General features: G+C 72.9%; 106 protein-coding genes, 1 other RNA gene and 2 pseudogenes (2 of these 109 cut by a window edge). 64 read left to right on the top strand and 45 right to left on the bottom strand.

All coding sequences use genetic code 11. The features are described from left to right. Positions 1–1087, bottom strand: the 5' portion of a protein-coding gene (locus ACIBG4_RS06335) for a PH domain-containing protein (protein ID WP_397200937.1). The gene continues 548 nt to the left of window position 1, outside the view; the window shows 1087 of its 1635 coding nt (coding positions 1–1087); it begins with the start codon at positions 1085–1087; its stop codon lies off the left edge, out of view. Next, positions 1084–1605, bottom strand: a complete 522-nt coding sequence (locus ACIBG4_RS06330) for a PH domain-containing protein (RefSeq protein WP_310710923.1) — start codon at positions 1603–1605, stop codon at positions 1084–1086. Before ACIBG4_RS06330 ends, ACIBG4_RS06335 begins: the two co-directional genes overlap by 4 nt. Before the next feature lie 291 nt (positions 1606–1896). Here ACIBG4_RS06330 and ACIBG4_RS06325 point away from each other — a divergent pair, with 291 nt between their 5' ends. The 3 genes from ACIBG4_RS06325 (at position 1897) to ACIBG4_RS06315 (ending at position 6545) form a co-directional block, all read left to right on the top strand. Further along, positions 1897–2424 (top strand): YbhB/YbcL family Raf kinase inhibitor-like protein, encoded by a 528-nt coding sequence (locus tag ACIBG4_RS06325; protein ID WP_355452785.1) that lies wholly within the window; start codon positions 1897–1899, stop codon positions 2422–2424. A gap of 183 nt (positions 2425–2607) precedes the next feature. Beyond that, entirely contained in the window at positions 2608–4155 is a 1548-nt protein-coding gene (locus ACIBG4_RS06320) for a hypothetical protein (RefSeq protein ID WP_397200936.1), read from the top strand. Between the two features lie 161 nt (positions 4156–4316). Then, the gene (locus ACIBG4_RS06315; RefSeq protein WP_397200935.1) at positions 4317–6545 is read left to right on the top strand and encodes a SulP family inorganic anion transporter; all 2229 of its coding nucleotides are present in this window, start codon (positions 4317–4319) and stop codon (positions 6543–6545) included. 62 nt (positions 6546–6607) lie between these two features. Here ACIBG4_RS06315 and ACIBG4_RS06310 read toward each other — a convergent pair whose 3' ends face one another. Beyond that, positions 6608–7255, bottom strand: a complete 648-nt coding sequence (locus tag ACIBG4_RS06310) for a response regulator transcription factor (RefSeq protein ID WP_355450628.1) — start codon at positions 7253–7255, stop codon at positions 6608–6610. After that, a complete protein-coding gene (locus tag ACIBG4_RS06305; protein WP_397200934.1) occupies positions 7252–8763 on the bottom strand; it encodes a sensor histidine kinase in 1512 nt (503 codons plus the stop codon). The genes ACIBG4_RS06310 and ACIBG4_RS06305 overlap by 4 nt, the downstream gene beginning before the upstream one ends. 109 nt (positions 8764–8872) lie before the next feature. On the opposite strand from ACIBG4_RS06305, the gene ACIBG4_RS06300 reads away from it, so the two are divergent. Beyond that, positions 8873–10039 (top strand): alpha/beta hydrolase family protein, encoded by a 1167-nt coding sequence (locus ACIBG4_RS06300; RefSeq protein WP_397200933.1) that lies wholly within the window; start codon positions 8873–8875, stop codon positions 10037–10039. A gap of 105 nt (positions 10040–10144) precedes the next feature. Here ACIBG4_RS06300 and ACIBG4_RS06295 read toward each other — a convergent pair whose 3' ends face one another. Beyond that, positions 10145–11203, bottom strand: a complete 1059-nt coding sequence (locus ACIBG4_RS06295) for a helix-turn-helix domain-containing protein (protein ID WP_397200932.1) — start codon at positions 11201–11203, stop codon at positions 10145–10147. A 250-nt stretch (positions 11204–11453) separates the two neighbouring features. Here ACIBG4_RS06295 and ACIBG4_RS06290 point away from each other — a divergent pair, with 250 nt between their 5' ends. Both ACIBG4_RS06290 and ACIBG4_RS06285 read left to right on the top strand, forming a co-directional pair. After that, complete coding sequence (locus ACIBG4_RS06290) at positions 11454–12044, top strand: RNA polymerase sigma factor (RefSeq protein ID WP_397200931.1); 591 nt, start codon at positions 11454–11456, stop codon at positions 12042–12044. 41 nt (positions 12045–12085) lie between these two features. Next, on the top strand, positions 12086–12553 hold the full coding sequence (locus ACIBG4_RS06285) for a peroxiredoxin family protein (protein WP_397200930.1): 468 nt from the start codon (positions 12086–12088) through the stop codon (positions 12551–12553). 35 nt (positions 12554–12588) lie between these two features. Here ACIBG4_RS06285 and ACIBG4_RS06280 read toward each other — a convergent pair whose 3' ends face one another. Continuing rightward, positions 12589–13596, bottom strand: coding sequence for an alpha/beta hydrolase (locus tag ACIBG4_RS06280; protein WP_397200929.1), 1008 nt, complete (start codon positions 13594–13596; stop codon positions 12589–12591). A 23-nt stretch (positions 13597–13619) separates the two neighbouring features. Further along, on the bottom strand, positions 13620–14354 hold the full coding sequence (locus ACIBG4_RS06275; RefSeq protein ID WP_397200928.1) for a serine hydrolase domain-containing protein: 735 nt from the start codon (positions 14352–14354) through the stop codon (positions 13620–13622). A gap of 289 nt (positions 14355–14643) precedes the next feature. On the opposite strand from ACIBG4_RS06275, the gene ACIBG4_RS06270 reads away from it, so the two are divergent. The 4 genes from ACIBG4_RS06270 to ACIBG4_RS06255 are packed head-to-tail and all read left to right on the top strand — an operon-like array spanning position 14644 to position 17768. Further along, positions 14644–15057, top strand: a complete 414-nt coding sequence (locus ACIBG4_RS06270) for a helix-turn-helix transcriptional regulator (protein WP_310710911.1) — start codon at positions 14644–14646, stop codon at positions 15055–15057. A gap of 9 nt (positions 15058–15066) precedes the next feature. Further along, positions 15067–15870: a molybdate ABC transporter substrate-binding protein gene (modA, locus tag ACIBG4_RS06265; protein ID WP_397200927.1), complete on the top strand. Its 804-nt coding sequence runs from the start codon at positions 15067–15069 to the stop codon at positions 15868–15870. Between the two features lie 6 nt (positions 15871–15876). Continuing rightward, a complete protein-coding gene (locus ACIBG4_RS06260; RefSeq protein ID WP_397200926.1) occupies positions 15877–16740 on the top strand; it encodes an ABC transporter permease in 864 nt (287 codons plus the stop codon). Next, on the top strand, positions 16737–17768 hold the full coding sequence (locus ACIBG4_RS06255) for an ABC transporter ATP-binding protein (RefSeq protein ID WP_397200925.1): 1032 nt from the start codon (positions 16737–16739) through the stop codon (positions 17766–17768). The genes ACIBG4_RS06260 and ACIBG4_RS06255 overlap by 4 nt, the downstream gene beginning before the upstream one ends. Before the next feature lie 200 nt (positions 17769–17968). On the opposite strand, the gene ACIBG4_RS06250 is transcribed toward ACIBG4_RS06255, so the two are convergent. From ACIBG4_RS06250 to ACIBG4_RS06230, 5 genes are all read right to left on the bottom strand, one after another. After that, positions 17969–18406, bottom strand: coding sequence for a hypothetical protein (locus ACIBG4_RS06250; protein ID WP_397200924.1), 438 nt, complete (start codon positions 18404–18406; stop codon positions 17969–17971). A 379-nt stretch (positions 18407–18785) separates the two neighbouring features. Next, on the bottom strand, positions 18786–19721 hold the full coding sequence (locus ACIBG4_RS06245) for an SDR family NAD(P)-dependent oxidoreductase (protein WP_397200923.1): 936 nt from the start codon (positions 19719–19721) through the stop codon (positions 18786–18788). 96 nt (positions 19722–19817) lie between these two features. Beyond that, positions 19818–20663, bottom strand: a complete 846-nt coding sequence (locus tag ACIBG4_RS06240; RefSeq protein WP_397200922.1) for a helix-turn-helix transcriptional regulator — start codon at positions 20661–20663, stop codon at positions 19818–19820. A 263-nt stretch (positions 20664–20926) separates the two neighbouring features. Further along, positions 20927–21697, bottom strand: a complete 771-nt coding sequence (locus tag ACIBG4_RS06235) for a class I SAM-dependent methyltransferase (protein ID WP_397201236.1) — start codon at positions 21695–21697, stop codon at positions 20927–20929. Between the two features lie 285 nt (positions 21698–21982). Next, positions 21983–22180, bottom strand: coding sequence for a hypothetical protein (locus ACIBG4_RS06230; protein ID WP_397200921.1), 198 nt, complete (start codon positions 22178–22180; stop codon positions 21983–21985). A gap of 144 nt (positions 22181–22324) precedes the next feature. On the opposite strand from ACIBG4_RS06230, the gene ACIBG4_RS06225 reads away from it, so the two are divergent. Further along, positions 22325–22786, top strand: a complete 462-nt coding sequence (locus tag ACIBG4_RS06225) for a hypothetical protein (RefSeq protein WP_397200920.1) — start codon at positions 22325–22327, stop codon at positions 22784–22786. 56 nt (positions 22787–22842) lie between these two features. On the opposite strand, the gene ACIBG4_RS06220 is transcribed toward ACIBG4_RS06225, so the two are convergent. Next, positions 22843–23631 carry an aminoglycoside phosphotransferase family protein gene (locus tag ACIBG4_RS06220; protein ID WP_397200919.1) on the bottom strand — a complete coding sequence of 263 codons (789 nt, stop codon included), beginning with the start codon at positions 23629–23631 and terminating at the stop codon, positions 22843–22845. A gap of 142 nt (positions 23632–23773) precedes the next feature. On the opposite strand from ACIBG4_RS06220, the gene ACIBG4_RS06215 reads away from it, so the two are divergent. After that, a complete protein-coding gene (locus tag ACIBG4_RS06215; protein WP_397200918.1) occupies positions 23774–24259 on the top strand; it encodes a tyrosine-type recombinase/integrase in 486 nt (161 codons plus the stop codon). On the opposite strand, the gene rnpB is transcribed toward ACIBG4_RS06215, so the two are convergent. The 4 genes from rnpB to ACIBG4_RS06195 form a co-directional block, all read right to left on the bottom strand. Continuing rightward, positions 24256–24649: RNase P RNA component class A (gene rnpB, locus ACIBG4_RS06210), an RNA gene on the bottom strand. The genes ACIBG4_RS06215 and rnpB overlap by 4 nt on opposite strands. Before the next feature lie 11 nt (positions 24650–24660). After that, entirely contained in the window at positions 24661–25932 is a 1272-nt protein-coding gene (locus ACIBG4_RS06205; protein ID WP_397200917.1) for a bifunctional RNase H/acid phosphatase, read from the bottom strand. Further along, complete coding sequence (locus ACIBG4_RS06200) at positions 25929–26669, bottom strand: C4-type zinc ribbon domain-containing protein (protein WP_310710902.1); 741 nt, start codon at positions 26667–26669, stop codon at positions 25929–25931. The genes ACIBG4_RS06205 and ACIBG4_RS06200 overlap by 4 nt, the downstream gene beginning before the upstream one ends. A gap of 2 nt (positions 26670–26671) precedes the next feature. Next, a complete protein-coding gene (locus ACIBG4_RS06195) occupies positions 26672–27472 on the bottom strand; it encodes a Nif3-like dinuclear metal center hexameric protein (RefSeq protein WP_397201235.1) in 801 nt (266 codons plus the stop codon). A gap of 217 nt (positions 27473–27689) precedes the next feature. On the opposite strand from ACIBG4_RS06195, the gene ACIBG4_RS06190 reads away from it, so the two are divergent. From ACIBG4_RS06190 to ACIBG4_RS06160, 7 genes are all read left to right on the top strand, one after another. Further along, on the top strand, positions 27690–29240 hold the full coding sequence (locus ACIBG4_RS06190; RefSeq protein ID WP_397200916.1) for a flavin-containing monooxygenase: 1551 nt from the start codon (positions 27690–27692) through the stop codon (positions 29238–29240). A 60-nt stretch (positions 29241–29300) separates the two neighbouring features. Further along, entirely contained in the window at positions 29301–30329 is a 1029-nt protein-coding gene (locus tag ACIBG4_RS06185; protein ID WP_397200915.1) for a dipeptidase, read from the top strand. A gap of 45 nt (positions 30330–30374) precedes the next feature. Next, complete coding sequence (locus tag ACIBG4_RS06180) at positions 30375–31706, top strand: TetR family transcriptional regulator (protein ID WP_397200914.1); 1332 nt, start codon at positions 30375–30377, stop codon at positions 31704–31706. Between the two features lie 94 nt (positions 31707–31800). Next, positions 31801–32634, top strand: a complete 834-nt coding sequence (locus tag ACIBG4_RS06175; protein WP_397200913.1) for a GNAT family N-acetyltransferase — start codon at positions 31801–31803, stop codon at positions 32632–32634. A gap of 102 nt (positions 32635–32736) precedes the next feature. Then, the gene (locus tag ACIBG4_RS06170) at positions 32737–34170 is read left to right on the top strand and encodes an Nramp family divalent metal transporter (protein WP_397200912.1); all 1434 of its coding nucleotides are present in this window, start codon (positions 32737–32739) and stop codon (positions 34168–34170) included. Positions 34171–34212: 42 nt separating this feature from the next. Then, complete coding sequence (locus tag ACIBG4_RS06165) at positions 34213–36084, top strand: zinc-binding dehydrogenase (protein ID WP_397200911.1); 1872 nt, start codon at positions 34213–34215, stop codon at positions 36082–36084. A 16-nt stretch (positions 36085–36100) separates the two neighbouring features. Continuing rightward, complete coding sequence (locus ACIBG4_RS06160; RefSeq protein WP_397200910.1) at positions 36101–37078, top strand: helix-turn-helix transcriptional regulator; 978 nt, start codon at positions 36101–36103, stop codon at positions 37076–37078. Positions 37079–37106: 28 nt separating this feature from the next. Here ACIBG4_RS06160 and ACIBG4_RS06155 read toward each other — a convergent pair whose 3' ends face one another. From ACIBG4_RS06155 to ACIBG4_RS06145, 3 genes are read right to left on the bottom strand one after another with little or no spacing between them, the layout of a single operon-like run. Continuing rightward, positions 37107–38627 (bottom strand): AMP-binding protein, encoded by a 1521-nt coding sequence (locus ACIBG4_RS06155; protein WP_397200909.1) that lies wholly within the window; start codon positions 38625–38627, stop codon positions 37107–37109. Further along, a complete protein-coding gene (locus tag ACIBG4_RS06150) occupies positions 38627–39706 on the bottom strand; it encodes an acyl-CoA dehydrogenase family protein (RefSeq protein WP_397200908.1) in 1080 nt (359 codons plus the stop codon). The genes ACIBG4_RS06155 and ACIBG4_RS06150 overlap by 1 nt, the downstream gene beginning before the upstream one ends. Continuing rightward, positions 39703–40878, bottom strand: a complete 1176-nt coding sequence (locus tag ACIBG4_RS06145; protein ID WP_397200907.1) for an acyl-CoA dehydrogenase family protein — start codon at positions 40876–40878, stop codon at positions 39703–39705. Before ACIBG4_RS06145 ends, ACIBG4_RS06150 begins: the two co-directional genes overlap by 4 nt. A 160-nt stretch (positions 40879–41038) precedes the next feature. Between ACIBG4_RS06145 and ACIBG4_RS06140 the strand changes: the two genes are divergently transcribed. The 4 genes from ACIBG4_RS06140 to ACIBG4_RS06125 all read left to right on the top strand — a co-directional run bounded on the left by ACIBG4_RS06140 (position 41039) and on the right by ACIBG4_RS06125 (position 44820). Then, entirely contained in the window at positions 41039–42379 is a 1341-nt protein-coding gene (locus ACIBG4_RS06140) for a sensor histidine kinase (protein ID WP_397200906.1), read from the top strand. A 117-nt stretch (positions 42380–42496) separates the two neighbouring features. Then, positions 42497–43060, top strand: coding sequence for a TetR family transcriptional regulator C-terminal domain-containing protein (locus ACIBG4_RS06135; RefSeq protein WP_310710890.1), 564 nt, complete (start codon positions 42497–42499; stop codon positions 43058–43060). Positions 43061–43174: 114 nt separating this feature from the next. After that, on the top strand, positions 43175–43792 hold the full coding sequence (locus ACIBG4_RS06130; RefSeq protein WP_397200905.1) for a copper resistance protein CopC: 618 nt from the start codon (positions 43175–43177) through the stop codon (positions 43790–43792). Continuing rightward, positions 43789–44820 (top strand): CopD family protein, encoded by a 1032-nt coding sequence (locus tag ACIBG4_RS06125; RefSeq protein WP_397200904.1) that lies wholly within the window; start codon positions 43789–43791, stop codon positions 44818–44820. Before ACIBG4_RS06130 ends, ACIBG4_RS06125 begins: the two co-directional genes overlap by 4 nt. Here the strand turns inward: ACIBG4_RS06125 and ACIBG4_RS06120 are convergent. Continuing rightward, a complete protein-coding gene (locus tag ACIBG4_RS06120) occupies positions 44778–45965 on the bottom strand; it encodes a hypothetical protein (RefSeq protein ID WP_397200903.1) in 1188 nt (395 codons plus the stop codon). The genes ACIBG4_RS06125 and ACIBG4_RS06120 overlap by 43 nt on opposite strands. A 98-nt stretch (positions 45966–46063) precedes the next feature. Here ACIBG4_RS06120 and ACIBG4_RS06115 point away from each other — a divergent pair, with 98 nt between their 5' ends. From ACIBG4_RS06115 to ACIBG4_RS06105, 3 genes are all read left to right on the top strand, one after another. After that, on the top strand, positions 46064–48607 hold the full coding sequence (locus tag ACIBG4_RS06115; RefSeq protein WP_397200902.1) for an alpha/beta fold hydrolase: 2544 nt from the start codon (positions 46064–46066) through the stop codon (positions 48605–48607). After that, a complete protein-coding gene (locus tag ACIBG4_RS06110) occupies positions 48604–49488 on the top strand; it encodes an ABC transporter permease (RefSeq protein ID WP_397200901.1) in 885 nt (294 codons plus the stop codon). The genes ACIBG4_RS06115 and ACIBG4_RS06110 overlap by 4 nt, the downstream gene beginning before the upstream one ends. A 281-nt stretch (positions 49489–49769) precedes the next feature. After that, positions 49770–51887 carry an ATP-binding protein gene (locus ACIBG4_RS06105; protein WP_397200900.1) on the top strand — a complete coding sequence of 706 codons (2118 nt, stop codon included), beginning with the start codon at positions 49770–49772 and terminating at the stop codon, positions 51885–51887. A 38-nt stretch (positions 51888–51925) separates the two neighbouring features. On the opposite strand, the gene ACIBG4_RS06100 is transcribed toward ACIBG4_RS06105, so the two are convergent. Further along, positions 51926–52846, bottom strand: coding sequence for a hypothetical protein (locus tag ACIBG4_RS06100; RefSeq protein WP_397200899.1), 921 nt, complete (start codon positions 52844–52846; stop codon positions 51926–51928). A 185-nt stretch (positions 52847–53031) separates the two neighbouring features. Further along, complete coding sequence (locus ACIBG4_RS06095; protein WP_310710882.1) at positions 53032–53403, bottom strand: ankyrin repeat domain-containing protein; 372 nt, start codon at positions 53401–53403, stop codon at positions 53032–53034. Between the two features lie 95 nt (positions 53404–53498). On the opposite strand from ACIBG4_RS06095, the gene ACIBG4_RS06090 reads away from it, so the two are divergent. Next, positions 53499–54401: a PAC2 family protein gene (locus ACIBG4_RS06090; protein WP_310710881.1), complete on the top strand. Its 903-nt coding sequence runs from the start codon at positions 53499–53501 to the stop codon at positions 54399–54401. A gap of 51 nt (positions 54402–54452) precedes the next feature. Beyond that, positions 54453–55493 (top strand): Gfo/Idh/MocA family oxidoreductase, encoded by a 1041-nt coding sequence (locus ACIBG4_RS06085; RefSeq protein WP_310710880.1) that lies wholly within the window; start codon positions 54453–54455, stop codon positions 55491–55493. Positions 55494–55537: 44 nt separating this feature from the next. On the opposite strand, the gene ACIBG4_RS06080 is transcribed toward ACIBG4_RS06085, so the two are convergent. Then, positions 55538–56329: a tyrosine-protein phosphatase gene (locus tag ACIBG4_RS06080; protein WP_310710879.1), complete on the bottom strand. Its 792-nt coding sequence runs from the start codon at positions 56327–56329 to the stop codon at positions 55538–55540. 64 nt (positions 56330–56393) lie between these two features. Between ACIBG4_RS06080 and ACIBG4_RS06075 the strand changes: the two genes are divergently transcribed. After that, complete coding sequence (locus ACIBG4_RS06075) at positions 56394–57278, top strand: hypothetical protein (protein WP_397200898.1); 885 nt, start codon at positions 56394–56396, stop codon at positions 57276–57278. 32 nt (positions 57279–57310) lie between these two features. Here ACIBG4_RS06075 and ACIBG4_RS06070 read toward each other — a convergent pair whose 3' ends face one another. Together ACIBG4_RS06070 and ACIBG4_RS06065 are read right to left on the bottom strand one after the other, a co-directional pair. Beyond that, positions 57311–59836: an ATP-binding protein gene (locus ACIBG4_RS06070; RefSeq protein ID WP_397200897.1), complete on the bottom strand. Its 2526-nt coding sequence runs from the start codon at positions 59834–59836 to the stop codon at positions 57311–57313. 171 nt (positions 59837–60007) lie between these two features. Continuing rightward, the gene (locus ACIBG4_RS06065; protein ID WP_397200895.1) at positions 60008–62110 is read right to left on the bottom strand and encodes a M6 family metalloprotease domain-containing protein; all 2103 of its coding nucleotides are present in this window, start codon (positions 62108–62110) and stop codon (positions 60008–60010) included. A 100-nt stretch (positions 62111–62210) separates the two neighbouring features. Here ACIBG4_RS06065 and ACIBG4_RS06060 point away from each other — a divergent pair, with 100 nt between their 5' ends. Both ACIBG4_RS06060 and ACIBG4_RS06055 read left to right on the top strand, forming a co-directional pair. Beyond that, positions 62211–63473: a PucR family transcriptional regulator gene (locus ACIBG4_RS06060; protein ID WP_397200894.1), complete on the top strand. Its 1263-nt coding sequence runs from the start codon at positions 62211–62213 to the stop codon at positions 63471–63473. A gap of 59 nt (positions 63474–63532) precedes the next feature. Continuing rightward, entirely contained in the window at positions 63533–64558 is a 1026-nt protein-coding gene (locus ACIBG4_RS06055) for a hypothetical protein (RefSeq protein ID WP_397200893.1), read from the top strand. Positions 64559–64620: 62 nt separating this feature from the next. Here ACIBG4_RS06055 and ACIBG4_RS06050 read toward each other — a convergent pair whose 3' ends face one another. Continuing rightward, the gene (locus ACIBG4_RS06050; RefSeq protein WP_397200892.1) at positions 64621–65040 is read right to left on the bottom strand and encodes a MarR family winged helix-turn-helix transcriptional regulator; all 420 of its coding nucleotides are present in this window, start codon (positions 65038–65040) and stop codon (positions 64621–64623) included. A gap of 71 nt (positions 65041–65111) precedes the next feature. Between ACIBG4_RS06050 and ACIBG4_RS06045 the strand changes: the two genes are divergently transcribed. The 4 genes from ACIBG4_RS06045 (at position 65112) to ACIBG4_RS06030 (ending at position 69552) form a co-directional block, all read left to right on the top strand. Further along, positions 65112–66845, top strand: a complete 1734-nt coding sequence (locus ACIBG4_RS06045; protein WP_397200891.1) for an ABC transporter ATP-binding protein — start codon at positions 65112–65114, stop codon at positions 66843–66845. A 94-nt stretch (positions 66846–66939) separates the two neighbouring features. After that, positions 66940–68490, top strand: a complete 1551-nt coding sequence (locus tag ACIBG4_RS06040; RefSeq protein ID WP_397200890.1) for a gamma-glutamyltransferase family protein — start codon at positions 66940–66942, stop codon at positions 68488–68490. A gap of 45 nt (positions 68491–68535) precedes the next feature. Beyond that, positions 68536–69114: a hemerythrin domain-containing protein gene (locus ACIBG4_RS06035; RefSeq protein ID WP_397200889.1), complete on the top strand. Its 579-nt coding sequence runs from the start codon at positions 68536–68538 to the stop codon at positions 69112–69114. 33 nt (positions 69115–69147) lie between these two features. Then, a complete protein-coding gene (locus ACIBG4_RS06030) occupies positions 69148–69552 on the top strand; it encodes a DUF5709 domain-containing protein (protein ID WP_355448473.1) in 405 nt (134 codons plus the stop codon). On the opposite strand, the gene ACIBG4_RS06025 is transcribed toward ACIBG4_RS06030, so the two are convergent. Continuing rightward, positions 69545–70198 (bottom strand): HAD family hydrolase, encoded by a 654-nt coding sequence (locus ACIBG4_RS06025; protein ID WP_397200888.1) that lies wholly within the window; start codon positions 70196–70198, stop codon positions 69545–69547. The genes ACIBG4_RS06030 and ACIBG4_RS06025 overlap by 8 nt on opposite strands. 109 nt (positions 70199–70307) lie before the next feature. Here ACIBG4_RS06025 and ACIBG4_RS06020 point away from each other — a divergent pair, with 109 nt between their 5' ends. Continuing rightward, on the top strand, positions 70308–70922 hold the full coding sequence (locus ACIBG4_RS06020; protein ID WP_397200887.1) for a Uma2 family endonuclease: 615 nt from the start codon (positions 70308–70310) through the stop codon (positions 70920–70922). On the opposite strand, the gene hrpA is transcribed toward ACIBG4_RS06020, so the two are convergent. Both hrpA and ppgK read right to left on the bottom strand, forming a co-directional pair. Further along, positions 70912–74784, bottom strand: coding sequence for an ATP-dependent RNA helicase HrpA (gene hrpA / locus ACIBG4_RS06015; RefSeq protein WP_397200886.1), 3873 nt, complete (start codon positions 74782–74784; stop codon positions 70912–70914). The genes ACIBG4_RS06020 and hrpA overlap by 11 nt on opposite strands. Before the next feature lie 309 nt (positions 74785–75093). Then, on the bottom strand, positions 75094–75819 hold the full coding sequence (gene ppgK, locus ACIBG4_RS06010; RefSeq protein WP_397200885.1) for a polyphosphate--glucose phosphotransferase: 726 nt from the start codon (positions 75817–75819) through the stop codon (positions 75094–75096). Between the two features lie 120 nt (positions 75820–75939). On the opposite strand from ppgK, the gene ACIBG4_RS06005 reads away from it, so the two are divergent. Both ACIBG4_RS06005 and ACIBG4_RS06000 read left to right on the top strand, forming a co-directional pair. After that, a complete protein-coding gene (locus ACIBG4_RS06005) occupies positions 75940–77061 on the top strand; it encodes a TIGR03118 family protein (RefSeq protein WP_397200884.1) in 1122 nt (373 codons plus the stop codon). Positions 77062–77300: 239 nt separating this feature from the next. After that, positions 77301–78119, top strand: coding sequence for a DUF4253 domain-containing protein (locus ACIBG4_RS06000; RefSeq protein WP_355448486.1), 819 nt, complete (start codon positions 77301–77303; stop codon positions 78117–78119). Between the two features lie 16 nt (positions 78120–78135). On the opposite strand, the gene ACIBG4_RS05995 is transcribed toward ACIBG4_RS06000, so the two are convergent. Together ACIBG4_RS05995 and ACIBG4_RS05990 are read right to left on the bottom strand one after the other, a co-directional pair. Then, positions 78136–78966, bottom strand: a complete 831-nt coding sequence (locus ACIBG4_RS05995; RefSeq protein WP_355448489.1) for an SAM-dependent methyltransferase — start codon at positions 78964–78966, stop codon at positions 78136–78138. Positions 78967–79126: 160 nt separating this feature from the next. Then, positions 79127–80416 (bottom strand): Scr1 family TA system antitoxin-like transcriptional regulator, encoded by a 1290-nt coding sequence (locus tag ACIBG4_RS05990; protein WP_397200883.1) that lies wholly within the window; start codon positions 80414–80416, stop codon positions 79127–79129. 219 nt (positions 80417–80635) lie between these two features. Here ACIBG4_RS05990 and ACIBG4_RS05985 point away from each other — a divergent pair, with 219 nt between their 5' ends. The 10 genes from ACIBG4_RS05985 to ACIBG4_RS05940 all read left to right on the top strand — a co-directional run bounded on the left by ACIBG4_RS05985 (position 80636) and on the right by ACIBG4_RS05940 (position 90765). After that, on the top strand, positions 80636–81406 hold the full coding sequence (locus tag ACIBG4_RS05985) for a hypothetical protein (protein ID WP_397200882.1): 771 nt from the start codon (positions 80636–80638) through the stop codon (positions 81404–81406). Further along, the gene (locus tag ACIBG4_RS05980; RefSeq protein WP_310710859.1) at positions 81403–83007 is read left to right on the top strand and encodes an MFS transporter; all 1605 of its coding nucleotides are present in this window, start codon (positions 81403–81405) and stop codon (positions 83005–83007) included. Before ACIBG4_RS05985 ends, ACIBG4_RS05980 begins: the two co-directional genes overlap by 4 nt. A 56-nt stretch (positions 83008–83063) precedes the next feature. Then, positions 83064–83276, top strand: coding sequence for a hypothetical protein (locus ACIBG4_RS05975; RefSeq protein ID WP_310710858.1), 213 nt, complete (start codon positions 83064–83066; stop codon positions 83274–83276). Positions 83277–83305: 29 nt separating this feature from the next. Further along, complete coding sequence (locus tag ACIBG4_RS05970) at positions 83306–83614, top strand: hypothetical protein (RefSeq protein ID WP_310710857.1); 309 nt, start codon at positions 83306–83308, stop codon at positions 83612–83614. Then, positions 83614–84054 (top strand): hypothetical protein, encoded by a 441-nt coding sequence (locus ACIBG4_RS05965; RefSeq protein ID WP_397200880.1) that lies wholly within the window; start codon positions 83614–83616, stop codon positions 84052–84054. Before ACIBG4_RS05970 ends, ACIBG4_RS05965 begins: the two co-directional genes overlap by 1 nt. Next, positions 84051–84779, top strand: a complete 729-nt coding sequence (locus ACIBG4_RS05960) for a hypothetical protein (protein ID WP_310710855.1) — start codon at positions 84051–84053, stop codon at positions 84777–84779. The genes ACIBG4_RS05965 and ACIBG4_RS05960 overlap by 4 nt, the downstream gene beginning before the upstream one ends. Continuing rightward, positions 84776–86035: an FAD-dependent oxidoreductase gene (locus tag ACIBG4_RS05955; RefSeq protein WP_355442426.1), complete on the top strand. Its 1260-nt coding sequence runs from the start codon at positions 84776–84778 to the stop codon at positions 86033–86035. The genes ACIBG4_RS05960 and ACIBG4_RS05955 overlap by 4 nt, the downstream gene beginning before the upstream one ends. A gap of 1 nt (position 86036) precedes the next feature. Beyond that, positions 86037–86837 (top strand): aspartate/glutamate racemase family protein, encoded by an 801-nt coding sequence (locus ACIBG4_RS05950; protein WP_310710853.1) that lies wholly within the window; start codon positions 86037–86039, stop codon positions 86835–86837. Between the two features lie 2 nt (positions 86838–86839). Continuing rightward, on the top strand, positions 86840–87817 hold the full coding sequence (hemB, locus tag ACIBG4_RS05945) for a porphobilinogen synthase (RefSeq protein ID WP_397200879.1): 978 nt from the start codon (positions 86840–86842) through the stop codon (positions 87815–87817). Between the two features lie 62 nt (positions 87818–87879). Further along, positions 87880–90765 (top strand): hypothetical protein, encoded by a 2886-nt coding sequence (locus ACIBG4_RS05940; protein ID WP_397200878.1) that lies wholly within the window; start codon positions 87880–87882, stop codon positions 90763–90765. A gap of 19 nt (positions 90766–90784) precedes the next feature. Here the strand turns inward: ACIBG4_RS05940 and ACIBG4_RS05935 are convergent, their stop codons facing one another. Continuing rightward, positions 90785–90919, bottom strand: coding sequence for a hypothetical protein (locus ACIBG4_RS05935; protein ID WP_397200877.1), 135 nt, complete (start codon positions 90917–90919; stop codon positions 90785–90787). Between the two features lie 60 nt (positions 90920–90979). Between ACIBG4_RS05935 and ACIBG4_RS05930 the strand changes: the two genes are divergently transcribed. The 3 genes from ACIBG4_RS05930 (at position 90980) to ACIBG4_RS05920 (ending at position 92873) form a co-directional block, all read left to right on the top strand. Then, a complete protein-coding gene (locus ACIBG4_RS05930) occupies positions 90980–91456 on the top strand; it encodes a GNAT family N-acetyltransferase (protein ID WP_397200876.1) in 477 nt (158 codons plus the stop codon). Between the two features lie 11 nt (positions 91457–91467). Further along, a complete protein-coding gene (locus ACIBG4_RS05925) occupies positions 91468–91926 on the top strand; it encodes a VOC family protein (protein ID WP_397200875.1) in 459 nt (152 codons plus the stop codon). A 422-nt stretch (positions 91927–92348) separates the two neighbouring features. Next, positions 92349–92873 carry a GNAT family N-acetyltransferase gene (locus ACIBG4_RS05920; RefSeq protein WP_397200874.1) on the top strand — a complete coding sequence of 175 codons (525 nt, stop codon included), beginning with the start codon at positions 92349–92351 and terminating at the stop codon, positions 92871–92873. Positions 92874–92901: 28 nt separating this feature from the next. On the opposite strand, the gene ACIBG4_RS05915 is transcribed toward ACIBG4_RS05920, so the two are convergent. Continuing rightward, entirely contained in the window at positions 92902–94098 is a 1197-nt protein-coding gene (locus ACIBG4_RS05915; RefSeq protein ID WP_397200873.1) for an MFS transporter, read from the bottom strand. Positions 94099–94126: 28 nt separating this feature from the next. Here ACIBG4_RS05915 and ACIBG4_RS05910 point away from each other — a divergent pair, with 28 nt between their 5' ends. After that, the gene (locus ACIBG4_RS05910) at positions 94127–94576 is read left to right on the top strand and encodes a MerR family transcriptional regulator (RefSeq protein ID WP_355442413.1); all 450 of its coding nucleotides are present in this window, start codon (positions 94127–94129) and stop codon (positions 94574–94576) included. Here ACIBG4_RS05910 and ACIBG4_RS05905 read toward each other — a convergent pair. Together ACIBG4_RS05905 and ACIBG4_RS05900 are read right to left on the bottom strand one after the other, a co-directional pair. Then, positions 94573–95238: a DUF4232 domain-containing protein gene (locus ACIBG4_RS05905; RefSeq protein ID WP_397200872.1), complete on the bottom strand. Its 666-nt coding sequence runs from the start codon at positions 95236–95238 to the stop codon at positions 94573–94575. The genes ACIBG4_RS05910 and ACIBG4_RS05905 overlap by 4 nt on opposite strands. A 54-nt stretch (positions 95239–95292) precedes the next feature. Beyond that, positions 95293–97215 (bottom strand): Xaa-Pro dipeptidyl-peptidase, encoded by a 1923-nt coding sequence (locus ACIBG4_RS05900; protein WP_397200871.1) that lies wholly within the window; start codon positions 97213–97215, stop codon positions 95293–95295. 248 nt (positions 97216–97463) lie between these two features. Here ACIBG4_RS05900 and ACIBG4_RS05895 point away from each other — a divergent pair, with 248 nt between their 5' ends. Together ACIBG4_RS05895 and ACIBG4_RS05890 are read left to right on the top strand one after the other, a co-directional pair. Next, positions 97464–98162 (top strand): FadR/GntR family transcriptional regulator, encoded by a 699-nt coding sequence (locus ACIBG4_RS05895; RefSeq protein WP_397200870.1) that lies wholly within the window; start codon positions 97464–97466, stop codon positions 98160–98162. 9 nt (positions 98163–98171) lie between these two features. Then, entirely contained in the window at positions 98172–98744 is a 573-nt protein-coding gene (locus ACIBG4_RS05890; protein ID WP_397200868.1) for a TetR/AcrR family transcriptional regulator, read from the top strand. 72 nt (positions 98745–98816) lie between these two features. Here ACIBG4_RS05890 and ACIBG4_RS05885 read toward each other — a convergent pair whose 3' ends face one another. Further along, positions 98817–99347 (bottom strand): YybH family protein, encoded by a 531-nt coding sequence (locus ACIBG4_RS05885; protein WP_397200867.1) that lies wholly within the window; start codon positions 99345–99347, stop codon positions 98817–98819. A gap of 444 nt (positions 99348–99791) precedes the next feature. Here ACIBG4_RS05885 and ACIBG4_RS05880 point away from each other — a divergent pair, with 444 nt between their 5' ends. Continuing rightward, complete coding sequence (locus tag ACIBG4_RS05880; RefSeq protein ID WP_310710844.1) at positions 99792–100025, top strand: CDGSH iron-sulfur domain-containing protein; 234 nt, start codon at positions 99792–99794, stop codon at positions 100023–100025. A 157-nt stretch (positions 100026–100182) separates the two neighbouring features. Next, positions 100183–100458, top strand: a complete 276-nt coding sequence (locus ACIBG4_RS05875; RefSeq protein ID WP_397200866.1) for a hypothetical protein — start codon at positions 100183–100185, stop codon at positions 100456–100458. Positions 100459–100545: 87 nt separating this feature from the next. Here ACIBG4_RS05875 and ACIBG4_RS05870 read toward each other — a convergent pair. The 3 genes and pseudogenes from ACIBG4_RS05870 to ACIBG4_RS05860 all read right to left on the bottom strand — a co-directional run bounded on the left by ACIBG4_RS05870 (position 100546) and on the right by ACIBG4_RS05860 (position 102229). After that, positions 100546–101060, bottom strand: a pseudogene (locus tag ACIBG4_RS05870) (GNAT family N-acetyltransferase). 36 nt (positions 101061–101096) lie between these two features. After that, complete coding sequence (locus ACIBG4_RS05865) at positions 101097–101672, bottom strand: HD domain-containing protein (RefSeq protein WP_310710841.1); 576 nt, start codon at positions 101670–101672, stop codon at positions 101097–101099. Between the two features lie 107 nt (positions 101673–101779). Further along, positions 101780–102229: a protein-tyrosine phosphatase family protein gene (locus tag ACIBG4_RS05860; protein WP_397200865.1), complete on the bottom strand. Its 450-nt coding sequence runs from the start codon at positions 102227–102229 to the stop codon at positions 101780–101782. An 86-nt stretch (positions 102230–102315) separates the two neighbouring features. Here ACIBG4_RS05860 and ACIBG4_RS05855 point away from each other — a divergent pair, with 86 nt between their 5' ends. Then, positions 102316–102780, top strand: coding sequence for a GNAT family N-acetyltransferase (locus tag ACIBG4_RS05855; RefSeq protein ID WP_397200864.1), 465 nt, complete (start codon positions 102316–102318; stop codon positions 102778–102780). Positions 102781–102796: 16 nt separating this feature from the next. Here the strand turns inward: ACIBG4_RS05855 and ACIBG4_RS05850 are convergent, their stop codons facing one another. Next, positions 102797–103336, bottom strand: coding sequence for a MarR family transcriptional regulator (locus tag ACIBG4_RS05850; protein ID WP_310710838.1), 540 nt, complete (start codon positions 103334–103336; stop codon positions 102797–102799). Between the two features lie 39 nt (positions 103337–103375). Here ACIBG4_RS05850 and ACIBG4_RS05845 point away from each other — a divergent pair, with 39 nt between their 5' ends. Next, on the top strand, positions 103376–104368 hold the full coding sequence (locus tag ACIBG4_RS05845; RefSeq protein ID WP_397200863.1) for a DMT family transporter: 993 nt from the start codon (positions 103376–103378) through the stop codon (positions 104366–104368). 85 nt (positions 104369–104453) lie between these two features. Here ACIBG4_RS05845 and ACIBG4_RS05840 read toward each other — a convergent pair. Further along, a pseudogene (locus tag ACIBG4_RS05840) lies at positions 104454–105002 on the bottom strand (methyltransferase domain-containing protein); the annotation flags it as partial. A 201-nt stretch (positions 105003–105203) separates the two neighbouring features. Here ACIBG4_RS05840 and ACIBG4_RS05835 point away from each other — a divergent pair. From ACIBG4_RS05835 to ACIBG4_RS05820, 4 genes are read left to right on the top strand one after another with little or no spacing between them, the layout of a single operon-like run. Continuing rightward, positions 105204–105917, top strand: coding sequence for a DNA polymerase beta superfamily protein (locus ACIBG4_RS05835; protein WP_397200862.1), 714 nt, complete (start codon positions 105204–105206; stop codon positions 105915–105917). Continuing rightward, positions 105914–106732, top strand: a complete 819-nt coding sequence (locus ACIBG4_RS05830; RefSeq protein WP_397200861.1) for a DNA polymerase beta superfamily protein — start codon at positions 105914–105916, stop codon at positions 106730–106732. The genes ACIBG4_RS05835 and ACIBG4_RS05830 overlap by 4 nt, the downstream gene beginning before the upstream one ends. Further along, positions 106707–107099, top strand: a complete 393-nt coding sequence (locus tag ACIBG4_RS05825; RefSeq protein WP_397200860.1) for a hypothetical protein — start codon at positions 106707–106709, stop codon at positions 107097–107099. Before ACIBG4_RS05830 ends, ACIBG4_RS05825 begins: the two co-directional genes overlap by 26 nt. 48 nt (positions 107100–107147) lie before the next feature. Next, the gene (locus ACIBG4_RS05820; protein WP_397200859.1) at positions 107148–109409 is read left to right on the top strand and encodes a DUF4132 domain-containing protein; all 2262 of its coding nucleotides are present in this window, start codon (positions 107148–107150) and stop codon (positions 109407–109409) included. Between the two features lie 83 nt (positions 109410–109492). Here ACIBG4_RS05820 and ACIBG4_RS05815 read toward each other — a convergent pair whose 3' ends face one another. Both ACIBG4_RS05815 and ACIBG4_RS05810 read right to left on the bottom strand, forming a co-directional pair. Further along, positions 109493–110473: an aldo/keto reductase gene (locus ACIBG4_RS05815; RefSeq protein ID WP_397200858.1), complete on the bottom strand. Its 981-nt coding sequence runs from the start codon at positions 110471–110473 to the stop codon at positions 109493–109495. After that, the gene (locus ACIBG4_RS05810) at positions 110470–111366 is read right to left on the bottom strand and encodes an EamA family transporter (RefSeq protein WP_397200857.1); all 897 of its coding nucleotides are present in this window, start codon (positions 111364–111366) and stop codon (positions 110470–110472) included. The genes ACIBG4_RS05815 and ACIBG4_RS05810 overlap by 4 nt, the downstream gene beginning before the upstream one ends. Before the next feature lie 63 nt (positions 111367–111429). Between ACIBG4_RS05810 and ACIBG4_RS05805 the strand changes: the two genes are divergently transcribed. Continuing rightward, a complete protein-coding gene (locus ACIBG4_RS05805; RefSeq protein ID WP_397200856.1) occupies positions 111430–111930 on the top strand; it encodes an Lrp/AsnC family transcriptional regulator in 501 nt (166 codons plus the stop codon). A gap of 39 nt (positions 111931–111969) precedes the next feature. Here the strand turns inward: ACIBG4_RS05805 and ACIBG4_RS05800 are convergent, their stop codons facing one another. Beyond that, positions 111970–112866: a LysR family transcriptional regulator gene (locus ACIBG4_RS05800; protein ID WP_397200855.1), complete on the bottom strand. Its 897-nt coding sequence runs from the start codon at positions 112864–112866 to the stop codon at positions 111970–111972. Between the two features lie 258 nt (positions 112867–113124). On the opposite strand from ACIBG4_RS05800, the gene ACIBG4_RS05795 reads away from it, so the two are divergent. Then, positions 113125–113223: the beginning of an FAD-binding oxidoreductase gene (locus ACIBG4_RS05795; RefSeq protein ID WP_397200854.1), read on the top strand. The gene runs 1206 nt beyond the window's last position; the window shows 99 of its 1305 coding nt (coding positions 1–99); it begins with the start codon at positions 113125–113127; the stop codon falls past the right edge of the window.

The following is a 113223-nucleotide window of genomic DNA, read 5'->3' as shown; positions in this document are numbered from 1 at the left end:
CGGCCGTGACCTGGACGGCGACGGCCCGAGGGACGTCCGGCAGGAGCTGGCCGCGCGTCGAGGAGTCGCCGAGCCCCGTCACGATCGCCCAGACGCGCGCGACCCCGGCCCAGCGCTCCGCGAACCCCTCGACGATCTCGTACCCGCGCACCCGCCTGGACTCCAGTGTCACGCTGCGCCGGTTGATCAGCCCCCGCTCCGCCACGAGGTAGCCGTCGCGGTCCATGAGCCGGAAGTCCCAGTTGAACACCGCGTACATGACGCCGCCCGCGAACGGCATCGCCAGCACGAGCAGCACCGCGACCCCGAGCAGCAGGTACGGGTGGTGCCAGAGCCATTCGCCGGCCGTCCAGGCGGCGTCGCGGCCGAAGCCGAGGTCGTCGCCCCACTGGAACGCCAGCCCGACGGCGCCCCCGGCCAGCGCGAACGGGGTGAGCAGGTACGCGCCGGACAGCGGGCCGTACAGCAGCCACACGCGCGGCACCCCGATGATCGTGCGGCCGGCGCCGGAGCCCGGCGCGACGGGCGGCCGGTCGGCGGACGCAGCCTGCGGGCCGGCGGGAGCCTCGGCGGCGCGGACCTGGCGCAGGAGGACCGCCTTGAGGCGCTCGGCCTCCGCGAGCGTGACGCCGTCGAGCCTGCCCTCCTCGTCGCTGCCGCTGGCGCCGGTGTCGACCTTGAGTACGGCCAGGCCGAGGAGCCGGTGCAGGGGCGGGGTGGACACGTCGACGCCGCGGATGCGTTCGAGCGGGATGGTGCGGACGGAGCGGCTGACGAGCGAACGCCTGATCTCCAGCCGGTCGCCCAGCACCTCGTACGTGAGCGTGGCCCACCTGACCACGGCGAACGCGACGGTGCCGGCGAGGCCGACGGCCGCCCAGACGTACGAGCGGCCGGAGAAGCCGCCCACGAACAGGAGGCCGACCAGCGGCAGCAGCAGGGACGGCACCATGCGCACGGGGTCGATGAGCAGCACCTTGGGGCTGAGCCGCAGCGGAACGCGGGGCCCGCTCGTCAACGGCCCCGGAGGCCCCGGGGCGCCTTCGGCGGAAGGCGGGTCCTGGGGCGGCTGGGCGGGGGCGGTCATGTCGCGTCGTCCCTGAGCTCCTCGGCGCGGTGCGCCAGCCGCTCGGCCAGCCCCGCCGCCACCTGGTAGTCGAGCCCCTTGATGGTGGACGAGCCCGCGTGGGAGGCGGTGCGGATCTCCAGGGTCGCCAGCCCGAGGGCGCGTTCCAGCCAGCCCTGGGCCTTGTCGACCGTCTGGATGCGGCTCACCGGCACGAACACCCACTCCCTGGTCAGGAACCCCGTCCGCGCGTACACGACGTCCCCCGACAGCTCCCAGCGGTGCACGGCGTAGCGCACGAAGGGCTCCGCCAGCAGGAACGGCGTCGTCAGGACGCCCACCACCACGGGCAGCAGCCACGGGTGGTCCGCGAACCAGGCGGGCACCCACGACCACCCGCTGCCGCCGACCCACCCTCCGGCCAGGAGCGATCCTCCGATCAGCAGCACGAAGGCGATCAGCGCCTCCATCAGCCAGAGCCTGACGGCCTTGGGCGAGACGCGGTGCGCGGGATCGCGTAGCGGGCCAGTTGGGGTCACGCAAACCAGCTTAAGCCGCGCGGTGTCCCGGCGATCTCCCGGCGACCGTCCCCTGTGGACGACGGACGGCCGTTCGCGCCGCGCCTCTTCTTCGGGGAAGGTGCCGAGAAAGGTGAAGGTGGTGCCCGCCTGCGAGTTCACCGGCTTGATGTCGGGTTTCCCGCCCCTTTGACGCTCTTTACCGTTGACCGACCTTCGCGAAACGGTCGGCGCACGCCTCATGGCCGCGTAGCATCATGCGACATGGGGCTGTGTAACACGACTGGACGCATGGGGCCCTTCGTTGTCTCTGTGACAGCGGTGACGGCCATGCTCGCCTTGTCGGGATGTGGCAGTTCCTTCCTGGTGGGCCGGTCCGAGGCCAAGGAGATCGCGCAGATCAACGTCTCCAGCCCCGAGCTGCGTGAGGGCGAGCCGCTCCCGCGCGAGTACTCGTGCGAGGGCACCGAGGGCAGCCCGCCGCTGCGCTGGTCCAGCGAGCCGCTCCCCCAGGCGAAGTCGATCGCGATCGTGGTCGACTCCCACACGCAGTCGGAGTCGGCCGTGCAGTGGGTGCTCTACAACATCCCCGCCACGACCACCGAGCTGGGCCCCGGCGCCTCGGAGACGCCTCCGGACGGCTCCGCCCAGGCCCGGGTGACCAGTGGCAAGGTCGGCTACCAGCCCCCGTGCGCGCGTAACGTGAGCTACCGCTTCACGGTCTACACGCTGCAGGGGAAGGTGGAGGCGAAGAAGGACGCCGCACTCCCCGAGATCCTCAAGGAGATCGCCGGCAAGACCATCGCCAGGGGTCGCCTGACGGCGGTGAACATCGAGTGAGACATCAAACACTCGGTGTAGTAATCGTTACCAATTCTTCGCTTAGGGTGTGACAACGCTCGCAGTGGTCCGACACAATCAGATCCAATTGTCAGGCGCTGGTGATCAATGGGGGCAGGTCGCGTCGATGGCCGCGCGATCTCACCGGTGCCACAGGGAGGCCATGGCTTTGAGGGTGGTGCAATGATCGCGGTCGTAGTCAGCTTGGTCGCTGTCGTGCTCCTCGTGCTCGCTGTCGTGGCACTGGGCATGCGTTCGATGAGCAAGCGGGAGAGCTCGCTTCCTCCGGAGCGGCTGAAGCAGATGGCCGAGAAGGAGGAGCAGACCCACGCCAGGTCCACCGACGAGTTCGCCGCCCACGAACCCCGCATGAACAACTTCAGCCCCGACTTCAGCCCCATAGACGAGGTGAAGGCCAAACCGGTCCGCACCGGTCAGCGCGGTAAGCGCGGCGTCGACGAGTGGGGCAACCCGACCTCCGACGACGAGGACGAGGAGTTCTGGGCCAACATCCGCAGCGACGCCACCGAGGGCGGCTTCGGCGCCGGGGGCACCGTGGCGGCGCGCAAGGGCGCCTCCCGTCCCGTCGAGCGTGACGAGCGCGAGCCCGAGAGAGCGGCCGGCCGTGAGCGGCCCGCCGGCCGGGAGCGCACCGGCGAGCGCAAGCGCCCCGCCCGCCGCGAGGCCGCCGTCGCCGACCCCGACGCCACCACCGTCCAGGCGCCGCTGCCGCAGCGGCCCTCCAGGCGCGAGGCTCCCGTCCCCGCCCCCACGGCCGGCCTCGCCGACCTGGTGGAGCCGGTGCAGCCCCGCCCCGCCCCCTCGGCGTCCGACCTGGCCGACCAGCGTACGGTGACGTTCTCGGCCCCGCCCGCCGACGTCATGTCCATCCTCGGGGTCGGCGCCCAGCCGGTGCCCTCGCGCCGTCCCGACACGCTGTCCTCCGGCGGCTCGCTGTCCACCAACGGGACGCCCGCCACCAGCGGCTCCTTCCCCGCCGTGGGCTCCACGGGCTCCCTGTCCAGCAACGCGTCCACGGGCTCGTTCCCCGCCACCGGCTCGTTCGCCGCCGCGGGCGGCGCGTTCACCCCGGCGAACAGCGGCTCCTTCCCCGCCACTCCCGTCGCGCCGATCCACGGCGCGCCGACCAGCGACCCGTTCCCGGCCGCCTACAACGGCGCCGACGCGCTCGACGGCACCTGGACGACCCCGGCGACGCCCACCACCTCCGGCTCCTGGCCGTCGCACGACATCCTGGACGACGCGCCGGCCCCCGCCCCCACTCCCGCCCCCACCCCCGGTCCCGCCGGGTCGTGGCCGGCGTTCGAGCCGCAGCGGCCGTCCGGCTCCTATCCGACGTCGTACGAGGTCCGCCCCGGCTGGGCCGTGGCCGACGACTCCGACCCGCTGACCGGCCCCTCGCCGGCGACGGGTGTCCCCACCGCTCCGGCGCGCGCGGTCTCCGCCCACGACGACGTGCTGTCGGCACCGTCCGTACCACCGTCCATCGCGTACGAGACGGGCGACTTCGCCTCCGCGGCCGGCCAGGCCGGCGGTCCGGGCTGGCCCGAGTCGCCGTCCAGCGGCGGCACGGGCGGCTGGCCCAGCTACAACGAGATGTACGGCACGCCCGAGGCGGGCCGTACGAGCCAGAACGGCGGCGGTCGCGGCCGCCGCCGGGCCACCCCGGCAGCCCCGGCCGAGCCGGACCTTCCGGACTACTACCGCTGATCCGCCACCGGGGCCGCCTGCCCGGCCCCGGTCCCGGTGCCCGCTCAGGGCCCGGCCGCTGGTGTCCGCAGCCAGGCGCGCCGCCGTGTCAGCCCTGGATTGCGTAAAGCCCGACGACGACCCTTCGAGCCCCGCCCCGGCGGGGCACTAGGGTTTGCCGCATGACCGGCGACACTCACAGTAACGCGCTGAGGACTCTCAGGTACGATGTGCCTGCCTCGCTCGTGGTCTTCCTCGTCGCGGTGCCCCTGTCCTTGGGGATCGCGATGGCCTCGGGTGCCCCCCTCGCCGCAGGTCTCGTAGCCGCCGTCGTGGGCGGCATCGTGGCCGGAGCGCTCGGCGGCTCCGTCGTCCAGGTGAGCGGGCCCGCCGCCGGCCTCTCGCTGGTGGTGGCGGACCTCGTCCAGACGTACGGCTGGCGGGCCACCTGCATGATCACCCTGCTGGCCGGAGCGGTCCAGCTCGTCCTCGGCCTGCTGCGGGCGGCGCGGGCGGCGCTGGCCGTCTCCCCCGCCGTGATCCACGGCATGCTGGCCGGCGTCGGCGTGGTGATCGCCCTGTCCCAGCTGCACATCGTGCTCGGCGGCAGCCCGCAACGCTCGGCCCTGGCCAACATCGTGGAGCTGCCCGCGCAGGTGGCCGCGATGCACGGCCACACGGTGGCGGTGGGGCTGCTCACGATCGCGGTCCTCGCCCTGTGGGCCCGGCTGCCGAAGCAGGTCAGGGTGGTGCCAGCCCCGCTCGCGGCGCTGCTCGTCGCCGCGGTGACCGCGTGGGCCTTCCAGTGGGACGTCACCCGGGTCGACCTGTCGGGCAGTCTCGGCGCCTGGCAGTTCCCGGTGCTGCCGCAGGGCGACTGGCACGAGGTGGTGGCGGCCGTGCTGCTGGTCGCGCTGCTCGCGGGCGTCGAGTCGCTGCTGTGCTCCGTCGCCGTCGACGGGATGCACGCGGGGCCGCGCGCCGACCTGGACCAGGAGCTGACCGGGCAGGGCGTGGCCAACATGGTCACCGGCGCGCTCGGCGGTCTGCCGGTGGCCGGGGTGATCGTGCGCAGCACCGCCAACGTCAAGGCGGGGGCGCGTGGCCGCTGGTCGTCGATCCTGCACGGGGTGTGGGTGCTGGTGTTCGCGCTGGGGTTCGGCTGGACGATCCGGCTCATCCCGATGGAGGCGCTGGCCGCGCTGCTGGTGTTCATCGGCGTGCAGATGGTCAACCTCGGGCACATCCGCAAGGTCCACGGCCACGGCGAGGTGCCGGTCTACGTCATCACCATGCTGGCGGTGATCGTGCTCGGCCTGGCCGAGGGCGTGGTGGCGGGCCTGGCGCTGGCCGCGGTGCTGGCGCTGCGGCGGCTGACGTGGGTGACGGTCAAGACGTACGAGCCGGTGGACGGCGGGCGGTGGCACGTGGCGATCTGCGGGTCGCTGACGTTCCTGGGCGTGCCGCGGCTCACCCACGAACTGCGCGCCATCCCGCCACGCGCCGCGGTGGACCTCGACCTGAACATCGACTTCATGGACAACGCCGCCTTCGAGGCCATCCACTCCTGGCGGCTCAACCACGAGCGGTCCGGTGGCACGGTGGAGATCGACGAGATGCACGACGAGTGGTACGCGCTGGCCGCGAGCGGCGCCCGCATGTATCCGGCCAAGACGCCGCTGGCGGCGCCCGACCGGTGGTGGCTGCCGTGGGCGCACCGGCACCACCGGCCCGCCCGCCACCCGGAGCCGTTCCCGGAGCCGAAGCTGGGGCCGCCCGACCGGCCGGAGTGCCGGCTGACGGCGGGGGCGCGGGAGTTCCACCGGCGTACGGCGCCGCTGGTGCGGCCCATCCTCACCGAGCTGGCTCACAAGCAGCAGCCGTCGCACCTGTTCATCACGTGCGCCGACTCGCGGGTCGTGCCGAGCCTCATCACGGCGAGCGGGCCCGGCGACCTGTTCACGGTCCGCAACATCGGCAACCTGGTGCCTCGCCGGGGCGCCGAGCCGCACGACGACTCGGTGGTGGCGGCCATCGAGTACGCCACGCAGGTGCTGGGCGTGCACACGATCACCGTGTGCGGGCACTCGGGTTGCGGGGCGATGGCGGGGCTGCTGAGCGGCGGCGTGAAGGCCGGCAGCCTGCCGGGGATGCGCCGGTGGCTGCGGCACGGCCACCACAGCCTGGCCAGGTTCATCGAGAACGCGGAGGAGCCGCTCGACGCGCGGGCGCTGGACCAGCTCTGCCGCGTCAACGTGCAGCAGCAGCTGGAGAACCTCCGCACCCACCGCAAGGTCGACGAGCAGGTACGGGCGGGACGGCTGGAGCTGGTCGGCCTGTACTTCGACATCGGCTCGGCCCGGGTCCACATGCTGCCGCCGCTGCCGTCCACGATGGCGGTCAAGATCTGACCCCGTGCGCGTATCCCTCCGCGGACCGGGCGGCGCAGGGGGTCAACGTCGGCGGGCCACCCTCAACCCAGATCGGCGTCGTGGACCAGAATGGCCGCCTGGACCCGGTTGGCCAGTCCGAGCTTGGCCAGTACGCGGCTGACGTGGGCCTTCACCGTCGCTTCGGTCAGCTTGAGCTCGCGGCCGATCTCGGCGTTGGACAGCCCGCGGGCCACGGCCCTGACCACGTCCTCTTCCCGGGCGGTCAGCGACGCCAGCCGGCCGCGCGCGATCTCGGCCCGGGACGGCCCTCTGCCGGCGAACGAGCTGATCACCCGTTTGGTCACCGTGGGCGACAGCATGGCGTGCCCGGCCGCGACCGTGCGCACGGCGGCGGCCAGCTCGCGCGGCGGCGTGTCCTTCAGCAGGAACCCCACCGCCCCGACCCGCAGCGCCTCGTGAACGTACTCGTCCAGGTCGAACGTGGTCAGCATGACCAGCTTGGGCGCTTCCGGCGTGTCCATCAGGCGTGCCGCGGCGGTCAGGCCGTCGGTGCCCGGCATGCGGACGTCCATGAGGACGACGTGGGGCTTGAGCCGGGCGGCGGCGGACACGGCCTCGTCACCGTCGCGCGCCTCGCCGACCACCACCATGTCGCCCGCCGCCTCCAGGATCATCCGCAGCCCGGACCTGACCAGCGCCTCGTCGTCGACGATCAGAACCCGGATCATGGAGCCGGTATCCGGGCCAGCACCTGAAACGCCTCCAGCCCGACCCCGTCCCGGACCCCCGCACCGTTCTGTGGACCGGCCTCGAGCCTGCCCCCGGCCAGCTCGACACGCTCCCGCAGCCCGACCAGCCCCCACCCGGACCCCGGCAGCCCACCGCCCCGTTGACCCGGGCGTGGCCCGCCCTCGCCCCGCGGGTCACTATGGTCCGGCGGCCCGCTGCCAGGCGCGGACGGTGCCGTGTTGCGGACCACCACCTCCAGGTCCGCGGGCAGATAGCGGACGAGCACGTCTATCCGGGTGTCGCCTGCGTGCTTGTGCGCGTTGGTCAGGGCCTCCTGGATCACGCGGTAAGCGGTGCGCTCGACGGTGGAGGCCAGGGGGCGGACGACTCCCTCGTCGTGGCGGTTCACCACGACGCCCAGCGCGCGTGACTGGTCGAGCAGCCGGTCGACGTCGGCGAGCGTGGGCTGCGGATGGCGTTCGGCCCCACCTGTCGCATGCTCACCCGACGCGGAACCACTCGTGGTGTCCCGAACCCGTACGGAATCGGCGGCCTCCGCCTGATCCGCTGCGGGACCGGCGAACGCGGCGCGGAATCTCCCGGCCGCATCGGCACGCGGCTCCTCGGCGGAGCCGGTGGAGGGGCGGGCCGAGTCCCGCACGCGATCCCCCGTGCCGGAACGTGACTCCCGCAGGGGATCCCCGGACCCCTGACCCGGCCCTCGTACGGGCGGATCCGTGGAGCGCAGCACCCCGAGGACCTCGCGCAGGTTGGTCAGTGCCTCGCGGCCGACGCGGCCGATGAGGGCCGCGGCCTCGGCCGTGCGCCCGTCCGGCGCGCCCACCTCCAGCGCCCCCGCGTGCAGCACCATCAGCGACACCCGGTGCGCGACCACGTCGTGCATCTCCCGGGCGATGCGCGCGCGTTCCTGCGCCCGGGCCTGGTCGGCGCGCAGCACCTGCTCGCGCCGGAGCTGGTCGGCCTGGTCGCGCATCGCGTCGATGACCTGCCGCCGGGCCCGCGTCCACAGGCCCGCCACCAGCGGCAGGCCCAGCAGCGCGCCGCCCATGAGCACCACGTTGGCCGGGGTGCCGGCGACCAGCATGCGGTAACCGCCCCCGAGCCGGGAGACGACCCCGCCCGTGAAGAGCACGGCGACCGCGCCACCGCAGTAGAGCCACACGGCGCGCCCGCGCAGCCGCGTGCCCGCGTAGTAGGAGGCCGCGGCGGCGGCCGGCCACATGACCAGCCACACCTGGGCGACGGCGCCCACCACGGCGAGCAGCCACAACCCGCGCCCGTTCACCCGGCCCGGTGACCGCTCCTCCACCGCCACGAACACCGCGGCCGCTCCCGACGCGGCGGCCATCGCCGCGGGCACCGGCCAGGGCAGCCCCGTGGCGACGCCCAGCGCGCCGGAGGCCGAGGCCATGGACAGGACGAACACCATCGCGCCCAGCGCCCACGGCGTGATGCGCTCGATGACGCTTCCATCGCCGTACGTCATGGCCCGAGGTTATCGGGGGTTCGGGCGACCGGCCCCCTACGAAAGTCGAGGGTGCTCCGTCTCTTTCGAGGGGGATGGTGCAGCCCGCTCGTCCAGCAAGGTGAGCGGCATGAGAAAGACAGCCATCGCGGGCCTCCTGCTCGCACTCACCTGTGCCGGCACCACGACGCTCATGCGACCCGCCCCGGCAGCCGCCTCGCCGGGTGCCGGCGGGCGCTCCACGTCCGTCGTCACGCCGGCCCTGCCACGGCCGACGGGTCCCCATCCGGTCGGCCGCTCGACCCTGCACCTGGTCGACTCAAGCCGTCCCGACCCGTGGGTGCCCGACCGCAAGGCCCGGGAGCTGATGGTGTCCGTCTGGTATCCGGCCCGCGCGGCCACGGGGAAGCCGGCGCCGTACGTCACGCCCCAGGAGTCAGAGCTGATCCTGCGCGACGTGCCCCAGCTCAGGGACCTGCCGCCCGACACACTCGCGAGGACCACGACGTACGCCCGGGTGGACGCCCCCGCGCTGGGCAGCAAGGGTGGCAGGCCGCTCGTCGTGATGTCCCCCGGCATGAAGTTCCCCCGGGCGACGATGACCTCGCTGGCCGAGGAGTTCGCGAGCAAGGGGTACGTGGTCGCGGGCATCGAGCACACGTACGAGTCCGTGGCGACCACGTTCCCGGACGGCAGGACGGTCACGTTCGAGGCCGGCAAGGGCGGCAACACCCCGGAGCTGGGCGAGAAGGTGGCGCGGGTCCGGGCCGCGGACACCGAGTTCGTGCTGGACCGGCTGGCCAGGGCGGGCCGCTGGAAGCGGCTGATCGACGAGCGCAGGATCGCGATGGTGGGCCACTCGGTCGGCGGGCAGAGCGCCGCTCACCTGCTGCCCCTGAGCGGGCGCATCCGGGCCGCGGTCAACCTGGACGGCTCCTACAACCCCGCGACCCCCGCGAAGCCGATCAGCAAGCCGTTCATGATGATCGGCAACCCGAGGCAGCAGCCGAGCACCAGCGGCGAGAAGGGCTCGTGGGACACGTTCTGGGAGCACGTGACCGGCGACGGGAAGCGGTGGCTGACGGTGACGGGCGCCGAGCACTCGAGTTTCGTGGACTACGCGGTGCTCCAGCCGCAGCTCGGCCTGCCCGCGTACCCGATCGACGGCGAGCGCTCGCTGCGGATCACCCGCACGTACGTCACGGCGTTCCTCGACGCGCACCTGCGCGGCGAGCGCCGTCCTCTCCTGGACGGCCCCTCGGCTGCCTACCCGGAGGTGAAGTTCTGGGGTTCCTGACCAGTTGACGGCCGCCGTCGGCGACGCTCGCACCGCGAGCCGTCCGCACGGCGACCCGTCGCTACGGCGTGCCCCCGTACGGTGATCCGCTTGTCCGGTGTGCCGTCAGGCGGGGGCCGGGCCCGGTGGTGAGGGCGCTTGCGGGTCCGGGTGACGGAGCAGGCGTCGTACGGCGAAGGCCAGCTGCAGCCGCAGCCGTCCCTGAGGGGTGCGCACGTTCCAGCCCAGGAGGTGCTCGCCGCGGGTCAGGCGGTCCAGCAGGGTCGAGTGGTGGATCGTCAGCTCGCCGGCGGCGGACCGCACGCTCGCGGCCTGGGCGACCGCGTGCAGCGTGGCGAGCATCCAGGGCGCCGCCGCGCCGGCGCGGTCGAGCGCCCGGACGTCGGGAACGTCCTGCCGGCCGCCGGGGTCCACCGCCGCGGCCAGGAGCTCCAGCGCACCCAGGTCGTCGGCGTACACCACCCGAGGGCCCGGGTCCTGCTCCGTGCCCTCGGCCGTGAGCCGCAACGCCAGACGCGCCGAGCGGAACGACCCGGGCAGCTCCAGCACCGGAACGGCACGGCCGACCCCGAGCCGCTCAGGCGGCCCCTGGCCGGTGCCCGGCTCGGGGCGCACTGTCGTGCTCCGTTCGATCCGGGCGCCGCCGCCGGCCACGGCCACGGCTCGGAACAGCGCGTTCTCCTCCAGCTTGAGGGTGCGGGCGGCGCGCAGCCGGGCCTGGTCGGACGCGCCCGGGTTGAGCAGCAACTCCACCAGGGCGGGGTCCTCGCGTGGCGCGCGGCCGGCCGCCCCGCCCCAGGCGCGGTCCAGGACGCCACGCGCCGCGACGGCGGCCCGTTCCAGCACGATGGCGTCGATGGGCCCGGCAGGCGTCGGGCGCTCCAGCCACAGCCGGGCCGAGCCGCTCCGTACCCGCTCGGTCGGCCAGCCGGGATCGGGTGGGGTGGCGGCGTCCTCGTGCCGCCCGTCGGGCAGCGCTCGGATGCGCAGATGGCGCTCGTCGTCGACGAGGCGGGTGGGGCAGCCGGCCAGCACGGCGGCCGCACGGACGATCGCCTCCAAGCCGGCCCGCGTCTCGCCGAGCCGGTCGAAGTAGGCGATGACCTTGACGGCCGCCCCGGCGTCGGGATCGAGCGCGGATACTCGCCCCACGAGGTCCTTCATCGGCTCATTCTGCCTCACCCTGAAGGTGGAGCGGCTCCGCTCCAGGGAAACGGACCGGGCTGAGGTCTGGCGTCGGGCCGCTCCGTGTGCGCCCGGCGAGATCAGCTCTGATTCCGGCGAATCCTTTCGCGGTGTGGGGGCCTCTTATGAGGTGATGGCCACACTAGGTAGGAGATGGGGATGGGTGACGTCGTGACGCCGGCGACGCGGCAGGCGCTCGTCAGGATCTGGTTCCGGCGACAGCGAGGGCGTGGACGTGGCTGACCGAGCTTGGGCGAGCACGCAGCTCATCAAGGCGGCGCAGGCCGGCGATCGCGAGTCGATCACTGCGGTGCTCCATGGCGCCCATTCCCACGTGCGGCGCTTCGCCGAGCATCTATGCGCGTCTCCGCAGGATGCCGAGGACGCCGCGCAGGAAGCGCTGATCATCCTCTACCGGAAGATCGGCTCACTGCGCGCCACCGGGGCATTGGCATCGTGGATGTTCAGAATCGTCCGGAACGAGTGCCTGCGCCGCGCGCACATGCTGATCGAGCGCGATGACGAGGCCGAAGCCGGTCTGGCGACGTCGGCCGAGGACGAGGCCATCCAGCGCCTGGAAGCCGAACGCGTCGCGCAGGCGATCCAGGAGCTGCCCCATGTCCAGCGCAGAGTGTTGATCATGCGGGACGTACTGGGCTACCCGGGGCGGAGAGTCGCGGAGTCGCTCGGCTTGAGCAACGCCGCGATGAAGTCCCAGCTGCACCGGGCCCGCACCAGCCTCCGGCTCAGCCTGGGCGGCATGACCGGCCCCGCCGAAGGCCCGCATGACTCCGGACCCACCACCGCCCGGCCTGTGTAGACCGCATTCCCACAACCCGAGTTCGAAGAGGAAGTCCCGTCATGCTCGAAACCGGATCACCCGCGCCCGACCTTCTGCTGGAGGACACCGACGGCCGGACCGTCCGCCTGTCCGACCACCGGGGCGGTCATGCCGTGCTGATCTACTTCATGCGGTCCACGACGTGCGCGATCTGCAACAGGCACGTCCAGGACCTCGTCCGGTGCCGCGACGAGCTCGCAGCCGACGACGTTCAGGTGCTTGTCGCGGTTCCCGAGGACCGTCAGGAAGCGGCCGCGTGGAAGGCCAGGCGCCAGATCCCGTTCCCCGTCGTCGTCGGCCGCCGGGACACCCCGCACGAGATGATCGGCCTGAGCAGGAAGGTCTTCGGCTCGCTGCAGCAGTCGGGCAGCATCCTCGTCGATTCCCAGGGCGTCGTCCGCCACGCTCACGGCGCCACCATGCCCACCGGCAGCTACGACAAGAAGGGGATCACCGCGGCCGTCCGGGGTCTGCGCTCCCCCGCCTGACCGGACGTCGTCGTCCCGGGCGGGGTCGAGCGTCGTCAGGCGCTCAGGAGGCGGCGCAGCCAGCGGAGGCGGGCCGCCTTGGCGTCCTGGGAGATGGCGGCGTGCGGAACCATCCCGTCGAACCCGTGGAACCCGCCCGGCCACACATGCAGCTCCGCCCGTCCGCCGGCCTGCCAGATGCGTGAGGCGTACGTGACCGCCTCGTCGCGGAAGGTCTCCGCCGAGCCGACGTCGACGAACGCCGGTGGCAGGCCGGACAGGTCGTCGGCGCGCGCCGGGGCCGCGTACGGGGACACCTCCGGCCCGCCGCGCCGCTCGCCGAGCAGTGCCGTCCAGCCGGTGTGGTTGCTGACGCGGTCCCAGACGCCCAGTCCGGCCATCTGCACGGCGGAGGGGGTGTCGTTGCGGTCGTCGATCATCGGGCATATGAGGAGCTGGCCGGCCAGGGCCGGGCCCTTGCGGTCGCGGGCCATGAGGGCGAGCGCCGCGGCCAGTCCGCCACCGGCGCTGGCGCCCGCGACGACGATGCGCTCGGGGTCGATCCCCAGTTCCTCGGCGTGCTCGGCGGTCCACACGAGGCCCGCGTAGCAGTCCTCCACCGGCGCGGGGTGCGGGTGCTCCGGTGCGAGCCGGTACTCCACCGACACGACCACGAGCCGCAGCTCAGCCGCCCATCCCAGGAGCTCCTCCATGCCGACGCGGTTGTCGCCGGCGATCATCCCGCCGCCGTGCGTGTGGTAGAGCGCGGCCAGCGGCGTGTCCGCTCCCGCCGGACGGCACACCAGCAGGGAGATGTCAGGGTCGCCGGCAGGGCCGGGCACCGTCCGTTCCTGGACGTGGAACGCCCCTCCCCTGGTGAGGTCGGTCTGGATGGTGAAGCCCGCCTCTGCCGCCCCGGATCGCAGCGTGCTCAGGACGTCCGTGGTGATCGACGGGGGGATGTGCTCGTTGATCAGCGGCAGCGCCGCCGCCAGCTCCGGGTCGAACGGCGGCGGCGCGCCCACGGTGGAGCCTGGCTGGCGGGAAGGCGGGTCGGTGCTCATGAGTCCCTCCGGTCTCCGGGGCGTCACAGCCGTTCGGCGGCGCTGTGCATCATCATGGGCGGGGGCGGACGGATGATTCGACCGCGACGTGGCGGATGTTGCCCGCCATCTGGCGGGCATCCGGCACAGGCGCATGTCATGGGTCCCGGCGGGGCATGCCGCGGGGTTCTGGTAGGTGTAGTCGACGGGCCGGAGCGTTCCTTTCCGTGCGGCGGCCCGCATGCCGGCGGGGTACGGCTTGTCGACCATCCCGTAGGAGGATCCCGCGGTGTCCAGACCCTCGTCGGGTCGGCATCCAGCGCCGCCGCCAGCTCGGGCGCGTCCGTGTAGGTGTCGAGGCCGCTGCGCATCTTCAGCAGCTCGGCGATGGTGATGTTCCTGCCGTTGGGCGCATCCGGAACGTATGCGGACACCGGGTCGTCGAGCCGGAGCTTGCCGTCCTGGGCGAGCAGCACGATCAGCGCCGCCGTCATGGTCTTGGTGTTGGAGGCGATCCGGACATAGGTGTCCGCGTCCGGCGGCGTCCGCGCGCCCAGCTTCGTGGTGCCGGCCGTCGCCACGAAGCTCCCCTGCGGGGTGCGTAGCAGGACCACCGCGCCGGGGACCAGCAGCTTCTTGGCGGCGGCGGCCACGACGGCCTGCAACGCGGCGGGGTCCATGCGCTTCAGCGCCGGCCGCCCCGGTGCGGAGGGGGCGGCGGTCGGCGTGCCGGGCTGCGAGGCATGGGCCGGCCCGATCGACGTGTCCGGCAGCGCCATGGTCGTCGGCCCGGAAGTGCCTGAGCAGCTCGCGATCGAAAGGGCGAGGCAGGAGGCGATCGCAGCGACACGGACGGGGCGCGCTCTCCCGGGACGGTGTCCTCCGTGGCGCGTCCTCGGTCCGTTCTCAGCCCGGAGAACTCCCATCGTCGCCATCAGCCCGCGGCGGGAGACACCAAGGGTCGTGACGCCGGCTCGTGGATGCCATGGCGGAGCGGTGAATCACGCCGCTGATGCGGGGGTACTCAGGTCTTCAGCCTGGCATGTGCGGCGGGTATCGTGAGGGCTTGTGACGACGTTCCGGATCAGCGAGGCCGCGGCTCTGCTCGGGGTCAGCTCCGACACGGTCCGCCGGTGGGTGGACGCGGGCCGGCTGGGGGCCGGGCGGGACGAGCACGGCCATCGGCGGATCGACGGCGCCGACCTGGCCGCCTTCGCCCGCTCGCAGATCGAGGAGGACGGCGATGGTGGCCGCTCCTCGGCGCGTAACCGCTTTCGCGGGATCGTCACCGAGGTGATCCGAGACGCGGTGATGGCACAGGTGGAGCTCGCCGCCGGGCCGTTCCGGGTGGTGTCGCTGATGAGCCGCCAGGCCGCGGACGAGCTGGGCCTGGAGGTGGGGGTGGTGGCGGTCGCCGTGATCAAGTCCACCAACGTCGTCGTGGAGGTTCCCGGTCACGAGCGCGTGGCCGGTCATGTGTGAGGAGCCCCCTTGGTGTTCAGGCGTCTCTCCCGATGGACGATCGCCGTGCCCGTCGCGCTCGCGCTGGCGGCCCTGTCCGGTTGCGGCTCCGGCGCGCCGGCCACGTCCGCGGCTTCGTCGGCGCCGGCCGCCGGTGGCGGGGCCAAGGAGGTGACGGTGTTCGCGGCCGCGTCGCTGACCGGGACGTTCACCGAGCTCGGCAGGTCCTTCGAGGCCGAGCACCCGGGTACGACGGTGAGGTTCAACTTCGGCTCCAGCGCGACGCTGGCCCAGCAGATCGTCCAGGGGGCTCCGGCGGATGTGTTCGCCGCGGCGAGCCCGGCCACGATGAAGACGGTCACCGACGCGACGCCGGCGAGTTCGCCGACCACGTTCGTGCGCAACAAGCTGCAGATCGCCGTACCGAACGACGATCCGGCCAAGGTGGACGAGCTCAAGGACCTGGCCGATCCCAGGGTGAAGGTGGCGTTGTGCGCCGAGCAGGTGCCGTGCGGGGCGGCGGCGGTCAAGGCGCTGGACGCGGCCGGGCTCAAGGTCAAGCCTGTGACGCTGGAGCAGGACGTCAAGGCGACGCTGACCAAGGTCGAGTTGGGTGAGGTGGACGCGGCGCTGGTCTACCGGACCGACGTGATCGCCTCGGCGGGCAAGGTGCGGGGCATCGAGTTCCCGGAGGCGGACAAGGCGGTCAACGACTACCCGATCGCCGCCCTCGCCGATGGGCCCGCGGGTGACCTGGGCAAGCAGTTCGTCGACCTGGTGCTGTCGCGGCAGGGCAAGGACGTGCTGACCAAGGCCGGCTTCGAGGGTCCCTGATCCCGGATGAGCTCCTCTGCGCCGGAACAGCTCGGCTCGGCGGGTCCGCGTGGCGGGCCGGCCGGGAGTCCGGCCGCGGGCCGCGAGGTCTCCGGGCGGCTGCCGTGGATGCTGGTCGTGCCCGCGCTGGTGGGACTGGCGTTCCTGGTGCTGCCGCTGGCCGGGCTGCTGATCCGCGCCCCCTGGTCCACGCTGCTGCGGCGGCTGGCCGAGCCGTACGTGCTGGAGGCGTTGCGGCTGTCGCTGGTCTGCGCCACCACCGCCACAGCCGTGTGCCTGCTGCTGGGGGTGCCGCTGGCCTGGCTGCTGGCCCGGGTGTCGTTTCCCGGGCGGCGGCTGGTCCGGGCCCTGGTCACCGTGCCGCTGGTGCTGCCGCCGGTGGTGGGCGGCGTCGCGCTGCTGCTGGTGCTCGGGCGGCGCGGGCTGGTCGGGCAGTGGCTGGATGCCACCTTCGGGATCACGCTGCCGTTCACCACGGCGGGCGTGATCGTCGCCGAGGCGTTCGTGGCGATGCCGTTCCTCGTGATCAGCGTGGAGGGCGCGCTGCGCGGGGCCGACCAGCGGTTCGAGGAGGCCGCGGCCACGCTCGGCGCCTCGCGCTGGACGGTTTTCCGGCGCGTGACGCTGCCGATGGTCATGCCGGGCGTGGTGGCCGGGGCGGTGCTGTGCTGGGCGCGGGCGCTGGGCGAGTTCGGCGCGACGATCACGTTCGCCGGCAACTTCCCGGGCACCACCCGCACCATGCCGCTGGCGGTCTACCTGGCCTTGGAGACCGAGCCGGAGGCGGCGATCGTGCTCAGCCTGGTGCTGCTGACCGTCTCGGTGATCATCCTGGCCGGCCTGCGCGACCGGTGGGTGAGCGCGCCATGACCCTCGACGCCCGGCTGGTGGTCACCAGGCCCGCCTTCACCCTCGACATCGCCCTGGAGGTCGCCCCCGGCGAGGTCGTGGCGCTGCTCGGCCCCAACGGTGCGGGCAAGACCACCGCGCTGCGTGCCCTGGCCGGACTCGCCCGCACCTCCGGCGGTCAGATCCGCCTGGGTGGCAGGCCGTTGCACACGCTGCCCGCCGAGAGCCGCCCGATCGGCATGGTCTTCCAGGACTACCTGCTCTTCCCGCACCTGACGGCGCTGGACAACGTCGCCTTCGGACCGCGCTGCCAGGGCGTGTCCAAGGCCGAGGCCCGCCGCACCGCCGCCGCGCTGCTGGAGCGGGTCGGCCTGGCCGACCGTGCCGCCGCCAAGCCGCGGCAGCTCTCCGGCGGCCAGGCCCAGCGGGTCGCGCTCGCCCGCGCGCTGGCCGTGCGGCCCGAGCTGCTGCTGCTGGACGAGCCGCTGGCCGCGCTCGACGCCCACACCCGGCTGGAGATCCGCTCCCAGCTGCGCCGCCACCTGGCCGACTTCGACGGCGTCACCGTCCTGGTCACCCATGATCCGCTGGACGCGATGGTGCTGGCCGACCGGCTGATCGTCATCGAGAACGGCGTCATCGTGCAGCAGGGAACCCCGGCCGAGGTCGCCCGCCGTCCCCGCACCGACTACGTCGCCCGCCTCGTCGGGCTCAACCTGTATCGCGGCGTGGCCGACGGCCCCCGGGTCAAGGTCGGCGAGCTGCCGCTGCACACCTCGGAGCAGCTCGGCGGGCCCGCGTTCGTCGCCTTCCCGCCCGCCGCCGTCGCCCTCTACCGAACGCGCCCGGACGGCAGCCCCCGCAACCTGTGGCAGGCCCGCATCGACGGCATCGAACGGCACGGCGACAACGTCCGCGTACACCTCGACGGCCCCATCACCGCCTTCGCCGACATCACCCCCGCCGCCGTCGCCGACCTCGACCTTACTCCCGGCCAGCAGATCTGGGCCTCGGTCAAGGCCACCGAGACCCACGCCTACCCCGCATGAACGAGCTCCGCCGGGCGGCGACGCCATTCGTCTCGGCGGACCCTGCATGGTTTGCTCATCCACGTCGAGCAGGACATCGGCATCCCGCGTGCAGGGCAACGGGGTGAACACCTCCGTCAGATCCCGCGCAGACACCAGCACTCGGGAACAACGGAACAGCCGTCCGATCGATCGACGCCACCCCGACCCGGGAAACGTCATCAATCATCTATGAACAGTGAGCCGTTCACGACGATGGTGAGTCTCCTCTCGCCACCGCCAGTACTTTTACCCGCGACGGGGACGCTCTGCTCGTAGCTGTTCGTCGTGCTGAATTTGATCTGATCCTGGGCGTTCCAGTAGTCCTGGAAGACCCAGTAGATGGTTCGTGTGCCCCGCTGGATGGTGATGCTCTTGCCCATCTCGCCCTGGTTGCCGACCCAGGGAGCCCTGATGTTGAGCCAATGCTCGCCACCGGCGGCGAGCCCGTACGTTGCGTTCGTCTCTCCTACGTGGACCACCAGCCTCTCCGACAGGTTGTTCACCACATACACGAACTCTGTAACGGTCGCGGCGTTGGCGGGCGGGGCAGCAGTGAGCAGGCCACCGGCGACGAGGACTGCGGTGGCCGCGGCGACTATGCGGGGGGAGACTCTCATGTGCTCTCCTTAGACAGAGTTTGCAAGCTGAGAGTAATCGCATGAACGCATACTGTTAAGACCTGGTCGCCGTCCTTCTCTGTGCTGAGCTTCCTCGAAGGCCGGCCAGGGCCCGGGGCAGGGCTGCCCACCAGGAGGGCGTGCACGATCCGGGGACCTCCCGGCCGGGCTTCGACGCCCGTAAGGTGTGTGCGTCCAATCCCGCCGAAGGGGTTCGGCCGAAGCGCATCGGACGCTTCTTCACCAAGCCTTTCCGCCACCGCCGTAGGCGTGCTGTGCCGCTCACTGAGCGGCCCGTGGCCGCTGGCGCAGGCCGACGCGGTGACAAGGCCCGGCCGAATGCCGGAGGGAACGCCGGCGACGAACGCGATCCGCGCGGTCACTCGGCGCTCGGGACGGTGGCGAGCAGAGCACGCGTCTCGGCGACGACCCGGTCGCTGAACTGAGGGTCGTTCACCTGAACTGAGCCGACCATCGGCTTGCCGTTCTCGTCGTAATAGACGCCGGTGACAGCCGTGGCGTCGGTGAGGACTCGAGTGATCATCCGGGCGGCTCGCTTAGGGGTGCTCCAGTACTTGACGAGGGGGGCGATCGGCGACAGGACGTACCTCGACACGAACACAGCCACGGCGCCCGCGTCCCGTCCGAGGCCGCTGCCAGGACTGAAGCCTGGCTCGACCGCGCTGAAGCGCAGCCGGGGGGTCTCACGTGCGAACGCCAGGACCGTGGCGAGGTTGCCTTGCTTGGAGGTCGCGTAGGCATCCATACCGGGTCGCGACGCCCCGCCCGGTTCCCACTCGCCACGAGCGCTGGCCTCGGCAGAGATGTAGCGACTGCCCCGGAAGCCGGCAACGACGGCGGGCCGGCGCTCGGGGTCCTCGACGGCGGAACATACGAACACCACGTGGGTGCCGTCCGGCAGATGAGGGAGCAGCGCCTCGGTGAACGCGAAGGGGCCGAGGTGGTTGGTGGTGTACGTCAGGTCCCAACCGTGCGAGGTCGTACGGGCCTCGAGCGGCATGATGCCGGCGTTGTTGAGCAAGCCGGCGATCGGCAGGCCGAGGGCGACGATTTCCGAGGCGGCGCGCCGTACGCTCGCGATGTCGGAGAAGTCAGCGACGACCGAGGCTGCCCGGCCGCCCATCGCGGCAATCTCCCGTTCGACCCCGCCGAGCCGCGCCCGGTCTCGGCCGACGAGCACGACGGTGCCGTGATCGGCCATCTCCAAAGCGGTACGCCGGCCGATGCCGGACGTCGGCCCAGTGATGATCCACGCCCGGTCGGGCGACGTGCTGTGCGGGTTCTCTTGAGTCACCCCACAAGTCTTGGGCAGTCGCCTCGGGCCAACCAGTCGTCCGGTTTTCGTAGGACTGCCAGAGCCAGCGTCAGCCGGCCTGGGCCGCCGTCGTATCTACTCGACCATCTGCTGGTTGCCCAGGACGACGGCGAGAGCCAGGCGCTCGGCATCCTCGGTGCCGGGCTCGGCGGTATAGACCATGAGTCTCACGTCATCGGTGGCGACGAAGAGGACATCGCAGTCGAGGTTGATCGGTCCGACCGCGGGGTGGTCGACCAGCTTGCGCTTGGACGGCTCCTGGTCCGGCCCAGGATCATCACGCTCCCAGAGTTCGGCGAAGTGTGGGCTGTGGGCGATGAGCTGCTGAATCAGCGTGCGTAGTTGACGGTCTGCCGGGTACCGTGCGGCCGTACGACGTAGGTCGGCCACCTGTCCCGCCAGGAGCTCCGCCTTCTCCCGCGGCGAGTGAACGACCCGATTCCCGGGACCGACGAAGTTGCGCCAGAGCGCGTTGCGCTCAACTCCGTGCCACGCCGTCGTCAGGCCCATGAGCGCGTCGTAAGGGGCGTTGGCGGCCAGGAGAGTCCAGGTCGCGTCGTAGACGGCCACCGGAGTGTCCGCCAGCCGGTCGAGGAGGCGCTGCACGCTGGCGGTGAGCCGCGCCGGCACGACACCTCGACCAGGGGTTCGATGGCCGGCGAGCTCGAAGAGGAGTGCGCGGTCGGTGTCGGAGAGCCTCAGTGCCTGCGCCAACGCCTCGACCACCTGAGGGGAGGGGGACGTCGCCCGTCCCTGCTCGAGCCGGGTCAGGTAGTCAGTCGAGATGCCGGAGAGCCCGGCCAGTTCCTCTCGCCGCAGGCCGGTTGCGCGGCGCCGGCTGCTCGTCGGCAGCCCTACCACTTCCGGCTCCACCCGGTCACGCCAGCGACGCACCGTCCGACCGAACTCCCAGGACTCCATCGCCCCAGTATGCGATGCATGTAACACCCTGTCCTGGCCCTGAGAGTCCCAGTGACAGATGCCCACACGAATCACGGGACGGTTCAGCCCGGCCGTCGCCGCACTTGACCAGACCACTTGCCTAGCATCACCAGCAGCAGCCGCCGCAGGGCCCGGCCGAACCGACACCGGCGGCCGATCGGTACCGGCTCGTCAAAGTTCCCCCTGAAAAGCTGGGCCCGCTGAAACGCTCAGTCACCACAATTGATCGTTACGAGGCGCCGTCAGTCGGCACCCAGAACGAAGAACAAGAAGCACAGGAACCTCGTGCGGGAGGGCTCGATCTCGCGGAACTCCTCGGGGAACAGTTCGCGGGCTTCCGGCACGAACGGCGGTTCGCTGATGACGCTGATGCGGAAGCCGGCCGCGGTGAAGGCCTCGGTCATCGCGTGCAGCGGCCGGTCCCAGAAGCTCATCCGGGCGGTCTGCCCACCCATGGTCCATTCTTCGATCCGGTTACGGGTTCCGAAATAGCTGGGCTTTTCCCCGGCCCTGTGACGCATGAGGGGGATCACGAAAGGATGGTCGACCGAGACGAGGAGTCGGCCGCCAGGCCTCAGCACGCGTCGCAGCTCGGCCAGTGTCGGTCCCCAGTCTTCCAGGTAGTGCAGCACCAGGGACGCGATGACGTCGTCGAACGCGCCGTCGGGAAAGGGCAGCGGGCCGGCCAGGTCGGCGACCCGCAGATCCGCGTCGGGGCCCAGCCGCCGTCGGGCCAGCTCCAGCATCCCGGCACTCGCGTCGATGCCGGTCACGATGGCGCCTCGATCACGCAGCGCGAAGAACAGGGGACCCGAGCCGCAGCCGGCGTCGAGGATCCGCCGGCCGGTCACGTCCCCGGCGAACTCCAGCATCGCGGGCCGCTCGTAGTACGCGTTCAGGAGGCTCGTCTCGTTCTCGGCCGCGTACCCCTCGGCGATCATGTCGTAGGCGTTGGACGGGGAAGAATGTGCGCTCTCAACGTGATCTTCGGGCGTGGTGGGCATGCGGGCCATTTTGACACGGATGTGGATCACGCGTGCAGACAGTCTGATGCAGCCCTCACCAGCGAAGACGCAGTAGATCAAGCCGGTCGGATCAGACCCGCTCTCTTCTCAACCGCGCGCGGAACTCGCCGGCTCACGTGCATATCCGCCAGATGAAGCGCTCAGTCACAGCCGGACTGAACCAGGGAATAGTCATCCGCCACTTTCCTCGAAAAGATGCCAGGTAGCGAGAAAAGGCTCGATCGCCCTCTCGTCGCGGAGTGCCTGCACCATGACGGCAGGCAGCGCGGCGGCCTACTCGACGTTGTCCTTGGTGATCACGTCTGTCGTAGGTGGTCCGGCAGCGGACCAGGAGATCGCGACCCGAGTGTGCTGCTTGGTGATGACCGCACTCTTGGGGGGCACCTCGACAGGGTGGTCGATCGGCCAGACCGAGAACCGCGGGCCGGGTCCGCCGCGGAAGTCACGGTCCCAGACCTGTACCTGCTCCACGATTGAGCCCGGCCCTGCGCACTGAGTACTGGCAGCCGAGAGTCGGAGGCATCCCGCGCCCTCAGCATCGCGATTGGCAAACGAGCTAGACGAGGTTTGGCAATCCAGCTAGACAAGCGACGGATTGGGATCTATGAACTGACCATGCATCCACACCTAGAAGCGATCTTCGATCAGCCCGACCTCATCCCGCCCGGCAATTGGCCTCGCGACGAGGCCACCATCATCAGCGCCACCGCCACCCGCACCGGCAAGCAGTGGACCGCCGCCGCCAAGCTCCCAGACGGGCGCCCAGTCAAGGCCCAGGGCGCTACCTGGGTCGAAGTCAAGAAGAATGTCGCTCAGCTCATCTTCGACTGCCTCCAGGCAGAACCGGGTGCACTCGGTGTCCACCTTGCACCCGCCGACTCGGAGGCCGCGGCTGCCCTGGATGCCGTGGTGAGCGCACGCATCGCGCGGGCCAACGCCGAGCAGGCCGAGCGGGACGCCGTCCGCCACGCTGCCCACCTACTCATCAGCCAGGGGTGGACCACCCGCGACGCAGGTAGCGCGCTGCGCCTGTCTCACCAGCGCATATCTCAGATCACCTCTTCCGCCACCGAGTAGGCCGTGATCCGGTCGAGCTCGTTGAGCTTCATGACACGCTCGACCCGGTCCAGGGGTCATCCTCCTCCAGGGCCGAGCTGGCGGTCGAAAACAGCCCGTTGCTCGTTGAGGTAGGCGGCATCCGCCAGGTACTGGAGGTGGTGCCCGTCGGCCAGGTGGCTTGCGAAGGCCGCGTTGCCGGCGGCGGCTTGGGCGTACATGAAGTCCACCAGGGCGTGCAGGCGGGCGATGATGGTGTCGACCAGGCTGGTGAGGTCGGCAGCGTCGAGTCCGTAGCGATCGCAGAACAGGCGCGCGCGGCGGGCTTGTTCTTCTGCCGTGCCGAAGCCGGCGGCGTTGGTGGGTGCGGTGGTGGTGGCCCAGCGGTAGACGGCGTAGGCAACGTCCCAGAGTCGAGGGCCGGGATGCGCGGTGTCGAAGTCGATGATCCCGACCACCCTGTCACCGTCGAGGACGCAGTTGTGCGGAGCGTAGTCGCCGTGGCAGATCACCTCGACGGGCACGCGAGCGGGCAGCATCCAGCCGCCGACCACGTCACGGGCATAGTCCATGGTGGCGTCATGGTAGGAGCGCAGCAGCTCGGCGGCGCTCTCCAGCGCTTCCATGGAGGCGGCCGCAGGGGTGGCCGGGTAATTGCTGACCTCACCCGGCAGGAAGTCCAGGATCTCGAAGCCATCATCGGTCACTCCATGGACCGCAGGCGACGCGGTGAAGCCCTGCGCTCGCAGGTGCCGTAGGAGTCCGTGGACCACAGGTGACCACGGCCCAGTCGGACGTTGCACGGTCGAGCCGATTCTCACCACCTCGTTGACGCCGCCGCCAGCCAGAATCTCCGGATCAAGCATCTGTCGCCCTGCCCTGCATTCTCGCTCTTCGCGTGTACGGAAGAGTCGCCCAGCGCCTACTTGGCGGATGTGCCCTCTGGAGGCATCCAAGCAGGAACCAGCAGCGCTACCTGTCAGGTCATCAATCACGCAGCGTTGCCCGTTGCGCTCGGCCAGAACGGGACGGCCCCGCGCGCACGCGTGTAGTGCCTCTCAAAAGCCCTGGAACCCGGCCGGAGCTCTTGTCACCGCTAGGTCCGTCATCGTCGTTTCCGTCGGCCTGACTCTGCCGTCGCGCCTTCATCCTGGCCACCGCAAGATCCCCCGGCGCTCGTCATTCGGGGATTGCTGGCGCGAGGCCGTCGAGAAGGCGGGGCTCCCCAAGGGAACGCGGTTCCACGACCTCCGCCACTACTACGCCTCGACCCTGATCGCGGCGAACCTCAACCCGAAGAGCATTCAGCGGCGTCTCGGTCACGCGACCATCAGCGAGACGTTCGACGCGTACGGGCACCTGTTCCCCGACGACGAGGCCCTCGGGCGTGGCGCGATCGACGCTGAGATCGAGAAAGACCTGGCGGAACAGAGCCGGGACAAGAAGCAAGAAGGAAGTATGTACCCTCACCCCTGCTCAGAGGGGTGGAAGTGACGAGCCGGCCTGTAGGCCGGGTTTTGTCCTTCGTTGCCGAAGGGGCGACCATCCATCTAGGGCCGTCGTTGCCGGCGGCCTCAAGCGGTCTACCCGCGCGGCTCGGGCGGGCAGCCCTCGAACGTCGCGCGCGGGACGCTCCGGAGAGCGTCCCTTCTTGACCTTGCTCCGGGTGGGGTTTACCGAGCCGCCCACGTCACCGTGGGCGCTGGTGGTCTCTTACACCACCGTTTCACCCTTACCTCCCGCGGACGGGAGGCGGTCTGTTCTCTGTGGCACTGTCCCGCGGGTCACCCCGGGTCGGTGTTACCGACCACCCTGCCCTGTGGAGCCCGGACCTTCCTCGGCGAGCCCCGTGAAGGGGCCCGACGCGGTCGCCCGGCCGGCTCGTCTCCGTGAGACTATCGCAGGTGGGCGGTGTCGTTGAACGACTTCACCACGCAGCGGCCGTCGGCGTAGTGCTCGACCAGCGACAGGCAGGCCACGTCGAGGTGCATCCGGTACAGCGCCTCCGGCGGGGCCATCAGGGCCAGCCTCAGGAGCGTCTTGATGGGCGTCACGTGCGAGACGACCAGCACCGTACGGCCCTCGTAGCGTTCGAGCAGCCGGTCCGAGGCCCGCTGGACGCGCTCGGCCACCTGGGTGAAGCTCTCGCCGCCGGGCGGGGCCGTGCCGGGGTCGGCCAGCCAGCGGGTCAGCTCCTCCGGCCACCGCCGCTGCACCTCGGTGAACGTGTGACCCTCCCACGCCCCGAAGTCCGTCTCCCTGAGGTCGTCGTCCACCTCGACGGGCAGGCCGGTCCGCTCGGCCACCGCCTGCGCGGTGCGCCGGGCGCGCGCTAGCGGGGAGCTGACGATGACGTCCAGCTTGTACGGCGGCCGGGACAGCCGCTCGGCCGCCGCCCCGGCCTGGGCGAGGCCGTGCTCGGTCAGCTCGGCGTCGCCGAGGCCGGAGAACCGGCGCTCGACCGAGAGCGGCGTCTCGCCGTGCCGCAGGAGCAGCAGGGAGGTGGCCACGCGGGTGGGCGGGCCCCAGCCGGTGCCCTGGGACCGCACGCCGCCCTGCCGCTCCTGCGCGGCGGCGACGGAGGCCGTGGGCGCCGAGAGGTCGTCGGAGGCGGCCCCGGCGGAACGGCCGGGGGAGGTGGTGGGCTGGTCGAGCAGGTCCGTCTGGTCGCCCTGCCTCGGGCCGGCGGCTCCGGGGCGCGGCGCCGCTGCGGTCTCGGTGCCGGCGGAGGCCGAGCGTCTCCAGGGCAGGCCCTTGGCGGCGGCGTCCATGGCCTCGTTGGCCAAGCGGTCGGCGTGGGTGTTGCGGGCGCGGGGGATCCACGTCCACTCCGTCACGCGCAGCCGCCGCGCCAGCTCGGCCGCCTCGACGGCGAGCGGGCGCAGCCCCTCGTTCTTGATCTTCCAGCGGCCGGCCATCTGCTCGACGACCAGCTTGGAATCCATCCGCACCGCGACGGCCGCGCCCTCACCGGCCACGCCGAGGACGGCGCGCAGGCCGGCGATCAAGCCGCGGTACTCGGCGACGTTGTTGGTCGTGACCCCGATGGCCTCGGCCGTCTCCGCCACTACCTGACCGTCGGAGGCGTCGCGGACCACGGCACCGTAACCGGCCGGCCCGGGGTTGCCGCGCGAGCCCCCGTCGGCCTCGATGACGTACGACGTCACAGGCCCGACTCTGCGGTCCGGACGAGGATGCGGCGGCACTCGTCGCAGCGCACCACGTCGTCGTGGGGGGCGGCCTTGATGCGGTTCATCTCGGCGATGGACAGGGCCACCTTGCAGCCCTGGCAACGGCCGCCGCGCAGCATGGCGGCGCCCACGCCGTACTGCTGCCTGAGCTTCTCGTACAGGGCGAGCAGGTCGGCGGGGATGTCGCCGGCGACGGCGGCGCGGCGGCCCTGGGCCTCCCCCGCCTCCTTGTCGATCTCGACGAGCGCGGCGTCGCGGCGGTCCTCGGCGGCGGCACGGGCGGCGGCCAGCTCGTCGGCCTTGGCGCGCAGGTCGGTGACCTTGCTGTCGGCGGCCTCGCGCCGCTCCATGATCTCCAGGACGACCTCCTCGAGGTCGCCCTGCCGCCGGTGCAGGGAGGCGATCTCGGACTGGAGACTGGCGAGGTCCTTCGGCGAGGTCACGGCGCCGGAGTCGAGCCGCTTCTGGTCGCGCTCGGCGCGAGCGCGGACGGTGTCGACGTCGCCCTCGGCCTTGGTCTGGTCGCGGGCGAGGTCGCCGGCCTCGGTCTCGGCCTCGATCACCTCGGTGGCGAGCTTGGCGTAGCGCTTGGACTGCTCGTCGATCTCGGCCAGCTCGGGCAGCGTACGGCGACGGTGGGCGAGCCGGTCGACGACGGCGTCCAGCTCTGCCAGGTCGAGGAGTCGCTTCTGGGCGTCAGGGGCTGCTTTCATGATCAATATCCTTTTGTCCAAGCATCGGTGACCGCGGCGGAGACGCGCGTCTCAACGGTAACGCCACCGCCGCGCAGGATGGACGCCGCGCCGTCCAGCCAGGGCCACTCGGTGGCCCAGTGGGCGGCGTCGATCAGCGCGGGGCCGCCCGCTTCGGCGAACTCGCTGGCCGGATGGTGCCGCAGGTCGGCGGTCAGGAAGGCGTCGACGCCCGCCGCGCGGGCCGTCTCCAGCAGCGAGTCGCCCGCTCCCCCGCTGACGGCGACGCGGGCCACGCGGCGCGACGGGTCGCCGGCGACACGGATGCCCCACGACGTCTTCGGCAGGCCGCCGGCCACCGCGACCGCGAACTCCTCCAGCGTCACCGGCTCCGGCAGCTCGCCGACGCGTCCCAGGCCGCGCCACGGGTCGTCCGGGAACGGCCGCAGCGGCACCAGGTCGCCCACCAGGCCGACGGCGCGGGCCAGCGCGTCGGAGACGCCGGGGTTGGCGACGTCGGCGTTGGTGTGGGCGGTGTAGAGGGCGATGTCGCGCTTGATCAGGGTGTGGAGGAGGCGGCCCTTGGGCGTGTTCGCGGCGACGGTGGTGGTGCCGCGCAGGTAGAGCGGGTGGTGGACGACGATCAGATCGGCGCCCCACTCGACGGCCTCGTCCACCACGGACGTCACCGGGTCCACCGCGAACAGCACCCGCCGCACCGGCTGGGCGGGGTCTCCGCAGACCAGGCCCACCGCGTCCCACGACTCGGCCCGGGCGGGCGGGTAGGCCGCCTCGAGCACCTCGATCACCTCTGCCAGCGTCACTGCAGCCACCTGGGCAGACTATCGGGAACGGCGGGGCGGACCGTCCCCGACGGCGGCCGCCCGCCGGCCCGTCCCGACGGATGTCGTGGCCCGACCGCGGGCCCGCCGGGCGACGTCGCAGTCCTGGCAGCAGGCGCCGCCGTGGTCGTCGAGGGCTGTCGTACGGGACGGGCCGGGCGTAGCGTGAGCTGGTTCCCCATCCTTCGAGGAGGCGTGGATGGCACCCAGGATCGCGATCATCGGAGCGGGGTTCGGCGGGCTGTGCATGGCCATCCGGCTGGAACGGGCCGGCATCACGACGTACACGGTGTTCGAGAAGGCGGGCGACCTCGGGGGGACGTGGCGGGACAACACCTATCCGGGCGCGGGCTGCGACATCCCGTCGCACCTGTACTCGTACTCGTTCGAGAGGTACGCGAGCTGGACGCGGCGCTACGCGGAGCAGCCCGAGATTCTGGGCTACCTACATCGTTGCGCCAATAAATACGGCGTCAGGCGGAAAATCCGGTTCAATACCGAGGTCGTGAGCGCCGACTTCGACGGCTCCCGATGGCAGGTCACCACCGCGCCGGCTTCCCCCGCGCAGCCCATGGAGGCGCATCCGGCCGCGGCACCTGCCTCCGCGGCACCGGACGCCGCAGCACCCGCCTCCGCAGCGCCGGTCTCCGCAGCGCAGGGCTCCGTGGAGGCGTTCGATGTGGTGGTGGCGGCCGTGGGGCAGCTCAACCGCCCCCATCTCCCCGACATACCCGGAATTTCCGACTTCGCGGGTACGTCCTTTCACTCCGCCCGCTGGGACCACGCCCACGACCTGACGGGCAGGCGGGTGGCCGTGATCGGCAACGGCTCGTCCGCCGCCCAGCTCATCCCCCTCGTCGCCCGGGCCGCCGGACGGCTGGAGGTCTTCCAGCGCACCCCGAACTGGGTGATCCCCAAGCCCGACGCCGCGTTCGGCCCCTGGGCCAGGCTCGCCCTGCGGTACGTGCCGGGTGCGCAGCGGGCGTACCGGGAGTGGATCCACCGGTACGCCGAGGCGACCTTGTACCCGGCCCTCGCCCGGGGCTGGAGCGCCGACCTGCTGCGCAAGCGCGCCCTCGGGCACCTGCATCGCCAGGTGCCGGACCCGGCCCTGCGCGCCAGGCTCACCCCGGGCTACCCGCCGGGCTGCAAGCGCGTCCTGATCGACAGCGCCTTCTATCCCGCCCTGACCAGGCCGAACGTGGACGTGGTCACCGAGAAGATCATCCGTATCACGCCGGAGGGTGTCGAGACGGCCGAGGGGCTCCATCCGGCCGACACGATCGTCTACGCCACCGGGTTCCGGAGCACCGAGTTCCTCGCGCCGATGAGGGTCACCGGCCGCGACGGCGCGAACCTCGCGGAGCGGTGGGGCGCCGGCGCGGAGGCGTACCTCGGGATCTCGATGCCCGGCTTCCCGAGCCTGTTCCTGCTGTACGGGCCCAACACCAACCTGGGCCACAACTCGATCGTCTTCATGCTGGAATGCCAGGTGAACCACGTCATGGCCTGCCTGCCGCACCTGTCCGCGCACGGGCCGATGGAGGTGCGGCCGGAGGCGATGGCGGCCTGGAGGCGGCGGCTCGGCGACGCGATGGAGCGGATGGTGTGGCAGGACGGCTGCCGCAGCTGGTACAAGACGGCCGACGGCCGGGTCACCAACAACTGGCCCGGCACCACCACCCTCTACCGCAGACTGACGTCCCGCCCGCCGCGCCGCGCGTACCGGCACGTGCGCCCCGCCCCCTGACCCACCTGGTGCGGACGCACCCCGCGGACTCGGTGGGATGTGGGCGGTAGCGTCCGGTGCATGACCTCATCCCTCCATCGCCGTTCCGTCGTGGCGGACGCCCACAACGACCTCCTCATGGCCGTCTCGGCCCGCCCGCCCGAGCGGTGGGCCGCCTTCTTCCGCGAGCAGTGGCTGCCGCAGCTGCGGGAGGGCGGGGTCCGGCTCCAGGTGCTGCCGGTGTTCGTGGACGACCAGTACCGCCCCGAGGGGGCGCTGCGGCAGACGCTGCGCATGATCGAGTGCGCGCACGTGATCGCCGAGGGCAACCCCGAGGAGGTACGGCTCTGCCTCAGGGCCGCCGACGTGGAGGAGGCCCTGGAGTCGGGCCGGATCGCGCTGGTCCTGGCGCTGGAGAGCATGCCGGGACTGGACGCGAGCGTGGAGCTGATCTCGACCGCGTACCGGCTCGGCGTCCGGATCGCCTCGATCGCGCACTTCGGCCGCACGCCGCTGGCCGACGGCAGCGGCGAGGACGCGACCGGCAGCGGCCTGACCACGCACGGCGTCGCCGCGCTGAGGGAGATGGAACGGCTCGGCATGGTGTTCGACGTGTCGCACCTGGGCGCGCCGGGAGTGGCCCACGTCCTGGAACTGGCCACCGAGCCGGTCATGGCCACGCACTCGGCGGCCCGCGCGCTGCGCGACCACCACCGCAACCTCACCGACGACCAGATCCGCGGCGTGGCCGCCACCGGCGGCGTCATCTGCGTGAACTTCTTCGCCCCCTTCCTCACGGAGGACGCCCGGGCGGCGACGCTCGACCACGTGCTCGACCACATCGAACACGTGGTGGCCGTGGCCGGCGTCGACCACGTCGGCCTCGGCCCCGACTTCATCCGCGAGGTCATGGAGGACCTGACCCCGCCCTGCTGCGAGGACCTGGACCCGCGAGGCGTGGACGGGAAGGCGGCCGTCCCGGGTCTGGAGGGACCCCGGGGGCTGCCTCTGGTGACCGAGGGGCTGCTCCGGCGCGGCCTGCCGGAGAAGGACGTCAGCAAGATCATCGGGGAGAACCTGCGCCGGTTCCTCGGGGAGCGGCTGGCCTGATCGGGGGCCTGATCCGGGCGATGGCCAGGGCGATATCGTGAGCGGATGGGGAGGATCACGAGGGCGGAGTCGCAGGAGCGCAACCGGGCGCGTGTCCTGGCCGCGGCGCGTGAGGAGTTCGCCGGGCGGGGCTTCCGCGACGTCAAGATCGACGACATAGCGGAGCGGGCGGGACTCACGCGGGGCGCGGTCTACTCGAACTTCCCCGGCAAACGGGCCCTGTTCTTCTCCGTCCTCGCCGACGCCTACCGACCGGACCGACCGGACGGGCCGGACGGGCCGCACGGGCCGCACGGGCCCGACGGGCCGCTCTTGGGGGCCGCGCGTTCCGGGCGCCCGTCCGCGGCCGGAGCGGGCGGGGACGTGGCCGCGGTGCTCGGAGCGGTCGCGCGGGCATGGCTGGACGACCCCGTGCCGGGGAGCGCGACGGCCGTGTGGCGGGAGCTGGTGCCGCAGGTGCAGGCCGACGAGGCGAGCCGGTCGGCGTTCGCGCAGCTCATGTCCCTGTACGCGACGCTGCTCGGGCTGGCCATGGAGCGGCTCGACGCGCGGCCCGGTCGGCGGCTGGTGCGGGTGGCGGCGGCGGCGCTGACCATGCTCCAGGGAGCGTCCCAGCGTGCCGCCCTCGCCTCCGGCCATGCCGACGGTCGCAGCACCGGTCACGAGCACGATCTCGGACGCGATCAGGGGCACGACCTCGGACGCGATCAGGAGCGCGATCACGGGCGCGATCACGGGCGCGTTCTCGGACAGGGTCACGGGTGGGCGGAGCCGGGAGAGGCGCGGGAGGATCTCGTGCGGGCGTGCGAGCGGCTCGCCGGGCTTGATCCCGGCCCCGCCCCGCTGCCGCCCGTCCTGGCGCTGGAGCCGTACGCTCCGGACGGCCCATGGGGGCCCCCGGCGGCCACGGACGCGCTGCTGGGGACGCCCGTCGATCTGGGGGGCGACGGGCTGCTGCTGTTCCTCGGGTTGCGCCGGCTCTCCGCGCTGGAGGAGGCCGTACGGGCCGCGCCCGCCGGACTGCCGGTCACCCTGGTCGTGGTGACGGGCGACCCGGGTGAGCTGGGGCCGCTGGCACGGTTCGCGCTGGCCCGCGTGGGTGCGCACCTGCGGGCGGCCCTGCCTCCGGGCGCGTGGCCGGGCGTGCGGGTCGTGTGCGACGAGAGCGGGCGCGTCACCGCGGCGGCCGGGACGGCGTCCGTGCGCGACGAGACGGAGAGCGCCGTACGGGTCTCGGCGGGGCGGCTGGCACGGCGGGCCGACGGCCGGGGAGCCGGGTACGCCCTGGCCTCCGAAGCCGCCGGTGACGCCGAGAGCCGGGGCACGGCGGGCAGGAGCGCGGACCCCGGCACAGGAGCATGGGGGCCCGCGGCATGAGGAACAGGGGCATGAGGCACAGCGGCGTCAGGCACCAGGGCATCAGGCAGAGCGGCATCAGGCACAGGGGCATGACGGGAAAGGGCGTGCGTTGATGGGTGAGCAGCGGGCGGCGGCCGGGGGCGACGCCGCCGGACGGGACGCGAAGGAGGCCGCGGCCCGGGTCGGGGTGGTGGTCCGGGAGCTGCACGCGATCGGCGACTTCCAGCAGGTCTACCGGCTCTTCGACGACATCTGGCACTTCAGTCCGGGCGATCCTCCCGTCACCCTCGAACTGATGATCACGTTCGCGCACGCGGGCGGCTACGTGGCCGCCGCCTACCAGGACGACGTCATGCTGGGCGCGTCGGTCGGGTTCCGGGCCGCGGAGCGCACGCTGCACTCGCACGTGACCGGCGCGCGGGCCGGCCGCGGCATCGGGTACGCGCTCAAGCTGCACCAGCGCGCCTGGTGCCGGGAGCACGGACTGGACCGGATCAGCTGGACCTTCGATCCGCTGGTGCGGCGCAACGCCCGTTTCAACCTGGCCAAGCTCGGCGCCCGGCCGGAGTCGTACGTGGAGAGCTTCTACGGCACGATGACCGACGCGATCAACCAGGGCGACGAGTCCGACCGGCTGGTCACGGTCTGGGACCTGACCGGGCCGCCCGCCGACACGCCGCCCCCGCCGTACACCGTGGGGCTGGATGTGGAGGACGAGCGGCCGGTGAGGGGGCGTACGGACGGGCCGGTGGTGCTGGTGGCGACGCCGCACGACATCGAGACGCTGCGGCGGCGGGACCCGGGCGCGGCCAAGGCGTGGCGGCTGGCCGTGCGTGACGTGCTGGGCGGTCTGATGCGGGAGGGCGGCCGGGTGGTGGGGTTCACGGACGCCGGCGCGTACGTGGTGGCGACACGCGGCGCGGGCGGATCTGCTCTCGGAGCTTGACCGCGGATGTTGTGCAAATGTGAATATGTCAGTGAAAACCAGGAAATAAACGGGTTTCCGCTGGTTTGAGCTCCCTCCGGGAGTCGAACAAGGAGATCCGCGATGACGGAGTTCACTCCGACCGTCCCCGCACGAGTCCTGCCGTCCGTCACTGTCCGCGACCTGCCCGAACCGCCGCGCTCCCCCTGGCGCATCATCGGCCCGGGGCTGGTGGGCGCGGGCGTGGGGCTCGCCTCCGGCGAGTTCATCCTCTGGCCGTACATCGCCTCCCAGGTCGGGCTGGTGTTCATCTGGGGTGCGGCGATCGGCATCATCACGCAGTGGTTCCTCAACATGGAGATCGAGCGTTACACGCTGGCCACCGGGGAGACCGCGCTGACCGGGTTCAGCCGGATGTGGCGGCACTGGGGCATCGTGTTCGTCGCGATGACCCTCGCGTCGAACCTGTGGCCGGGCTGGGTGACCACGTCGGCCACCATGGTCACGTACCTGACCGGCTCCGGCCAGGGCAGCGTGCGCTGGATCGCGATCGGCATGCTGCTGGTGATCGCGCTCGGTCTGACGCTGGCGCCGGTCATCTACGTCGCGCTGGAACGGGTGATCTTCGTGAAGATCGCCCTGGTGACGATCCTGGTGGTGGTGGCGGTCGTGCTGGCCATCACCGCCCAGAGCTGGGTGGAGCTGGGCAAGGGGCTGACGGTGGGCGCCCGCGTCCCGGTGCCGCCGCTGGACTTCGCGCTGCTCATGGGCGCCATCGCCTACGCGGGCGCGGGCGGCGGGCAGAACCTGTGCCAGAGCAACTGGATCCGCGACAAGGGCTTCGGCATGGGCCTGTACGTGCCGCGCCTGGTCAGCCCGGTCACCGGGCACGAGGAGGCGGCCTCCTCGACGGGCTTCCAGTTCGCGCCCACCAAGGCCAACATGGCCCGGTGGCGGGCCTGGTGGCGCTTCGCCAACGTCGAGCAGGCCACCACGTTCGCGCTGGTGTCGTTCCTGACGATCGCGTTCATGTCGATGCTGGCCTACTCGACCGTGCACGGGAAGCCGGGCCTGGCCAACGGCATCGGGTTCCTCAAGGTGGAGGGCGAGACGCTGCAGAGCGAGGTCGGCACGTGGTTCGGGGTCCTGTTCTGGGTGATCGGGGCGCTGGCGCTGTTCGCCTCGGCGATGGGCATCGTGGACTACACCTCGCGGCTGGCGTCCGACACGATCAAGACCGTCTACCTGAGGGACCGGGCCGTCTCGGTCAACCGGGTCTACTTCATCGTGGTCTGGGCCATGACGCTGGTCGGCATCGCCGTCCTGCTGCTCGGCTTCGACCAGCCGCTGATCCTGCTGGTGCTGTCGGCGAGCTTCGCGGCCGTGATGATGTTCGTGTACTCGATCCTGCTCATCGTGCTGAACCGCCGCGCCCTGCCGGCCGCCATCAAGGTCCGGTCGTACCGGCTGGCCGCGCTGGTCTGGTCGATCGCCTTCTTCGGCACGCTGACCGTGCTGACCGTCGTCCAGCAGACGCAGAAGCTGCTGGGCGGATAGCGGCTTGACCTCAATCGCGCTTGGGGTTGCATGCTCGGTGGCATGAAGACCATCGAGGTGACGAGGTTCGGCGGGCCCGAGGTGCTGGAGCCGCGGGAGGCTCCGGACCCCGTCGCGGGGCCGGGACAGGTGCTGATCGGCGTGGCGGTCGTGGACGTCATGTCGCTGGACGCGCAGTTGCGGTCGGGGTGGGGGCGTGAGTGGTTCTCCCACGAGCCGCCCTACGTGCCCGGCACCGGCGTGGCCGGGCGCGTGCTCGCGACCGGCGAGGGGGTCGATCCCTCGTGGGCCGGGCGGCGCGTGGCCGCGCTGCTGCCCGCCGGCGGCGGGTACGCCGAGCTGGCGGTGGCGGACGTGGCGACGGTCGTGCCGGTGCCCGGCGAGGTGCGGCTGCGCGACGCCGCCGCGCTCATCCAGGTGGGCCCGGCGGCGCTCAGCCTGATCGACGCCGCCGAGCTCAAGCCGGGCTCCCGCGTGCTGGTGACCGGCGCGGGCGGCGCGCTCGGCCTGCCCCTGGTGCGGCTGGCCGCCGCGGCGGGCGCCCACGTGACCGCGGCGGCGCGCGGGACCGCAAAGCGGGCGGCGGCCGCGGGGCTCGGCGCCGCGGGGACGACCGGCTACGACGAGATCACCGGCGAGTACGACGTGGTGCTGGACGGCGTGGGCGGCGAGGTGGGCGTGGCGGCGTTCGGGCGGCTGGCGCCGGGCGGCGTGTTCTTCGCCTACGGCGCGGCGGAGGGCTCACCGGCGCCCGTGGACCCGGCGGAGGCGGAGCGCAGGGGGGTGCGGCTGGTCGGCATGGAGCAGGTCCAGTTCACGCCTGAGGAGTTCCGGACGCTCGCCGGCCGGACGCTCGCCGAGGCGGCGGCGGGCCGCCTGTCCACGGTCGTCGGCAGGGCGGTGCCGCTGCGGGAGGCGGCGGAGGCCCACGCCGCCCTGGCCGGCCGCGAGCTGGTGGGCAAGGCGGTGCTGCTGGTCACGGCCGAGGCCGTGCGCTACCGCCGTCACGGCGGCCCGGAGGTGCTGGAGCTGGAGGAGGCGCCGCCGCCCGAGCCGGGACCCGGGCAGGTGCGGGTGGCGGTCAGGGCGGCCGGGGTGAACCCGGTCGACTGGAAGATCCGCTCCGGCCTGATGGGGGCGCCGCCGGACGGCCCCTCGGGCACCGGCCTCGAACTGGCGGGCACGGTGGACGCCGTCGGGCCGGGCGTCACGCGCTGGGAGGTGGGGCGGCCGGTGTTCGGCCGCGCCACGGGGGCGCTCGCCACGCACGCGCTCGCCTCCGCCGGCGACCTGCTGGCCAAGCCCGAGTGGCTGGCGTACGAGCGGGCCGCCGCGCTGCCCGTGGCGGCCGAGACCGCCTACCGCGCGCTCGGCCTGCTCGGCGATCCGGCCGGCCGCACGCTGCTGATCCACGCCGTGGCGGGCGGTGTCGGCCTGGTCGCCGCGCAGCTCGCCGTGGCCCGGGGGGCCACGGTCGTCGGCACGGCGGGCGAGCGGCACCACGCCTTCCTGCGCGAGATCGGCATCCACCCGGTGACCTACGGCGACGGGCTGGAGGAGCGGCTGCCCGGTCCGGTGGACCTGGTGCTGGACGCCTCCGGCCGGGATGTCCTCGGGCTTTCGGTGCGGCTCACCGGCGATCCGGCGCGGGTGGTCACCATCGCCGACCCGGCGGGCGCCGCGCGGCACGGCGTCGTCTTCACCACCGGGTCGCCGGGGGCGCCTCTGGAGGAGGTGTTCGCCGAGGTGCTGCCGCTGGTGCGCGACGGGGCGCTGCGGCTGCCGATCGCCGAGGTGTTCCCGCTGGAGCGGGCCGCCGACGCGCATCGCCGCAGCGAGGACGGCCACTACCTCGGCAAGCTCGTCGTGGCCGTGGCGGGAGACCTGAACGCGGAAGCGGGCCTTCCTCGATAGGCGGCAGACTGGGCGCATGCTGGAAACGTCCGCGCGCCTGCTGAAGCTGCTGTCCCTGCTCCAGGCGCACAGGGAGTGGTCGGGCCCCGAGCTGGCCGGGCGGCTCGGGGTGTCGACCCGGACCATCCGCAACGACGTCGAGCGCCTGCGCAGCCTCGGCTACCCGGTCCACGCCACGCCCGGCGTCGCGGGCGGCTACCGGCTGGGGGCGGGCGCCGCGCTGCCGCCGTTGCTGCTGGACGACGAGGAGGCCGTCGCGGTGGCGGTCGGGCTGGGCCGGGCCGCGGGCGGCGGCGTCGAGGGCATCGAGGAGACCTCGGTGCGCGCCCTGGCCAAGCTGGAGCAGGTGCTGCCGTCGCGGCTGCGGCACCGGGTGAGCGCCCTGAACGCCTACACGGTGCAGGTCCCCGGCAGCGCCCCCTCCGTCGCCCCCTCCGTCGCCCCGGAGGTGCTGACGACGATCGCCAACGCCGCCCGCGACCGGGAGCGGCTGCGCTTCGACTACACCGGCCACGAGGGTGAGGTGACGGCGCGCGACGTGGAGCCGTACCGGCTGGCGCACCGGCGCGGCCGGTGGTACCTGCTGGGCTACGACGTGCGGCGGGAGGACTGGCGGACGTTCCGGGTGGACCGGCTGCGCCCGCGCGTCCCGTCCGGGCCGCGGTTCGCCCCGCGGGAGCTGCCCGGCGACGGCGACGTGGCCATGTACGTGGAGAAGGGCGTCAACACCGCGATGTGGCGCTACCGGGCGACGGTGCTGCTGCACGCCCCGGCCGGGCAGGTGGGCCACCTGCCTCCCGGCCTGGAGCCGGAGCCGGTGGACGAGGCGACCTGCCTCCTGCGGCTGGGCGGGGACGACGTGGGCGGGATGGCCGCGTGGCTGGGGTTCCTGGGCGTGGACTTCGAGGTGCTGGACCCGCCGGAGCTGGTGGAGGCGGTGGCTGTGCTCAGCGAGCGGTACCGGCGGGCCGCGGCCCGCCGGCCGGCGTCATGAGCCCGCCGGGGTCATGAGTCCGCCGATGTCATGAGTCCGTGAGCCGCGACAGGTACGCCTCGCGGACCTTGGAGCGCGACAGCTTGCCCGTCGGCGTGCGCGGCAGGCTCTCCCGGTACTCCACCACCCGGGGGTGCTTGAACCGGGCCAGTCGCGGCGCGCAGTGCTCCAGCAGCTCGGCCGTCAGCTCCGGGCCCGGCGTGGCACCGGGGGCGGGCTGGACGAGCGCGACCACGCGGTGCCCCCACTCCTCGTCCGGCGCCCCGATGACCGCCACGTCGGCGACCGACGGGTGCTCCAGGAGCGCGGCCTCGACCTCGGCCGGGTAGATGTTGACGCCGCCGGAGACGATGAGGTCGCTGCGCCGGTCGCAGAGGAACAGGTAGCCGTCCTTGTCGAGGTAGCCGATGTCGCCGGGGGCGTACCACTCGCCGCGCATGCTGGCGGCCGTCTTCGCCGGGTCGTTGCGGTACTCGAACCGGCCGAGGCTCGACTTGACGTACACCATGCCCGGCTCGCCGGGCGGCAGCTCGCGGCCGTCCTCGTCGAGGATGCGCGCCTCGAACGTCGGCGCGGGACGGCCGACCGTGCCGGGCCTGGCCAGCCACTCCCGCGGCTTGACCGCGAACGCGATCGTGGACTCCGTCGAGCCGTAGTACTCGTACAGCACCGGCCCCCACCACTCCATGATCTCCCGCTTGACCGCCACCGGGCAGGCGGCGGCCGTGTGGATCACCTGCCGCAGGCTGGACACGTCGTACGACGCCCGGACCTCGCGCGGGAGCTGGAGCATGCGGTGCAGCATGGTCGGCACCATCATGGCGTTCGTCACCCGGTGGCGCTGGATCAGCTCCAGCACGTGCACCGGCTCGAACCCGGCCGTGATCACCACCGTGTGCCCGAGGTGCAGCGCGAACTGCGTGTGCGCGCACGGCGCGGAGTGGTACATCGGCGAGGTCACCAGGTGCACGCCCTCGCCCGGCGTCAGGTCCACCACCTCGCCGAGGAACCAGGTGTAGAGGGGGGCAACCGCCTCCGGCTCCGCGCCGGACAGCCGGCGCTGCACCCCCTTGGGGAAGCCGGTCGTGCCGGAGGTGTACCACATGACCGCGCCCGAGGTGCGCCCGCCGGGCGCGGTGTCCGGCTGCCCCTGGGCGAGCCCGGCCGTGCCGATCTCGGCGCCGGCCGGCACCTTGTCCGCGTACGCCTCGCCGGTGACGACGAGGCCCGCGTCGCAGTCGCCGAGGATGTAGGCGATCTCCGGCTCGGTGAGGTGCCAGTTGACCGGCACGTAGAACAGGCCGATCTGCCCGGTGGCCATGAGCATGACGACGGCGTCGAGGCCGTTGGGCAGCACGCCCGCGACCACGTCGCCGGTGCCGAGCCCGCGGGCGCGCAGGCCGTGGGAGACCTGGTTGACGCGGGCGAGCAGCTCGCCGTACGTGGTCCGGGTGCCGTCGGCGTCGATCACCGCGAGCCGGCCGGGGTCGGCGGCGGCCAGCGCGTAGAAACCCGGCGGATGCCCTGCCGTGGGCCCGTCGGCCGCCATCACGCCTCCATCAGGGCGGCGAGGCGGGCGCGGTGGACGCGGGGCGGGCCGAGCAGCACCTCGTCGGCCTTGGCCCGCTTGTAGTACAGGTGCGCGTCGTGCTCCCAGGTGAAGCCGACGCCGCCGTGCAGCAGGAGGTGGTCGCGGGCCACCTCGAAGCAGGCGCGGCCGACGTACGCCTGGGCGAGCGCGGCGGCCTGCGGCAGCTCGGCGGGCGCCTCGCCGGCGGCCCAGGCGGCGTAGCGGACGATGGAGTCGGCCTGTTCGAGCTTGCAGTGCATGTCGGCCAGCTTGTGCTTGACGCCCTGGTAGGAGCCGATGTACCGGCCGAAGGTGACGCGGATCTTGGCGTAGGCGACGATGGCGTCCAGCGCGGCGCGCAGCACGCCGAGCTGCTCGGCGGCGAGCGCGACGGCCACCAGGTCGCCCACGGCGGCGTCCCCGTCCGGGCCGAGCGGGCCGAGCACCCGGGCGGGCGCGTCGGCGAGCTCCACGCGGGCCTGGCCGCGCGTGAGGTCGAGGGTCTCCAGCGGCGTCCGGGTGACGCCGGGGCCGTCGAGGTCCACCGCCACCAGCACGGGGCCGTCCCCGGCGGAGGCCGTGGCGAGGAGCACGGCGGCCTCCGTGCCGCTCAGCACCTGCGGCAGCGTCCCCCGCACGGAAACCCCGGCCACCCCGCTCCCCGCCACCTCGCCGCCCGCGGCCCGCGCCGCCACGTCCTGGGAGGTGACGGGCAGCGCGAGCGTGGCGGCGATCCGGCCCTCGGCGATCCCGGTCAGCAGCTCCTTGTCCGGTACGCGGGTGAGCGCGAGGGCGGCGAACGCGGTCGCCAGGAACGGCCCCGGCAGCAGCGCCGCGCCCGTCTCCTCCAGCGCCACGGCCAGCTCCGCCATGCCGGCGCCCGCTCCGCCGTACTCCTCGGGGACGATCAGCCCGGACAAACCCAGCTCGCCGTTGAGGCGGGCGTGGACCGCGGGGTCGTAGCCCTCGCGGACCTTGGGCAGCGGCGAGACGGCGGCCAGGAACGAGCGGACCGCCTCCCGGAGCTCCCGCTGCTCCGGCGTGAGCACGAGCCTCATCCCTGCGTCCCCACCTTCAGGTCCTTGAACGGCACGGTCTTGTCCACGCGCGGTCCGGGCGGCAGGCCCAGCACGCGCTCGCCGATGATGTTGCGCATGATCTCGTTGGTGCCGCCGCCCAGCGACATGGCGGGGGCCAGGGAGATCGCGTGCGCGAGCGGGCCCGCGTCGCCGGGACCCGCGACGGCGGAGGGGCCGGCCAGCCGGGTGGCGAGGTCGGCCTCGAACAGGGTCAGCTCGGCCAGCAGCAGCTTGGCGGCGCTGCCGCGGGCGCCGGGGAACAGGCCCGCCTCCGCCTCCTGTGCCAGCCGCTGGTTGAACAGGGCCAGCGCCCGGCTGCGGATGTGCAGCTCGACCAGCTCGTCGAGGACCAGCGGGTCGCTGGTGTCGGCGGTGCGGCGCAGGGCCTCCAGCGAGGTGGGGTCGTCCTTGGCCCGGCCCATGCCGACGCCGGAGGAGATCGACAGCCGCTCGTGCAGGAGGGTCGTCACGGCGACGCCCCAGCCGTCGTCGACGTCGCCGACCCGGTGCGCGTCGGGCACCACCACGTCGTCGAGGAACACCTCGTTGAAGTGGGCGCGGCCGGTCATGTCCTTGAGCGGCCGGACCGTCACGCCGGGGTCGCGCATGCCGACGACGAGCATGGTCAGGCCCCGGTGCTTGGGCGCCTCGGGGTCGGTGCGGGTGAGCAGCAGGCCCCAGTCGGCGTGCTGGGCGACCGACGTCCACACCTTCTGCCCGTTGACGATCCAGCGGTCGCCGTCGCGGACGGCGCGGGTCTGCAGGGCGGCCACGTCGCTGCCGGCGCCCGGCTCGGAGAAGAGCTGGCACCAGATCTCCTCGCCGCGCAGCAGCGGCCGGACGAATCGCTCGCGCTGCTCGTCGGTGCCCCGGTCCACCAGGGTGGGCCCGGTCATGCCCAGCCCGATGGAGAAGACGTAGGTGGGCAGGGAGAAGTGGCGGGCCTCGGCGGCGAACGCGCGCTCCTCGGCCTGCGTCAGGCCCTGGCCGCCCCATCGCTCGGGCCAGGTGATGCCGGAGTAGCCGGCGTCGTACAGCCTGGCCATGAAGTCCTTGGCGTGGGAAACCGCGTCCTCGCCGGCGGCGTCGCCGGTGGGCGCGTTCTCGAGCAGCCATGCCCTGGCGGCCCGCCGGTACTCGTCGAGATTCACGTTCTCTCCTCCGGCATCAGTGTTCACTTACTCTAACCAGCCCCGCCGGACCGGCATAGAGCACCGACTTATGCACCTTTTATCCGGATTTGCCGGTGAATCTCCGTTGATTAGGACGAGAGCGACTTAGTGTGATCATCTGATCACCGGGGGGAAAGGATTGGTCACACGGTTCGGCAGGTCCATCCGGACGCGCCTGACGCTGTTCGCGGGGATCGCCATGGTGCTGCTCAGCGTCGTGGTCAACGCGTTCGTGCTCTGGGCCGTTCACAGCACCGCGGAGGACTACCGCAAGACGGAGGTGCTGACCTCCGGCCTGCAGGTGGTCCACCTGGTCAAACGCGGCGCGCTGCCCACCGTGATCTCCAGCGACCTGGACGGCATCCAGGTGGTCGACGCCCAGGGACGGGTGATCGCCTCCACCGACAACCTCGTCGGCAGGCCGCGCATGAGCGCCGTCGTGCCCGACGTGTACAGCGCCACCCGCATGCAGGTGATCTGCGACCTGCCCTACTGGCCGGGCCGGTGCGAGTTCATGTCCGTCTTCCGGGTCTACCAGCAGAGCGGCGACTGGATGGTGTACGCCGTCGGGAGCACGGTGCCCTGGTACGTCCATCCGGCCGTGCTGGCGTTCCTCATCGGCATCTCGGTGGCCATGGTGGCGCTGGCCTGGTTCGGCGTGTCGCGGGTGGTGGCCGGGACACTGGCGCCCGTGGAGGAGATCCGCGACAAACTCGCCGAGATCACCAGCACTGACCTGGGCAAACGCGTGCCCGTGCCCGGCCGGGCGGACGAGATCACGTCGCTGGCCCAGACCGCCAACCAGACGCTCGACCGGCTGGAGGCGGCGGTGGAGCAGCAGCGCAGGTTCGCCTCCGACGCCTCCCACGACCTGCGCAGCCCGATCACCGCGATGCGCGCCCAGGTCGAGGAGGCGATGCTGCACCCCGAGGACGCCGACTGGCCGGAGATCGGCCGCGCCCTGCTGTCCAGTCTCGACCGGCTCCAGGCCATCGTGACCGACCTCCTGACGCTGGCCAGGCTGGACGCGGGGTCGCCCATGGTCCGGGAGCCGGTGGACCTCGCGGAGCTGGTGGGCTCCGAGACGGCCAGGCCGCGCGCGAAGAAGCTCGCCACCACGCTCGAGCAGGGCGTGGTGGTGACCGGCGACCGCCTGCAACTCGCCCGGCTGCTGACGAACCTGCTCGACAACGCCGAGCGTCACGCCGAGTCCACGGTCAGCGTCACCGTGCGCAGGGCCGACGGCCAGGCGACGCTGGAGGTCGTGGACGACGGCGGCGGCATCGCTCCGGAGCAGCGTGAGCTCGTCTTCCAGCGTTTCACCAGGCTCGACGCCTCCCGCAACCGCGACGCCGGCGGCACCGGGCTCGGCCTGTCCATCGCCCGGGACATCGCCCACGCCCACCGCGGCACGCTCACGCTGGAGGACTCCGACGCCGGGGCCCGGTTCGTCCTGCGGCTGCCGCTCAGGGCGGTCTGACCGCACCTGCTGGTCACGCTCCCATACCCATGCCTGGTTTGTCCTATATCTCGCTCTGATCCCTAGTTAGAGTGGCCCGCTGTGACACCAGGTTTCAGCCGATTACGACGTGAGGACTTGCTCAAGACAGCCTGCGAGGTGATCTCCTCGCAGGGGTTCGGGCACACCAGGACACTCGACATCGCCCGGGCCGCCGGCGTGAGCCAGGCGCTGCTCTTCTACCACTTCGAGACCAAGGACCGGCTGTTCGCCCAGGCCTTCGCCTACGCAGCCCGCCTGCACCGCGACACGCTGGAGAGCATCGAGCGCCTGCAGCGGCCCCCGCTGGAACGGCTGCGCACGCTGCTCAGGCGCTGCTCCCCGGCCGGGTCGGCCGACGGCTGGCGGCTGTGGATCGACGCCTGGGCGGAGTCGATCCGCAGCGCCGAGCTGGAGGAGACCACGCGCAGGCTGGACCAGCAGGGCCGGCAGGTGCTGCGGGGCATCATCGAGGACGGGGTGAGGCACGGCCAGTTCGACTGCGAGGACCCGGAGGGGGCGAGCTGGCGCATCTTCGCGCTCATCGACGGGCTCGCCATCCAGATCCAGGTCCACCCCAAGGCGCTGTCGCGCCGCCGCGCCAACCAGCTCATCCGGACGGCCGCCGCGGCCGAGCTGGGCCTGACCCCCGCCGACCTGTGACCGCCGCCGGCCGCGCCCCGCGGTGGTCCGGCTCAGGCCCGCCTGGCGAGCGGGTCCGTCACGGGTGGGAGCATAGACGGGTTTGGAACGCGTTCAAGGGAAGGTTCTCGATCGGTGAGGCGGCTACTCACGGTCCTGCTGCTCGCGTCGGCCGCGGTGGGGATCTCGCTCCCGGCCCGCGCGCACAACGTGCTCATCAGCAGCGACCCCAAGGACGGGGCGGCGCTGGCGGCGCCCCCCGCGCAGATCACGCTGGTGTTCGATCAGGCGGTGCGCCAGGGATACGCACAGGTGGGCGTCACGGGCCCGGACGGGGCGGCGATGGCCGACGGGGCGGCGTCCGTGGCCGCCGAGAAGGTGACGGTCAAGGTCCGGCCGCTGACGGCGGCGGGCGCGTACGTGGTGGGCTACCGGATCCTGTCGGCCGACGGGCACCCCGTGACAGGGAAGATCAGCTTCCGCCTCACGGCCGGGGCGGCGGCGTCCCCGGCGGGCTCCGCGGCCCCCGCGGAGAGCGCCGCGGCCGGCGAGGCGGACACCGCGCGGGCGGCCGAGGCGGCGGCCAACGGCGGAGCGGGCATGGCCGTGGTGTGGATCGTGGCCGCGCTCCTGCTGCTGGCGGCCGGCACCGGCGTGGCCCTGCGCCGCTCCCGGCTCGCCCCTGGTGAGCCCCCAGAGGGCGGCCCAGTGGGCGGACCCGCGGGCGGCTCCGGCGAGGAGGGGCGCGCGTGAGCGTCGAAGCTCCCCCGCGACGTGGCGTCGCCGTCGGCGGTGGCGTGGTGGCCGGCGTGTTCCTGGCCTGCGCGGTCGTCGCCGCCGTCGTCGCCTCCGGCCTGACCGCGCAGGAGGCCGTGCCCGGCATCCCCATGCCGGGCCCCCTCGTGGCGTACGGGCTGCCGGTCGTGCGGGTGGTGCTCGACCTGGCCGCCGTGGCCGTCGTCGGCACGAGCCTGCTGCCCAAGCTGCTCGGCTTCAACGCCCCCGAGCGCACCGAGCCGGTCATGCGCCGCGTACGGCCGGTGACCGTCACCGCGGCGTGGGTGTGGGCGGCGTGCGCGCTGCTCACGATCGTCTTCCAGACGGCCGAGCTCAACCCCGGCGTCGTGCCCACGCCCGCGATGATCGCCGGTTACGTCGACAGCGTCGGCACCGGGCAGGGACTGCTGTTCAGCGCCGCGTGCGCGCTGGCCGCGGCCGGCATCGGGCTCATGGCGGTGCGCTTCGGCGAGAAGGTGCCGGCCGAGCTGCGGATCGTGGTGGCGCTGTTCGGGCTGCTGCCGATCCCGGTGACCGGCCACGCGGTGAACTCGGTCTGGCACGACCCCATCATGATCTCGATGGAGACCCATGTGATGGGGGCGGCGGCGTGGGCGGGCGGCCTGGCCGCGGTGATGGTGTTCGTCGCGCCGCGCCGCGAGCTGCTGGCGGCCGTGCTGCCCCGCTTCTCCAGGATCGCCACGGTCTGCCTGCTGCTGGTGGGCCTGTCCGGGCTGGTGACGGGGCTCGGCACGATGGCGCTCACGCCCGGCGTCGAGCTGCCGGGCGCGCTGCTCACCAGTGAGTACGGCCTGCTGGTGCTGGCCAAGCTGACCCTGGTGGCGCTGCTGGTGCCGCTGGCCGCGCACATCCGCTACCGGCTGCTGCCGGCGATCCGCGGGGGCGCGGCCACGGCCGTGGTGGCGTGGGCGACGGCCGAGCTGGCCGTCATGGGCCTGGCCTACGGAGTGGCGGTGGCGATCACCCGGGCCTCGATCGGCTGACGGCCGGCCCGGCCGCTCCACCACTCGAAGGCCAGCCAGGCCGCCAGCAGCCCCGCCCCGGCCCAGACGGCCGTGCCGGTGGCCAGGGGCGGCGCGCCCAGCAGCCCCGTCTGGCCCTTGACCGCGCCGTACACCTGGCCCATGAGCGCGCTCTGCGCCGCGAGCGCGCCGTAGACGGCGGCGGTGACGCCCACGGCGCCGAGCAGCGCCCGGGCCGGCGCCATCCGCACCGCGAACGCGAGGTCCACGCACAGCCCGCCGACGACGAGGAAGAACGGCACGGCCGACGGCGGGAAGCCGGTGAAGGTGAGCAGCGGCCAGGCCAGCGTCCGGAACCCGACATAGCCCGCCGCCACCAGCGTCGCCGCGCCGAACCTGCCGATCAGCATGCGCGCCACGACGAGCACGCTCAGCCCGGCGACCACCGCGTAGACGGGGTAGAGGGCGTCCGGCACGGGCAGCGCGAACGCGGTCATCATCTCCCGGTCGACGGAGCGGCCCATCTGGTCGGCCGCGAACCGCAGCAGGATCGGCTCGGCGTAGGTCGCGTGGTTGTCCCACGCGCCGATCGACAGCACGCCGTACTCCTGGTGCTGCTCGGGGAAGTGCACGTTCTCCAGGAAGAACGCGAAGAACGCGCCCAGCAGCACCGTGCGCTCCCGGCCCGGCGGCGCGCCGGTGTACCAGCCCCGGATGACGCCGGCGATCATGAAGAACGTTCCGAGGTAGAGCATGATGTGCGACGGGCTCCACGAGGTGATGTCGAGCCCGTTGACGCGGTGGTTGATCAGGTCGAGCGGCACCGCCACGAGGAAGATGCCCGTGCCCCACTGGATGAGCCGCAGCGCAGCCCGGTCGACGCCGTAGCCGGTGTAGCCGTGGACGATGGTCAGCACGAGGGCCAGGGCGGTGCCGGCGGAGTTGAGCAGGTGGGGCGGGGCCAGGTCGTCGCGCAGCCACTTGAAGTGCCACGAGACGTCCCACGCCGAGCCGAGCAGCTTGAGGGTGAGCGCCACCAGCCACCCGTAGTAGAGGACCCGGAACAGGTCCTCGGGCGTCTCGCGGCCCGCCGGTCCCCGCGTCCAGTAGGGAACCGCCCAGGCGGCGGCCTTTCTGACGATTGCTGGTGCCTTCACGGGCTGCATCTTACGGCGATCGCGCCCACCGTCCACGCCTGGCGGAAGCGATGCGGCCAGGTCGAGATCTCAGGGTCCTCTCAGGTGCGGAAAGTAGGCTCTCGCTCATGAAACGTGCGGTCGCCCTCCTCGTGGCGCTCATCCTGGCCGGAGTGGGGGCGTGGCTGGCGTGGCCGTCGGCGCCCGACGCGCGCGACAGCGAGCAGCGGATAGCCGTCCTCGACGGCCCTTCGGGCGACCAGCGCGTGGAGCTCGACACGACCTTCTACGCCCCGGCCGGCGGGGGGAAGGCCCCCGCCGTGCTGCTCGCCCACGGCTTCGGCGGCAGCAAGGACGGCATGCGCGACCAGGCCGCGCGGCTGGCCCGCGACGGCTACGCCGTGCTCACCTGGTCGGCGCGCGGCTTCGGCCGCTCCACCGGGCAGATCGCGCTCAACTCCCCCGACTACGAGGTCAAGGACGTCAAGCAGCTCGTCGACTGGCTGGCCAAGCGGCCGGAGGTGCGGCTCGACGGGCCGGGCGACCCGCGGGTGGGCATCGCCGGCGGCTCGTACGGCGGGTCCATCGCGTTGATGACGGCCGCCTACGACACCCGCGTCGACGCGATCGTCCCGCAGATCACCTGGGCCGACCTGGCCGACGCGCTGTTCCCCGACGCCACCGGCAAGGGGCCGGAGAACGGCGTGTTCAAGCGCATGTGGGCGGGTTTCTTCTTCGGCCGGGGCGGCGGCGAGATCCAGGGCCTGGGCGCGCTGAGCCGGCCCAGCGCCCGGCCGCTGACGGCCGAGGAGGCGCGCTGCGGCCGCTTCACGCCCGAGATCTGCGGCGTCTACCAGCAGGTCGCCCAGACCGGACGGGCCACGCCCGAGGCGATCGCCGTGCTGCGCGCCTCCAGCCCCGTCACCGTGGCCGGCCGCATCAAGGCGCCGACGCTGCTCCTGCAGGGCCAGCGTGACTCGCTGTTCCCGCTCGGGCAGGCCGACGCCAACGCCAGGGCCATCGCCGCCGCCGGCACGCCGGTGAGCGTCGCCTGGTTCGACGGGGGCCACGACGGCGGCAACGGCGAGGAGGACTGGCTGTACGAGCAGACGGCCGCCTGGTTCGGCCGCCACCTCAAGGAGGACGGCTCCCCCGTCGCGCAGCCGTTCACGGTGACCCGCGACGCCGGGCGCGACCCGGGCACCCGCCAGCGCGTCCGGCTGCACCCGGAGACCGGCGCCTACCCCGGCCTCGGCGGCACCGCGGCCACCACCGTCACGCTGACCGGCCCCGACCAGAACATCGTCAACCCGCCCGGCGGCGCGCCCGCCGCGATCTCCACGGTGCCGGGCGTCAACGGCCTGCTGGGCGGCGGCCAGACCAACGTGAGCGTGTCGCTCGACATGCCGGGCCAGAGCGCCTCCTTCGACTCCGCGCCGCTCACCGCGCCGCTCCAGCTCACCGGCAGCCCGTCCGTACGGCTCAAGGTGTCGGGCAGGGGGCAGGTGACGCTGTTCGCCAAGCTCCTCGACGTGGCCGACGGCGTCCAGCCGCCCACGCTGCCCGCCGGGCTGGTCGCGCCGTTCCGGGTGACGATCCCGGAGGGCGCGACCAGCGCCGAGGCGACGGTCGCGCTGCCGGCCGTCGATCATCTCTTCGCCGCCGGGCACCGGCTGCGGCTGACGGTGGCGACCACCGACATGGGCTACGCCACGCCGGCCGAGGCGGCCTCGTACCAGGTGGGGCTGGCCGCGCCCGCCCTGGCCGTGCCGACGGTCGCCGCGCTGGAGACGCCCGCGACCGGCGTCGCCTGGTGGGTGTGGGCCATGCCGCTGGCCGGTGTCGTCGTGGCCGTGGTCCTGCTGGCGACGGGCCACGCCCGCCGCAGGTCCGCGCCGCGGGCCGCCTCCGTCACCGGGTCCGCGTCCGGCGCGGACGTGCCGCTGGAGATCAGCGGGCTCACCAAGGCGTACCGCAACGGCGAGAAGGCCGTGGACGGGCTGTCGTTCCGGGTGGAGAGCGGCCAGGTGCTCGGCCTGCTCGGCCCCAACGGCGCGGGCAAGACCACCACGATGCGGATGATGATGGGCCTCATCCGGCCCGACGGCGGCGAGATCCGCATCTTCGGCGACCCGGTCACGCCGGGCGCGCCGGTGCTGTCGCGGCTGGGCTCGTTCGTGGAGGGGCCCGGATTCCTGCCCCACCTGTCCGGGCGGGACAACCTGGAGCTCTACTGGGCGGCGACCGGCCGGCCCGTCGCCGACGCGCACTTCGAGGAGGCGCTGGAGATCGCGGGCCTGGGCAAGGCGCTGGAGCGGGCCGTGCGCACGTACTCGCAGGGCATGCGGCAGCGGCTGGCCATCGCCCAGGCGATGCTCGGCCTGCCCGACCTGCTCGTGCTCGACGAGCCCACCAACGGGCTCGACCCGCCCCAGATCCGGGAGATGCGCGAGGTGCTCAAGCGCTACGCCCGCGACGGCCGCACGGTCATCGTCTCCAGCCACCTGCTGGCGGAGGTGGAGCAGACCTGCAGCCACGTCGTGGTCATGCACCGGGGCCGCCTGGTGTCGGCCGGGCCGGTGTCCGTGCTCCTGGAGGGAGCGGTGCGGACCAACGGTCACGGCCCCCGCCTCGAAGACGTGTTCCTCGACCTCATCGGAGAGAAGTCGTGACCGCCTCCCCCAGCCAGGCCGGCGGTCACACGCCGTCCCACGCCCCCGGCTACGCGCCCCGCCGCACCCTGCCGCTGCGCGTCGAGATCGTCCGGCAGTTCAAGCGCCGGCGGACGCTGGCCATGTTCGCGCTGCTGCTGGCGCTGCCGTGGGTCCTCGTCCTGGCCTTCCAGCTCGGCCCCCAGGGAGGTGGCCAGCAGCAGGCGACGCTGCGCATCTCCGACCTGGCGACCGCCGGCGGGCTGAACTTCGCGGCGTTCGTGCTGTCGGTGTCGGCCAACTTCCTGCTCGTGGTGGCGGTCGCGCTGTTCTGCGGCGACACGGTGTCCAGCGAGGCGAGCTGGTCGTCGCTGCGCTACCTGCTGGCCGCGCCGGTGCCGCGCGACCGGCTGCTGCGGCAGAAACTGATCGTGGCGCTCGGCTACTCGGCCACGGCCGTCGTGTGCCTGCCGCTGATGGCGCTGCTCGCGGGCACGCTCGCGTTCGGCTGGCACGACATCCAGGTGCCCGGCACGGGTGAGACGATCGCCGCCCTCGACGTGCTGCCGCGCTTCGGCATCGTCATCGCGTACGCGCTCGTCAGCCAGCTCGTGGTGGCGGCGCTGGCCTTCCTGATCTCGACGGTCACCGACTCGCCGCTCGGCGCGGTGGGCGGGGCCGTGGGGCTGTGGATCGTCAGCACCATCCTGCAGGCCGTGGAGGCGCTGGGGCCGGTGCGGGAGTTCCTGCCGACGTTCTGGAACACCGCGTGGCTGGACGCGCTGGCGCCCGAGCCCGATCTGAGCGGCATGGTGAGGGGCGCGTCGGTATCGGTCACCTACGCGGCGGTCCTCGTCGCGGTGGCCTTCCGCCGCTTCCGCCACAAGGACGTGGTCAGCTGACGGGCCCGCTCATCTGAATCTCTCGTCCCGCCCTGTCGTCCGGCGCGGGAGGGTCAGGCCCAGTGCGGGGGCTTGTTGTCGAGGTAGAAGGCGTCCGGGTCCTCGTCGCGCTCGTCGCCCCAGCCGCGGTCGGTGTCGTCGGACGTCTGCTCCGGGAGAAGTTCACTCACGGCATCCATGCTATCGAGACGTACAAACCTGACCCACAAGGCCGCCCGAGCGGCCGGACATCCGCGGGCGGCGAGGGTACGATGCCAGGGCAGGTTGTCGCCTACCCCCACGTGAGGCTGCCCATGGCCACCCCGACCGGCTGGCGGCGAGAGGGCAATCTGCCGGCGGAGCTCACGAGCTTCGTGGGGCGCACCCGCCTTCTCGCCAACCTCAAGCGGCATCTCGGCGAGTCGCGGCTGGTCACCGTGACGGGGATCGGCGGGGTCGGCAAGTCGCGGACGGTGCTGCGGCTGGCCCACCTGGTGCGCTCCCAGTTCCAGGACGGCGTCTGGTTCGCCGACCTGGCCCGGCTGCAGGACGCGGGCATGGTCCGACACACGATCGCCTCCGCGCTGGGCATCGCCGACCAGTCGTCGCGGGCCGCCTCGGAGTCGCTGTCGGAATGGGTGGCCGACCGCGACATGCTGCTCATCATCGACACCTGCGAGCACCTCGTGCAGAGCTGCGCCGAGCTGGCCGAGGAGCTCCTGGAGAGCAATCCCCGGCTGAAGATGCTGGCCACCAGCCGCCAGTCACTGCAGCTGCCGTACGAGCACGTGGTGCCGGTGCCGCCGCTGCAGGTGCCGGGCGACGACCCGGCGGAGAGCCTGTTCACCAACGAGTCGGTGCAGCTGTTCGCGGCGCGGGCCGGGGCGGTGATGCCCGACTTCCTGCTGGACGAGCGCAACATCGGGGCGGTGGCCGAGCTGTGCCGGCGCCTGGACGGCATCCCGCTGGCCATCGAGCTGGCGGCCGTGCGCCTGCGCGCCCTGTCGGTGGAGCAGATCGTGGAGCTGCTGGCCGACCGCTTCAGCCTGCTGGCGGGCGCGAGCCGCACCGCGCTGCCGCGCCACCAGACGCTGCGTGCGGCGATCGGCTGGAGCCACGAGCTGTGCGACCCGGCGGAGCGGCTGCTGTGGGCGCGGCTGTCGGTGTTCGCCGGCGACTTCGAGCTGGACGCGGCCAGGTTCGTGTGCGCGGACGAGCGGCTGCCCGCCGCGCGGATCACCGACCTGGTGACCGGCCTGGTGGAGAAGTCGGTGCTGATGATCCGGAGCAACCACGCCGGCGTGCGCTACAAGCTGATCGACACGCTGGCCGAGTACGGCGAGGAGTGGCTGGAGAAGCTGGGCGAGCGCGAGCGGATGCGCCAGCGCCACCTGGAGTACTACCTGAGCCTGGCCCAGCGCGGCGAGGACGCCTGGTCCGGTCCCCGGCAGATCTACTGGTTCGTCCGGATGCGCCAGGAGCACGACAACGTCCGCGTCGCCCTGGAGCACGCGCTGCGGACGCCCGGCTCGTCGGTGCAGGCGCTGACGCTGCTGTCGTCGCTGTGGTTCATGTGGGTGTGCTGCGGCTTCGCCCGCGAGGGCCGCCTGTACCTGGAGCGGGCCCTGCACGCCAACCCGGGCGTGAGCAAGGAGCGCTGCAAGGCGCTGTGGGTGCTGTCGTACGTGCGCAGCGCCCAGGGCGACAGCGCGGGCGCGCTGGAGGCGGCCGAGAAGTGCAGCGCCGAGGCGGTCCGGGTGGGCGACTCCCGCGCGGTGATCCTGGCCTCCAAGATGCAGGGCACCGCCGCGCTGCTCCAGGGCGACCTGCAGAAGGCGAGCGCGCTGCTGGGCGTGGCCATCGAGTTCAACACCGACAACAAGGAGCTCAACCCGGGTCTGCTGCCCGCGATCGTCGAGCTGTCGCTGGTCCTGTCGTCGCAGGGCGAGCTGTTCGAGGCGGAGTCGCTGCTGGTCGACTGCCTGCAGGTGTGCCGTGAGCGGGGCGAGCTCTGGGTGAGCTCCTACGCGCAGTGGGCGCTGTCGATCACCCGGCTGGCGACCAGGCGGACGACCGAGGCGCTGGAGAGCTCACGCGAGGGCGTGCGGATCAAGCGCCACTTCCACGACACGCTGGGCACGCTGCTGGGGCTGGAGACCATGGCCCGGATCTTCGCCGCCGCGGAGGAGACGACGATGGCGGCGAAGCTGCTTGGCGCGCTGCACCAGAACTGGCGGACGGCCGGCCTGCCGATGCTCGGCGCCCCGTTCCTGACCAGCGACCACGAGCAGTGTGTCAAGGAGTGCCAGAAGGCCATGGGCGAGGCCGCCTACCGCGCCGCCTTCGACGAGGGCTCGCGGCTCGACCTCGACGAGGTGTCCGCGCTCGCGCTGGGTGAGCTGGACGGCCTCGACGCCTGACCCACCCCCATGGGCCCGCGCGGAGACCGCCCGTCGCGTCAGTCGGCGTGCGGCCAGCGGGTGCCCGGCGGCCAGGCGTGCACGTAACGGGCGCTGCCCAGCGAGAACGCGATGTGTCCCCGCACCCAGTTCTCCAGGCCCCGCACATACCTGCGGACGGGCTGCGACGCCCACTGCTCCAGGGCCGCCCGCCGCGCGACGAACGCGGTGATCGCCGCCTCGTGCATGCGCGCCACCTCCTCCAGCGCCTGCTGCAGGGTGAGGCCCCGATGGGTGGCCAGCACCGTGACGAGGTTGTGCCGGGCCTTGTCCCGGTCGCGCTCCTTGGCGTACGAGAGCAGGTCGTTGTCCCAGCCGATGAGGTCGCACGCGAGGTCGGACAGGGCGCGCACGTCCGGGTGGTGCCACTCCTCCGCTTCCAGCCGGTAGCCGCCGCCCACGTCGATGAGCGCGAAGCAGGTGAAGGTGGCTCCGGTGATGCGGCGCATCAGGATGTAGTCGTCCGGGGCGGGGATCAGGTCGACCTCGCGGTTGGCCGCCTCCCAGATCTGGGCGAACAGGTACTCCTTCACCGTGATGCGCCACCGGTCCACCTGCGCCGGTGTGGCGTACTCGGAGATGCGGTGCAGGAGCTCGTCGAGGGCGACCCCGAACGGGTCGGCGGGGTCGGGCTTCCTGCGGCAATCGACGATCTCCAGCATCGGCGGCAGGGCCCGGGCCAGCGCCGAGGCCCGGGACCCCATCAACTCCCCCTCGCAGAAGGCGTCGTCGAACGCGAACAGCCAGTTGTACCAGTCGTTGATCAGCCGGAGGCTGTCGCGCGGGACGGCCGGGTTGGTCCGCGCGGCCAGCAGGCCGATCTGGGAGCGCCGGAAGTGCTCGATCGTGTCGGCGCCGGCGAGCATGCCGGAGGCGGCCAGCCAGGCGTGGCTCTCCGCGTCGACCTCCGTGGCGTGCACGTTGATCTCGTTGGGGAACGGGCATGGCAGCGGGGGGATGCGAAGGGGTCGCCTCGTGAACGGATTCGCAGAAGTAGCCACGCCTACAGCATGACGAGGGACAGCACGAAAGGCCACAGTAGATTACTTCAATGCCATTTCAGCGCATTTTCCCCCATTTGTCGCTATTTGCCCATTTGACGAAATTAGTCGAGAAATTGATCGTCTGCGAGCATGCGGGCCGTGTCCTCCGCGGACGGGCGCCCGGCCCTGGGGTCCGCTCCCGCGTCGAGCAGCGCCCTGACCACGGCCGACTCCTTCTTGGACACGGCGCTCGCCAGCGGCGTCCGGCCACGCTCGTCGGTTCGGTCCGGATCGGCGCCGTGCCCGGCGAGCATGCGCACGGTCTCGGCGTGAGCGTGACAGGCCGCCAGCATCAGCAAGGTGTCACCTTTGCCGTTGGTGAGGTCGGCGGGCACCCCGGCTTCCACATAGGCGCGCAGGGCTTCCGTCTCACCCCTCCTGGCCAGGTCGAACAGCTTGGCCGTGAGCTCGTCCAGCTCCGGATCCCCGTCCATGTGTCCCATTCTGCCTCGATAGGGTGCCGTGGACGGAATCGTTCCGGCTCGCCGTGGGTTTCAGGAGAGAGTAGCTAGGGAAAGGCTGTCCAAACGTGTTCGACCCGACGGATCTCTACAAGCTGGCCGACGACGTGCCGGAGCCGGCCGATCCGGTGCTGCTCTACCACTTCGAGGGCTTCGTGGACGCCGGCGGCGCCGGGCGGCTCGCGCTGGCGCACGTGCTCGCCGAGCTGGATCACCAGGTGGTGGCCCGGTTCGACGTCGACCGCCTGCTCGACTACCGCTCCCGCCGGCCCGTCATGACGTTCGACACCGACCGGTGGGTGTCCTGCGAGACCCCCGAGCTGGCCCTGTACGCGGTGAAGGACTCCACCGGCGTGCCGTTCCTGGTGATGACCGGGCCCGAGCCGGACCGCGAGTGGGAGCTGTTCACCCGGGCCGTGGGCACGCTGGCCGAGCGGCTGGGCGTCAGCAGGTTGATCACCGTCCACGGCATCCCGATGGCCGTGCCGCACACCCGTCCCCTCGGCATCACCCCGCACGCCAGCCGTCCGGAGCTGCTCAACGCCGATCAGACCAGCTCGTTCGGCCGGGTGCAGGTGCCGGGCAGCGCCGCCGCGCTCATCGAGTACCGCCTGGGCGCCGAGGGCCGCGACGCGCTCGGGTACGCGGTCCACGTGCCGCACTACCTGGCGCAGGCGGAGTACCCCCAGGCCGCCGTGACGGCGCTGGAGGCGGTCACCCGGAGCACCGGGCTGGTGTTCCCCATGGACGCGCTGCGCGAGGCGGCGCGGCGCACCACGACCGAGATCGAGGAGCAGATCCAGGCGTCGACCGAGCTGTCGACCGCCATCGCCGGGCTGGAGCAGCAGTACGACGCGTTCGCCGGCGGCGCGGACCGGGAGAACCTCATCGCCGAGGCGGCGCAGATGCCCACCGGCGACGAGCTGGCCGCCCAGTTCGAGCGCTTCCTGGCCGAGCGCGACGACGAGTAGGCGGCGGGCGGAGGGACAGGGGGGCCGGCCGGCACCGGTTAGGCTGGCTCGATGAGCGACATCCGGGTCGGCCTGGTCGGATACGGCACGGCGGGCGCGTACTTCCACGCGCCGCTGATCCACGCCGCCGAGGGCCTGACGTTGTCGGCGGTGGTGACCCGCGACGCCGATCGCGCCGCCGACGTCTCCGCCCGCTACGGCGCGACGGCCGTGCCCGGCACCGACCGGCTCTGGGAGCTGTGCGACCTCGTCGTCGTCGCCTCGCCCAACCGCACCCACGTGCCGCTCGCCACCGAGGCGCTCACGCGCGGCAAGCCGGTCGTCGTGGACAAGCCGCTCGCGCGCACCGCCGCCGAGGCCCGGGAGCTCGCCGAGCTGGCCGCCCGGCGCGGCCTCATGCTCACCGTGTTCCAGAACCGCCGCTGGGACGGCGACTACCTCACCGTGCGGGAGCTGGTGAAGGGCGGCGCGCTGGGCGAGGTCCACCGGTTCGAGTCGCGCTTCGAGCGCTGGCGGCCGCGGCCCAAGGGCGGCTGGCGCGAGACGGGCGGCGAGGAGGAGATCGGCGGCCTGCTCTACGACCTCGGCAGCCACCTCGTCGACCAGGCCGTCCAGCTCCTCGGCCCGGTGCGCGAGGTCTACGCCGAGAGCGACGTGCGGCGCGCGGGCGTCTCCGGCGACGACGACACCTTCCTGGCCCTCACCCATGCCGGCGGCGCCCGGTCCCACCTGTGGGCGAGCGCGCTGGCCGCCCGGCCCGGCCCCCGGTTCCGGGTGCTCGGCTCGCTGGCCGCGTACGTGAAGGACGGCCTGGACGTGCAGGAGGAGCGGCTGCGAGCCGGGCTGGCGCCGGGCTCGGCGGGGTTCGGCGAGGAGCCCGAGGAGCGCTGGGGCACGCTCGGCACCGACGAGCGGCAGGGCCTGGTGCCCACGCTGCCCGGCGCCTACCTCGACTTCTACCGGGGCGTGGCCGCCTGCCTGCGCGACGGGGCGCCGCCGCCGGTCACGCCGGAGAGCGTGACCGAGGCGCTGGCCGTCCTTGAGGCGGCCCGCCGCTCGGCGGCCGAGCGCACGGTCGTCACCCTCGCCTGAGGAAGCCGCCAGGAGAAGTCCCGAAAGTCCTGGAAGCGGCCCGCTCAGTCGCGCAGGCGGGCCCGCATGGCCCCGGTGTCCTCGTCCGTCCAGCCGTGCGCCGCCAGCCACCCCATCGGCCCGCCGAAGCGCTCGTCCAGCACCGCCAGGAACTGCTGGATGTAGCGGGGCCTCGGCATGTGGTCGTCGGCCGGCCGCGAGTCGAGGTCGTCGCGGTACGTGGCGCTGGAGCGCAGCCGCCGCAGCACCGCGTCCAGGCGCTCTCCCGTCGCCGCGTAGTCCTCCACGATCGCCTGCCGGGTGACGCCCGCCGTCTCCAGGGCCAGCGCCGACAGCACGCCGGTGCGGTCCTTGCCGGCCGCGCAGTGCACCACGGCCGCGCCGTCGTCCAGCGTCATGGCCCGCAGCGCGGCCACCACCGAGTCGGGCCGGTCGCGCAGATAACCGTAGTAGAACCCGGTCATCCGCAGGTCCTCGTCGAGCTGGCGCTCCTGCCAGGGCAGCACCTTGTCGGCGTCGATGGTGTCCGCCTCGACGTCCGTGTGCCTGCCGCCCTCGGTGAACAGCGTCAGGTGGTGGTGCGTCACCTCGGGCATCCGGGCCAGCGGGCCGGGGCCCTCCAGGGTGACCTCGGCCGTCGAGCGGAGGTCCACGACGTGGCGCAGCTTGAGCTCGCCGACCAGGTGCGACACGTCGCGGTGCGTAAGCCCCTGGAGGTTGTCCGACCGCAAGATCCGGCCGTAACGGGTGACGCCTCCGTCGACGGTGGGCAGACCGCCCAGGTCGCGGACGTTGACGGCGCCTTCCAGGTCGATCCATCTCGTCATCGCGTTCATCGCTTAGACCCTATATGTCTGCCGATCCTCAGCGGATTCGAGGTTCATAACGCAACATGAACATGTGACTCCACACGCTCTGCCTCCCCGGCTGGTGATCGATCCATCACTGCCCCGGGACGTCTGGGCCCGGCTGTGGTCGGCTCCTCACCTGCTTCGCATGGCCCGGACCGGCACGGAGCCCGCGTCCGCGCGGGGCCAGGTGGTGCTCATCCTCCTCACTGTCGTCACCCTGCTGGCCGTCCTGGTCGTCAGGCTGCCCGGAGGGCCGATCGTGGCGGCGGTCGCCGCGGCCGGCCTCGGCACGATCGCGCTCACCCGCGAGCTCAGCGTGGCGGCGGACCGGCGCGACCTGCGCCGGCGGGTGCGGCTGGCCCGCCAGTACGCCGCCCACTACGTGCTGCCGGAGGACCTCGACTACCCGTGCCAGCGGCTGCTGCGCCGCGCGCAGGACGCCGTGGACGCCGTCCTGTGCTCCGCGGTGCACCGGGCGGGACTGATCGACACCATCGACAACCAGGTGACGCTGCCCGAGGAGGTGTGGCAGATCGCCCACCGGCTGTCGCGGCTCTCGGCCATGCACGCCGAGCACCGCAAGGTCGTCCCCCGCGTCCTGCCCTCCGGTCTGGAGGACGCCTTCCGGCCGTACACGACGGCCCTCGACGCGGCGTGGACGTCGCTGTCGAAGCGGGTGCGGCACCTGGAGCAGTACGCCCGGCAGGTGAGCCGCGCCGACCAGGTGTTCCACGCGCAGCAGAGGCTGGAGACGCTGGCCGCCCGCACCCCCGACTACCAGCGCCTGATCGCCGACACCGTCCGCGACGACCTGGCGCGCCGGCACATCAGGGAGCTGGAGGAGCAGGCACGGCAGGTGCGCCGGCTGTTCGAGGAGAGCGTCCTGCAGGCGCGCCGCACCGCGGGCGAGCTCCTCAGGACCCCGCTCACCTGAGCGCCCGCCCCCGTCCCTGTCAGCCTTCCGCGTCAGCCTTCCGCGCGGCGCAGGAGCTCCAGGGTGCGGCGCATGCCGGCCTCGTTGCCGAGGCTGCGGTAGATCTCCCGCGCCTCGCGCAGCGGGCCGACCGCCGACGCCGCGCCGCCCGCGTCGAGGTGCGCCTCGCCGAGGTGACGCAGGCTGAGCGCCATCCACCACCGGTCGTCCAGCTCCTCGAACGCCTCCACGGCGCGGCGCAGCTCCCGCTCCGACTCCTCGACACGGCCCAGCCGGGCCAGCGCCCGCCCGGCGGACAGGGCGGTGCGGGCCACGCCCCACGAGTCGCCGAGCGCCGCGAGGATGTCCTCCGCGCGCCGGACGTACTCCAGCTCGCGCAGCCCGTTGGCGGGGTCGCCCACCTCGCCCGCGGCGCGCAGGCAGCGCGCCTCCTCCCACAGCTCGCCGCGCTGCCGGAACATCTCCGCGGCCCGGCTCAGGCTGTGCCCGGCCCTGGTGAACCCGTCGAGCGCGGCCCGGTGCTCGCCCTCCCTGCGCAGGCCGCGCGCCTGGGCGGCGAGCACCTCCCCGTACGCGCGCAGCGTCTGCGCCTCGGAGTACCGGTTGCCCGCCCGCTCGAACACGGCCAGCGAGTCCTCCAGCAGCTCCCTGGCCTCCTCGGGCCGCCGCTCGGCCAGCCGCAGCTCGGCCAGGTTGCGCTGGGTGCGGGCCATCCACCACTGGTCGTCCTCGGCCCGGAACGCGGCGATCGCCCCGGCCAGGTGCTCCTGGGCGCGGTCGAGGTGGCCGTCGGAGAACAGCGACATGCCGATGGCCCGCCTGGCGCGGGCCGCCCACCACGTCTCGCCTAGCTCCACGAAGAGCTCCAGCGCCCGCTCGGCGTCCACGCGGCCCGCCTCGTGGGCGCCCAGCCCGCCCTGCACGGCGGCGCGGTCCAGCAGGGAGATGCCGAGCGCGCGCCGGTCGCCGGTGCGCAGCGCGGCCTCGCAGCCCAGCTCGGCGACCGCCCGCCAGTCGGACCAGTAGGCGCGCAGCGAGTGGCACAGCGAGCAGAACGCCCGGGCCAGCCCCCAGGTCAGCTCCCACAGCTCGTGCCGCCGGGCCAGCTCGGCCAGGGCGACGAGGCTGAGCCGCTCGGCGTTCAGCCAGTCGCCGGCGTGCACCTGGCCCTCGGCGCTGGAGCGGCGGCCGGCCTTGCTCCAGTCCTGGGGCCAGCGGTCCTGGGCGGCGGCCTCGGCGCGGCGGCGGTAGCCCGACAGGACCCGCTCGACGGCGTCGCGGCGACGGCCCTCGTCCTCCTCGGCGGCCGGCTCGGCGGCGAAGACGCGGACCAGGTCGTGCAGCCGGTAGCGCATGGTGCCGGTCTGGTCGGTTCCCGAGCACTCGGCGAGCTGGGCGTCGATGAGCGCCTCCAGCTGGTCGGCGCCGTCGAGCACGGAGATGTCGAGCAGCTCGCCCGCCACCCAGCCGGGCACGTCGGGCGAGGTGAGCTCGGACAGCAGACGCAGCAGGCGGCGCTGCATGCCGGTGCAGTCGTCGTAGCTGAGCTGGACGGAGGCGCGGACGCTCTTGTCCACGGTCGGGGCGAGCTCCAGCTGGTCGAGGATGCGGCGCTCGTCGAGCAGCCGGTTCGCCATCTCGCGCAGCGTCCACTGCTCGCGGGTGGCCAGCCGGCCGCCGCAGATGCCGATGGCCAGCGGCAGACGGTCGCACAGCCGGACGATCTCCTTGGCGGCGTCCAGGTCGTCGACCACGCGGGCGCTGCCGGCCAGCCGGGCCAGCAGCTCCACCCCCTGCGCCTCGCTGAACACGCCGAGCCGCGTGTCGTGCGTGCCGTTGAGGAACAGCGGCTGGCGCGAGGTGACCAGCACCGCGCAGCCGGGCTCGGCCGGGATGAGCGGCTTGACCTGGTCGGGGCTGTGCGCGTTGTCGAGGCCGATGAGAATGCGGCGGCCCTTGGTCCAGGTGAGCCAGAGCCGCCGCAGCTCCTCCAGGCCGCCGGGGTCGGTGGTGAGCCGGACGCCGAGCGCGCGCAGGAACCCGATCAGCACCTCCTCCGGGCGCACCGGGGCGCCCACGCCGCCGCGCAGGTCGGCGTGCAGCCGCCCGTCGGGGAACCAGCCGGCGACCTCCTGGCCGAACCGGGACATGAGCGCGGACTTGCCGACGCCGCCCCTGCCGTACACGGACACGACGAGCGGCGGTGTGACGTCACTGGCGTTGCGGCGGGCGGCGAAGACGTCGCGCAGCTCGGCCAGCGCCTCGGCTCGGCCGGTGAAGTGCTCCGGTACGGGCGGCCACTGGTCGGGCGCGCGGGTGGCGGCGGCGTCGCCCTTCGGCAGCGCCCTGGGCTTGGCCTCGGTGGTGGCCCAGGTGGTCAGGCCGACGAGGAGCGCGGCGCCGGCCGTCACACCGATCTTGGCGACGGACGGGATGTCCCACTCCAGGGAGGCGGCCAAAATGCTGGCGGCGGCCGCGGCCAGGCCCGCCGCGACGGGCGCGGCCACGGGGATCCGGCGACGCCGCGGCTCCGGCTTGTCCGGCGGCTGCCCTGTCAAGGAGACCTCTCTTTCCGTGTCTTCTCGCGGAGGTCCGTGTCTTCTCGCGGAGGTCCGTGTCCTCTCGCGGAGATCTGTGTCTTCGCACGGAGGTCCGTGTCGTCTCGCGGAGGTTCGTCTTCTCGCGGAGGGAGGGGGTACGGCCGGGTGCCGGCCGTACCCCGCGACGGGTCAGAGGCCGATGACGTGGCAGGTGGCCGTGGCCGTCCTGGCCGGGTCGCTCTCCGAGGTGGCGGTGAGCGTGACGGTGGCCAGCCGGTCGCCGCCGGAGGCGCGCACCGCGTTGACGGTCACGCCGGCCTGCTTGCCGAACGCGACCGACGCCAGCTCGTTGGGCAGCTGGGCGGTCCAGCCCTTGCCCTTGACCTCGGCCTTGAGCCGGTAGACGTCGGAGCCGAGGTAGGCGCTGACGTCCTCGGGATGCTGCCCCTGCGCCGGCGCGGCCTTGCCGGTGTTGAGCAGCGGGAACGAGCACCGGGACACGTTCTTGCCGGCCGGGACCCCGGCGCCCGGCAGCACGCGGACGCCGCGCCTCTGCGGGCCGGCGCCGTCGAGCGAGCGCACCGCCACCGTGTACGACAGCACGCCCTGGCGGTCGCGCTTGACGTCGGTGACGTAGAAGTGCAGGCGGTTGGCCTGGTCGGCGAACTCGTACTCGCTGCCCGAGCCGGTGCCCGCGTGGAACAGCGCGTCGGACAGCTGCCGGTAGTCGCCCATGGTGATCGGCACCTTGGTGCCGTCGGGCAGCACGTAGTCGGTCATCCCGATGTCCTGCGGGTTGGCGTCGACCACCCAGATGAACGGCGACCGGTCCTGGTCCTTGGTCTTGGCCAGCAGCACGCCGGAGTCGGGGGTGAAGGAGTCGGTTCCCATCCGGTCGACGACCTCGACGGTGTAGTTGTCGTAGCCGCCGCCGTCGCACAGGGGGTCGGTCCTGGTGTCGCAGGCGGGGCTCTTGTCTCCGCTGCCGAACGCGATGTTCAGGCCCATGAGCCCGTCCTGGCCGGGCCGCACGGCGCGGGCCGTCACCCGGGCGGTCACGAGGCCCGACTCGGCGAGCGCGTCGCGGGACAGGCTCAGCACGTTGCGCTCGTCGACCATCTCCAGCTTGATCTTGTTGCGCAGCATGTGCTGGGCACCCATGGAGGAGCCGGACGTGGGCGGGATCAGCCAGCGGCTGTGCGGGCCGCCGGGTCCGTTGAACGTGCCGCGGCTGAGCATCTCCCAGATGCCGGAGTACGCGCGGCGCAGCGGCGTGCCGTACGGGTTGTTGTAGTTGTCGGCGACGCCCATGATGTGGCTCAGCTCGTGGGCGTAGACGGACATGCCGGAGCTCTCGGCCTGGACCGAGTCGACGCCGAAGCGGGCGTTGGGCCAGAACGTCGAGCCGGACTGCCAGGACGTCCAGTCGACGTAGCGGGTCTTGGACGCGTTGGGCAGGGCGGGGTCCGGCGGGCCCCACTCGTCGGGCACCGACTCCTTGTCCGGGAACTTCATCATCCCGAACTCCTGCCAGGTGGACGACTCGTCCTGGCCGGCGCTCAGGTAGAACACGAAGTCGAACTGCTTGACGGTCTCCTCGCCGACCGCGGCCAGCCAGGCGGCGTTGCCGTCGGCGCGCAGGTTGCGGTTGCAGGTGTCGCCGGCCGGGCAGGCGTCCGCCTGGTACTCCATGGCGTACTCGTGGTCCTTGCCGGGCATCGTGTACGGGCCGAAGCCGGTCAGCTCGACGCCGACGCGTCCTCCGGAGTCCTCCATCCAGTACTCGTGGATGGTGTGACCCTTGTTGAGGTCGTTCGGGGTGTTGAGGAAGTCCTGGTAGAACTTGGCGACCTGGTCGCGGGGGACGTCGTGGGCCTCGGCGCTCGGGTTCTGGAAGATGGTCGAGCCCTTGGGCTGGGTGACCACGAACGGCTGGTTGGGGTAGTCCAGCAGCACCAGGGCGCCCCGGAAGGTGCGCTTGGAGCCCTTGACCGCCGGGTCGTTCCAGCTCGTGCCGGGCACCTTCTTGTAGTCCGACCACGTCATGTGGTCGGGGTTCTCCCAGTTCTGCGGGTCGATCGGCGCGATGTCGGCGGTGGGCCGGGCGCGCAGCTCCTGCGTGTCGGGGCCGTCCTGCTGCCACGGCTGCGTCTGGGGCCACAGGGCCCGGCGCCAGGGGAGGTCGGGGTCGTCGGTGGGGGGCGCGGCGGAAGCGGGGGTCGCCATCAGGCTCACCGGTACGAGCACCAGGGCGGTCAGGAGACCTCGTAACAGCTTCTTCGGGGCGTTCACGGATGGGACGCTATAGGCGATGTTGACAGAGATCATCGCGCAGTTGTAGGGAAGACCTGTGGCAAGTCTTCCGACATATGTTGAAATGCCCAGGTGAGCCGTGGCGGCCCTGCAGCAGAGCGTGGACGACCTCGCCGCGCGCCTCGGACATCCCCTGCTGGTGGAGGACCGGCTGCACCGGGTGCTCGCGCACAGCGAGCAGACCGGCGCCATGGACGACGTCCGCCGCGACTCGATCCTGCGCCGCCGCGCCGCGCCTGAGGCCCGCCGGTGGCTGGCCGCCGCCGGGATCCACGACGCGCCCGGCCCGCTGCGGGTCCCCGGCGCGCCCGCCCTCGGGCTGCTGCCGCGGGTGTGCGTCCCGGTACGGCACGACGGCGGGCTGCTGGGTTTCCTGTGGTTCATCGACGCCGGGCCGGCCCTGACGGAGGCGCAGGTGGCCGAGGCCGCGGCGGCGGCTCCCGCGCTGGGCCTGACCCTGCTGCACGAGAGCCTGGCCGCGGGACTGCCCGCGCACCGGGAGCTGGAGGCGGTGGCGGGGCTGATGCTCGGGGAGCACGACGCCGCCCGCCGCCTCGTCGAGGCGGGCGCCTTCCCCCGCGCCCAGCCGGTGACGGCCCTGGTCGCCCGCCCCCTTCCACGCCCCGCCGCCGGGGGAGCGCCGTCCGGCGGGGAGACCGGGGCGATGCTGGAGCAGGGCGCCCTGACGCTGCGGCGGCGGCTGACCGGCCACCACCCGCTGCACCTGGTCCGCCACGACCACGTCGTCCTGCTGATCGCCGCCGGCGGCCCCTCCGGCGGCGGGGTCTCGGGCAGCGGGGTATCGGGCGGCGGGGTCTCGGGCGGTCCCGGCGAGTCCGGGGCGACGGCGGCGCTCGCCACGGCGGAGGAGCTGCACGCGGCCATGCCCGTCCCGGTCACCGTCGGCGTCGGACGGCCCCGGCCCGCCCTGGACGGGGCCGCCGCCTCGTACGCCGAGGCCCGGCACGCCGCCGAGGTGGCCGCCCGCGTGCCCGCCACCGGCCGGACGGCGGAGTGGACCCGGCTCGGCGTCTACCGGATGCTCACCCACCTGCCGGGCCACGACCTGCACCCCGGCCTCGAACCCCTCCTGGGCGACGACCAGCACCTCCCCCTGCTGGAGACCCTGGAGACGTACCTCGACCTGGCGGGCAGCGCGGTGGCCACGTCGCGGGCGCTTCGCCTGCACCGCACCTCCCTCTACTACCGGCTGCAGCGCGTGGAGGAGCTGGCCGGCACCGATCTGAAGGACGGCGGCGAGCGGCTGGCCCTGCATCTGAGCCTCAAGCTGGCCCGGCTGTCGGGCCGCTACCGCCCGAGGGGGCCGCATCCCGGAAGCTGATTGCGCCCCTGGCCATGGTCACGTTTAATACGAAAAGGGAAGATTTGACGGGAGCCGAGATGCCGCGTGGGAAGCGTGCCGGACCGGTCCTCGGCAGGCGCGCCCCCGTCCCGATCGTCCTCCACTCCGCTCCCCTGGTGCTGCCGATCACCACGGAGCCGATCCGCGACGGCGGCGTGGCCATCCGCGGCGACCGCGTGCTCCAGGTCGGTCAGCGGGCCGACCTGCTCGCGTACTTCCCGATCGCCGAGGAGCGCCGCTGGCCCGGCATGATCGTGGCCGGCCTGGTGGACGCCTGCTCCGGTCCCGGCGTCCCCGCTCCGGGCGTGACGGCGCGCGCCGAGATCGTCACCGCCCCCGCCGACCAGCCGGGGCTGCCGGGCCTCTCGTACATCGAGGTGGCGTGCGCGTCGGAGGAGGAGTGGGAGCGGGTCGGCCGTGACGCGGTCATCACCGCCATGAGGGAGCTCGACCGGCCGGGCGGCGTCGGCGTCGCGCCGCGCACGGCCGACCCGCAGGTGCTGGAGGACGTGGCGCTGCTGGCCCGGACGTTCGGGCTGCGCCTGCTGGCCGACCTCGGGCTCGACTCCCCCGCCGCGCTGGACGAGGCCGGCGCCCTCGGGCCGCACTGCCACGTGGCCCGCGCCCGCCCGCTGGACCCCGGCGAGCGCAAGCTGCTGCGCCTGCGCGGCACCCGGGTGACGGTCTGCCCCGCACCCGGCGAGGCGCTCGACGACGTGCCGGCGCTGCTGGACGAGGGCGACCGCATCGCGTTCGGCACGGGGCCCTCCCCGGCGGGTCCGGGCCTGCTCGAACAGGCACGCACCGTGCGGGAACGCGCCCGGGCCATCGGTGCGCGGACGCGGGGGCTCGACCGCAGGCTCGTGGAGGCGCTCACGCTGGGCGGGGCCGGGGCGCTCGGCATGGACGGCGGCGTGGGCCGGATCGGCTCGCTCGGGCCGGGCGGCCGCGCCGACTTCGCGGTGTTCGACGCGCGCGGACGCTATCCGTACTCCGCCCTCCTGACGTGCCCGCCGTGCCTGGCCACGGTCACCGGCGGACGGACTACGTCACGCCGGCCCTGAGCCGGCTCCCGGACCGGGCCGCCCCGCGCGGGCGACCCGTGACGGCGCTACCCGTGACGGCGCTACCCGAACTGGGCCTCCACCGCGCCGAGCAGCTCCCTCAGCTGGTCGCGCTGCTCCCCCGTGAGCACCGCGAACAGGTCCTGCCCCGCCTGCCTGCGGGCCTCGCGGGCGCGCTCGTACACCTCCCGGCCGGCGTCCGTGATGACCACCAGCGTCGAGCGCCGGTTGGCCGGGTCCACCTCCCTGCGCACCAGCCCCGCCTCCTCCAGCGCGTCGATGACGGGCGTCACGGAGCGCGGCACGATCCGGAGCTGGTCGGCGAGCTGCACCATGCGGAGCGGCCGGCCGGCGTCGATGAGCGCGCGCAGCGCCCGCGCCTGCCCGGGGGTCAGCCCGAGCGGCTCCAGCCGGTGGAGGTAACCATGCCGCAACCGGCGGGTGACCAGGTGCAAGAGCTCGGACAGCTCCACGTCGTCCATGGCCCAAGCTTAGAGTCGGGGAACAATTATGAGCTAACCTCTGTTTGAGCGAACATCCGAAAGGAGTCTTCTTGGCAGACGAACCACGCGCGCCGTTGCGGCGCGTCGTCACGCTCTTCAGCGCCTACCGCGGCCGTCTGAGCCTGGTGGGCGTCCTGATCCTGCTGTCGTCGCTGGTGTCGCTGGCCTCGCCGTTCCTGCTGCGCGAGGTGCTGGACGTCGCGATCCCCCAGCGCGACCCGCTGCTGCTGACGCTGCTCGCGCTCGGGATGATCGTCGTCGCCGTGACCACCAGCGTCTTCGACGTCGTGCAGACACTGGTGTCCACCACGGTCGGCCAGCGCGTCATGCACGACCTGCGCACCTCCGTGTACGCCCACCTCCAGCGCATGTCGCTGGCCTTCTTCACCCGGACGCGGACCGGAGAGGTCCAGTCGCGCATCGCCAACGACATCGGCGGCATGCAGTCCGTGGTCACCAACACGGCCACCTCGATCGTCTCGAACCTCACCACCGTGATCGCCACGATCGTGGCCATGGTCGCGCTCGACTGGCGGCTGACCGCGATCTCGCTCGTGCTGCTGCCGGTGTTCGTGTGGATCAGCCGTCACGTCGGCGCCGAGCGCAGGCGCATCACCTCCGAGCGCCAGCGCACGCTCGCGGTCATCTCCTCCATGGTCCAGGAGTCGCTGTCGATCAGCGGCATCCTGCTCGGCCGCACCATGGGCCGCTCGGCCGAGCTCACCCGGCGCTTCTCCGGCGCCTCCGACGAGCTGGCCGACCTCGGCGTACGCTCCAGCATGGCCGGGCGGTGGCGGCAGGCGTCCATCCAGATCGTCATGGCCGCGATGCCCGCCGTCATCTACTGGGCGGTCGGCTACACCGGCGCGATCTCCGTGGGCACGCTCGTGGCGTTCACGACGCTCCAGGTGAGCCTGTTCCGGCCCGCCGTGTCGCTGCTGCGGCTCGGCGTGGAGGTGCAGAGCTCCCTCGCGCTGTTCGGCCGCATCTTCGAGTACCTCGACCTGCCCGTGGACATCCACCCGGGCACCCGGACGCTCCCGTCCGTGCGCGGCGAGGTGCGCTACGAGGACGCCTCCTTCTCGTACGGCGAGGCGCCCGCGCTGACCGGCGTGGACATCACCGTGCCGGCGGGCACCAGCCTGGCCGTCGTCGGCGAGACCGGCTCGGGCAAGACCACGCTCGGCTACCTGCTGCCCAGGCTGTACGACGTCACCGCCGGCCGGATCACCATCGACGGCGTGGACGTCCGGGACCTCACCTTCGAGACGCTGGCCGACACCGTCGGCGTGGTGTCGCAGGAGACGTACCTCTTCCACGCCTCCATCGCCGACAACCTCCGCTTCGCCAAGCCCGACGCGACGGACGAGGAGCTGCGGGCCGCCGCCGAGGCCGCCCGCATCCACGACCACATCGCCGCGCTGCCCGACGGCTACGACACGCTGGTCGGCGAGCGCGGCTACCGCTTCTCCGGCGGAGAGAAGCAGCGCCTCGCGATCGCCCGCACGCTGCTGCGCAACCCGCCGGTGCTGGTGCTGGACGAGGCGACGAGCGCCCTGGACACGCAGACCGAGCGGGCCGTGCAGGAGGCGCTGGACACACTGGCGGAGGGCCGTACCACGATCACCATCGCGCACCGGCTGTCCACCGTGCGGGACGCGGACCAGATCGTGGTGCTGGACGGGGGCCGGGTCGTGGAGCGCGGCGGGCACGAGGACCTGCTGGCCCTCGACGGCCACTACGCCGCCCTGGTGAGCCGCGACCGCCCCCTCGAACCCGTCTGACCGGCCCCTCCTCTGCTGCCCCGCCACCTGCGAACTCGCTTGGAATCCTGCCCGCGGCCTTGCCCGGACCGGGAGCCACCGTAAGGTCGTGAAGGTGCATGACACCCGATACGCGACATCCGGCATGGTGTGCAGCGTCGACCACCTCGCCTCCGCGGCGGGGGTGGCGGCGCTCGACCGGGGCGGCTCGGCCGCCGACGCCGCCATCGCCACGAACGCCGTCCTCGCCGTCACCGCCCCCCACATGTGCGGGCTGGGCGGCGACCTGTTCGCCCTGGTCCACGACGGCTCCCCCGGCGAGGTGACCGCGCTCAACGCCTCCGGGCGCGCCGGGTCGGGAGCCGACCCCGACCGGCTGCGCGCCGAGGGGAACGAGCGCATGCCGCACCTGCACGACATCCGCTCGGTCCCCGTGCCCGGCTGCGTGGACGGGTGGCTCGCGCTGCACGAGCGGTACGGCCGCCTTCCGCTGCCCTCCCTGCTCGAACCCGCGATCAGGCTGGCGAGCCAGGGCTTCGCCGCCTCGCCGCTGATGCTCGCCGGCGCCCGCGTCGCGGCGGGACGGCCGGGCGGCGGCGACTTCGCCGCGGTCCGCGCGGCCGGCGACCGGATGACGCGGCCGGGCGTGGCCAGGGCGCTGAGCGCCGTCGCCGCGGACGGGCGCGCCGGCTTCTACCTCGGCGAGTTCGGGGAGGGCCTGCTGGAGCTCGGCGGCGGCGAGTACGACCGCGCCGACCTCGCCCGGCCGAACGCCGACTGGGTCACCCCCCTCGCGGTGCGGGCGTTCGGCCACGACGTCTGGTCGATGCCGCCCAACTCCCAGGGCTACCTGCTGCTCATGGCGCTCGGCATCGCCGACGGGCTCGACCTGCCCGCCTCCCCCGGCGATCCGCTCTGGGCGCACCTGCTGGCCGAGGCCGCCCGGGTGAGCGGCCACGACCGGCTCGCCCTCCTGCACGAGGACGCCAAGGACCTCCTGTCGTCCGGGGAGATCGAGCGGCGCCGGGCGCTGGTCGACCCGGCCCGGAGGCTCCGCCTCACCGCTCCGGCCGAGCCGGGCGACACCACGTACCTGTGCGCGGTGGACGGCGACGGGATGGGCGTCTCCCTCATCCAGTCGAACGCCGCCGGTTTCGGCAGCATGCTCTTCGAGCCCCACACCGGGATCAACCTCCACAACCGCGGCATCGGTTTCTCGCTCACGCCCGGCCACCCGGCCGAGTACGGCCCCGGCCGCCGGCCGCCGCACACGCTCGCGCCGGCGCTGGTCACCCGGCCCGACGGCGCGCTGCGCTCCGTCGTGGGCACCATGGGCGGCGACGCGCAGCCGCAGATCCTGCTCCAGGTCATCACCCGGCTGCTGCGCCACGGCGAGCTCCCGGGCGAGGCCGTCGCGGCTCCGCGCTGGCGGATCGGCGCGGCCGGCACGGGGTTCGACACCTGGTACGCGCCCGACGACACCGTCCTGGACCTGGAGGACGGCACGCCCTGGTCGGACGGGCTGGCCGCGCTCGGCCACCCGGTGACCGCCCGCCCGTACGGGAGCACGTTCGGCCACGCGCACCTCATCGACGTACGGCCGGACGGCGTGCTGGCGGGCGCGGCCGACCCGCGCGCGCTCATCGGCGCGGCGATCGGCCGCTGAGAACGCCGCGATTGGACGCCCGTCGCGCGGGTAGCAGGTGCCGCCATGGCGAACAATGTCATCACTCTCATCACCAGTGACCACCGCGAGGTCGAGGCGCTCTTCGAGCGGCTCAAGAAGAAGCAGGGCGACCGGCGGGCCACGGTGGCCGAGCTGTACGCCCTCCTCACCGCACACGCCCGGGCCGAGGAGGACCGCGTCTACCCCGGCATCGACGCCCACCACGGCGTGGAGGAGCACAAGGAGGCGGAGGTGCTGCTCGACGCGCTCAAGCGGGCCGACCCGGACGGCGCCGAGTTCGAGGAGGCCCTCGACAAGCTGGTCGAGTCCGTGAACCACCACGTGCAGGAAGAGGAGAGCACGATCCTGCCGACCCTGGCCAGGACGGCCGACGCCAGGAAGCTGGAGGAGCTCGGCGCCGCCTTCAAGCAGCGCCGCCAGGAGGAGCTGACCGCCCTCACCAAGGCCGCCGGCACCTCGAACGGCTCCAAGAACGGCTCCAAGGACGGCGCCGAGCCGACCAAGGCGGAGCTGTACAAGGAGGCGCAGAAGGCCGACCTCCCCGGCCGTTCGCAGATGGACAAGGAGGAGCTGGAGCAGGCTCTGCGGAAGGCCGGATCCTAGGGTTCCGGTCGCGCCCAGGGGTATGGGTGCCGTATGAGCGAACTACCTCCGGACAGGTTCGGGCTCGCCGACGAGCAGGAGATCGAGGTCGAGGAGTGGACCGACGACCTCGGCCTCGATCACCGCATCGACGAGGACGACCCCCAGCACGAGGACACCCTGGACGAGCGGCTGCGGCGGGAGAAGCCGGAGCGGGAGCGGACGCGCCGGGAGGAGCACCGGCTCACCCAGCCCGACGAGGGCCTCGCACCGGACGTCGAGAGCGACGAGGTCGGCGAGGACTGGGGCGGGGACTCCGGCGACCTGTCGGCCGAGGAGCGCGCGGTCCGCGTCGACCCCGACACGCTGGACCCCGACGCCCTCTACTCGGGCGACCAGGACACCGGCGACCCGGGCGAGCCGGGCGGGGCCGACGGCGGGACCGGCCGGCTCAGGTGAGGCGCGACAGGGCCGGCAGCAGCGCGTGCAGGTCGTCGACGACCACGTCGGCGGCCCCCGCCTGCGGCCGCTCGGCGTGCAGATACCCCCACGGCCCGCGCCGCAGCAGCGCGGTGCGCATGCCCGCCCGTCCGGCCGGCAGCACGTCGTTGTCCAGCCGGTCACCCACGTAGAGGATCTCGGACGGCTCGCGCCCCGCGACGGCGGCGACCTTGGCGAAGAACCCGGGATCGGGCTTGGACACGCCCCACCCCTCGGAGGTGTGGACGGAGTCGGCCGGCAACTCCATGGCCACCAGTGCGCCGTGGGCGCGGGCGGGCTGGTTGCCCGCGACGATCACCTGGAGACCGGCGTCGCGCAGCGCGGCCAGGGCCTCGCGCACGTCCGGGTAGAGGTCGTCGGCGTCGAAGTGGTTGCGCAGGCTCTCCGGCTCGTCGCGCTCCCACGCGGCCAGCTCGGCGGCGATGTCGATGCCGGGCCGGACGAGCTCGAACGCCTCGCGGTGCGAGCGGTCCAGGGCCGCCATGCCGCCCAGCGCGCCCATCATCACGAACCTGCTCACGCCGAGCCGGTCGGCCCAGCGTGACCAGATGCGCGTCTCGTCGATGAGCGTCTCGCCGACGTCGAACACCACTGCCTTGATCATCCCAGTCCTTTCTCGTCCGCCCAACTGTATGGGCGGCTGGCAAGCGCTTCAGCAGAGGGTCGGCACATGTAATACTTAGCGTGCCCGTTCGACTACGGAGGGACGGCCGATGAGTGCGGTGTTGCCGAAGAGAGCCCGTAAGCGCCCGAAGATGTGGCTCGACAAGGACCAAGGCGTGCCCGAGACCTGCCGTGAGTTGTTCGACGCACTCCCAGAGTTGCCGGGCTTCCGCGCTGAAGTCATAGAAGAAAGTGTGGTCTTGACCCCCGTCGGCACCCCCGAGCACGCTGACTGCGCCATGGAACTGAGCTACCTTCTCGCTCCGGTCATCCGCGAACGCGGCTGGAAGGGATACACCGGCAATATCGACGTGTGCCTCGACGGCTCCCGGGAGCCCGTAGAGCCCGACTACGTGCTGGCACCCTCCGACTGCCCTCGTTGGGAAGAGCGTGAGCTGCGCTCCTCTGGCTTGATCATGGTTGCCGAGGTTGTCTCCAAGGGAAGCATCGTTCGCGATCGCACGGAGAAGCCGCGCCTGTATGCGGCGGCAGGCGTGCCGATCTATCTCTTGATCGACATCGTCGCCACCCCTCAGACGGTCACTGTCCACAGCGCCATCGACGACGACGCCTACATAGCAATCGCCACGGTTCCGATCGGCTCGACAGTCCGCCTGCCCGATCCCGTCAACCTGGAGCTCGACACCTCGATCTTCAAGGGCTGAGCTTCTCCATCGCCTTGGCGATGCGCTTCTCCGACACCGGGGTGGGGGTCCCGAGCGTCTGGGCGAAGAAGCTGACCCGCAGCTCCTCGATCATCCACCTGATCTCCACCACGTCCGGGTCCGAGCGCCGGGCCGGGTGGAGCTTGTCCAGCAGGTCGTGGTAGTCGTCCTCGACCTTGTGCACCCGTGCCATCCACTCCTCGTCGCGCCAGGGCTCCTCCGGCAGCTTGGTCAGCCGCCGCTCGATGGCCCGCAGGTAGCGCAGCACGTCGGACAGCCGCCGGTTGCCGGTCGCGGTGACGAATCCCGCGTACACGAGCCGGCCGAGCTGCTCGCGGACGTCCTCCGTGGAGGCGCTCGACGGCAGCGGGTCCAGCCGGGTGCCGATCGCGTGCCACACGCTCAGGATCTGCTCCACCTTGGCCAGCACGTCCGCCGCCGTGTCGTGCAGCTCGGCCCGTACGTGCTGGTAGAGGCGGTCGAAGGAGACCGGGTCCCAGGCGGGGCCGCCCCGGTCGAGCATGAGCTTGTCGGCCGCCGCGTTGACCACGTCGTCGAACAGCGCCACGGCGCCGCCGTGCGGGCTGCGTGACAGGGCCAGCTTGGCCTGGTTGGACAGGCCGGCGAGCAGCGACTTGGCCGGGTTGGTGACGTTGAGGAGCAGCAGGCGGCGCGTGCCGGGCCAGTGGGAGCGGCGCTGCTCCGCCTCCGTCTCGAAGATCTTGACGGAGACCGAGTCGCGGTCGTCCACCAGGGCCGGGTAGCCCTTCATGCGGCCCTGCTCGAACACCTTGGGCAGCGTGCCGAAACTCCACGTGCGCAGTCCGGTCCGCTCCAGGTCGTCGGCCGCCGCCGACAGCGTCTGGCGCAGGCGCGGCGCGAGACGCCGCTTGAGCGCGTCGAGGTCCTTGTCCTCGGCGATGGTCCGTTTACGCTCGTCGATCACCCGGTACGTGACGCGCAGGTGGTCGGGGAGCTGGTCGAGCTGCCAGGCGTCGTGCGGCACGCGTACCCCGGTGAGGCGCAGCAGCTCCCGCTCCACGGCCTCCAGCAGCGGCTCGCCGCCCGGCCTGGCGTTGGCCAGCACCTGCCTGGCGTAGTTGGGGGCGGGCACGAAGTTGCGGCGCAGCGGCTTGGGCAGCGACCTGATCAGCTCGGTGACGAGCTCCTCGCGCAGGCCGGGGATCTGCCAGTCGAAGCCGTCGGAGCCGATCTGGTTGAGCACCTGGAGCGGCACGTGGACGGTCACGCCGTCGGCGTCGGCCCCCGGCTCGAACTGGTAGGTCAGCTTCATCCGCTGGCCGAGCTGCCGCCACGTGTCGGGGTAGTCCTGGGTGCTGACGTCGGCGCCCTCGTTGACGAGCATCTCCGGGGAGAACGTCAGCAGGTCGGCGTCGTCGGCGCGGGCCTTCTTCCACCAGGCGTCGAAGTGGCGGGCCGAGACCACGTCGGCGGGCACCCGCCGGTCGTAGAAGTCGAACAGGGCCTCGTCGTCGACCATGATGTCGCGGCGGCGGGCGCGGTTCTCCAGCTCCTCGACCTCCTGGAGGAGCCGCCGGTTGGCGCGCAGGAACTCGTGGTGGCTGTCCCACTCGCCCTGGACCAGGGCGTGCCGGATGAACAGCTCGCGCGACAGCTCCGGGTCGATGCGCCCGTAGTTGACCTTGCGGCCGGTGACCAGCGGCACCCCGTACAGGGTGACCTTCTCCAGCGCGATGACCGCGCCCTGGTCCTTCTCCCAGTGGGGCTCGGAGTAGGCGCGCTTGACGAGGTGCTGGGCGAGCGGCTCGACCCAGCCGGGCTCGATCTTGGCGTTGACCCGGGCCCACAGCCGGGAGGTCTCGACGAGCTCGGCGGACATGACCCACTGCGGCTGCTTCTTCGCCAGGGCGGAGCCGGGGAAGACGGCGAAGCGGGCGTTGCGCGCGCCGAGGTACTCCTGGATGGGGCGGCGGCCGTCGGCGGGGCGCTGCTTGTCCATGACGTCCTTGACGCCGATGTGCGACAGCAGGCCGGCCAGCAGCGACACGTGGACGCTGTGCGGGTCGCCGGGATGGCTGTTGGGCTGGACGCCGAGCGCCTGGCGGAGCTGGCTGTAGATGTCCTGCCACTCGCGTACGCGCAGGTAGTTGAGGAACTCGGCCCTGCAGAGCCGGCGGAAGGCGCTGGAGGACAGCTCCTTCTGCTTGTCCTGGAGGTAGTGCCAGAGGTTGAGGTAGGCGAGGAAGTCGGACTCGGGGTCGGCGAAGCGGCGGTGCTTCTCGTCGGCCTGCTGCTGCTTGTCGGCGGGGCGCTCGCGCGGGTCCTGGATGGACAGTGCGGCGGCGATCACCATGACCTCGCGCAGGCAGCCGTGCTTCTCGGCCTCCAGCACCATGCGGCCGAGGCGCGGGTCGACCGGCAGGGTCGCCAGCTTGCGGCCGACGGGGGTGAGCCGGCCCTCGGCGTCGAACGCGCCGAGCTCGTGCAGCAGGTTGACGCCGTCCTTGACCTGGCGGCGGTCCGGCGGCTCGACGAAGGGGAACGCCTCGATGTCGCCCAGCCCGATCGAGGTCATCTGCAGGATGACGGAGGCGAGGTTGGTGCGCAGGATCTCCGGGTCGGTGAACTCCGGCCGGCTCAGGAAGTCCTCCTCCTCGTACAGCCGGACGCAGATGCCGTCGGAGGTGCGGCCGGAGCGGCCCTTGCGCTGGTTGGCGCTGGCCTGGGAGATGGCCTCGATAGGCAGCCGCTGCACCTTGGTGCGGTGGCTGTAGCGGGAGATGCGGGCGTATCCGGGGTCGACGACGTACTTGATGCCGGGGACCGTCAGCGACGTCTCGGCCACATTGGTGGCCAGCACGATGCGGCGGCCGGTGTGGCGCTGGAAGACGCGGTGCTGCTCGGCGGCGCTCAGCCGCGCGTACAGCGGCAGCACCTCGGTGTTGCGGAAGTCGGCCTTGCTGAGCGCGTCGGCGGCGTCGCGGATCTCCCGCTCGCCGCTGAGGAAGACGAGGATGTCGCCCGGCCCCTCGGTGACCAGCTCGCGGCAGGCGTCGACGATGCCCTGCGTCTGGTCGTCGTCCTCGGCGAGCGGCCGGTAGCGGACCTCGACGGGGTACGTGCGGCCGGAGACCTCGACGATCGGCGCGTCGCCGAAGTGGCGGGAGAACCGCTCGGGGTCGATGGTGGCGCTGGTGATGATGACCTTGAGGTCGGGGCGCCGGGGCAGGAGCTGCTTGACGTAGCCGAGGATGAAGTCGATGTTGAGGCTGCGCTCGTGGGCCTCGTCGATGATGAGCGTGTCGTACTGCTCCAGCAGCCGGTCGTGCTGGAGCTCGGCCAGCAGGATGCCGTCGGTCATCAGCTTGACGAGCGTGCGGTCGCTGCCCTGGTCGGTGAAGCGCACCTTGTAGCCGACGACCTGGCCCAGCTCGGTGCCGAGCTCCTCGGCGACGCGCTCGGCGACGGTGCGGGCGGCGATGCGGCGCGGCTGGGTGTGGCCGATGAGGCCGCGGACGCCGCGCCCGAGTTCGAGGCAGATCTTGGGGATCTGGGTGGTCTTGCCGGACCCGGTCTCACCGGCGATGATCACGACCTGGTGGTCGCGGATGGCCGCGAGGAGGTCGTCCCTGCGCTGGGAGACCGGCAGGTTCTCGGGGTAGGTGATCGCGGGCACGGCCTCGCGGCGGCGGGCCAGCCGCTGCTCGGCGCGCTCGACGTCGGCGAGGATCTCCGCGGCGATCTTGTCGCGGGCCTCGCGGGAGCGCACCCGGCGCGCGCCGTCGAGCCTGCGCCGCAGCCGCCGCTGGTCGCGCGGCATGAGCTCGGGCAGGCGGGACTGGATGTCGGTGAGCGGAGAGGACAACGCGGAGGTTCCCATACTGCTTCCAGGATATTTGAGCCCCGTGCACCGGGAGCCAACGGTCCATGCTGCCGGACCCCGCAGCCACCGCGCATCCCAATAACCGGCCCGCGCCATGACCGCCCGCGCCATGACCGCCCGCGTCGCAGCCTGCCCGCGTCGTCGCGCGGGCGCACTTCCGGGCATGGCCGTGGCCGTCCACGGCGGGCCCACTCTCCCCAGAGTTGCGTCGTGAACGGCCACGCCCATCAATGAGACTCCCGAAAGGCGGTTCCGGTTGCGTCCGGGAGCTCACTATCTTGATCGGCGAGCCGGACGGCGCGCGGATCAGCCCGCCCGGCTGCCCGCCATCTGGGCGGCGCCGATGATGCCCGCCTCGTTCTGCAGGGCGGCCGGCACGATCGGCGTGTCGATCCGGACGTGCGGCAGCCACTTGTGGGCCTTCTTGCTCACGCCGCCGCCCACCAGGATGAGCGACGGGGAGAACAGCATCTCCACGTGCCGCAGGTACTCCTCGACCCGCTCGGCCCACTTGTCCCAGCCCAGGTCCTCGTCCTCGCGGGCCTTGTCGGAGGCGCGGCGCTCGGCGTCCTTGCCGTGCAGCTCCAGATGGCCGAGCTCGGTGTTGGGCACCAGCACGCCGTCGATGAACAGGGCGCTGCCGATGCCCGTGCCGAACGTCAGCATGAGCACGGTCCCGCGCCGGTCCCGGCCCTCACCGAAGGTCATCTCCGCGATGCCGGCCGCGTCGGCGTCGTTGATCACCGTCGCGCCGCCGAACAGCTCGGCCGCGTCGACGCCGATCCACGAGTGGTGGACGTTCGCGGCGGTGCGGACCACCCCGTCCCTGACCACGCCGGGGAACGTCACTCCGACGGGCCCCGACCAGCTGAAATGGTCGGCGATCTGCCGTACCACCTCGGCGACGGGCTCCGGCTTGGACGGCTGCGGGGTGGGAATGCGCAGGCGCTCCTGGGCGAGCTTGCCCGCCGAGACGTCCACGGGTGCGCCCTTGATGCCCGAGCCACCGATATCAATCCCCAAAACTTCCATATCAACCCTTCTCCCCAACAGGCGACAAGAAACGCCTCGCCGGATATTTCCGGACCATACTGAACCCTTCCCCGGTGCGCCCGCGTATCTCGCGTCACAAGCGCTAACAAGGAGGCACGGATGCGGTTACGCATCATCACACTCTGCGCTGTCGCGGTCGGCCTGGGCAGCACTCTCGCCACTCCCGCGCACGCCCACGCCACTCCCCGCGCGCGGTTCGACGTCGTCAACCTCGTCTCGGACGTCCGGGGCAAGGCCGCCCTCACCGACCCCAAGCTGGTCAACCCCTGGGGTCTGGCCATGGGCAAGACCCTGTGGGTCTCCGACACGGGCACCGGCAGCGCCACCGTCTATTCGGGCGCCGGCAAGAAGGAGCAGACCGAGGTCGCCATCCCGGGCGGGGCCCCGACGGGCCAGGTGTTCAACCCGACCGACGGGTTCACCGTGAAGGGCAAGCCCGCCACGTTCATCTTCGCCAGCCCCAGCGGCGCGATCAGCGGCTGGAACGCCGAGGCGGACCCGAAGAACGCCCTCATCGCCGCGTTCACCCGCGGCGCCGACTACAAGGGCCTCGCGCTCGCGCAGACCGACGACGGCGACTTCCTGCTCGCCGCCGACTTCGCCCACGGCCGCATCGCCGCCTGGAACTCCGACTTCGAGAAGATCAAGCTCCGGGGTTGGCAGTTCAGGGATCCGGCCATTCCCTCGAACTACTCCCCGTTCAACGTGGCGGTCGCCAACGGCAACATCTGGGTGGCGTACGCGCTGCGCGACCCGGCGACCGGCAAGTCCGTCGCCGGTGCGGGCAAGGGCTTCGTCAGCCGCTTCAACGCCGAGGGCCGCCTGACCGGCCGCATCGCGCGTACCGGGCTGAACGCGCCGTGGGCGATCACCGCGGCCCCGCGCGGCGCCTACGCCGGATCGCTGCTCGTCGGCAACTTCGGCGACGGCACCGTCCACGCCTACCGCAACAGCCGTCACCTCGGCGCGCTGCGCACCGCCGACGGCAAGCCGATCCAGCTGCCCGGCCTGTGGGACCTGGAGGTCGGCACCGCGGCCAACGGCGGCGAGAACGCCCTGTGGTTCTCCGCCGGCATCGACGGCGGCCGGCACGGCCTGCTCGGCGTCATCCGGCCCGCGGGCTCCGGCGGCTCGACGGCCACCACGCCCACCGCGACGGCGACCCCGGCGCCCACCTCCACGTCCTCGCAGCACTCGAACCACTCGTACGGAGGTTACTGACCGGCCGCTGACGTTTCCGGCACGGTCGGCGCGGCCGTGCCGGAAAACACCTCCGGGCCTTTCCCGCCCCTGCGCTGACGACCGGCCGCACCGCTTCCTGAAGTGATTCCCGCCGCCCCCGATGATTCGCGCCGCCCCCGCCGAGTGACGCCGTCCCCGCTAAGTCCCGCCGCCCCCCTGGCCATGTCGGTGGGCGGCACTACCATCTCCCCGACGGGTCCGTACGGAGACGGTAGGGCATGACAGATCATCGGCTGCCACGCGAGCTGGGCCGGCTGTTCGCCGACGCCGGCAGGGGCCGCACGCTGCGGGTCGCTCTGCCGCCGGGTGACCTCGTCTGGCCCGACCCGGGCTACACCGGGCAGGGGGAGGCGGCCAGACCGGCGTTCTGGATGAGCGACGAGCCCGTGTCCGGCCGCGAGTGGGCCCGCTTGCGCGACGAGCACGCCGCGAGCGGGCTGTGGCCGGTGCTGCTGGACGAGTCCGCCCAGCCCTGGTCGATCGGGCAGGTCGTGCCGGACGAGCCGGCGATGATCGACCACTTCACGGCCGAGGGGTTCATGCACGAGGTGTGGCAGGAGTGGGTGGCGCAGATGCCGCCCGACGCCCTCACCGAGCTCGACCCCTACGGCGCGCTCTGCCCCGGCCCGGCCGCGCCCGGGGTGCCCAAGGCCGATCCGGGCGAGGTGGCCGACTGGTACGCCGACCAGCTCGCGCCGCGCGGGATGCCGCTGGGCCTGGTCGCCGCCCGGCGCGGCGCCGACGCGCTGGCCGTGATGGGCTGGCAGGGGGCGCTGCACCACAACGAGTGGATGGTGCCGCTCGCGGCGGTGGTCCGCAGCTGGGAGGAGCGGTTCGGGGCGCGGGTGGTGTGCGTGGGGTTCAACACGCTGGAGCTGAGCGTCGCGGCGCCTCCGGTGGACGCCGAGCACGCGCTGCACGTGGCGGCCGAGCACTGGGCGTTCTGTCCCGACAACGTGGTTCAGGGGCCGGGCGACCTGCACGGCTACGCCGAGCAGATCATCGGCAGGCACGCCTGGTCGTTCTGGTGGGACTGACCGTCCAGCAGAGGGGTCACAGGACGCGGGCCACGGCGCCGTAGTTGCCCGAGGCGCTGGGCAGGGCCGCGCACGCCTCGTCGCGGCCGTCGGGCCGCCACTCGGGCACCCACACCAGCCCCGGCTCGACCAGCTCCAGCCCTTCCAGCAGCGCCGCCACCTCCGCGCGGGTGCGGACGACGTGCCCCGGCAGCGTCATGGCGAGCAGCTCGCCGACGGCGGGCAGCAGCTCCTCGGGGATCGCGTCGAAGGTGGTCTGCAGCAGAGCCAGGTAGCTGCCCCGGGCGGCGGCGTGGCACAGGCACTTGATCGCGTGCCGGGCGTCGTCGTCGCCGGCTCCCGCGACCGAGACCAGCAGCACGCCCACGGGCCGGTCCCAGTCGATGAACGTCTTGACCACCCGGTCGCCGAGCAGGTCCTCCACCTGCCGCACGTCACCCTCCACCACGCGCACCAGGTCCGTGACGGGCTCGATGGTGGCCTGGGCGTACGCCAGGACCATCGGGTCGTTCTCCACGTACAGGACCCGGGCGCCGGAGCGGCCCAGCGCCTCGCGGGCCAGATCGTGCAGCTGACGGCCGGGAGGTAATCCGCTGGGCACCCCGCTGCCGACGATCACGAACTGGTCGATCCCGCCGGCCGCCAGATGGCGGACCACGCGGGCCAGGAAGGCGAGCACCGCGCGGGCGGCGGCGGTGGTCACGGGGGCGGCCTCGTCGTAGCGGCGCACGGCGTCGCGGTCGGCCACGAAGTTGTTCTTTCCTCCGGCGGCGGCGTCGAGCATCCGGGTGACACGCGCCTGGGCCGTGTCGAGCCTGGCCAGATTACGGATGGCACGTTGACGCATTTGACGTATCGCCCCTTTCCCCTCACCTTGCCGTACGGGAAAGTTCCGCGGCCTTCGACCCCACTCGGAGGACCAAGTTGAAAATGCTCCAAATGTCCCAACAATACAACCTATTGGAGCGAAATAATCGGGAAATATACGTTTCCCGGGTAATTATCGATCATCCTCGGGCGATGCGGTCACGGTGGGTGTTCAGCAGGTCGAACGTCTCCTCGCGGGTGGTCGTGGTGACCGAGAGTTTGGCGAACGCCTGGTGGTAGGCCTCGACGGCCCCCGGCTCGATGATCAGCTCGTCGCGTTCGACGGTGTGCGCGCAGGCGATGTCGGGCTCGAACGCCTCGGCGTAACGCCAGAGCGTGAACGGCCCCGTGCGGGGCAGATAGGCCGGGTCGTTCAAAGGCACCAGGTGCAGGGAGACACCGGGACGCTTGGCGAGGTCGATCAGGGAGTCGAGCTGGGCCAGGTGGACGGGCGGCTCGGCGATGGAGCGCAGCAGCACGCCCTCGTCCATGATCGCCCACACGACAGGCCCGTGCCCGGCCCCCTGCCCGGCCCCGTGGCCGGCGAAGACCATCTCCTGGCGGGCCAGGACCAGCCGCACCGCCGCCTCGACGGAGGTCTGCCCGAGCGTGGCCGGCCCGGCCGCGCCGATCGCGGCGCGGGCGTACGCCTCGGTCTGCAGCAGCGGCGGGACCGTCCGCGGGTCGTACACGCGGATCACCGAGGCCCGCTGCTCCAGGGCGAAGGCGGTGGCGAGCCAGACGGGCACCGCGCTCGTGTCCCACCAGGCGGGCTCGCGCTCGCCGCGGGCCAGGGACAGCACGTGCTCGCGCGCCGGCAGCGCGGTCACCCCGTACAGGTCGAGCAGCCGCTCCACCATGGCCGGAGCGGGGGCCGCGCGGCCGGTCTCCGCGGCCTCGACGCGGATCGCACCGCGGCCCAGCGCGCTCTCGACCTGCTCGGCCGTCAGGCCGGCCGCCTCGCGCAGGCCGCGCAGCCGCTCGCCGAGCGCCACGCGGACCGGCTCGGGCGGCGCCGTCCTGGCCGCGGGCACCGCCGGGACGGCCGGGGCCTCGGGCGCGGGCGCGGAGTGCTCGGGCAGTCCCTCGGCCCGGCGGGCCAGGTCGATGACGCCGCGCAGCACGGCCAGCGAGCCGTCGGACAGCCCGGAGGCGGAGGCGCCGATGGCGGCGGCCCGCAACTGGAGGTCCTCCACCGCGCCGGAGTCGAGCGACTCCTCCCCCACCAGCCAGCCGACGCTGACCTGGAGGCAGGAGGCGAGCGCGCGCAGCACCTGGAGGGTCGGGTTGGCCTGCTTGCCGGTGCGGAGCTGGCTGACGTAGGCCCGGGTGATGGGGATGCCCGCCTCGGTGAGCTCGGCGGCCACCTGCGCGCCGCTCAGGCCCCGCTCTCTCAGCGCCAGGTCCAGCCGCTCGGCGATGTTCGCCACTCCGCACCTCCTGCCGCCCGGGAGACCCTCAGCGTAGGGGAATCCGGGGATCATGCGCGCCTTCGGCCGCCCGTAAACCTCCAGCGGGCCATCCATACCCAACTGGAAAGTGTCAGTTGACACATCTTCCCACAGAACGCCACTATCGGACCGACACCTGGAAAGTGAGACTTGACAGCCGGACGGTTCTGGAGAGTCGCCGGCGAGGAGGTGGCCGGAGTGACCGCCGAACCGCAGAACGGTTCCTGGTTCGCCAGGCGGCCGAGGGCTCCGCAGGCACCCGATCGGGTGATCCTGCGCATCTGCGCCCGCGTGGTACCCCCCGACAAGCGCGTCCACGTCGCCAACATGCCGCTCGGCGGCGTGGAGGTCTGGGTGGACGGCAACGGCGACCGCTGGGTCCACTACCACCGGATGGCCCGCGAGCTGCGGCTGGCCGGCTGGCACACCGAGGTCGCCGCCGAGCGGCTGATGGTGCTCGGCTGGAGCGCCGAATGCCTGGTCCACCGGGTCCGGATGCTCGACGCCGCCCTCGCGGGCCGGCTGTCCGACTACACCCGTACCGCCCGCGCGGCCTTCACGCTCGGCACCCGGCTGCGCGAGCAGAAGGTGCCCGCCGACGAGATCGCCATGAGGGTCCGCGACCACGTCGGCCGTGAGCTGCGCTGGCCCGACCGGCTCGCCGAGCTGGACGGTCTGGAGCGCACCGCGTCGCTGGAGCCGCTGCGGCTGCGGCTGGCGCAGGTCACCGGCCTGGAGGCCAAGGTGAGCCGCCGCTGCGCCGAGCACCTGACGCTGGCCTCACAGGTCGTCATGTCGCTGCTCGGCCCGGACGCCGGGCGTTCGACGCGCCCGTGGACCAGGGCGCCCGGGCGACTGGTCGGGATCACCGAGCGGATGGTCGCGGCCAGCGTGCCGAACCGTCCCGAGGTGCCCCGGCCTGAGACCGTCACCGTCGCCCGCAGGGACCTGGCGGAGACGCCGCGATGACCCTGACGCCCGTTCGCGAGCACGTCGCCGGCCCGTTCGTCGGGCCGGTGGCGCGGCCCCGGCTCCTGGTCCGGGGGCGCTTCGTCGTCCTGCGGCTGATCGCCTGCGGTGTCGTCATCGCGATCATGGCCGACAGCACGGCGACGACGCTGGCGATCCCCGTGCTGAGCCGCGACCCCATCGCGGCGTCCCTGCCGATGGCGGAGATCACGTGGGTCAGCACGATCAACTTCGCCGCGGTGGCCGCGCTGCTGGCCACGGCGGGCCGCTTCGCCGACCTGCTGGGCAGGCGCAGCGTCCTCGCGGTCGGCCTGGCCCTGTACGGGCTGGGCGCCGCGGCGGTCATCGCGACCACGTCCTTCCCGCTGCTCCTCGGCGGGCGGCTGGCGCAGGGCGTCGGCGCCGCGCTGATGTTCCCCGCCTCGCTCGGCCTGCTGCTGGGCGAGCTGCCGGCCAACCGCCGCGCCGGCGCGGTGGCGCTGTGGAGCGCCTCCTCCGGGATCGGCGCGCTCACGCTCCAGGCCGGCGGCGGCCTGCTGGTGGCCGAGTACGGCTGGCGCGGCCTGTTCCTGCCGAGCGCCGGCCTGGCCGCGGCCCTGCTCATGCTGACCCCCGCGCTGCCCCGCTCCTTCGGGCAGGTGCGGCGCGTGCCCGACGTGTTCGGCACGCTGCTGCTCATCGGCGCGATCGCCGCGGCCGTGCTCGCCGTCTCCCAGGGCGGCACGTGGGGATGGACCTCCCCGCGCATCCTGGGCTGCGCGGCGGCGGCCGGGCTCCTGCTGGCCGGGGCCGTCGCCACGTCGTGGCGCCACGCGGCCGGCGCCATCGACATGCGGCTGTGGCGGCGGCCCGGCTTCCTGTGGTCGGGCGGGGCGTCCCTGCTGTACGGCGCCGCCTCGTTCGTGGTGCTGGCCCTCGGCCCGCTGTACCTGAAGAGCTCCGGGTTCGATCCCGTGACGATCGGCCTGTGGCTGACGCCCATCTCGCTCGCAATGATCGCGGGCAGCCCGCTGGCCATGCTGGCCGGGCGCCGCATCGGCCTCAACGCGGTCATCTACGCCGGGGCCCTGCTCCTCGGCGGCGGCTGCGCCCTCATGCTGGCCAACCCCTACCCGAACGTCCTGACGCTGGTGGCCGCGCTCATGCTGGGCAGCGGCTTCGGCGCCCTGTCCACCGGCACGTTCACGGTCGGGACGATGGCCGCCCATCCCACCCAGTACGCCTCCGCGGTCGGCGCCGTGAACACGGCCCGCATGCTGGGCGGCGCGATCGGGGTGGCCGGCGCCTCGGCCCTGGTGGACCAGCCGGTGCTGGACGGGCCGATGCCGGGCTTCGCCTCCGCGATGGTCGGCTGCCTGATCGTGGCCGTGGTCGTCGGCACCGTGGCCCTGGCCCGCGTCGCCGGAACGCCGCGCCGCCGGGCCGCGCGCCTGTCCAGGCGTGAGGCCGAGGCAGAGCTGATCATGCTGCGCCGGTTGCTGGCCGAGCTGCGCGACAGCTTCGTCCAGGTACGCGACGAGGCGGAGGAGGAGCTGGCCCGCTTCGGCGCCCGTGACCTGTCCGCCCACCTGCCCACCCAGCGGGCCGCCGAGCGGCTCTGAGCCCCGAAACCAGTCCCGTGTATCCGCCCGTGAAGCCGCGCTGACAGGAGTGGACCATGCTCACCGATGAGATCCGCAGGCCGTACCAGCACCCGTACGGGGTTCCCGCCCGTGGTGAGAGGCCGGCGCCGCCGCCTCCCCGCCCGGCGGAGGACGACCGCGTCACCACCGCGGCGGCCGAGCGCACCGTGCACCGGCTGCACCACATCAGGCAGGTGTCCGACCTGGCCATCAGCGTCATCGACCAGGCGCTCGAGCACGCGTCCTGACCCCTCACCACCCCCCGCAGGAGGAAACCATGGTCACCATCAAGGTCGAATGCCCGGCGGAGGTCGCCGCGGAACGGCAACGGGAGTTCGCCGACACCGTGATCGGGGCCGCGGTGCACCTGCTCGGCGCCGAGCGCGCCGGAGTGCGGCTGGACGTCACGGCCGACGTTGAGGACGCGCGGACCCGGCGCGAGACGGAAGACGCGCGGACCCGGCGCGAGATGGAGAACGCGCGGACCCGCCGTGATGAGGAGCAGGCGCGGGCCCGGCGCGAGGTTGACGAGGCCCGGGAGCGGCGTGAGGCGGCCTTCTGGGCCGCGGCTTGGTCGGGTTGCTGATGAGGGCCGGACTCGCTCCCTCGCCCGTCCTGCCGGAGCGGACTCCCGTGCTGCCGGAGCGGCTCGTCCGCAGGGGGATCGGCGGCGCGATCCCCGCCCGCCGGGCCGGTGTCGCGCGGCCGTGGATCACCACGGTGCCGGCGCCCGCCTCCCCGTCCGTGGCCCCTTCGGAGGAGTCGAGCGCGAGCACGGTGGCGGTGGCGCTGCGGAGCAAGGCGAGCGCCGTCGCGGACGCCGAGCTCGGCCGGCTCGCCTCCCGCGCGCCGGGGCTGGACGCCTCCGCCCGCGACGAGGTGCGTGACGCCGTCCAGCGGGTGGTGGACGCCTTCCTGGAAGGGCCGCTCACGCGCCTGACCCGCCACTCGGGTTCCCCCTCGGGCGAGCGGTACGCCGACGCGCTGCGGACGTTGTTCGGCCTGGACCCCGGGAGGACCACATGAAGCGGGGCAGAGTGGGCGTGATCGTGCCTCCGGCGAACCCGGCGGCGGAGCCCGAGCTGGCGCGCCTGCTGGGCTCCCGGGCCGACATGCACGTCACCCGGCTCCCGGTACGGCCGGGGCTGACCCTGCCGGAGCGGCTGGAGACGTACAACGAGGCGCTGCCCGCGATGATCTGCTCGTTCGGCGACCTGCCGCTGGACGCGATCGTCATGCTGTGCAGCGGCTCACGCTACCTGCTCGGCCCGGACGAGGACCGGCTGCGGTGCGACGAGCTGAGCAGGCGCTTCGGTGTGCCGTTCGCCACGGCGACGGTGGCCACGCTGGACGCGCTCGACCACATCGGCGCCGAGGACCTCGTGCTCGTCTCGCCGTACGAGCCGTGGCTGACGGAGCTGGCCGAGCGGTTCTGGAAGGCCGCCGGCATGCACGTCACCCGGGTGGTCGAGGTGCGCGCCCGGGGCCGGTTCTCGCCGTACAACGTGACCCCGGCCGAGCTGGTCGAGCAGGTGACGGAGGCGGGGCTGCCGGACGACGCGGTGGTGCTGTTCAGCGGCACCGGCATGTCGACGCTGCCCGCGCTGCTGTCCATCGGCGCCGGCAACGACCGGGTCCTGCTCACCTCGAACCTGTGCAGCTCCTGGTGGGCGCTGTCGCGGGCGACGGGCATGCCGATCACGCTCGGCCGGGCCCCGCACCGCCCGGCCGCGCAGGGGCAGCGGACATGAGCGGCGTCGCCGTGGTCGGCGCCGGCCCGGTCGGGCTGACGGCGGCGCTCACCCTGGCCAGGGCGGGCGTGCCGGTGACCGTGTTCGAGCGGGAGGCGGGCCTGGCCCGGCAGTCGCGGGCCTCCACCTTCCATCCGGCCACGCTCGACCTGCTGGACCACCTCGGCGTCGCCGAGCCGCTCATCTCCCGCGGGCGTGTGGTGAGCCGCGTCCAGTGGCGCGACCGGGCCGGCGAGGTCCTGGCCGAGATGGCGATGGGCAGCCTCGACGGGCTGACCCGGCACCCGTACCGGCTGCACGCCGAGCAGTCGTCGCTCACCCCGCTGCTGCTGGCGGCGCTGTCCGCCGAGCCGGACGCGGACGTGCGGTTCGGCACGGCCGTGGACGGGGTGGCCGAGGGCGGCACCGGCGTGCGGCTGCGCATCGGGCGCAGCTGGGCGCGGGCGAGGTACGTGGTGGCGGCCGACGGCGCGCACAGCACCGTGCGCGGCTCGCTCGGGCTGCCGTTCCCCCGCTCCAGCTACCCGACGCAGGCGCTGCGGGTCTTCACCGACTCGCCGCTGGACGAGCTGCTGCCGCGGCTGGCGCCGCTGACATACGTGCGCGACGTCGGCCAGTCGTGCAGCCTGCTCGCCCTGCCCGACCACTGGCGGATCGTGGTGCGCATCCCGTGCGACGCCCGCAACCCGCTGGCCACCTCCACCGTGGCCGCGCTGGTGCGGCGGGCGCTGCCCGGGGTCAGCCGCCCGGTGCGGGTCATCGGCGCCGACCGGTACGGCCTGGCCCGCGGGGTGCTCGGCTCCTTCCGGTGCGGCCGGGTGCTGTTCGCGGGCGACGCGGCGCACCTGACCTCCACGGCCGGCGGGCTCAACATGAACGCCGGCATCCACGACGCCGTCGAGCTCGGCGCCGTCCTCGCCGACGTCATCGGCGGGGAGGCCGGGCCGTCCGCGCTGGACGCGTGGGCGTGGCGGCGGCGCGGCGTCCTGCTGGACCACGTGATCCCGCGCAGCGAGGCGCGCGTCGCCGGGGTGCAGGACCGCGACACCTCCCGGCTGGCGGCCGCGATGGCGGGGCTGCGGGCCATCGCCGGCGACCCGGATGCCACCCGCGTCTACCTGGCGCAGGCGTCGATGCTCGACACCCTCCCGGGCGGCATGCCGACCGGCGGGGCCGACACCCTGCCCGGCCGTCCGCCCGGACGCGCCCCCGACCGCGTGCTGGACCCCGTTCCCCATTCCGTGAGGCAGAGCTGACATGCGCATCTGGTTCCAGAAACACACCGTCGAGGGCCGCACCCCGCTTCTGGACAAGCTGTACGCCGAACACCTGGCCCTGGTGTCCGCCCCCGGCACGACCGTGGAGATCCACACGCTGCCGCCCGAGACGTACGGCACGGCGCTGCCCGAGCACCTGGTGGGCTACGGCGAGATCGGCCTGCTGTTCGGCCACTACTTCGCGCAGACCGCGGTGACCGCCGAGCGGGACGGCTGCGCCGCCTGGATCAGCGGCGCCGGCCAGGACCCCGGGCTGGCCGCGGCCCGCACCAGGGTGTCGATCCCCGTCGTCGGCTACGGCGACGCGGTCTGGCAGGCCGCCCGGATGGAGCGCCACCGTCTCGGCGTGCTCGGGTTCATCCCGCACCTGGCCGAGCCCATCACCGAGAACATCCGGGCCGCCGGCGCCGACCTGGCCTCGTACCAGATCGTCGAGCGCGGCGCGGACGTCGTGCAGCGGGCGCTCGCGCAGGACTTCGAGCCGTTCCTGGACGCCTACACCGAGGCCGCGCGCCAGGCCGCCAAGGCCGGCGCGCAGTGGCTGGTGCCGGCCGAGGGCATCCCGAACGTGATCCTCGTCCACCTGCGCGTCCACGAACTGCACGGCCTTCCCGTCATCGACCCCGGCGGCCTGGCGATCAAGACGGCCGAGCACTTGTGCGAGCTGCGCGCGCTCAACATCACCGCGCGCAGCACCGCCGGCTACTGGATGCGGCGCCCGCCCCAGGCCGCCGTCGAACACGCCGAGCGGGTGCTGCTCGGCAAGGTGATCGGAGACTGACCATGAGTTACCCCGCCGAGCGTCCCCGCCGCCTGCGGCGCACCCCCGCCCTGCGCGGGCTGGTGGCCGAGACCCGCCTGCACCCCGCCGACCTGATCCAGCCGCTGTTCGTCCGCGAGGGCCTGGCGGAGCCCCGTCCCATCGCCTGCATGCCCGGCCAGGTCCAGCACACCCGCGAGAGCGTGCGCAAGGCCGCCGCGGCCGCCGTGCGGGCCGGCGTGGGCGGGCTGCTGCTGTTCGGCATCCCCGAGAGCAAGGACCACGACGGGCGCGGCGCCTGGGACGAGCACGGCATCACCCAGCTCGCCCTCGCGGACGTCGCCGCCGAGGTCGGCGACGCCACCGTCGTCATCGGCGACATCAACCTGGACGAGTACACCGAGCACGGGCACGTCGGCATCCTCGACGCCCGCGGCGACGTCGACAACGACGCCACCCTGAGCGCCTACGCCCGCGTCGCCGTCGCCCAGGCCGCGGCCGGCGCCCACATGGTCGCGCCCAGCGGCATGATGGACGGCCAGGTCGGCGCCATCCGCCGCGCCCTCGACGCCGCCGGCCACCACAACCTGCCGATCATGGCCTACGCCGCCAAGTACGACTCCGCCTTCTACGGCCCGTTCCGCGACGCGGTCGAGTCGCGGCTGACCGGCACCCGCTCCACCCACCAGCAGGACCCGGCCAACCTGCGCGAGTCGCTGCGCGAGGTGCTGCTCGACGTGGACGAGGGCGCCGACATGGTGATGGTCAAACCGGCCGGCCTCTACCTCGACGTGGTGCGCCGCGTCGCCGACGCCGTCAACGTGCCGGTGGCCGCCTACCAGGTCTCCGGCGAGTACGCCGCGATCGAGGCCGCCGCCGCCAACGGCTGGCTCACCCGCGACCGCGCGATCCTCGAGAGCCTCACCGCGATCCGCCGGGCGGGCGCGGGCAGTGTGATCACGTACTGGGCCACCGAGATCGCCGAACGGCTGCCCCGCTGACCCCCGGAGCGGCCCCGATGCCGGACCCCAAGCCCGAACCGCGGAGAGGAGATGCGACCCGGATGTGGCGCACCCTGTCGGAGGACGCACGTGAGGCCATCCTCGAACTGTGCGACGGCTACGGGCCGCACCTGTACGACTACTGCCGGACGGAGTTGTCGTCGAGCGACGCCGAGCTGGCCGTCGCGGGCACCCTGCTGTCCGCGCACGCCTGGGCCGACCGGGTCGACCAGTCGTCGCCGCTGCGGCCCTGGCTGTACGCGCTGGCCCGCGCGCACCGCTCGTACATCTCCACCCCCACCAGCGTCGGCTCCTGGTCGCGGCCCGGCCGGATGGCCGACCTGCTGCCCGAGGCCCTGCGCGCGCTCGCCCCGCCGCACAGGGAGCTGCTCGACCTGTCGGTACGGCACGGGCTGACGACCGACGAGATCGCCACCATCTTCGACGCGGACTCCGACGAGGTGGAGACGATCATCCTGCAGGCGGCCGACGGGCTGGAGGAGTGGTTCGCCGCCGTCATCGCCGCCAGGACCCGTCACGGGTGCGCGGCGCTGGAGTCGCGGGTGACGGACTGGGCCTCGGCGCCCGGGCGGCGCACCCGCGCGCGGATCAGCCGCCACATCGCGCACTGCGACGTCTGCCAGGGCGCGCCGCGCGTCATGGTGGCCGACACGCTGCTGCGGCAGATGCCGATCTCATCGGCGCCCGGCACGCTGCACGAGCAGCTCGCCTGGGCGCTGCCACTGCCGGACGAGGCGGGACTGTGGCGGGAGGACGGCTTCCCGGCGCAGGCGCGCGGGCTGGCCGAGCCCGCGCCGCCGCCCATCGCTCCGGTCCCCGGCCCCACGGCGGGGACCTGGGAAAGCTCCGGGCCGGCGGCGGGCGCGGCCGCCGCCGGCCCGGAGCACACACCTGACCCGGCCGCGCACCGCCCACCCAGCAAACACGCCCGTCCCGGCCCACCGGACATCCTTCCGCGCCGTGCGAGCGTGCCGGGTGCCGTCACGGCCCGTGCCGACTCCCCTTCCGGCCGGCCTTCCGTGCCGGTCGCCGAGACCCCAGGCGGGGCCGCCCAGACCGCCGCCTGGACCCCGGACCCGGCCGGCCAGTCTCCGGACTGGTCGCCGGACCGGGACGCGGACTGGGCCATCGTCCGCCGCAACCGCGGAGGCGTGCCGTACCGGAACCTTCCAGCGGCGTCCGCTCATGACCGGATCAGCAGTAGCGGCCCGGCCGGTCAGGAGCGGGCCCCCTCACGCCGGGCCGAAGGTGGCCCGCCCTGGGAGCACCACCCGGACGATGGCCCACTCACCTCCCGCCCCGCCCCGGCGGCGCCCCCGGTCCCGGCGGCGCCCCCGGTCCAGGCGCCACGTCGCGAGACGGCCCAGCCGGAGACGCCCCGTACCGGGGCTGCCCGTCCCGTCGTGCCGCAGATGCGCGTCCCTCCACCCGCGCCCGCGCCTACGTCCGCGCCCGCTCCGGCGGCGGCCCCGGCGGCGGGGGGCTCCGCGGCGGGGGACTCGGCGGCGGGAGCCCGGGTGGCGGCCACGAGTCTGCCGACGGACCGCATGGTGGCCGGCTCGCCCAGGCCGAAGCGGACCGTCCCCCTGAGCGCCCCCGTCATGGCCGACGCCCCGCCCACCGCCCGCCCCAGGGCCGGAGCACCGGGCGGCGCCCCCGCCCAGCCGCACCAGGCCCCGGACGGATCCCCCGACCGCGCCTCCTCCCCCACCGACCCGTCCGACGCCCCGGTCCAGGCGCCCCGGCCGGTCGCCGGCGCGCGTCCCGGGACCGCCCATCGGCCGCCCCCCTCCTCCGCCCGCGTGCACGGGGTGATCACCATCCCGGGGCCCCGCCGGCCGCCCGAGGAGACCACCCGCCCCCCGCGGGACGGCCGGGGCGCCGACGGCGTGCCGGGGTGGGCTCGCGGACGTGGCGCCGACGGTCCGGGTGAGGGCCCGGCCGTCGGCTCCCCGCCGTTCACCGCGCCGCTCCGGTACGAGCCCGCGCCACCGCACGACGCCCACGTGGTGGAGCTGCACGCCGGCGGTCCCGACGAGTTCTGGCTCGACCGCCCGGACACGGCCGACGGCGAGTCGGGGCTGACGGTGCGGAACGTGGCCCGAGTCGGCCTGCTCGTGGGCGTCGGCCTGCTCGTGGCGGGACTGGCCTGGTCCGGTCTCAACGCCCGCCAGCGCATGACCGTGATCACCGAGACGGGCTCCGACGGCCCGGCCCTGACGCCGGCTCCGGACGGCCGCCCGTCCCCCGGCCCCGCGGTCCCGGTGCCCCCGCCAGAGCCCGCCGCCGTCCCGCCGGCCGCGACCGCGGCCCCCAGCGCGGCCCCCAGTGGGGCCCCCGCCGTGACCCCCACGGCGGGGTCCCCGGCGAACCGGACGGGCGACACCGGCGCGGCGGACGACGGCAAGCGGGAGGGCCCGGTCGTGGCCGGCACGATGAGGCCTGCCGACCGGCCGGCGGGACGCGAGGCCAGGCAACCGGCCGAGCGGCCGGCCAGGAAGCCCGCGGGGACACCCCAGCAGCCGGTGGCGCTGCCGCGGCCGCAGGCTCCGGTCGCGTTCCTGTCACCGGTGTCGATCAGGCTGGGCGCCCGCCGTACCGGCACGTTCGCGCTCGCCTGCAAGGGCGGGACGTGCCGCATCGCGTCGGCCGGCGGCGCCGGCGGCATCGCGGTGTCGGGCAGGTCGTTCAGGGTGAAGGTGCCCGCGGCCCGGCCCGGCTGCCAGGGCCGTCCGGTCACCCAGACCGGCACGATCGTCGTCCGCTGGGTCGGCGTGGCGCGCGGCGACGGCCGCAGGACCTCCGGCACGACGAGCGCCGGCGGGACGCTGCGGCTGCGGGTCTCGTGGACCGTCGCCAAGGACCCGGGCGCGTACGTCCTGGACGGCGAGGGCAACGGCCACTGGACCAACTGCTCCAGGTACTAGGGCCTGTACGGAGTTGAGATCACAGGACGCAGACCGAGGCCCAGACCGGTATCCGCCACGGCCCGCACGAGATGCCCACGTACTCCTTCATGATCGCTTCCGTCGCCCGGTCCAGCCCGACGGCCTCGGTGAGCTGGAACGCGGTGATCGTCAACCGATACTCCTGCCGAAAGTCATGTCCGCACTCGCCTGAGATCTCCCTATCGTTCTCGTCATGACCACAAGCCTCCGGCTCGCGCCCATCACCCCCGCCAACATCGACGCCGCCCTCGGCGTGAAGGTCCGTCCCGACCAGGAGCGCTTCGTCTCGCCGGTGGCGAAGTCGCTGGCCGAGGCCTACGTCCACCCGGACGTGGCCTGGCCGCGCCTCATCCTCGACGGTGAGAGCCCTGTGGGCTTCCTCATGGCGTTCCTCGACATCGACTGGAACGGCAAGGGAGTCGACTTCCGGTCCGGCCTGTGGCGCCTCAACGTGGCGCCGGACGCGCAGGGGCGCGGGGTCGGGCGCTTCGCCGTCGCGTCGGTCGCCGCCGAGGTCAGGCGCCGTGGCGGCACGCAGATGTACGTCTCGTGGGAGCCGGCGGAGGACGGGCCGGAAGGCTTCTACCGGGCCCTGGGCTTCCAGCTCACGGGGGAGACGAGCGGCGGCGAGACGGTCGGCGTACTGGACCTGACGAACCTCTCGTCGTGACGGAGGGCGACATGAACGGCGGACCTGCCGACGAGGGGCCCTCCACCACCGGATCTGTCACCGGAGGGCCCGCCACCGGAGTGCTGCACCACGTCGAGATCTGGGTCCCCGACCTGCACCGGGCCATCACCGGCTGGCAGTGGCTGCTGACGGCCCTCGGCTACGCCGAGTACCAGAACTGGAGCGACGGGCGCAGTTGGCGGCTGGGTGACACCTATCTGGTCCTGGAGCAGTCGCCCGCGCTCAGCGCCGACCGGCATGACCGCCGCCGCCCCGGACTGAACCACCTGGCCTTCCACGTGGAGAGCCGTGCCCTGCTCGATGCCCTGGTCGAGCAGGCGCCGGCACACGGCTGGACGCTGATGTTCGCCGATCGCCATCCGTTCGCCGGCGGGGAGCAGCACTATGCCGCATACCTGGAGGATAAGGACGGGTTCGAGGTGGAGCTGGTCGCTTCCGGCGCCTCCTGATCCGGTCAACCTTCCGTCTTCGTCGACGTAGCCCAGAACGCCTTCGTCCCCGAAAGCGCCACCATCCCGGGCGCTCAGGGCCTCCTCCGGCAGCGGGAGAATGCTTCACTCCGTCCACGGAGGCAGTCCGTTCGGCAGGCGCCACATTGTCATGGCCAGACCGAGGGAAACACCGGGTATTTTCCTTGCTGCAAAGGCAGGCAAGCAGGCTGCTCACGGTGCGCACCCTTGTGGCGCGACTACCACGAAAAGGCCACGGAAACGCCCAGCAGCACTGCTTGGAGAACAATGACACTGACCGCGACGCGAAGCGCCATCAGTTTCCGGAGAACTGCCGGCAGAACCCGCCGCGCGGCCCATTCCCCGACCGTAGCACCGAGAATTCACCGTATCGAAAGCCCAGTCGGGGGACCATGGTGATCATGCCACGATTCATTGATCCGACGCCCAGGCTGCGCGCGTCTTTCCTGGAGGCGGTGGCCGAGTTCCGGGCCGACCGCGACTATCCCCCCTCCTGGTTCGTCGGCGACGTCGACCCGCCCGCCCTGACCGACCCGGACGCTTTCGAGGCGTATGTCGCGCGGCTGCTGGGCGAGCGTACCGAGGCAGGCGCACGCGACGGGTTCGTCCCCATGACGACGCTGTGGTGGGCCGACGGCGAACGCTTCCTGGGCAGGATGGCCATCCGTCACCGGCTCAGCCCGGCGTTGGAGGAGCTCGGCGGTCACATCGGCTACGACGTGCGCCCGTCCGCCCGGCGTCAGGGGCACGCGACGGCCATGCTGGCCGCGGCGCTGCCGATCGCGCGGTCGCTGGGCGTCTCCCAGGCGCTGGTGATGTGCGACAGGACCAACACGGCCTCGCGGCGGGTCATCGAGGCCAACGGGGGCCGGCTCATCGACGTCACCGAGCAGAAGCGCCGGTACTGGGTGCCCACGGGACCATGACGTCCCCCGCGGGATAGGTCGACGGGGGTCAGGCAGCGACGGGGGCCTCGGGTTCGGCGTCCTGCGCCGATGTCCGCGTCCGCGTCCGTGGCAGGACGAGATAGGTGAGGGCCAGTCCGATCAGGCTCAGCACCGCGCCCCCCACGCCGGTCCAGCGCAGAGCGCCGGCGGCGACGATCGCGCCGCCGGCGACCGAGCCCGCTGCGGCGCCGAGATTGAAGGCGCCCACGTTGACGGTGACGGCCAGGGTCGGGGCGGCGCCCGCGTGGTGCAGGATCAGTCCCTGCAGCGGGGCGATGGTCGCGGTGGCGAGCAGGCCGAGCACCAGCACCGCGACCACGGCGGCGGGCTGCCACACCGCGGCGAACGGGATGAGCAGCAGCGTCCCCGTCAGCCCGCCGAAGACCCCGCGTACGGTTGCGCTCATCGACTTGTCGGTCAGCCTTCCCGCGGCGAGGTTGCCGAGGAAACTACCCGCGCCGTAAGCGAGCAGCAGACCGGAGACCGTCGCGACGGAGAAACCGGAGACGACGGTCAGCAGCGGGGCGATGTAGGTGAACACCGTGGAGACCCCGGAGAAGCCCACCGCGGTGGTGGCGATGGCGAGCATGACCGGCCGGCGCGTCACCACACGGATCTCGTCACGCAGTCGCGTGGACAGCCCCTCCTGCCGGGACAGTACGGCGGCCAGGAGCAGCGCGCCTGCCAGGGAGAGACCGGTCAGCACGGCGAACGGAGCCCGCCATCCGGCACTCTGCCCCAGCAGCGCCCCCAGGGGCACCCCGAGGAGCGAGGCCACGGTGAAGCCGGAGGTCACGGTGGCGATGGCCGAGCCCGTCCTCTCGGCCGGGACCACCCGGGTCGCCGTCACCAGCGCCAGGGCCAGGAAGACGGCGTGACTGAGCGAGGACACCACCCGGCCCACCAGGAGCAGTCCGAACGAAGGCGCCACCGCGCTGATCGCGCTGCCCGCCGCGAACAGCAGCATCAGGCCGACGGCGAGCCCCTTGCGCGGCAGACGCGCGGTCAACAGGGCCATGGCGGGCCCTCCGACCACCACTCCGAGCGCGTACGCGGTCACCGCCTGCCCAGCGGTTCCCACGGAGACGTCCAGATCAGCGCCGATCTGGGGCAGCAGCCCGGCGATCAGGTACTCCGAGGTACCCACGACGAAGACGCTCGCGCACAATGCCGCGAGCGTCGCGAAACCCTTGTTCCATGTCATGCCGCAGACGTTAAAGTCTCATATCGATATGAGAGTCAAGTCGAGCGGGCAAGGTCCGCGCGGCGATCAGGAGGTCCTCGTGCGCATCGGTGAGCTGTCCCGGCGGACCGGCGTGGCCGTGCACCTGCTGCGCTACTACGAGGAGCAGGGCCTGCTCCATCCGCAGCGGCGCCCCAGCGGCTACCGGGAATACGTCGAAGAGGACGTCGCCGTCGTCCGCCGCATCCGCAGCCTGCTGGCCGCAGGCCTGAACACCTCGACGATCACCACGGTCCTGCCGTGCCTGCGGGACACCGGCGACCGTCTCGTCCCCACCTGCTCGGACCTGCTCGCCGACCTCCACCAGGAGCGCGACCGCATCGCTCAGGCCATCGCCGACCTTCACGCCTCCATGGACGCGCTCAATGACGTCATCGCCGCGGCCCCGCCCGACGTCACTCGCCGTGCACTGGCTTCACTCGGCGCATCAGCGGACTAGGAGCCACGCCCGCCCCGGGCCGCCTCGTCGGCGGGTCGAGGCGGGGACTCCTGCCAGGCGGTGACCCCGAGGCGGCCCGTGGAGCCGAGGTCCAGGGGCGCGTCCGGGGTGACGCGGTGCTCCCGCCCGCCAGGCCCCGCGGTCACGACCACCGTGGCCCCGGCCGCCGGGAGGCGGCTCGGGTCGTCGTACGTGTTGCGCCACACCAGGGTGAAGGAGGCCGAACGGCCGGGCCGCACGGTCACCCTCCTCGGCCCGGGGTCCCGGACCGCGGTGGTGATCCGCTCGGCGCCGTGGTCGACGGCCACCTTCACCGGGTCGCCGTCCGCGTCCAGGAGCCGTACGCGCGGATAGCCCTCGACGACGCGCGCCCGGCGGCCGCAGTTGGTGAGGGTCACGGCCTGGACGCGCAGGCCCATCGCGGCGTTCGCCGGGCCGGCGGACAGGACCACCCCCGCGTCCGGACAGGGCTTCGCCGCCGGGGGCGAGGCCACGGCCAGGGGTGAGGGCACCGCCGGGAGTACCGCCGGGGGCGAGGACAGGGCGGACGTCGTGCCGGCGACCTGCGCGCCGCACCCCGCCAGGCCCGCCACCGCGGCCAGAGCGGCGGCGACGACGACGGGCCGCGGGGTCCAGGAGGGGGCGGCGCGGAGGAAGGTCACCCGGCTCATCCTCGCGCAACGGGAGGACGAACCGGGCATCACACCTGAAGAACCTCAGAAGAAGCTGAACTCAGGCTCCACCTTCGGCAGCTCCACGCGCGCCGGGCCGCGGAAGGCCGACTTGTCCTGCGGCACGTCCGCCGGCGCGGTGCCCAGCGCGAACGGGATCGAGACGCTGCTGGCGGCCAGGTCGAGCGTCACGTTCGCGCCCGTGCCCGGCTCCTCGCTGTAGGTGCTGTCGGTGCCCGCGACGACGAGCGCGACCCGGTGCCCCTTCGCGAACGTGTAGTCCTGCGGCAGCGTCTGCCACCGGACCTTGCCGAACGTGCCGACCGGCAGCGGGGACGGGCGGCTGAGCGACGCCCGGTTCTGCACGTCGATCCAGCCGCGGGCGACGATCTCGGCGGGCCGGTTCGCCACGTTGGTCACGACCTTCTTGTAGCAGGCGTCGTCGGCCGCGGTGCTCTCGCCGTGGCAGTCCTCCTCGGCCAGCGTGGTGATGCCCTGGCCGCGCCGCCAGTCCACCCGGGTGGCGTCGCCGAAGTCGACGAGCAGGGCGGTGAGGTTGGAGGTGGGCCTTTCGAGCTTGACCGTGAGGTCGGCCGTGGGCGTGCCGGACAGGCGCAGGTCGAGCGGGAGCGGGCCGGTGGTGAACGCGACCCGGCCCGGCTTGGCCGTGCCCACGTCGGCGATCATGTCGGCCTCGTCCAGGGCCACGTCCGCGAACGACGCGGCGGCTCCACGGGCGGCGGGCCGGAGCCCGAGCGAGCCGTCGGCGGCCGGGCGCAGCGCCACCTTGGCCGCGAGCGGCGCCGGCCAGTCGCGCTGGGTGATCCACCGGGCGGGGCCCGTCTGCACGTCGGCGCGCGGCTCGGTCATGATGCCGTTGCGCACGCCCAGCAGCCAGTGGTCGAACCAGCGGTGCAGCGTGTCGACCCACAGGTCCCTGCGGCCCTCGAAGTCGAACGGGTCCACGTGCTGGTACTGGCCGACCCAGATCTTGCGCGGCACGTTCCGTCTGGCGAGGGCGTCCCACCAGGTGGAGAAGTTGTCCGGCTTGACGTTCAGGTCGTTGACGGTGTGGACGACGAAGACGCTCGCGGTCACCTTCGAGGCGTCGCCGAGCAGCCCGGAGACGTAGTCGCGCTCGGCCCAGAACGGGTTGTGATTCCCGGTGTCGTCGCCGTCCTCGGCGTCCATCCGGTCCCGTACGGCCTGGCACTTGGCCTCGGGGTCGGTGTCGACGTAGTCGGCCAGCCAGGAGGCGTAGTCGTAGTTGTAGATCACGCCGTTTGAGCGCTGGTACCGGTACCAGGAGCTGATCGCCGAGATGGGCACGATCGTCTCCAGGCCCTTGACGCCCGTGGCGGCGACGGCGTTCGCGAGCGTCCCGTCGTAGGACTTGCCGATCATCGCGGCCTTGCCGGTGGTCCAGTCGGCCACGGCCGGGGTGCCGTCGGAGCGGAAGGCGCGGGCGCGGCCGTTGAGCCAGTCGACGACCGCCTTGCCGCCCAGCACGTCGGCCTTGCCGCCGATGTCGGGGCAGCCGTCGGAGCGGGTGGTGCCGAGCATGTCGACGTTCAGGACGGCGTAGCCGCGCGGCACGAAGTAGTTGTCGTAGAACAGCGGGAACTTCGTGACGTTCCCGTCGGCGTCGTAGACCTTGCGCTCGGCCTCGTTCCCGCGCCCGGAGTTGTCGTAGTAGGGGCTCTCGTCGATGATCACCGGCACCTTGAGCCCGGGACCGGACTCCTTGGGCCTGATGACGTCGACGCGCACCCGGTCCGGCCGGCCGTCGGCGTCGCTGTCGACGCTCGACTCGACGTAGACGTGCTCGCGGACGGCGTCGGCATAGGAGAAGACCGGCTGGGTGCGGCCGTTCTCGACGGTGATGGCGGGGCCGGCCGCCGCCTGGGCGGGGGTCGCGACCGCCAGGGTGAGGGCGACCGCCAGAAGGGCCGGGCGTAATTGCGACACGCGTGTCCTCCGTGACAAGAAGGGGGGCATGTGATGAAACGAGGAAAAGTCAGGAAATGCCCCCCGGGCAATCTCTCACCCGCCCGCGGGACTGACAAGATCCTGTCCGTACGCGTGGAGACGCCTGTCGGGCCGGTTCCGGCGGCCCGGCGCGTCTAGGCTGGAAGGCCCCACCGGGCGAGAGAGCCCGGGAAAGCGACCTGAGGACATCAACCTTGACGACACCCGGGCTGGAGGAGAGAGGACGCATGCGGAACGTCTCCCGGACCTCGCTCGTGGACGCCGCCATCGAGCAGCTCCGCAAGGAGATCACCGGCGGGGCGTGGCCGGTCGGCACGAAGATCCCGTCGGAGGCGCAGCTCGCGGCGAGCCTCGGCATGAGCCGCCTGTCGGTGCGCGAGGCCGTGCGGGTCCTCGCGCACGCCGGCCTGCTGACCACGCGTCAGGGCGACGGCACGTACGTGACCGCGACGGACGAGTCCAGGATCGCGCTGCGCCGCCGGCTCGACCGCGCCGCCGCCATGGACATCATCGACGTACGGCGCGGGCTGGACCTGGTCGCGGCCCGGCTGGCGGCGGTCCGGCGCACCGAGGACGACCTCGCGGCCCTGCGGGAGACGCTGGAGCGCAGGGACGCGGCCGGGGAGGCCGGGGACCTCGACGGGTTCGCCGACGCGGACGTCGCCTTCCACCTGCGGGTGGCGGACACCGCCGGCAACCCGCTGCTCGCCGACCTCTACCACAGCATGGGCGAGGCCGTCCGCGACAGCGTCAGGGACGTGCAGCAGGCCTCGCACGAGCCGGACACCTCGCACTGGGCCCTGCTGCGCGCCATCGAGTCGGGCGACGCCTCCGGCGCCGTGGAGGCGTCCATGGCCATCCTCGACACGCACGAACGCGAGCTGCGGCCGTCACCGCCGGCCGGGACGGAGCAGGCGCGCGGCTAGGCTCCCCGTATGGGGACCAGACGCGCCGACGCCGAGCGCAACATCGCCGCGATCCTGGAGGCGGGGCGGCGGGTGCTGAGCGCCGACCCGGGCGCGAGCGTGATGCAGGTCGCCAAGGAGGCGGGCGTCGGCCGGGTGACGCTCTACGGCCACTTCCCCTCCAGGGAGGCCCTGGTCGGGGCGGTCGTGACCCACACGGTCGAGCTGGCCGGCACGACGCTGGCGGCCCTCGACCTCGACGCGCGGCCCGCCCGTGAGGCGCTGGCCGAGCTGGTGCGCTCGTCCTGGGACGTGCTGAGCCAGCACAGCCGGCTGTTCCTGGCGGCCGACGCGGCGCTGCCGGCCGAACGGCTCCGCGAGCGCCACGCCGAGCCGCTCGACCGGGTGGAGCGGCTGATCGTGCGGGGCCGCGACGAGGGGGCGTTCCGGACGGACCTGCCGGTGACGTGGCTGGTCAGTACGTTCCTGGCGATCCTGCACACGGCGGCGGGCGAGGTGGAGGCGGGGCGGCTGGCGCGCGAGGAGGCGGGCGAGACGCTGGTCCGCACGCTGGACGCGCTCCTGTCGCCGGCCCCGGCCTGACGCCGCTCCGGGGTTCCCGGGCCGCCCGGCGCGGTGGCCGCCGGACCGGTGACCACCGCGCGGCGGGTGAGGTCAGGAGGACTGGTTGCTGATCAAACGGTCGATCTTCCAGCCGTTGCTCGACTTCTCCAGGATGAAGAACTCCCGGTAGTTCTGGCTGTCCTGCTGGCTGGTCGCCCGGACGAGCGCGTAGACGTCGCCGAGCTTCTCCGTGTCCTCGATCGTGTACGTGCCCGACATCGGCCCGGTCATCATCCCCTGGTAGGCCTTGCGGATGGCGTCGGTCCCGTCGGCGGTCGCCGCGCCCTCGAGGGCGACCACCGCGTCGTTGTCGAACAGCGCCACGACGTCGTCCACCTTGCCCGCCTTGATGGCGCCGAAGTAGCTCTGGACGACGCCCTTGGGCGTGTTCTTGGCCTCCATGCTCTCCGACGGCGAGGCGCTCTCGGTCGGCATCGAGCTCATGTCCGAGGACGGCGCGCCGGGGCTCGCCGCGCTGCCGCCCATGGCCTCCGTGCCGCCACCGGACGCGCAGCCCGTGACGAGCAGAGCAGGGACAAGCGTCGCCAGCAGGAGTGACCTGCCCTGAAGAATCTTGTGCATGGCGGCTTGATGCCCATGCCACTCGTGATCGAATGCCCGCTTGTCCAGTCCGAACCCGCCTTTTACGGTTCGCAGGGATCATGCCCGGCGGGCCGGGGCATCGGGCCGCGGGGTCTTCCGGGGGCGCCCCGCGGCGGACCGGCCGGCCCGTCAGGGCAGGGGCTCCGACGGTGGGTAGACGTGTGGGCTCTGGTGACCCGATGGCAGGACGCAGCGCCGTCCCGAGTCGACACTGGGGCAGCGATCGGCACTGTCACGCTGCGGCAGAGGGGCTGGGGCGTTGGTGACGTTCGGCTCCATTTCGGGCACCCGGTGGACCTTACGGTGACGCCTCGGGGGGTTGGTCGCGTGATGATCACGATCCGACCTCTGAACGGTCTCGCCCAGCGGTGAACCGTCACGGTGAGTGAGTTTTCGCGATTCGGGCCTGGGCAGGTGAGCGGGATGCATACCGACGGTGACGGCGAGGTGACGGTGACTCCCTGCGAGGACGGGCCGCTCCTCGTGCGCGGGAGGTTCCGGCTGGTGACCCAGGACGGGCGGCAGATCGACCCTGGCCGGGCGACGGTGGCGCTGTGCCGGTGCGGGCTGTCGTCCACGAAGCCGTTCTGCGACGGCTCCCACCGGGCGGCGGGCTTCCAGGCCGGCAGCGCCCCGGACCCCGACCCCGCCGCCTGACCCGCACGACACGCTCAAGACCGGGCAAAGTGGAGCAGGCATGCGTTATCGGTACATATCGGGCGGGTAGCAGCACACCACAGCAAGGGGGAGAATCATGATCAAAATGCTGCACAAGATGGGAATCCGATCCCATCACGCCTACATAGCCGGGGCGATGTCCATCGGGCTCTCGTTCGCGACCTGGGCACTGTCCACCAAGGCCGAGCCGGCCGGACTCGACCGTGCCGACCGGTGGGGGATCTTCGTGGGCGAATGGGCTCCCACGTTCTTCGCCCTCGGCGTCGCGCTCCGCCTGGAGGAGGGCGGCCGCGAGTCCATGCAGGGCATGGGCGGCCCCATGCAGGAGATGGGACGCGGGCAGGAAGCGGACACGGACGTGTTCGACCGCGCGTCCAGCGGCATGTCGCACCGCGCCCCCACGGGCATGTAGGCGGGCCGCACCAGGCGTTCCGGATCGCCGCGGGCACCCTCGGGGGGGGCCCGCGGCGACCCTTGTCCGGCGGCATGCGGGCGCCGGTCAGGCGGTGGCGCGCTCCGCCAGGAGCCGGAGCGGCTCGTCCGTCAGCCTGAACGTCGTCCACTCGTCCTGCGGCACCGCGCCCAGCGAGCGGTAGAACCCGATCGCCGGCTCGTTCCAGTCGAGCACCGACCATTCGAGCCGCTGGTAGCCCCGCTCGGCGCAGATGCGCGCCAGCTCCGCCAGCAGCGCCCGGCCGTGGCCGCCGCCCCTGCGGTCCGGCCGCACGTAGGGTCCTCCAGGTAGACGCCGTGCACGCCGCGCCAGGTGGAGAAGTTGAGGAACCACATCGCGAACCCGACGACCTCGCCGGTCCTGTGGCCCCCCTCGTCCTCCCCGCCCTCCGTGTCCTCCGTGGCGACGTGCGCGAACACCGCCGGAGCGTCGCCGAAGAGCGCGGCGCGCAGCTGCTCCTCGGTGGCGCGCACCTCGTGCGCGGCCTTCTCGTACGTGGCGAGGTCGTGGATCAGCCCGAGGATGGCGGGCACGTCGTCAGGGGTGGCGCGGCGAATCATCCCCCCAGCGTAGGGGACCTGCCGCCGGGACCGGTCTCAGGCGCCGTCGAGGACGCGGGTCAGCCAGTCGAGGGTGCCCGTGCGCAGCGCCTCGTCCGCGAGCCGCTTCGCCGTGGCCGTCTTGAGCGCGGCCAGCGAGCTGTCGATCCACGGCTGCACGTTCTGGTGGCCCTGCTCGCGGTACTCGACGGCCTGGAGCAGGCATTCGAGCTTGTCGGCGTCGCGGGCGCACACCGCCTCCAGGCTGACCTTCTCCTCGTACTCGGCGATCGCACCCCGCAGCATGGAGGCCACGGCCTCGGGCACGTCGCTCGTCTGGTCGGCGGTGACGTCCTCGTTGGCGGGCGCCCTGAGGTAGCGCTTGGCGACATACGGGATGTCGGTGATGCGGGTCTCCTGGCTGTCGTGGAACAGGCTCATGAACGACGCCCGCTGCGGGTCTCCCCCCTCCAGCACCGCGACCACCCCCGCGATGACCGCCGTACGGAACGAGTGGTCGGCGATGCTCTCCGGATCCCGCACGCCGGCCACCAGCCAGCCGGTGCGCTTGTAACGCTTGAGCAGCCCCATCTCGTAGAGCAGGCCCGTCAGTCCCGTCATGTCGTCAGCCACGAGGGTCCCCTCTCACCTCGGTACCTATGGGCCGAGCGTAGACGACACTCTCCCCTGCGGGCGGCGTCCGCGCCGACACGCCGCACCGCGCCGCCCCGGACAAGGCCCTAGGTGTCCGCCGGCGTCTCCCCCGGGAAACGGGTGACGAAGCGGCGCTGCCAGGGTGTCTCCACGGCTCCCGGCCGGTAGTGCGCCCGCACGTACGCGACCGCCTCACCGCCCGGCACCCCGTCCAGGACGGCCAGGCAGGCCAGGGCGGTGCCGGTGCGGCCGACGCCGCCGCCGCAGGCGACCTCCACCCGCTCCGTCGCGGCGCGCTCCCACGCCTCGCGCAGCGCCGCGCTCGCGTCCGGCCGGTCCGACGGCAGCCAGAAGTCCGGCCAGCGCACCCACCGGGCCTCCCACCCGACGGCCGGGGGCCGCTTGCCGAGCAGGTACACCCCGAAGGCCGGCACCGGCCCCTCGGGCAGGGGGTGCCTCAGCCCCCGGCCGCGCACGAGCCGCCCCGACGGCAGCCGCAGGACGCCGGCGGCCGCGGGATCCCAAAGGTCGATCATGTGCCGAGGATAGGCCCCGCCGTCGCGGGACGCGTGAGCGCTTCGGGGATGATGTCCTCCGGTGCTCAGGACGGGATGTGACGACCATGACGGATGACGGCGTGCGGCTGCGGACGGCCGAGCCGGGCGACTACGACCGCATCGCCCCGGTGGTGGACGACTGGTGGGGACGTCCCGTCCAGGGCAGCCTGCCGCGGCTGTTCCTCGACCATTTCCACCGCACCAGCCTCGTGGCGGAGGACGGCGACGCCCTGGCGGGGTTCCTCGTCGGCTTCCTGTCGCCCTCGGTGCCCGACGCCGCGTACATCCATTTCGTGGGCGTCCACCCGAGCCGGCGGGGAGACGGGCTGGCTCGGCGGCTGTACCGGGGCTTCTTCCACCTGGCGGCGGCGGACGGGCGCACGCGGGTGCGGGCGATCACCTCGCCGCGCAACCACGGCTCCATCGCGTTCCACACGGCGATGGGGTTCGCGGTGAGGGGTCCCGTCCCGGACCATGACGGGCCGTCCAACGACCGGATGGTGTTCGAGCTGCGGCTCGGCGGCGCCTGAGGCGGCTCGCCGGCGGTCACGGCTCCCCTCGTGGCGGGCGGGGGCCCTCGAACCCGGCCAGCCACCTGATCAGCAGCCTCTCCAGCTGGTCGGCCTCCTCGGGCGTCAGGAAGTCGAGGAGGCCGCGCTCGTTGCGCATGTGCTCGGTGAACGCCTCGTCGAACAGCTCCCGGCCGGCATCGGTGAGCGCGACGACGCGGGCGCGGCCGTCGTCCGCGCTGGGACGGCGGGTGACCAGGCCGCCGCGTTCGAGCCGGTCGATCCGCTTGGTCATGGCGCCCGTGGTCACCATCGTGTACGCGGCCAGCTCGCCGGGAGCCCGCTCGAACGGCTCCCCGGCCCGCCGGAGGGCGGCGAGCACGTCGAAGTCCCCCTCGCCCAGCCCGTACCGCCGGTAGACGACCAGGAGCCGGTCGGTGAGATGGCCCGCCAGGCGGTGCAGCCGCCCGATCACGCCCAGCGGCCGCACGTCCAGGTCGGGCCGCTCGCGGGCCCACGCCCGCAGGATGCGCGCCACGTGATCCAGATGCTCCGGGCCGTCGGGAGAGTCGCTCATGGCTCCACAATAGCTTCCAAGGAAGCTACATTGTCTTCCATGGAAGCCAGTCTGCGGTGGGCTCCGGTCACCGCCCTCGCCCCACTGGCATGGGGCGCCACGTACCTCGTCACCCACCGGTTCCTGCCGGCCGACAGCCCCCTGTACGGCGCCGCGATCCGGGCGCTGCCCGCCGGGCTGCTCCTCCTCCTCGTCCGCAGACGGCTTCCCCGAGGGTCGTGGTGGTGGAGGTCGCTGGTGCTCGGCACCCTGAACATGGGCGCGTTCTTCGCCCTGGTCTACCTCGCGGCCCAGACGCTGCCGACGAGCATCGCCTCGACCATCATGGCGACCTCGCCCGTGGTGATGATGCTGTTCGCCTGGGCCGCGCTGGCCGAGCGCCCCCGGGCGGCGCACGTGGCCGGCGCGGCCATCGGGATCGCCGGTGTCTGCCTCCTGCTGCTGAGGGGCACGTCCACCGTGAACGCGACCGGGGTGCTGGCCTCCGTCCTGGCGATGACGATGTCGTCGTACGGTTACGTGCTGGCCAAGAAGTGGAGCGCGACGGTCGACGTGTTCTCGCTGACGTCGTGGCAGCTCATCGCCGGGGGCGTCGTGCTGGTCCCCGTCGCCGTCGCGGTGGAGGGCGCGCCGCCGTCGCTGGACGGGCCCGCGGTGCTCGGGTTCGGGTACGTGACGATCGTGGCGACCGCGCTGGCCTTCGCGGCCTGGTTCACGGGGCTGCGGCACCTGAGCGCCGGGACGGTCGGGCTCATCGGGCTGCTCAACCCGCTGACCGGCGTCCTGCTCGGCACGGTGGTGGCCGGCGAGACGCTCACGGCGCAGCAGCTCCTCGGCCTCGCCCTGGTCTTCGCCGGGATCCTCCTCGGCCAGCCGGTCACCACCCGCCTCCTCGCTCGCGGCCCCTCCCTCAGACGCCGGCCTCGGCCGTCACCAGGAACATCAGGAACGACGCCAGGAACGGCCGTCCCCGCAGCTCCTCCACCCATTCCTCCGCGGCCGTGCCCAGACGGCCCGCCTCCACGGCCCTGAGCACGTTGCGGCGCAGTCCCAGCAGCCGGTCGGCGGTGTCGAAGTCGCAGAGCACCGGCGCCACGGCGACCACGGAGCGGACGGTCAGCCCCGCCTCGGCGCACAGCCGCGCGAGGCGGCGGCCGATGGTCGCGTTGCGGACGATCTCCGTGGTGATGAACCGGGTCAGGCCGCGGCCCATGTCCGGATCGCGCGAGTCGATCAGCAGGCCCTCCCAGTCGGGTTCGGCCATGACGATCCGTCCCCCGGGGCGGGCCACCCGCCGGAACTCGGCCAGCGCCCTGGCGGGGTCCTCGACGTGCTGGAGCACCCGGTCGGTGCGGGCCCGATCGACGCTGCCGTCGCTCAGCGGAAGGGCGTGCACGTCGCCGGAGCGGATCTCGACGCCGGGCCGTCCCTCCACCCGGGCGGCGGCCTCGGCCACCATGGCGGGATCGCGGTCGACGCCGACGACCCGGCCGCCCGGCGCGACCGCCGCCGCCATCGTCCCCAGATCGGTCCCAGGCCCGCAGCCCATGTCCACCACCGTCTGGCCCGGCCGGAGGTCGAGCAGGCGGAGCACCCGCCGCTTGTAGGCGCGGCCCGGGACGCTCGCGGCCACCTGGTCGAGGTAGGAGATCGGGTCGGGCGGCATCATCCCTCGGTTCTGGATCATGGTCCGAGCCAAGCACACCGGTGTGGCGTTATCGCGGGGAGAGCGTCGAGATCCCGTGCAGCCTCGCCGCCGTGACGCCCGGAATTCCCAGAGGACATCCGCCGATATATCCCGATACGGTGGTCGATCACGGCCGCTCTGCGGCCTCCTCCTCGTACCGCCCCCACGGAAGGGTGACCCGTGAACGGTCCCGGTGAGCTGCTGGGCGACCCGACGACGCCGCCTCCCCTGTCCGGCGCCCGTCTCGGCGACGACCTCCTCCTGTCCGTGGTCACGGGCTCGCGCGCGTACGGCCTCGACTCCAGCGGCTCCGACACCGACCGGCGCGGGGTGTTCGCGGCGCCCACCGAGGACTTCTGGCGGCTGGACAAGCCGCCCACGCACCGCGACGGGCCGCTGCCGGAGCAGTTCTCCTGGGAGGTGGAGCGGTTCTGCGCGCTCTGCCTCGCCGCCAACCCGACGGTGCTGGAGTGCCTGTGGTCGCCGCTCGTGGAGGTCGTCACCCCGTACGGGGAGCGGCTGCTGGAGCTGCGCGGGGCGTTCCTGTCGCAGCGGGCGCACGAGACGTTCGCCGGGTACGCCGACGCCCAGTTCCGCCGGCTCGACCCGGCGGCGCCGAACTGGAAGCAGGCCATGCACATGATCAGGCTGCTGCTGAGCGGGCTGCACCTGATCCGGCACGGCGAGCCGCTGGTGCGGATGGACGCCTTCCGGGACCGGCTGCTGAGCGTCCGGCGGGGCGAGGCGCCGTGGGCGGAGGTCGACGCCTGGCGGGCCGCGCTGAACGCCGAGCTCACCGCCGAGCTGGACGCCGGGCGCGGCGTCCTGCCGGCCGTACCGGACCGGGAACGGGTGGAGGAGTTCCTGATGGACGTGCGCAGGGGGCATCTGTGAGACTGCCCGCCTGGCTGCCGGAGATCCCCTGCGAGCAGCCGTACCCCCTGGCGTTCGCCACGATCAGCGGCGCGCACCTGTACGGCTTCCCGTCGGCCGACTCGGACGTGGACCTGCGCGGCGTGCACGTGCTGCCCGCCGAGCAGGTCGTGGGCCTGCGCACCGGCCCGGACACGCTGGACCGGACGTGGACCCGGGAGGGCGTGGAGGTCGACCTCGTCACGCACGACCTGGCCAAGTTCTGCCGGCTGCTGCTGAACCGCAACGGCTACGTGCTGGAGCAGCTCCTGTCGCCGCTGGTCGTGGCCGCGTCGCCGCTGCACGAGGAGCTCGTCGCGCTCGCGCCGGCCTGCCTGACCCGGCACCACGCCCACCACTACCTCGGATTCGCCCGGACGCAGTGGCGGCTGTTCGAGAAGACGGACCGGCTCAAGCCGCTGCTGTACACGTTCCGGGTGCTCCTGACCGGCCTGCACCTCATGCGCGCGGGCGAGGTCGAGGCCGACCTGACGCACCTGTACGGGTACGGCCCGCCGTACCTCCCCGACCTGGTCGCCGCCAAGCGCGAGGCCGAGCACGGCGCGGCGCCCCCCGTGCCGGGCGCGGCCGAGGACGTGGACCGCCTGACCGCCGAGCTGGCCGAGGCGCGGCAGTCCTCGTCGCTGCCCGACGCTCCGACGGCACACGACGCCCTGCACGACCTGCTGGTACGGGCACGCCTCGGCCAGGCGCCGGCCACCGCTCCCGCTCAGCCGGCCCTGCACGACACTCGTAGGAACGGAATGCTCGATGGCATCGGTGACATTTCGCGATGAGACGGCTACGGGCCGGGCCCTGGAGGAGTTCTCCCTCCCGGACCTGCCCGAGCGGATCTCGGCCCGGGAGCTGGTACGGCTCCGCGTCCGCGAGGAGGTGGCCCGCCACAACGCCGCCCCGTCCTCCCGTTTCCGCGGCCTGGTGCAGCCGACGGACGCCGAGACCGAGCTGAACGGCCACCGGATGCGCGCCCCCCGGCGGCTCGACTGGGAGCGGCAGGCCGACGCCGCCGAGGCCGCGTTCGCGCGCAACGGCTTCCTGCTGCTCGTCGGCGACCGGCAGATCGAGGACCTGGCCGAGGTGATCGACCTGACCGTCGACCCGGTGATCTCCTTCGTGAAACTGGTGCCCCTGGTCGGGGGCTGACCCGACCCCTCGGGGAATCTGTCGGCCGCGTCCGGCAGGATCTTCCGCATGCGGCTATCTCCCTCGGCACGCCACCTGCTGGACCTGATGACCGGAGTCACGGAGGACACCTCGCCGTGGCCCGACGCCACCCGGCTCGGCGCGTTCGAGCTCGGTGCGCTGCTGCCCGCGGCCTACCGGGTCGTGCGCCGGTCGGCGAGCGCCATGCCGGCCCGCTTCGCGGTGGAGGAGGCGGCCAAGGAGCGGCAGCCGCTGTTCACGACCGAGGCGTGCGCGGATCTGTTCGACGCCCTGGTGGAGGGACTGCCCGGCCGCAAGTGGGCCGACATGTGCTTCGCCGCCGGCGCGCTGGTGCGCTGCCCGGACGGGCCGCCGCTGGAGCGGCTGGCCGGGCCCGCCCGCGCGCTGGTCGGCTTCCTGCTGGCCGAGAACCGCCTGGACAACCCGTTCGCGCTGCTGGCGGTCGCCGGTCTCGCCGGGATGGACGCCGAGGTGGCGGAGCGGCTCACCGCGGGGCGCGGGCCGATCGCCGTCGCCGAGGTGGAGCTGGTGCTCGGCTGGGACGCGGAGCGGCGGGCGCTGTTCGCCGAGTCCGTCCAGGAGCGCTCGTACAACTCCTGGCCGCCGCTGCCCGACGTCCGGGAACGGCTGGCCGGCGTGCCCGGCTACCTCGATCTGGTCCGGGCGACCCTGGAGACCGCCGAGGCCCGGGTCGCCGCCATCCACGCCGGGGACATCCCGTACAAGGCGGACAAGGCGTTCGAGGCCGGGGAGAGGGACGCCATCGGGCGGGCCGCGCGGATGGCGCTGTTCCGCGACGAGCCGTGGCTGCCCGGGGTGCTGGAGCGGCTGCTGCCGGGCGTGGCGGTGGCGCCCACGCAGGCCAGGACGCTGCCATCACAGGGAGTGCTGTTCGAGATCGCCCGCGCCGTGGAGGACCACCCGACCCCCGAGGCGATCTCGGCACTGCGCGCCGCCCGGGGGGCGACCCGGCACGCCGGGGTTCCCAAGCAGCTCGACCGCATGCTCAAGCGGATCGAGCCGGCCCTGGCCGAGCGGGTGGAGGTGGCGTTCCGGCTGCCCGACGGGCGGGTGCGGCAGGCGGTCGGCGAGCACACGGCGGTGATCTCGACCGAGGGAGCGGTCGAGCTGTCGTGGTGGCACGGGGACAAGAAGCTCAGGTCGGTCCCGGCGGCGGTCAGACGCGAGCACGGTGACGAGGTCAGACGGCTGCGCGAGCTGGCCAAGCGGGTGAAGCAGCAGCAGGCGACCCTGGTCAGGGCGCTGGAGGCCGGATACCCGAGCGAGGTCACGCCGCCGTACCGGCGGCTGGAGGGGCAGCCGGTCGCGGACCGGCTGATCTGGGAGTTCGAGGTCTCCCCCGGCGAGTGGCGCGCCGAGCTGGGGCTGAGCGTGCCCGACGTGCCGGTGCGGCTGTGGCATCCGGCGCGCGCCTCGGTGGAGGAGGTGACCGCCTGGCGGGAAGTGGTGCAGGGCAAGGAGCTGCGGCAGCCGTTCAAGCAGGCGTTCCGCGAGGTCTACCTGCTGACGCCCGCCGAGGAGGCGACGGAGGTCTACTCCAACCGGTTCGCCGGCCACGTCGTGAGCTACCACAAGCTGTACGCGCTGTTCAGACAGCGCGGCTGGGCCGCGGACCGCCTCGGCCCGTGGGACGGCGGCGGATCCGGCGAGGCCCGGCGGATGCTGGCCGGGGGCCGGTGGCGGGCGTCGTTCTGCCACGAGTACGCCTGGCACGACCACGGTTACGCCGCCACCGACCAGGTCCGCTTCCACCGGCTCGCCGACGGCGGCTGGCGCCTGGCGCCGCTGGCGGAGGTGCCGCCGCTGGTGTTCAGCGAGGCGATGCGCGACGTGGACCTGTTCGTCGCGGTCACCTCGATCGCGGCCGACCCGGAGTGGACCGACCGGGGCGTGGACGGGCTGCGGGACTACTGGCGGACGAGCTCGTTCGGGCAGCTGCCCCCCTCCGCCGAGGTCCGCCGGGACGCGCTGTCCCGGCTGATCTCCCGTACGAGCATCGCCGACCGGTGCACGCTGACCGACCGGTTCCTGGTGGTCCGGGGCGACCTGCGCACCTACAAGATCCACCTCGGCTCCGGCAACATCCTCATGGAGCCCGACGGCGCCTACCTCTGCATCGTCCCCCGCGGCACCGGCGACCGGGTCTTCCTGCCCTTCGAGGAGGACGGCGGCATGCTGTCGGTCATCCTGTCCAAGGCGTTCCTGCTGGCCGCCGACACCGCCATCACCGACCCCACCATCACCCGCCAGATCCGGCTCACCCGGTGATCAGCCCGGCAGGCCGGCCGACCTGATCGGATGGGTGCGCGCTCCCCCGCGCCTTCGCGTGCGACGGACCGCACGACCGGTGATCACTCGTGGCCGCTGACGGGATGCGGCCGGTACGGCGCCTCGAGCCGGGCGGTCTCTCCCCCGGTCAGTGTCACGTCCAGGGCCGCGACCGCCTCGTCGATGTGGTGCACCTTGGTGGCGCCGATGACGGGTGCCGTCACGCCGGGCCTGCCGAGCAGCCAGGCCAGTGAGATCTGGGCCGGTGACCGGTCACGCTCGGCGGCGAGCGCCCTCACCGCGTCGACGACGTCGAAGTCGGCCTCGTCGTGCCGCGACTCGGCGAGGGGGTCGGTGCCGGCCCGCACGGTGGTGGGCTGTCCGTCGCGGGTGCGGTTGCCGGCGAGCATGCCGCGTGCGAGTGGGCTGTAGGGGATCACGACGACGCCCTGGTCCCGGCAGAGCGGGATCATCTCCCGCTCCTCCTCTCGGTACACCAGGTTGTAGTGGTTCTGCATCGACACGAACCGCGTCCACCCTGCGGCCCGGGCGGTGTACTGGGCTTTGGCGAACTCCCACGCGCTCATGCTGGACGCCCCGAGATAGCGCGCCTTCCCGGCTTTGACGACATCGTGCAGGGCCTCCATGGTCTCCTCGATCGGCGTTTCTCGATCCAGCCGGTGGATCTGGTACAGGTCGACGTAGTCGGTGCCCAACCGGCGTAGCGAGGCGTCGATCGCGGCCATGATGTGCTTGCGGGACCGTCCGCGGTCGTTGGGGCCGGACCCGGTCGGATAGTAGACCTTCGTGGCGAGCACGTAGTCATCGCGATGGGGGAACAGGCGGGCGAGCAGCCGCCCGGTGATCTCCTCGCTGACCCCGCCGGAATACATGTCAGCGGTGTCGAAGAACGTCACGCCCGACTCGGCCGCCTGCTTGACGATGGGCTCCGCGGCCTCCTCCTCCAGGTGCCACCGCCTGGTGACGGTGTCGCCGAAGGTCATCATGCCCAGGCAGATGCGTGACACCTTCAGCCCGGACGTGCCGAGCCTCGCGTACTTCATACTGTCTTCTCCTCAGAGGGTTCCTGGTGGATCGCGACGCCGGCCGTGATCAGCGCGATGCCCGCGAGATCCTGGACCGTCGGGGCCTGGGCCAGCACGGCCAGGCCGATGACGGTGGCGGTCGCCGGAAGGATGCTGAGCATGAGCGCGAAGGTCGCCCGGCGCAGGCGAGCCATCGCCAGTTGGTCGGTGACGTAGGGGATGACCGAGGAGCACACGGCGACGCCGAGCCCGGCGAGCAGCCAGGACGGGTGCGCGAAGGCTGCCGTGGCCTCGCCCAGACCGTACGGCGTCACAGCGACGGCGGCGATCAGCATGGCGGCGCCCAGCTGGTCGATCCCGCTCAGGCCCGGGCCGGTGTTGGCGATGCGGTGGCTGAGGATGACGTACACGAGGAACAGCGCGCAGTTGGCGAACGCGAAGACGAACCCCAGAGGCTCGTCGACGAGCCTGATGTCGGCGAGAGCGGCGACCCCGCCGACGGCGAGCACGAGCGCGAGCAGGTTGCGGCCGTTGCGCATGCCGATCGCGGCCAGCACGAGCGTGCCGAGGAACTCGATCGCTCCGACGGTTGACAGTGGGATACGGGCGCAGGCCAGGTAGAACACGGTGTTCATGGCCGCCAGCACCACGCCCAGCGCGAGGAGCAGGCCGAGCTGCGCGGGCCGCAGCCGCCCGGCCAGCCGCCACGGCCGGCACCAGACGGCGAACACCACCGCGGCACCGAAGATCCGGAGCCAGGCGACCCCGAGCACGCCGACGTGCTCGAACAGCATGACGGCGAACGCCGGTCCGAGGTAGTGGAAGACGGCGCTCACGCCGAAGAACGCCTGCGGCGGCACCCGGTCACGCAGGCGTGACGTGGCGTGCGCCGGATTGGCGGGCAACTTCACCGGAGTAGCGTTGCAAACTACGACATCCCAACTGAATGCCTTACTTAAGGTGAGAGGCCGCAATTGCCGTTGAATTCAAGGCCTTCAGGCCATACCTCCTATGACCCCAGGACGATCGACACCGTCAACGCACGGTTGCTCGCCGAGCTGCACGCCGACCCTCGCCTGTCGATGTCCGAGCTCGCGCGTCGGGTCGGCATGTCCGCTCCCGCGGTCACCGAACGGGTGCAGCGCCTCCAACGCTCCGGCGTCATCACCGGCTTCCACATGGACGTCGCGCCCGAGGCCCTCGGCATGACCGTGACCGCGCTCGTCCGCATCCGGCCCGGCCCCGGCCAGCTCCACAAGGTCGCCGAGACCGCCCGCCGGACGCCGAGCGTGGTCGAGTGCCACCGGATCACCGGAGACGACTGCTTCCTCCTGAAGGTCCACGCGCCGTCGATGCCCGGGCTGGAGGAGATCATCGACCGCTTCGTCATCCACGGTCAGACGACGACGTCGATCGTCGTCTCCACCCCGGTCCCGCTCCGCCCCCTCCCGATCCCGGATGCTGACGAGGACTAGGACGGGGAGCGGGGAGGGGACGGCGGCCCGGGTGCGTCGTCAGGTACGGGCGCGGACCAGATCGTGGGCGGCCTCGGCGAAGGCGTGGACGCGGGCGGTCGCGCCTTCGGCGCGCCAGAGCAGTCCCCATCGCAGTGGCTGGGCGTCGCTGAAGGGGACGTAGGCGACGTCGGGGCGGGCGTAATAGCGCCTGGCCTGCGCGCCGACGGGAAAGACGCCGTGCCCGGCGCCGATGAGGGTGAGCATCTCGTTGAAGGTGGAGGCGGAGGGTCCTGCCTCGATCGGCCGCCCGGCGGGGGTGGTCCGCGGGGTCCGGTCGTCGCGCAGGGAGTCGGGCAGCGTGTCCGGCAGTTGCAGCAGCTTCATCCTGGCCAGGTCGTCCAGGGACACCGATGCGCGGCGGGCGAAGGGGTGCTGGGCGGGCACGGCGAGCATCCGCGCTTCGGACACCAGCACGGGCCCGGTGACGATGTCGGACTCGTGGATCGGGAACGTGCCCAGGGCGAGGTCCACCTCGCCGCTCCGCAGCCACGGCATGAGGTCGACCATCTGCGCCTCGCGGAGCCGGACCTCGCAGTCAGGCCGGCGTTGCCGGAACAGCTCGGTGGCCCCGGCGAGCAGCTGACCGCCGGCCGCGCCGACGAAGGCGACCCGGAGCGTGCCGGTGAGGCCGCGGCCGGTGTCGACGGCACGCAGGAGCGCGGCGCCGATCTGGTCCCAGGCGGGACGCGTCTCCTCGTACAGCTGCTGCCCCACCGCGGTCAGCCGCACGCGGCGGCTGGTCCGGTTGAACAGCGGGACGCCGATGCGGCGCTCCAGCTTGGCGATGGTCTGGCTGATGCGGGAGGTGGACACGCGCAGTCGTTCGGCGGAGCGGCCGAAGTGCAGCTCCTCGGCGACGGCGAGGAACGCCTCCAGCTCGTGCCGCTCCAGCATGCGACTCCTTCATCGTTAACACAGGCTTCACGATCGTTGCACAGCGTCGCGTTGATCCGCCACTCGCCCCGGCCGAGAGTGGAACCACTCCGCCGACCGCGACACGTTCGCCCCGCTGAAGAACCTCTACGATGTGGGGCTGATCCGGGACGGCGAGCGCTGGGTCATCCGCCGCATGCGCATCGACAACGCCTGGTACGCCGGCGACCCCGCGGCTGTCTTCGCCGGCTGACTCCCCCCACCACGAGAAAGAGAACGATGAACACCCTGAGCACTCTGCGCTCCGTCGTCCGCGGCCAGGTCTGGCTGCCCGGCGAGCCTGGCTTCGACGCCGCCCGCAGTCCTTGGAACCTGGCC

The organism is Nonomuraea sp. NPDC050383 (assembly GCF_044459125.1).
GTDB lineage: Bacteria > Actinomycetota > Actinomycetes > Streptosporangiales > Streptosporangiaceae > Nonomuraea.
Note: the sequence above shows the minus strand (reverse complement) of the source record. Positions and strands in the feature narration are given on the sequence as shown.

Coding starts and splice junctions, on each gene's coding strand:
- ACIBG4_RS06320 (WP_397200936.1), top strand. CDS start 2,608: ATGATCGCGGTCGTAGTCAGCTTGGTCGCTGTCGTGCTCCTCGTGCTC.
- ACIBG4_RS06315 (WP_397200935.1), top strand. CDS start 4,317: ATGACCGGCGACACTCACAGTAACGCGCTGAGGACTCTCAGGTACGAT.
- ACIBG4_RS06310 (WP_355450628.1), bottom strand. CDS start 7,255: ATGATCCGGGTTCTGATCGTCGACGACGAGGCGCTGGTCAGGTCCGGG.
- ACIBG4_RS06305 (WP_397200934.1), bottom strand. CDS start 8,763: ATGACGTACGGCGATGGAAGCGTCATCGAGCGCATCACGCCGTGGGCG.
- ACIBG4_RS06300 (WP_397200933.1), top strand. CDS start 8,873: ATGAGAAAGACAGCCATCGCGGGCCTCCTGCTCGCACTCACCTGTGCC.
- ACIBG4_RS06295 (WP_397200932.1), bottom strand. CDS start 11,203: ATGAAGGACCTCGTGGGGCGAGTATCCGCGCTCGATCCCGACGCCGGG.
- ACIBG4_RS06285 (WP_397200930.1), top strand. CDS start 12,086: ATGCTCGAAACCGGATCACCCGCGCCCGACCTTCTGCTGGAGGACACC.
- ACIBG4_RS06280 (WP_397200929.1), bottom strand. CDS start 13,596: ATGAGCACCGACCCGCCTTCCCGCCAGCCAGGCTCCACCGTGGGCGCG.
- ACIBG4_RS06275 (WP_397200928.1), bottom strand. CDS start 14,354: ATGGCGCTGCCGGACACGTCGATCGGGCCGGCCCATGCCTCGCAGCCC.
- ACIBG4_RS06260 (WP_397200926.1), top strand. CDS start 15,877: ATGAGCTCCTCTGCGCCGGAACAGCTCGGCTCGGCGGGTCCGCGTGGC.
- ACIBG4_RS06255 (WP_397200925.1), top strand. CDS start 16,737: ATGACCCTCGACGCCCGGCTGGTGGTCACCAGGCCCGCCTTCACCCTC.
- ACIBG4_RS06250 (WP_397200924.1), bottom strand. CDS start 18,406: ATGAGAGTCTCCCCCCGCATAGTCGCCGCGGCCACCGCAGTCCTCGTC.
- ACIBG4_RS06240 (WP_397200922.1), bottom strand. CDS start 20,663: ATGGAGTCCTGGGAGTTCGGTCGGACGGTGCGTCGCTGGCGTGACCGG.
- ACIBG4_RS06235 (WP_397201236.1), bottom strand. CDS start 21,697: ATGGCCCGCATGCCCACCACGCCCGAAGATCACGTTGAGAGCGCACAT.
- ACIBG4_RS06225 (WP_397200920.1), top strand. CDS start 22,325: ATGCATCCACACCTAGAAGCGATCTTCGATCAGCCCGACCTCATCCCG.
- ACIBG4_RS06220 (WP_397200919.1), bottom strand. CDS start 23,631: ATGCTTGATCCGGAGATTCTGGCTGGCGGCGGCGTCAACGAGGTGGTG.
- ACIBG4_RS06200 (WP_310710902.1), bottom strand. CDS start 26,669: ATGAAAGCAGCCCCTGACGCCCAGAAGCGACTCCTCGACCTGGCAGAG.
- ACIBG4_RS06190 (WP_397200916.1), top strand. CDS start 27,690: ATGGCACCCAGGATCGCGATCATCGGAGCGGGGTTCGGCGGGCTGTGC.
- ACIBG4_RS06185 (WP_397200915.1), top strand. CDS start 29,301: ATGACCTCATCCCTCCATCGCCGTTCCGTCGTGGCGGACGCCCACAAC.
- ACIBG4_RS06180 (WP_397200914.1), top strand. CDS start 30,375: ATGGGGAGGATCACGAGGGCGGAGTCGCAGGAGCGCAACCGGGCGCGT.
- ACIBG4_RS06175 (WP_397200913.1), top strand. CDS start 31,801: ATGGGTGAGCAGCGGGCGGCGGCCGGGGGCGACGCCGCCGGACGGGAC.
- ACIBG4_RS06170 (WP_397200912.1), top strand. CDS start 32,737: ATGACGGAGTTCACTCCGACCGTCCCCGCACGAGTCCTGCCGTCCGTC.
- ACIBG4_RS06165 (WP_397200911.1), top strand. CDS start 34,213: ATGAAGACCATCGAGGTGACGAGGTTCGGCGGGCCCGAGGTGCTGGAG.
- ACIBG4_RS06160 (WP_397200910.1), top strand. CDS start 36,101: ATGCTGGAAACGTCCGCGCGCCTGCTGAAGCTGCTGTCCCTGCTCCAG.
- ACIBG4_RS06155 (WP_397200909.1), bottom strand. CDS start 38,627: ATGGCGGCCGACGGGCCCACGGCAGGGCATCCGCCGGGTTTCTACGCG.
- ACIBG4_RS06150 (WP_397200908.1), bottom strand. CDS start 39,706: ATGAGGCTCGTGCTCACGCCGGAGCAGCGGGAGCTCCGGGAGGCGGTC.
- ACIBG4_RS06120 (WP_397200903.1), bottom strand. CDS start 45,965: ATGCAGCCCGTGAAGGCACCAGCAATCGTCAGAAAGGCCGCCGCCTGG.
- ACIBG4_RS06115 (WP_397200902.1), top strand. CDS start 46,064: ATGAAACGTGCGGTCGCCCTCCTCGTGGCGCTCATCCTGGCCGGAGTG.
- ACIBG4_RS06095 (WP_310710882.1), bottom strand. CDS start 53,403: ATGGACGGGGATCCGGAGCTGGACGAGCTCACGGCCAAGCTGTTCGAC.
- ACIBG4_RS06085 (WP_310710880.1), top strand. CDS start 54,453: ATGAGCGACATCCGGGTCGGCCTGGTCGGATACGGCACGGCGGGCGCG.
- ACIBG4_RS06080 (WP_310710879.1), bottom strand. CDS start 56,329: ATGAACGCGATGACGAGATGGATCGACCTGGAAGGCGCCGTCAACGTC.
- ACIBG4_RS06055 (WP_397200893.1), top strand. CDS start 63,533: ATGCCGCGTGGGAAGCGTGCCGGACCGGTCCTCGGCAGGCGCGCCCCC.
- ACIBG4_RS06050 (WP_397200892.1), bottom strand. CDS start 65,040: ATGGACGACGTGGAGCTGTCCGAGCTCTTGCACCTGGTCACCCGCCGG.
- ACIBG4_RS06035 (WP_397200889.1), top strand. CDS start 68,536: ATGGCGAACAATGTCATCACTCTCATCACCAGTGACCACCGCGAGGTC.
- ACIBG4_RS06030 (WP_355448473.1), top strand. CDS start 69,148: ATGAGCGAACTACCTCCGGACAGGTTCGGGCTCGCCGACGAGCAGGAG.
- ACIBG4_RS06025 (WP_397200888.1), bottom strand. CDS start 70,198: ATGATCAAGGCAGTGGTGTTCGACGTCGGCGAGACGCTCATCGACGAG.
- ACIBG4_RS06020 (WP_397200887.1), top strand. CDS start 70,308: ATGAGTGCGGTGTTGCCGAAGAGAGCCCGTAAGCGCCCGAAGATGTGG.
- hrpA (WP_397200886.1), bottom strand. CDS start 74,784: ATGGGAACCTCCGCGTTGTCCTCTCCGCTCACCGACATCCAGTCCCGC.
- ppgK (WP_397200885.1), bottom strand. CDS start 75,819: ATGGAAGTTTTGGGGATTGATATCGGTGGCTCGGGCATCAAGGGCGCA.
- ACIBG4_RS06005 (WP_397200884.1), top strand. CDS start 75,940: ATGCGGTTACGCATCATCACACTCTGCGCTGTCGCGGTCGGCCTGGGC.
- ACIBG4_RS06000 (WP_355448486.1), top strand. CDS start 77,301: ATGACAGATCATCGGCTGCCACGCGAGCTGGGCCGGCTGTTCGCCGAC.
- ACIBG4_RS05995 (WP_355448489.1), bottom strand. CDS start 78,966: ATGCGTCAACGTGCCATCCGTAATCTGGCCAGGCTCGACACGGCCCAG.
- ACIBG4_RS05980 (WP_310710859.1), top strand. CDS start 81,403: ATGACCCTGACGCCCGTTCGCGAGCACGTCGCCGGCCCGTTCGTCGGG.
- ACIBG4_RS05975 (WP_310710858.1), top strand. CDS start 83,064: ATGCTCACCGATGAGATCCGCAGGCCGTACCAGCACCCGTACGGGGTT.
- ACIBG4_RS05970 (WP_310710857.1), top strand. CDS start 83,306: ATGGTCACCATCAAGGTCGAATGCCCGGCGGAGGTCGCCGCGGAACGG.
- ACIBG4_RS05965 (WP_397200880.1), top strand. CDS start 83,614: ATGAGGGCCGGACTCGCTCCCTCGCCCGTCCTGCCGGAGCGGACTCCC.
- ACIBG4_RS05960 (WP_310710855.1), top strand. CDS start 84,051: ATGAAGCGGGGCAGAGTGGGCGTGATCGTGCCTCCGGCGAACCCGGCG.
- ACIBG4_RS05955 (WP_355442426.1), top strand. CDS start 84,776: ATGAGCGGCGTCGCCGTGGTCGGCGCCGGCCCGGTCGGGCTGACGGCG.
- ACIBG4_RS05950 (WP_310710853.1), top strand. CDS start 86,037: ATGCGCATCTGGTTCCAGAAACACACCGTCGAGGGCCGCACCCCGCTT.
- hemB (WP_397200879.1), top strand. CDS start 86,840: ATGAGTTACCCCGCCGAGCGTCCCCGCCGCCTGCGGCGCACCCCCGCC.
- ACIBG4_RS05940 (WP_397200878.1), top strand. CDS start 87,880: ATGTGGCGCACCCTGTCGGAGGACGCACGTGAGGCCATCCTCGAACTG.
- ACIBG4_RS05930 (WP_397200876.1), top strand. CDS start 90,980: ATGACCACAAGCCTCCGGCTCGCGCCCATCACCCCCGCCAACATCGAC.
- ACIBG4_RS05925 (WP_397200875.1), top strand. CDS start 91,468: ATGAACGGCGGACCTGCCGACGAGGGGCCCTCCACCACCGGATCTGTC.
- ACIBG4_RS05920 (WP_397200874.1), top strand. CDS start 92,349: ATGCCACGATTCATTGATCCGACGCCCAGGCTGCGCGCGTCTTTCCTG.
- ACIBG4_RS05915 (WP_397200873.1), bottom strand. CDS start 94,098: ATGACATGGAACAAGGGTTTCGCGACGCTCGCGGCATTGTGCGCGAGC.
- ACIBG4_RS05910 (WP_355442413.1), top strand. CDS start 94,127: ATGAGAGTCAAGTCGAGCGGGCAAGGTCCGCGCGGCGATCAGGAGGTC.
- ACIBG4_RS05895 (WP_397200870.1), top strand. CDS start 97,464: ATGCGGAACGTCTCCCGGACCTCGCTCGTGGACGCCGCCATCGAGCAG.
- ACIBG4_RS05890 (WP_397200868.1), top strand. CDS start 98,172: ATGGGGACCAGACGCGCCGACGCCGAGCGCAACATCGCCGCGATCCTG.
- ACIBG4_RS05885 (WP_397200867.1), bottom strand. CDS start 99,347: ATGCACAAGATTCTTCAGGGCAGGTCACTCCTGCTGGCGACGCTTGTC.
- ACIBG4_RS05880 (WP_310710844.1), top strand. CDS start 99,792: ATGCATACCGACGGTGACGGCGAGGTGACGGTGACTCCCTGCGAGGAC.
- ACIBG4_RS05875 (WP_397200866.1), top strand. CDS start 100,183: ATGTCCATCGGGCTCTCGTTCGCGACCTGGGCACTGTCCACCAAGGCC.
- ACIBG4_RS05860 (WP_397200865.1), bottom strand. CDS start 102,229: ATGATCGACCTTTGGGATCCCGCGGCCGCCGGCGTCCTGCGGCTGCCG.
- ACIBG4_RS05855 (WP_397200864.1), top strand. CDS start 102,316: ATGACGGATGACGGCGTGCGGCTGCGGACGGCCGAGCCGGGCGACTAC.
- ACIBG4_RS05850 (WP_310710838.1), bottom strand. CDS start 103,336: ATGAGCGACTCTCCCGACGGCCCGGAGCATCTGGATCACGTGGCGCGC.
- ACIBG4_RS05845 (WP_397200863.1), top strand. CDS start 103,376: ATGGAAGCCAGTCTGCGGTGGGCTCCGGTCACCGCCCTCGCCCCACTG.
- ACIBG4_RS05825 (WP_397200860.1), top strand. CDS start 106,707: ATGGCATCGGTGACATTTCGCGATGAGACGGCTACGGGCCGGGCCCTG.
- ACIBG4_RS05820 (WP_397200859.1), top strand. CDS start 107,148: ATGCGGCTATCTCCCTCGGCACGCCACCTGCTGGACCTGATGACCGGA.
- ACIBG4_RS05815 (WP_397200858.1), bottom strand. CDS start 110,473: ATGAAGTACGCGAGGCTCGGCACGTCCGGGCTGAAGGTGTCACGCATC.
- ACIBG4_RS05800 (WP_397200855.1), bottom strand. CDS start 112,866: ATGCTGGAGCGGCACGAGCTGGAGGCGTTCCTCGCCGTCGCCGAGGAG.